This window comes from Pseudovibrio sp. Tun.PSC04-5.I4 (assembly GCF_900104145.1).
GTDB lineage: Bacteria > Pseudomonadota > Alphaproteobacteria > Rhizobiales > Stappiaceae > Pseudovibrio.
The window spans coordinates 346,028-461,370 of the sequence record NZ_FNLB01000008.1 but is presented as its reverse complement, the minus strand read 5'-3'; the positions used below and the strand labels follow the sequence as shown (position 1 = coordinate 461,370).

At 50.4% G+C, this 115,343-nt stretch carries 101 protein-coding genes, 1 tRNA gene and 1 pseudogene (1 of these 103 cut by a window edge); 43 read left to right on the top strand and 60 right to left on the bottom strand.

From position 1 onward, the window contains the following. Positions 1-77 precede the first annotated feature (77 nt). Both BLS62_RS29675 and BLS62_RS29670 read left to right on the top strand, forming a co-directional pair. A complete protein-coding gene (locus tag BLS62_RS29675; protein WP_093191242.1) occupies positions 78-329 on the top strand; it encodes a type II toxin-antitoxin system Phd/YefM family antitoxin in 252 nt (83 codons plus the stop codon). Beyond that, on the top strand, positions 319-606 hold the full coding sequence (locus tag BLS62_RS29670) for a type II toxin-antitoxin system RelE family toxin (protein WP_093191237.1): 288 nt from the start codon (positions 319-321) through the stop codon (positions 604-606). Before BLS62_RS29675 ends, BLS62_RS29670 begins: the two co-directional genes overlap by 11 nt. Positions 607-762: 156 nt before the next feature. Here the strand turns inward: BLS62_RS29670 and BLS62_RS30600 are convergent. The 3 genes and pseudogenes from BLS62_RS30600 to kduD all read right to left on the bottom strand — a co-directional run. Then, positions 763-888: pseudogene (locus BLS62_RS30600) on the bottom strand (transposase); the annotation flags it as partial. 440 nt (positions 889-1,328) lie between these two features. After that, positions 1,329-2,165 carry a 5-dehydro-4-deoxy-D-glucuronate isomerase gene (kduI, locus tag BLS62_RS29660; RefSeq protein WP_093191228.1) on the bottom strand — a complete coding sequence of 279 codons (837 nt, stop codon included), beginning with the start codon at positions 2,163-2,165 and terminating at the stop codon, positions 1,329-1,331. Positions 2,166-2,277: 112 nt separating this feature from the next. Further along, positions 2,278-3,027: a 2-dehydro-3-deoxy-D-gluconate 5-dehydrogenase KduD gene (gene kduD, locus BLS62_RS29655; RefSeq protein WP_093191223.1), complete on the bottom strand. Its 750-nt coding sequence runs from the start codon at positions 3,025-3,027 to the stop codon at positions 2,278-2,280. A gap of 344 nt (positions 3,028-3,371) precedes the next feature. Between kduD and BLS62_RS29650 the strand changes: the two genes are divergently transcribed. The 7 genes from BLS62_RS29650 to BLS62_RS29620 all read left to right on the top strand — a co-directional run bounded on the left by BLS62_RS29650 (position 3,372) and on the right by BLS62_RS29620 (position 9,058). Further along, positions 3,372-4,151, top strand: a complete 780-nt coding sequence (locus BLS62_RS29650) for an IclR family transcriptional regulator (protein ID WP_093191219.1) — start codon at positions 3,372-3,374, stop codon at positions 4,149-4,151. Positions 4,152-4,572: 421 nt separating this feature from the next. After that, a complete protein-coding gene (locus BLS62_RS29645; protein WP_093191214.1) occupies positions 4,573-4,989 on the top strand; it encodes a cupin domain-containing protein in 417 nt (138 codons plus the stop codon). 62 nt (positions 4,990-5,051) lie between these two features. Continuing rightward, positions 5,052-6,035 (top strand): TRAP transporter substrate-binding protein, encoded by a 984-nt coding sequence (locus BLS62_RS29640; protein WP_093191209.1) that lies wholly within the window; start codon positions 5,052-5,054, stop codon positions 6,033-6,035. 73 nt (positions 6,036-6,108) lie between these two features. After that, positions 6,109-7,383: a TRAP transporter large permease gene (locus tag BLS62_RS29635; protein WP_093191202.1), complete on the top strand. Its 1,275-nt coding sequence runs from the start codon at positions 6,109-6,111 to the stop codon at positions 7,381-7,383. A 7-nt stretch (positions 7,384-7,390) separates the two neighbouring features. Further along, entirely contained in the window at positions 7,391-7,909 is a 519-nt protein-coding gene (locus BLS62_RS29630; RefSeq protein WP_093191198.1) for a TRAP transporter small permease, read from the top strand. Positions 7,910-7,923: 14 nt separating this feature from the next. Further along, complete coding sequence (locus tag BLS62_RS29625) at positions 7,924-8,652, top strand: SDR family NAD(P)-dependent oxidoreductase (RefSeq protein WP_093191191.1); 729 nt, start codon at positions 7,924-7,926, stop codon at positions 8,650-8,652. 58 nt (positions 8,653-8,710) lie between these two features. Beyond that, positions 8,711-9,058 (top strand): hypothetical protein, encoded by a 348-nt coding sequence (locus BLS62_RS29620; protein WP_093191186.1) that lies wholly within the window; start codon positions 8,711-8,713, stop codon positions 9,056-9,058. Between the two features lie 108 nt (positions 9,059-9,166). Here BLS62_RS29620 and BLS62_RS29615 read toward each other — a convergent pair whose 3' ends face one another. The 17 genes from BLS62_RS29615 to BLS62_RS29535 all read right to left on the bottom strand — a co-directional run bounded on the left by BLS62_RS29615 (position 9,167) and on the right by BLS62_RS29535 (position 25,229). Further along, the gene (locus tag BLS62_RS29615; protein ID WP_093191182.1) at positions 9,167-10,141 is read right to left on the bottom strand and encodes an IS5 family transposase; all 975 of its coding nucleotides are present in this window, start codon (positions 10,139-10,141) and stop codon (positions 9,167-9,169) included. Positions 10,142-10,376: 235 nt separating this feature from the next. Further along, positions 10,377-10,889: an invasion associated locus B family protein gene (locus BLS62_RS29610; RefSeq protein ID WP_093191177.1), complete on the bottom strand. Its 513-nt coding sequence runs from the start codon at positions 10,887-10,889 to the stop codon at positions 10,377-10,379. Between the two features lie 13 nt (positions 10,890-10,902). Then, a complete protein-coding gene (locus tag BLS62_RS29605) occupies positions 10,903-11,793 on the bottom strand; it encodes a YadA C-terminal domain-containing protein (RefSeq protein WP_093191172.1) in 891 nt (296 codons plus the stop codon). 482 nt (positions 11,794-12,275) lie between these two features. After that, positions 12,276-12,866, bottom strand: a complete 591-nt coding sequence (locus BLS62_RS29600; protein ID WP_093191169.1) for a NapC/NirT family cytochrome c — start codon at positions 12,864-12,866, stop codon at positions 12,276-12,278. Positions 12,867-12,877: 11 nt separating this feature from the next. Then, positions 12,878-13,339, bottom strand: coding sequence for a nitrate reductase cytochrome c-type subunit (locus BLS62_RS29595; protein ID WP_093191164.1), 462 nt, complete (start codon positions 13,337-13,339; stop codon positions 12,878-12,880). Between the two features lie 8 nt (positions 13,340-13,347). After that, positions 13,348-15,852: a nitrate reductase catalytic subunit NapA gene (gene napA / locus BLS62_RS29590; protein WP_208991303.1), complete on the bottom strand. Its 2,505-nt coding sequence runs from the start codon at positions 15,850-15,852 to the stop codon at positions 13,348-13,350. Beyond that, positions 15,843-16,181 carry a chaperone NapD gene (locus tag BLS62_RS29585; protein WP_093191155.1) on the bottom strand — a complete coding sequence of 113 codons (339 nt, stop codon included), beginning with the start codon at positions 16,179-16,181 and terminating at the stop codon, positions 15,843-15,845. Before BLS62_RS29585 ends, napA begins: the two co-directional genes overlap by 10 nt. Beyond that, entirely contained in the window at positions 16,174-16,683 is a 510-nt protein-coding gene (napF, locus tag BLS62_RS29580; RefSeq protein ID WP_093191151.1) for a ferredoxin-type protein NapF, read from the bottom strand. Before napF ends, BLS62_RS29585 begins: the two co-directional genes overlap by 8 nt. A 9-nt stretch (positions 16,684-16,692) precedes the next feature. Next, positions 16,693-16,872, bottom strand: coding sequence for a periplasmic nitrate reductase, NapE protein (locus BLS62_RS29575; RefSeq protein WP_093191147.1), 180 nt, complete (start codon positions 16,870-16,872; stop codon positions 16,693-16,695). A gap of 706 nt (positions 16,873-17,578) precedes the next feature. Further along, positions 17,579-18,025, bottom strand: a complete 447-nt coding sequence (locus BLS62_RS29570) for a PaaI family thioesterase (RefSeq protein ID WP_244283688.1) — start codon at positions 18,023-18,025, stop codon at positions 17,579-17,581. Between the two features lie 549 nt (positions 18,026-18,574). Continuing rightward, the gene (locus BLS62_RS29565; protein ID WP_208991302.1) at positions 18,575-19,072 is read right to left on the bottom strand and encodes an invasion associated locus B family protein; all 498 of its coding nucleotides are present in this window, start codon (positions 19,070-19,072) and stop codon (positions 18,575-18,577) included. A 17-nt stretch (positions 19,073-19,089) separates the two neighbouring features. Continuing rightward, positions 19,090-20,292: a YadA C-terminal domain-containing protein gene (locus BLS62_RS29560; protein WP_093191137.1), complete on the bottom strand. Its 1,203-nt coding sequence runs from the start codon at positions 20,290-20,292 to the stop codon at positions 19,090-19,092. Between the two features lie 577 nt (positions 20,293-20,869). After that, positions 20,870-21,763: a sugar kinase gene (locus tag BLS62_RS29555; protein WP_093191133.1), complete on the bottom strand. Its 894-nt coding sequence runs from the start codon at positions 21,761-21,763 to the stop codon at positions 20,870-20,872. Between the two features lie 86 nt (positions 21,764-21,849). After that, positions 21,850-22,920, bottom strand: coding sequence for a class II fructose-bisphosphate aldolase (gene fbaA, locus BLS62_RS29550; RefSeq protein ID WP_093191129.1), 1,071 nt, complete (start codon positions 22,918-22,920; stop codon positions 21,850-21,852). Between the two features lie 695 nt (positions 22,921-23,615). After that, positions 23,616-23,852, bottom strand: a complete 237-nt coding sequence (locus tag BLS62_RS29545; RefSeq protein WP_093191124.1) for a thioredoxin family protein — start codon at positions 23,850-23,852, stop codon at positions 23,616-23,618. Positions 23,853-23,886: 34 nt separating this feature from the next. Continuing rightward, the gene (locus BLS62_RS29540; RefSeq protein ID WP_093191120.1) at positions 23,887-24,945 is read right to left on the bottom strand and encodes a permease; all 1,059 of its coding nucleotides are present in this window, start codon (positions 24,943-24,945) and stop codon (positions 23,887-23,889) included. After that, positions 24,945-25,229: an ArsR/SmtB family transcription factor gene (locus tag BLS62_RS29535; RefSeq protein WP_093191761.1), complete on the bottom strand. Its 285-nt coding sequence runs from the start codon at positions 25,227-25,229 to the stop codon at positions 24,945-24,947. Before BLS62_RS29535 ends, BLS62_RS29540 begins: the two co-directional genes overlap by 1 nt. 341 nt (positions 25,230-25,570) lie before the next feature. Here BLS62_RS29535 and BLS62_RS29530 point away from each other — a divergent pair, with 341 nt between their 5' ends. Continuing rightward, on the top strand, positions 25,571-26,479 hold the full coding sequence (locus tag BLS62_RS29530; protein WP_093191116.1) for a DMT family transporter: 909 nt from the start codon (positions 25,571-25,573) through the stop codon (positions 26,477-26,479). Between the two features lie 321 nt (positions 26,480-26,800). On the opposite strand, the gene BLS62_RS29520 is transcribed toward BLS62_RS29530, so the two are convergent. Next, positions 26,801-28,015, bottom strand: coding sequence for a serine hydrolase (locus tag BLS62_RS29520; protein WP_093191757.1), 1,215 nt, complete (start codon positions 28,013-28,015; stop codon positions 26,801-26,803). 323 nt (positions 28,016-28,338) lie between these two features. Between BLS62_RS29520 and BLS62_RS29515 the strand changes: the two genes are divergently transcribed. Further along, entirely contained in the window at positions 28,339-29,427 is a 1,089-nt protein-coding gene (locus tag BLS62_RS29515) for a glycosyltransferase family 2 protein (RefSeq protein WP_093191112.1), read from the top strand. A 31-nt stretch (positions 29,428-29,458) separates the two neighbouring features. On the opposite strand, the gene BLS62_RS29510 is transcribed toward BLS62_RS29515, so the two are convergent. The 5 genes from BLS62_RS29510 to dsrO form a co-directional block, all read right to left on the bottom strand. Further along, a complete protein-coding gene (locus BLS62_RS29510) occupies positions 29,459-32,728 on the bottom strand; it encodes a coiled-coil domain-containing protein (protein WP_093191108.1) in 3,270 nt (1,089 codons plus the stop codon). Positions 32,729-33,052: 324 nt separating this feature from the next. After that, positions 33,053-33,601, bottom strand: a complete 549-nt coding sequence (locus tag BLS62_RS29505; protein WP_093191104.1) for an NADPH-dependent FMN reductase — start codon at positions 33,599-33,601, stop codon at positions 33,053-33,055. Between the two features lie 146 nt (positions 33,602-33,747). Continuing rightward, positions 33,748-36,828 (bottom strand): molybdopterin-dependent oxidoreductase, encoded by a 3,081-nt coding sequence (locus BLS62_RS29500; RefSeq protein WP_093191099.1) that lies wholly within the window; start codon positions 36,826-36,828, stop codon positions 33,748-33,750. A gap of 12 nt (positions 36,829-36,840) precedes the next feature. Then, the gene (gene nrfD, locus BLS62_RS29495) at positions 36,841-37,824 is read right to left on the bottom strand and encodes an NrfD/PsrC family molybdoenzyme membrane anchor subunit (RefSeq protein WP_093191096.1); all 984 of its coding nucleotides are present in this window, start codon (positions 37,822-37,824) and stop codon (positions 36,841-36,843) included. A gap of 3 nt (positions 37,825-37,827) precedes the next feature. Next, positions 37,828-38,547, bottom strand: a complete 720-nt coding sequence (dsrO, locus tag BLS62_RS29490) for a sulfate reduction electron transfer complex DsrMKJOP subunit DsrO (protein ID WP_093191092.1) — start codon at positions 38,545-38,547, stop codon at positions 37,828-37,830. A gap of 272 nt (positions 38,548-38,819) precedes the next feature. Here dsrO and BLS62_RS29485 point away from each other — a divergent pair, with 272 nt between their 5' ends. Both BLS62_RS29485 and BLS62_RS29480 read left to right on the top strand, forming a co-directional pair. Beyond that, positions 38,820-41,678, top strand: a complete 2,859-nt coding sequence (locus BLS62_RS29485; protein WP_143521640.1) for an autotransporter family protein — start codon at positions 38,820-38,822, stop codon at positions 41,676-41,678. Between the two features lie 158 nt (positions 41,679-41,836). Then, entirely contained in the window at positions 41,837-42,190 is a 354-nt protein-coding gene (locus tag BLS62_RS29480) for a tRNA-binding protein (RefSeq protein WP_093191085.1), read from the top strand. A 119-nt stretch (positions 42,191-42,309) separates the two neighbouring features. Here BLS62_RS29480 and BLS62_RS29475 read toward each other — a convergent pair whose 3' ends face one another. The 13 genes from BLS62_RS29475 to BLS62_RS29415 form a co-directional block, all read right to left on the bottom strand. Then, a complete protein-coding gene (locus BLS62_RS29475; protein WP_093191081.1) occupies positions 42,310-43,854 on the bottom strand; it encodes a multicopper oxidase family protein in 1,545 nt (514 codons plus the stop codon). 423 nt (positions 43,855-44,277) lie between these two features. Beyond that, positions 44,278-45,213, bottom strand: coding sequence for a sugar kinase (locus BLS62_RS29470; protein WP_093191076.1), 936 nt, complete (start codon positions 45,211-45,213; stop codon positions 44,278-44,280). A 145-nt stretch (positions 45,214-45,358) separates the two neighbouring features. Continuing rightward, entirely contained in the window at positions 45,359-46,540 is a 1,182-nt protein-coding gene (gene uxuA / locus BLS62_RS29465; RefSeq protein ID WP_093191071.1) for a mannonate dehydratase, read from the bottom strand. Positions 46,541-46,656: 116 nt separating this feature from the next. Then, on the bottom strand, positions 46,657-48,135 hold the full coding sequence (locus BLS62_RS29460) for a mannitol dehydrogenase family protein (RefSeq protein WP_093191065.1): 1,479 nt from the start codon (positions 48,133-48,135) through the stop codon (positions 46,657-46,659). Positions 48,136-48,217: 82 nt separating this feature from the next. After that, positions 48,218-49,105 (bottom strand): NAD(P)-dependent oxidoreductase, encoded by an 888-nt coding sequence (locus BLS62_RS29455; RefSeq protein ID WP_093191061.1) that lies wholly within the window; start codon positions 49,103-49,105, stop codon positions 48,218-48,220. A 35-nt stretch (positions 49,106-49,140) separates the two neighbouring features. Continuing rightward, entirely contained in the window at positions 49,141-50,244 is a 1,104-nt protein-coding gene (locus BLS62_RS29450) for a mandelate racemase/muconate lactonizing enzyme family protein (RefSeq protein ID WP_093191058.1), read from the bottom strand. A gap of 57 nt (positions 50,245-50,301) precedes the next feature. Next, positions 50,302-51,273, bottom strand: a complete 972-nt coding sequence (locus BLS62_RS29445) for a 3-hydroxyacyl-CoA dehydrogenase family protein (RefSeq protein ID WP_093191054.1) — start codon at positions 51,271-51,273, stop codon at positions 50,302-50,304. Between the two features lie 92 nt (positions 51,274-51,365). Beyond that, positions 51,366-51,839 carry a NanQ anomerase/TabA/YiaL family protein gene (locus BLS62_RS29440; RefSeq protein WP_093191050.1) on the bottom strand — a complete coding sequence of 158 codons (474 nt, stop codon included), beginning with the start codon at positions 51,837-51,839 and terminating at the stop codon, positions 51,366-51,368. A gap of 89 nt (positions 51,840-51,928) precedes the next feature. Continuing rightward, entirely contained in the window at positions 51,929-52,903 is a 975-nt protein-coding gene (locus tag BLS62_RS29435; protein WP_093191046.1) for a DctP family TRAP transporter solute-binding subunit, read from the bottom strand. 36 nt (positions 52,904-52,939) lie between these two features. Continuing rightward, the gene (locus BLS62_RS29430) at positions 52,940-54,238 is read right to left on the bottom strand and encodes a TRAP transporter large permease subunit (RefSeq protein ID WP_093191042.1); all 1,299 of its coding nucleotides are present in this window, start codon (positions 54,236-54,238) and stop codon (positions 52,940-52,942) included. Beyond that, entirely contained in the window at positions 54,235-54,729 is a 495-nt protein-coding gene (locus BLS62_RS29425; RefSeq protein ID WP_093191038.1) for a TRAP transporter small permease, read from the bottom strand. Before BLS62_RS29425 ends, BLS62_RS29430 begins: the two co-directional genes overlap by 4 nt. Before the next feature lie 92 nt (positions 54,730-54,821). Continuing rightward, a complete protein-coding gene (locus tag BLS62_RS29420; protein WP_093191035.1) occupies positions 54,822-55,829 on the bottom strand; it encodes an Ldh family oxidoreductase in 1,008 nt (335 codons plus the stop codon). Positions 55,830-55,840: 11 nt separating this feature from the next. Continuing rightward, a complete protein-coding gene (locus BLS62_RS29415; protein ID WP_093191753.1) occupies positions 55,841-56,860 on the bottom strand; it encodes a zinc-binding alcohol dehydrogenase family protein in 1,020 nt (339 codons plus the stop codon). A gap of 398 nt (positions 56,861-57,258) precedes the next feature. On the opposite strand from BLS62_RS29415, the gene BLS62_RS29410 reads away from it, so the two are divergent. The 11 genes from BLS62_RS29410 (at position 57,259) to BLS62_RS29360 (ending at position 68,143) form a co-directional block, all read left to right on the top strand. After that, a complete protein-coding gene (locus tag BLS62_RS29410; protein ID WP_093191031.1) occupies positions 57,259-57,984 on the top strand; it encodes a GntR family transcriptional regulator in 726 nt (241 codons plus the stop codon). Between the two features lie 460 nt (positions 57,985-58,444). After that, complete coding sequence (locus tag BLS62_RS29405; protein WP_093191028.1) at positions 58,445-60,115, top strand: nitrite reductase; 1,671 nt, start codon at positions 58,445-58,447, stop codon at positions 60,113-60,115. 76 nt (positions 60,116-60,191) lie between these two features. Continuing rightward, complete coding sequence (gene cobA / locus BLS62_RS29400; protein ID WP_093191024.1) at positions 60,192-61,001, top strand: uroporphyrinogen-III C-methyltransferase; 810 nt, start codon at positions 60,192-60,194, stop codon at positions 60,999-61,001. Continuing rightward, positions 60,994-61,365: a c-type cytochrome gene (locus BLS62_RS29395; protein WP_093191021.1), complete on the top strand. Its 372-nt coding sequence runs from the start codon at positions 60,994-60,996 to the stop codon at positions 61,363-61,365. Before cobA ends, BLS62_RS29395 begins: the two co-directional genes overlap by 8 nt. Next, positions 61,362-62,543: a cytochrome D1 domain-containing protein gene (locus tag BLS62_RS29390; RefSeq protein WP_093191017.1), complete on the top strand. Its 1,182-nt coding sequence runs from the start codon at positions 61,362-61,364 to the stop codon at positions 62,541-62,543. Before BLS62_RS29395 ends, BLS62_RS29390 begins: the two co-directional genes overlap by 4 nt. 58 nt (positions 62,544-62,601) lie before the next feature. Continuing rightward, the gene (locus BLS62_RS29385) at positions 62,602-63,600 is read left to right on the top strand and encodes a siroheme decarboxylase subunit beta (RefSeq protein WP_093191011.1); all 999 of its coding nucleotides are present in this window, start codon (positions 62,602-62,604) and stop codon (positions 63,598-63,600) included. Beyond that, positions 63,597-64,079 (top strand): Lrp/AsnC family transcriptional regulator, encoded by a 483-nt coding sequence (locus BLS62_RS29380; protein WP_093191006.1) that lies wholly within the window; start codon positions 63,597-63,599, stop codon positions 64,077-64,079. Before BLS62_RS29385 ends, BLS62_RS29380 begins: the two co-directional genes overlap by 4 nt. Further along, a complete protein-coding gene (locus BLS62_RS29375) occupies positions 64,076-64,651 on the top strand; it encodes a siroheme decarboxylase subunit beta (RefSeq protein ID WP_093191001.1) in 576 nt (191 codons plus the stop codon). Before BLS62_RS29380 ends, BLS62_RS29375 begins: the two co-directional genes overlap by 4 nt. Further along, positions 64,587-65,801 carry a heme d1 biosynthesis radical SAM protein NirJ gene (nirJ, locus tag BLS62_RS29370; protein ID WP_093190996.1) on the top strand — a complete coding sequence of 405 codons (1,215 nt, stop codon included), beginning with the start codon at positions 64,587-64,589 and terminating at the stop codon, positions 65,799-65,801. The genes BLS62_RS29375 and nirJ overlap by 65 nt, the downstream gene beginning before the upstream one ends. After that, positions 65,776-67,377, top strand: coding sequence for a nitrite reductase (locus tag BLS62_RS29365; protein ID WP_244283687.1), 1,602 nt, complete (start codon positions 65,776-65,778; stop codon positions 67,375-67,377). The genes nirJ and BLS62_RS29365 overlap by 26 nt, the downstream gene beginning before the upstream one ends. Beyond that, entirely contained in the window at positions 67,334-68,143 is an 810-nt protein-coding gene (locus BLS62_RS29360) for a CbiX/SirB N-terminal domain-containing protein (protein ID WP_093190987.1), read from the top strand. The genes BLS62_RS29365 and BLS62_RS29360 overlap by 44 nt, the downstream gene beginning before the upstream one ends. 217 nt (positions 68,144-68,360) lie before the next feature. Here the strand turns inward: BLS62_RS29360 and BLS62_RS29355 are convergent, their stop codons facing one another. Continuing rightward, positions 68,361-69,080, bottom strand: coding sequence for a Crp/Fnr family transcriptional regulator (locus tag BLS62_RS29355; RefSeq protein ID WP_093190983.1), 720 nt, complete (start codon positions 69,078-69,080; stop codon positions 68,361-68,363). Positions 69,081-69,629: 549 nt separating this feature from the next. Continuing rightward, positions 69,630-71,294, bottom strand: a complete 1,665-nt coding sequence (locus tag BLS62_RS29350; protein WP_093190979.1) for an aminotransferase class V-fold PLP-dependent enzyme — start codon at positions 71,292-71,294, stop codon at positions 69,630-69,632. Positions 71,295-71,778: 484 nt separating this feature from the next. Between BLS62_RS29350 and BLS62_RS29345 the strand changes: the two genes are divergently transcribed. Further along, complete coding sequence (locus BLS62_RS29345; RefSeq protein WP_093190974.1) at positions 71,779-72,276, top strand: hypothetical protein; 498 nt, start codon at positions 71,779-71,781, stop codon at positions 72,274-72,276. A 114-nt stretch (positions 72,277-72,390) separates the two neighbouring features. Continuing rightward, entirely contained in the window at positions 72,391-77,340 is a 4,950-nt protein-coding gene (locus BLS62_RS29340; RefSeq protein ID WP_093190968.1) for an RHS repeat domain-containing protein, read from the top strand. A 180-nt stretch (positions 77,341-77,520) separates the two neighbouring features. Here BLS62_RS29340 and ugpC read toward each other — a convergent pair whose 3' ends face one another. The 5 genes from ugpC to BLS62_RS29315 form a co-directional block, all read right to left on the bottom strand. Continuing rightward, a complete protein-coding gene (ugpC, locus tag BLS62_RS29335) occupies positions 77,521-78,657 on the bottom strand; it encodes an ABC transporter ATP-binding protein (protein WP_093190959.1) in 1,137 nt (378 codons plus the stop codon). Further along, complete coding sequence (locus tag BLS62_RS29330) at positions 78,650-81,298, bottom strand: GH116 family glycosyl-hydrolase (protein ID WP_093190955.1); 2,649 nt, start codon at positions 81,296-81,298, stop codon at positions 78,650-78,652. Before BLS62_RS29330 ends, ugpC begins: the two co-directional genes overlap by 8 nt. 12 nt (positions 81,299-81,310) lie before the next feature. Beyond that, positions 81,311-82,150: a carbohydrate ABC transporter permease gene (locus tag BLS62_RS29325; RefSeq protein WP_093190952.1), complete on the bottom strand. Its 840-nt coding sequence runs from the start codon at positions 82,148-82,150 to the stop codon at positions 81,311-81,313. A 9-nt stretch (positions 82,151-82,159) separates the two neighbouring features. After that, a complete protein-coding gene (locus BLS62_RS29320; RefSeq protein ID WP_093190947.1) occupies positions 82,160-83,056 on the bottom strand; it encodes a carbohydrate ABC transporter permease in 897 nt (298 codons plus the stop codon). Positions 83,057-83,169: 113 nt separating this feature from the next. Then, the gene (locus tag BLS62_RS29315) at positions 83,170-84,456 is read right to left on the bottom strand and encodes an extracellular solute-binding protein (protein WP_093190943.1); all 1,287 of its coding nucleotides are present in this window, start codon (positions 84,454-84,456) and stop codon (positions 83,170-83,172) included. Between the two features lie 172 nt (positions 84,457-84,628). Between BLS62_RS29315 and BLS62_RS29310 the strand changes: the two genes are divergently transcribed. Beyond that, entirely contained in the window at positions 84,629-85,633 is a 1,005-nt protein-coding gene (locus BLS62_RS29310; protein WP_093190938.1) for a LacI family DNA-binding transcriptional regulator, read from the top strand. A 252-nt stretch (positions 85,634-85,885) separates the two neighbouring features. Here the strand turns inward: BLS62_RS29310 and BLS62_RS29305 are convergent, their stop codons facing one another. The 4 genes from BLS62_RS29305 to pcaQ all read right to left on the bottom strand — a co-directional run bounded on the left by BLS62_RS29305 (position 85,886) and on the right by pcaQ (position 89,965). Further along, positions 85,886-87,241 carry a TRAP transporter large permease gene (locus BLS62_RS29305; RefSeq protein WP_093190933.1) on the bottom strand — a complete coding sequence of 452 codons (1,356 nt, stop codon included), beginning with the start codon at positions 87,239-87,241 and terminating at the stop codon, positions 85,886-85,888. Then, on the bottom strand, positions 87,242-87,754 hold the full coding sequence (locus BLS62_RS29300; RefSeq protein ID WP_093190930.1) for a TRAP transporter small permease: 513 nt from the start codon (positions 87,752-87,754) through the stop codon (positions 87,242-87,244). A gap of 2 nt (positions 87,755-87,756) precedes the next feature. Next, positions 87,757-88,791, bottom strand: a complete 1,035-nt coding sequence (locus BLS62_RS29295; protein WP_093190926.1) for a TRAP transporter substrate-binding protein — start codon at positions 88,789-88,791, stop codon at positions 87,757-87,759. A 235-nt stretch (positions 88,792-89,026) separates the two neighbouring features. Continuing rightward, positions 89,027-89,965: a pca operon transcription factor PcaQ gene (pcaQ, locus tag BLS62_RS29290; protein WP_208991300.1), complete on the bottom strand. Its 939-nt coding sequence runs from the start codon at positions 89,963-89,965 to the stop codon at positions 89,027-89,029. A gap of 83 nt (positions 89,966-90,048) precedes the next feature. Between pcaQ and pcaD the strand changes: the two genes are divergently transcribed. The 11 genes from pcaD (at position 90,049) to BLS62_RS32695 (ending at position 99,552) form a co-directional block, all read left to right on the top strand. Continuing rightward, positions 90,049-91,248: a bifunctional 3-oxoadipate enol-lactonase/4-carboxymuconolactone decarboxylase PcaDC gene (gene pcaD / locus BLS62_RS29285; protein ID WP_093190921.1), complete on the top strand. Its 1,200-nt coding sequence runs from the start codon at positions 90,049-90,051 to the stop codon at positions 91,246-91,248. Position 91,249: 1 nt separating this feature from the next. Continuing rightward, positions 91,250-91,990, top strand: a complete 741-nt coding sequence (gene pcaH / locus BLS62_RS29280) for a protocatechuate 3,4-dioxygenase subunit beta (protein ID WP_208991299.1) — start codon at positions 91,250-91,252, stop codon at positions 91,988-91,990. A gap of 1 nt (position 91,991) precedes the next feature. Further along, complete coding sequence (pcaG, locus tag BLS62_RS29275) at positions 91,992-92,603, top strand: protocatechuate 3,4-dioxygenase subunit alpha (protein WP_093190914.1); 612 nt, start codon at positions 91,992-91,994, stop codon at positions 92,601-92,603. Between the two features lie 9 nt (positions 92,604-92,612). After that, positions 92,613-93,467, top strand: a complete 855-nt coding sequence (locus BLS62_RS29270; protein WP_093191747.1) for a CoA transferase subunit A — start codon at positions 92,613-92,615, stop codon at positions 93,465-93,467. After that, positions 93,464-94,255, top strand: coding sequence for a CoA-transferase subunit beta (locus BLS62_RS29265; protein ID WP_093190910.1), 792 nt, complete (start codon positions 93,464-93,466; stop codon positions 94,253-94,255). The genes BLS62_RS29270 and BLS62_RS29265 overlap by 4 nt, the downstream gene beginning before the upstream one ends. Continuing rightward, on the top strand, positions 94,255-95,460 hold the full coding sequence (gene pcaF, locus BLS62_RS29260; protein WP_093190906.1) for a 3-oxoadipyl-CoA thiolase: 1,206 nt from the start codon (positions 94,255-94,257) through the stop codon (positions 95,458-95,460). The genes BLS62_RS29265 and pcaF overlap by 1 nt, the downstream gene beginning before the upstream one ends. Before the next feature lies 1 nt (position 95,461). Next, positions 95,462-96,532, top strand: coding sequence for a 3-carboxy-cis,cis-muconate cycloisomerase (locus BLS62_RS29255; RefSeq protein WP_093190901.1), 1,071 nt, complete (start codon positions 95,462-95,464; stop codon positions 96,530-96,532). Positions 96,533-96,564: 32 nt separating this feature from the next. Next, positions 96,565-97,953: a M20 family metallopeptidase gene (locus BLS62_RS29250; RefSeq protein ID WP_093190896.1), complete on the top strand. Its 1,389-nt coding sequence runs from the start codon at positions 96,565-96,567 to the stop codon at positions 97,951-97,953. Between the two features lie 211 nt (positions 97,954-98,164). Continuing rightward, positions 98,165-98,240: transfer RNA gene (locus BLS62_RS29245), tRNA-Phe, on the top strand. Between the two features lie 630 nt (positions 98,241-98,870). Next, a complete protein-coding gene (locus BLS62_RS30915; protein WP_143521639.1) occupies positions 98,871-99,086 on the top strand; it encodes an IS3 family transposase in 216 nt (71 codons plus the stop codon). Between the two features lie 340 nt (positions 99,087-99,426). Next, positions 99,427-99,552 carry a hypothetical protein gene (locus BLS62_RS32695; RefSeq protein WP_280141894.1) on the top strand — a complete coding sequence of 42 codons (126 nt, stop codon included), beginning with the start codon at positions 99,427-99,429 and terminating at the stop codon, positions 99,550-99,552. An 89-nt stretch (positions 99,553-99,641) separates the two neighbouring features. On the opposite strand, the gene BLS62_RS31880 is transcribed toward BLS62_RS32695, so the two are convergent. The 9 genes from BLS62_RS31880 to BLS62_RS29195 all read right to left on the bottom strand — a co-directional run bounded on the left by BLS62_RS31880 (position 99,642) and on the right by BLS62_RS29195 (position 109,851). Beyond that, positions 99,642-99,926, bottom strand: a complete 285-nt coding sequence (locus BLS62_RS31880; RefSeq protein ID WP_208991298.1) for a FadR/GntR family transcriptional regulator — start codon at positions 99,924-99,926, stop codon at positions 99,642-99,644. Positions 99,927-100,187: 261 nt separating this feature from the next. After that, positions 100,188-100,625, bottom strand: coding sequence for a glyoxalase superfamily protein (locus tag BLS62_RS29230; protein WP_093190887.1), 438 nt, complete (start codon positions 100,623-100,625; stop codon positions 100,188-100,190). 188 nt (positions 100,626-100,813) lie between these two features. After that, complete coding sequence (locus BLS62_RS29225) at positions 100,814-101,965, bottom strand: DSD1 family PLP-dependent enzyme (protein WP_244283686.1); 1,152 nt, start codon at positions 101,963-101,965, stop codon at positions 100,814-100,816. 92 nt (positions 101,966-102,057) lie between these two features. Further along, the gene (locus BLS62_RS29220) at positions 102,058-104,460 is read right to left on the bottom strand and encodes a transketolase (protein WP_093190882.1); all 2,403 of its coding nucleotides are present in this window, start codon (positions 104,458-104,460) and stop codon (positions 102,058-102,060) included. A 238-nt stretch (positions 104,461-104,698) separates the two neighbouring features. Further along, positions 104,699-105,634, bottom strand: coding sequence for a phosphatase PAP2 family protein (locus BLS62_RS29215; RefSeq protein WP_093190877.1), 936 nt, complete (start codon positions 105,632-105,634; stop codon positions 104,699-104,701). A 67-nt stretch (positions 105,635-105,701) separates the two neighbouring features. After that, positions 105,702-106,760, bottom strand: a complete 1,059-nt coding sequence (locus BLS62_RS29210; RefSeq protein ID WP_093191739.1) for an AbrB family transcriptional regulator — start codon at positions 106,758-106,760, stop codon at positions 105,702-105,704. Between the two features lie 26 nt (positions 106,761-106,786). Continuing rightward, complete coding sequence (locus BLS62_RS29205) at positions 106,787-108,304, bottom strand: tripartite tricarboxylate transporter permease (protein ID WP_093190874.1); 1,518 nt, start codon at positions 108,302-108,304, stop codon at positions 106,787-106,789. A gap of 9 nt (positions 108,305-108,313) precedes the next feature. Then, complete coding sequence (locus BLS62_RS29200) at positions 108,314-108,799, bottom strand: tripartite tricarboxylate transporter TctB family protein (RefSeq protein ID WP_093190871.1); 486 nt, start codon at positions 108,797-108,799, stop codon at positions 108,314-108,316. A gap of 68 nt (positions 108,800-108,867) precedes the next feature. Next, positions 108,868-109,851, bottom strand: coding sequence for a tripartite tricarboxylate transporter substrate binding protein (locus tag BLS62_RS29195; protein WP_093190868.1), 984 nt, complete (start codon positions 109,849-109,851; stop codon positions 108,868-108,870). A gap of 110 nt (positions 109,852-109,961) precedes the next feature. Here BLS62_RS29195 and BLS62_RS29190 point away from each other — a divergent pair, with 110 nt between their 5' ends. The 5 genes from BLS62_RS29190 (at position 109,962) to BLS62_RS29170 (ending at position 115,116) form a co-directional block, all read left to right on the top strand. Further along, positions 109,962-110,627 (top strand): response regulator transcription factor, encoded by a 666-nt coding sequence (locus tag BLS62_RS29190; protein ID WP_093190865.1) that lies wholly within the window; start codon positions 109,962-109,964, stop codon positions 110,625-110,627. Further along, positions 110,624-112,009 carry a sensor histidine kinase gene (locus BLS62_RS29185; protein ID WP_093190862.1) on the top strand — a complete coding sequence of 462 codons (1,386 nt, stop codon included), beginning with the start codon at positions 110,624-110,626 and terminating at the stop codon, positions 112,007-112,009. The genes BLS62_RS29190 and BLS62_RS29185 overlap by 4 nt, the downstream gene beginning before the upstream one ends. Next, the gene (locus BLS62_RS29180; protein ID WP_093190858.1) at positions 111,979-113,016 is read left to right on the top strand and encodes an ABC transporter substrate-binding protein; all 1,038 of its coding nucleotides are present in this window, start codon (positions 111,979-111,981) and stop codon (positions 113,014-113,016) included. Before BLS62_RS29185 ends, BLS62_RS29180 begins: the two co-directional genes overlap by 31 nt. A 171-nt stretch (positions 113,017-113,187) precedes the next feature. Continuing rightward, entirely contained in the window at positions 113,188-114,096 is a 909-nt protein-coding gene (locus BLS62_RS29175) for a DUF417 family protein (RefSeq protein WP_093190854.1), read from the top strand. 492 nt (positions 114,097-114,588) lie between these two features. After that, positions 114,589-115,116, top strand: coding sequence for an Lcl C-terminal domain-containing protein (locus tag BLS62_RS29170; RefSeq protein ID WP_093190850.1), 528 nt, complete (start codon positions 114,589-114,591; stop codon positions 115,114-115,116). A gap of 2 nt (positions 115,117-115,118) precedes the next feature. Here the strand turns inward: BLS62_RS29170 and BLS62_RS29165 are convergent, their stop codons facing one another. Further along, on the bottom strand, positions 115,119-115,343 hold the end of the coding sequence (locus BLS62_RS29165) for a DUF930 domain-containing protein (RefSeq protein WP_208991297.1). 552 nt of this gene lie beyond the right edge of the window; 225 of the gene's 777 nt are visible here — the last part of the coding sequence; its start codon lies beyond the right edge, outside the window; the stop codon is at positions 115,119-115,121.

Sequence of the window (115,343 nt, the reverse complement as noted above, 5' to 3'; positions counted from 1 at the left end):
GATCTATATTTAGTACCTTTATTAGAGTCATAATGTGATCTATAAAGAAATCCAATTATTGGTCTGGAGGTCGAGCAATGAACTTTATCCATGCGGATCTAACCGCCAGCGTCACTGAACTGAAGAAAAACCCGTCAGCGCTGATTGCCAATGCAGCGGGCTCTCTGATCGCTATCCTCAACAACAACTCCCCAGCGGCCTACCTGGTTCCTGCAGAAACCTATGCCGCCATGATTGAAGCTTTGGAAGATCTTGAGCTTACCAAGGTAGCAGAGCAACGCCTTGAGGATGGGGGAGTTCCGGTGAAGGTCAATCTTAATGACCTCTAAATACGGGCTCGAATTTCATCCGAAAGCACTGAAAGACTTCTCTAAACTTGGAGCACCCATTCGGGAGCAGTTTAAGGCCAAACTCGCGAAGGTCCTTGAAGAACCACATATTCCATCAGCAATGCTGCGCGGTGGATTGAAGGGCACTTACAAAATTAAACTTCGCGGCTCGGGGTTTCGCCTCGTTTACAAGGTAGAGGAAGAACGACTGATCGTTCTGGTTTTGTCGGTCGGTAAGCGCGACAAGAGTGCAGCCTACGAGCGTGCGCAGGAGTAAGTTAGCTGACGTGTGACGGTATAATAAAGTTTGTAATCTCAGTTGAGTGCTAAGCTTCTGACATTACTAATTTTATGAAGGTACTTAGCAAAATTGGCGCTCTCGGTCCGATGCAAACACCATTAACCCTTGCTGTTAAACCCTTGCAACAAGGCCGATCTGGTTCGCGTGAACATCAAAGTCTTGAGCTAACTCACTCAAGGTCTTCTCTCCGCGAATAGCAGCAAGCGCCACTTTCGCTTTAAAAGCCGGGCTATGGTTCCGGCGGGGACGTCTGCTCATGGTGTTCTCCTGTTGGTGGCATCATGCCAGTTTCAGGAGCTAAATCCACTTATACTACCTGTCCAAAAAACCTGAGCCAGCTCTACTCTGGAAGGCATCGAAGTGGCACACATGATCCGCAAAGGACAAATCGGAGCAAGGGGTCAGTCAGTTTTCCAGGTCATCACGAGCCTTGCAGAATAGGTGTGTCCAGAGATAAACCCATCTTAACCATCGGAAAACTTTGCGACACAACCGCCGCACTTTTATCGCCCACAAATGGTTCCGTGATTTGGTGATATCACAGGCTCTGATGCTGTTTGGGAAGTAAAGACTTAAACTAGTCAGATGGTGGATGGAAAACAAAAAACTCGCTCCCTTACGAGGCGAGAAGATCTGCTCAAAGCCTTGCAGAGCGGAAGCAGCGCTGCATATGAGCGCTGCTTTTTTGGTCGGAATCATTAGCGGAGGTCGCTGATTTTCAGGTGATCCATATCAGTGAACTCCTGATTTTCTCCGGTCATGCCCCAAATGAAAGTATAGGCTTTGGTGCCCACGCCGCTGTGAATTGACCAGCTTGGTGAAATGACGGCCTGTTCATTGTGAACCAGAATATGGCGCGTTTCTTTTGGCTCGCCCATCATGTGGAACACAGCATTGTCCTCCACGATATCGAAGTACATGTAAACTTCCATACGTCGTTCATGGGTGTGAGAGGGCATTGTGTTCCAAACACTACCTGGAGCAAGGCGGGTCAAGCCCATAGTCAGCTGGCATGTCTCCAAAACAGCAGGAACCAGGAACTTGCATATGGTGCGTTCGTTGCAAGTTTCCTTTGAGCCCAGTGAAACGTGCTCTGCTTGTGCGCTGGTAATCTTTTTAATTGGGAAAACGGCATGAGCCGGTACGCTGTTGTAATAGAATTTGGCAGGGTTTCGGGCGTCTTTTGATGCGTAGGTCAAAACCTTTGCGCCCTTGCCGACGTAAAGCGCTTCTTCGTTGCCAATTTCATAGGCGGTGCCATCCACATCAATTACACCATCGCCGCCCAGATTGATGAAGCCAATCTCACGGCGCTCAAGGAAGTGACTTGTACCGATCTGTTTACCTAGCTCTGCTGAAAACACCAGTTTCTCGGTGAGAGGAACAATGCCTCCAAGAATAATGCGATCGATATGACTGTAAGTCATTGTTATCTCGCCTGGTTTGAACACCTCTGGCACCAGAAATTCACTACGAAGTCCTTCAGTGTCCAATTGCTTTGCATGTGCGCTATGAATGCTCTGCCGAACGTCCATTTTAGTTACCTATTCTCTAAAGCTTGGCGGCCCCAGATAGTGTAGACGCCAAGGGGAAAATGTGAGGGAAAAGAGCGGCCTGCGATGAGCGCGGCTCAATGAAGAGGTGTGATTAGCGGGCGAGCCAACCACCATCGACAGCAATCGTGTAGCCATTGACATAATCGCTTGCCGCGGATGCCAGAAAGACTACGGGCCCGCCAAGATCGCTCGGCTTACCCCAGCGACCGGCAGGGATGCGATCAAGGATTGCAGCGCTGCGTTCCTTATCTTCTCGCAGTGCCTGGGTGTTATCCGTTGCCATGTAGCCTGGAGCAATCGCGTTGACATTGATGCCATGCTGCGCCCATTCGCAAGCAAGCAGCCGGGTTAGCCCCATGATGCCTGATTTACTAGAAGTATAGGAGGGAACACGGATCCCTCCTTGGAAGGAAAGCATGGAAGCAATGTTAATGATCTTGCCACCTTCTCCTTGTTTGATGAATTGCCGAGCGACCCGCTGAGACAGGAACATGGGAACTTTGATGTTAATGTTCATTACATCATCCCAATCCTTTTCGCTAAAGTTGACGGAGTCTTCTCTGCGGATCAGGCCAGCGTTGTTCACGAGAATGTCGATGCGTCCGAAAGCTGCGATGGCCTCTTCAACGATCCGGTCCAGTGGTTCCGTTGATAACAGATTAGCCTCAACATACTTGAACTTTGCGCCAAGTGCCTCAACCTGCTGGCGGGTTTCCTCTGGCTCAAGGTGCCCTACACCAACAATTGAAGCACCTGCTTTTGCCAGTGCAAACGCCATGCCTTGCCCAAGTCCGGTGTTACATCCGGTGACAACGGCGACTTTCCTGCTTAGTTCAAACATGGATTACCCTTTTTATGACCAATTCTTTTTGGCGTTAAAGCATCAACTCGCGCCACTGACAGCAGCTCATCCACACACTGCAAACTAGATTTTTGCAATCGGCGTGTATTGATTACATATTTCAAAGTTCGTATTTGGTCAATAATATTTGTATTTAAATTTATAAGCGAAAACCGAGAGAAATGCGACGAAACAAGCTTGTTCACGAAAGATTCAGCAAAATACGTGCGGATATCTTGTGTTGAAGCCCATATTTAAATAGATTAATTCTCAATCTAAGGTAGCTTGCTCCAGTTCTGCTGAGCCAGGCGAGGTAATGGATATCCGTGAGTTTGAGAAATGAAATGACCCAGAATAAAGCCGAATACCGCGCCCCAGCTCTTGAGAAAGGACTAGATATCCTTGAGCTCTTAAGTGGTCGTGACAGCGCCATGAGCAAAAAGGAGATGGCAGAAAGTCTGGACAGATCTGTAAACGAGATCTTTCGTATGCTTACTATTCTGGAGACCCGTGGCTATATTTTTTGCGACCCATCTAGCGGCAAATATGAGCTTACGCTCAAGATGTTCACGCTCTCTAACAAGTATCCACCGCTTGCTCGCCTTTTGCAGATTGCAGACGAGCGCATGGAAGAACTTGCAGATCAAACCCAGCAATCCTGCCACTTGGCGGTCTTTCATGAAGGTACGATGCTTGTTGTGATGAGGCACGAGAGCCCCTACAAAATGGGTTTCTCTCTTCGGCTGAGCGCACGCATTGATGTACATGCATCTGGCTCGGGGATGGTGCTGCTCGCCTTTTCGCCACCGGGCCGCCGCCGGGCTATTTTGAATGCCTCAAAAGCCAATCAAATTGAGATTACTGATGTTATGAGCAAAGTCGAGACCGTGCGTGAGCAGGGCTACTTTGTTGGGGCTAGCCCGCAGGTGAATGGGATGACCAATATCAGCTATCCCGTATTTGATCATCGTGGGCGTATAGAGGCCGTCTTGACTGTTCCATTCCTAACGTTGAACTCGGATAGCCTTCACCATCAAGTCGTGAGTTTTGAAGATACACGCCTTGCCGTCAATAAAACTGCGCAGGAACTGACGAGCGCAATCGGCGGTATTCAGCCTGCCTAAGACGATTTAGAATCATATTTCATATTTGAATTACTTCAGGGCACCGTCAATTTTTGGCGGTGCTTTTTCATTTTAGGCCCCATTTTAGAGTTATTAACCGGAAATTTCTTCAGAAAATTTAAATGTGATTCCAGAAACCCAAATATGAACATTTCGTTGAATTTGGCGCATACTCTCACACTTGCGATCTTTCGCGTAAGTCATGGAAATAAATGCGTTTCTGGCTGGCGGAGATCAATTTTCCATAAGTAGTCCGCACTAAATTACTCAGCTATTGGATGAAGCAGTTTTGCTGCCCAGAAACTCGTTTGATTGGCCGCCGACCGGCAGGCAAGTCAAAGTACATACTTGCTCCGGTAAGTTCATTTATGAATACTGAATTTTGTCAGTGAGACATATCAGTAACTAATCGGGCTTTCCCATGACTTCTAAACGTAAGCAATATGTATACACCATCAAAGATCTGCCTTTGACCCCGCTCATAGAGGATCAGGGCATCAGTACTCGGTTCCTTCTGGGTGACAATCTGATGATCAGTTTTATCGAGAACCCTCCAGGCGCGGACTTTCCTGTTCACCAGCACGACTGCGAGCAGATCATGATCATGATCGAAGGTTCAGAAGAACACATCGTTGGCGATCAGGTCATTCCAATGAAAGCTGGTGATGTTGCAGTTCACCCTTCCAACGTACCGCACGGCGGCAAAACCTTAACCGGTATGAAGGCGATCGATATTTTTGCGCCTGCACGCGAAGGTCATCTGGAGAAGATGAAGCAGTATGGAACCATGCCAAATCCAGATGGAACGTACCCAAAGACAAATAACGTCGAGGGTTAGGGACACCATCTAACGCTGGTTGATCCAAAACACACTCAAAGTGATCTGGGAGGATTAAAATTATGAGTGCAGTTACCAAGGCCCTGAAAATTGCTGTTTCTGGTATTGCACTGAGCGCTTTGACGCTTGGTGTTGCTAATGCGGCAGTGGTTCTGAAGTTGGCACACTTTGCAGAAAGTGGTCACCCTGCGGATGTTGCTGCAAAGCAATTTTCGGAAAAAGTTTCAGAACGCACCGGTGGGGAGGTCAAGATTACCATCTTCCCAGCCAACCAGCTTGGTAGTCCGAATGATGTTCTGGAGCAGAATGTTCTTGGCGCGATCGACATGAGTTTGCCTACTCAAGGCCACTTGAGCAAGTACTCCATGAAGTTTGCAACAGTGATGGCTCCATTTGCTTTTGAAAGCTATGACCATGTCTACAGAGTGCTTGATGGGCCGTTCATAAAGTGGGCTGCATCAGATCTTGAGCAACAGGGTCTGGTTTACTTGAGCAACTGGGATTGGGGCTTCCGTAACATTACCAACAACACCCGTCCGGTTAATGTACCTTCTGATGTTGTTGGCCTCAAGCTGCGCACACCACCAGAAGTGCAGCTTCAGTCTGCGATGTCTGCTCTTGGCGCGAATGTCACCCAGCTTGCATTCAATGAGCTTTACATGGCTCTCAAGCAAGGTGTTGTAGATGGGCAGGAGAATCCACTCTCCGTAATTTATCACAACAAAATTTACGAGGTACAGGAGAACCTTGCCATCACGCGCCACGTTTACAACTCAATGGTGAGCGTGATCTCCAAGAGCAGTTGGGGCAAGCTCTCTCCAGATCAGCAAGTAATTGTTCGCGAAGAAAGCAAAGCTGCTGGAGACTTGATGCGCAAGATGATGCGTGAAGAAGAAGGGGAACTGATCAAGAAACTTGAAGCAAAAGGCATGAAGATCACTTACCCGGAACAAGCCCAGTTCAAGGCTGAGATGGCTCCTGCTTACAAGGCAATCGGTGAATATGTTGGCACTGAAAACCTTGAAAAATTCCTAGGCATGCTCTGACTTTTGACCGCACACAAGTACGCCCGGCGGCTTTCTGCCGCCGGATGCCCTAGGAAAAACACGGGAGAGAACCTTGACGCCCGCTCTAATCTTCATAGGCCTTGTCGCGATGATATTGATGGGTGTGCCCATCGCTGTCTCTGTTGGCGGCATTTCCTTGTTTGTAATGCATGAGAACATTTCCGCGCTCCCACTGATGGCGCAGCGTATGTACTCCTCGACAACTGGTTTCACACTTCTAGCAATCCCCTTTTTCATTCTTGCTGGCAACTTGATGAATACTGGCGGGATTACAGATAAGATCTTCCGTTTTGCAAAGGCAACCGTGGGGCATTACTGGGGTGGTCTTGGTCAAGTTAACATCGTCTCTTCTGTGATCTTCTCCGGAATGTCTGGTGCCGCTGTTGCTGATGCCGCCGGACTCGGGAAAATCGAGATCAAGGCCATGGTTGATGATGGGTATGACAGCCGGTTTGCCTCTGCCATTACAGCCGCTTCTTCCACCATTGGGCCTGTAATTCCCCCATCAATACCCTTCGTTGTTTATGGTTCACTTACCGGTGTTTCTGTTGGCAAACTCTTCCTGGCGGGTATGGTGCCCGGTGTTCTTATGGCAATTGCAATGGCTGTTGCAGTTAATGTGATTTCTCGGCGCCGTAACTATCCACGCCGGCCAGAAGCCAGTAACAGCGAAGTTTGGGAAAGCTTCAAAGAAGCGCTCCTTCCGCTGCTCACACCAATTATTATCGTAGGTGGAATCCTCGGCGGAATGTTTACACCGACAGAAGCGGCCGTTGTTGCTTGCCTCTATGCGATATTCCTATCATCGGTTGTGTATCGGGCCTTAACACTCAGCAACATGATGTACATCCTCAAGGACACACTCATCTGTACGGTCAAGGTGATGTTTATCATCGCGGCAGCTGGGTTCTTTAGCTGGGTTCTTATCTTCCAGCAGATCCCTCAGAACTTGATTTCTGGCCTCGTCAACGTAACTGATTCTCCTGCCATATTACTTCTCATTATGATCGGGGTCCTTTTGGTTCTGGGCATGTTCCTTGAAGGTATCGCCGTCATTCTGATTTGCGTTCCAATCTTTATGCCCCTTGTTCAGATGATTGGTATGGACCCGATCCAATTTGGCGTGATCATGATCCTAGCTTCCATGATTGGTCTGCTCAGTCCTCCCGTCGGTATGTGCCTCTACGCAGTTGCTGCCATTAGTAACGTCACGGTGACAGCACTCAGCAAAGAAGTCCTGCCTTATATTCTCGGCATTTTGCTTGTGCTGTTTGCTGTTGCTTTCATTCCGGCACTGTCTTTGACCGCAACCTACCTAATTGGGTGATGTCTTGATGAACTTGTTACATAAATTGGATCGGATGCTTAGCAACCTATTCCTGCTCCTTGGCATGGTTCTGCTGGTTGTTCTGTTTGCTCTTACTTCGTTAAACGTAATCCTGAGGTTTTTTCCGATATTCTCGATTGGGTGGTTTGACGAAATCGTTGAAGTTTCGTTTGCATGGATGGTTTTCACCGTGGCAGCCTATCTGTGGCGCGATAGGGCACATCCATTCATCGACTTCCTACTGGAAAGCCTGAAAGGGCGGCGCAGCCAATACGTATTGCTCATCTTTATTGAGAGCATGAACATCTTCTTCTTGGTTGCGTTCACTTACTACAGCTTCAGCCTGATGATGCGGGCCAGTGCTTGGTCGCCAATTTTTCAGATACCGAAGTCGTTCTTTTATATGAGCATGCCGATCGCCGGTGCCTACATGACGATAGTTTCCCTATTCTTTTGGGCAGGACACCTTCGCAATCTTTGCTCATCCAACCCAACACCGTTCACCTATTCATCCTGTCAGAAGTAAAGAGAGATACCATCGTGGCAAAAATCATGATCACTGGTGCGAGTACCGGCATTGGGGCCGAAACAGCTCGCGCCTTCGCACAAGGAAACGAGCTTTTCTTGGTGTACAATCGCTCTACAGACAAAGCCAAGACTTTGGAGGCTGAGTTGGTGCAAAAAGGTGCCATCGTGCATCTGCTGCAAAGTGACATCACCAGCGAAATTGCCTGTATTGAATTGTTCCGCAAAATCAGCAGGCTAACAGATACGCTGGATGCGTTGATCAACAATGCCGGTGGGCTGGTGCGTCGTCAGGCTGCAGATCAATTAGAATGGCAGTTGATGGATGAGATTTTCCGGTTGAATGCGTTCTCTCTCTTCAAAATCACGTCACTTGCTATTCCAATGCTGCGTAATGGCAGAAACGCGAGCATCGTCAATATCTCGTCCATTGTTGTTCGTCATGGTGGACCAACTGCCACTCTTTACGGGGCTGCTAAGGGGGCCGTGGATACGTTCACACGTGGTCTTAGTAAAGAGCTAGCACCCGACATTCGCGTCAATTCTGTTGCTCCCGGTGTTATCGACACCCCTTTCCATGAGAAAGTCTCCACGCCAGATCAGATGGATGCGTGGGCTGCAAACACACCGCTGAAACGTAACGGCCAGCCTGCCAATATTGTTTCCGCGATTAAGTTGCTTGTCGAGAATGATTTCATCACTGGTGAATCAATCGACGTAAACGGCGGTATGATGATCCGCTAATCAGTGCGGGAAAGGGCACACGTGCGGCCCTTTCCTCAGCTTATAAAGGAACAGGGTTTTGGAGCATAAAACCGATAATCTTCGTGATCTGATCTACGGCAATATTGATGCGATAATGGCCAATGCACAGCGGTTGAAAAAGCAGGAAACCGTCGACTTGGCAGAATTGCTGAATGACGATTTCATGCAAGATAATTCGAACTATCAGAGTGTTACTGATCTATTTAGTGTGGCCGGACAAAACGATGTTTCCCAAGAAAGCATTGCGTCTATCGATGATGATTTATGGGAGAAGATCGTCGCATCAAACACCGTCTTTTCAAGTTGGGATGAAATGTTCAACGCCGCCTCAAATCAGTTTATACGCCAAAATTTGTTCAAAGGCATTGCTGGTGCTTTTCTGTGAAGGCGGCAACAGTGCTTTGGCGAGTTTGGAAGTAAAAGAACGCCAAATATTGGCCTTGTTGCACGGGTCGTGAATAGCTTAAAGCACGCCCAAACCCGTAAATTCAGGTCATGAGATTGCTTCGAACGCGGGCCTGCCGAGTTCAGTTATTGTGTTGAGAATGCTAACGCCAATCTTTGTTTCGGTCCTCTGATTGTTAAAGGTGCGTGCCTTTAGTTTGTTGCCGATGACTTGCTTCCAGCGTCCCATCTGCGTTTCAATTTGGGAGCGCTGATTGTAGCCTGTTTGTTTTTGCCAACCGAGGCGCCCTTTGTCTTTGATCGCAAGAATATGTTTATCTCGCGATGAGGGAGCCCTGTCAGCTTCAGGACTTAAAGCAGCTGTTTTGGGTGGGGGAATGATAATCTCAACGTCATCTCCATACCGTGTCTCAAGGACCCTTCGTGTTGGCTCACCGTCATAGGCTCCATCAGCCAGAAATCTGTTTACAAGACCGTCAACCTGATCCAGAAGGTCAGGCAGGACGGTCGGGTCACCTACATTTTCATAGGTGAGATCGGAGCATACAATCTCGCCAGTGTTCAAGTCCATACCAAGATGGAGCTTGCGCCAGGATCGTCGCGTTGCCTTGGTTTTGTGTTTGTTTTGAAACCATTCGCCTTCGCCATAGATCTTGACACCAGTACTGTCGACCACAAGATGCGTCGGTTCTGTTCTGGCCTTTGCTGGCTTGGTAATCTGCAAGCCACCGGCTCGCCGGGACAACGTTGAAAAATCTGGAACTGACAAATCAACTTGCATCAATCGAACCACAGAGCGCATAAATCCCTGCGACTGTAGCAACGCTAGGAAGTATACGCTACGCAGTGTCAGGCACATCTCAATGGCCAAATCAGAATATTTACGTTGCCCTCCGCGCGAGGTCCGGCGCGGCGCTGACCACTCCTTCCCAATCTCACGGCTGACCCAGATCGTCAAATCACCACGATTACGAAGACTTTCGTTATAGTCACGCCAGTTCGTGACACGATACTTCTTCTTGTCAAGTTTGTGACGACGGCTGGCGTTGAACTTGTGCGGCATAGGATAGCTTTACGAAGACGAACAAACCTTCTAATTACAGACACTGAGCGACCCTTGCAACAAGGCCAACTCTCATCGCCTGGCGAGAAAGCGGCATTGAGGGATGGAATGTTGATGGTGGAGTTCGCAGTAGAGCTTGAAAAGCGTATTGCTGACCGTCAACCTTAGAAGATAAAGAGATGGAGCCTCAGAATTAAAGGTTGGGGACCTATTCTGTGGTTCCATCTATCTATTCCTACCCGTTTTTCTCATCGGGCAAGAGTACAGCCATGCGCTTGGTGAACTCGTCCCAGTTGCGCGTAAAGCCAACCAGCGAGTAATTCAGTGCCAGCTTTTTGCGGTCACTACTTTTCGTCACGACAATGGACATGTCCTTGCCGCGCTTTAGAAAATCAACGATGGTTGAGTTGGCATTGAATGCTGCCTCGCACCCGTCTTCCTGACAGGTGATGATTTTCGCATCAAACAAGGCGTCGTTATCAATTCCAATCTGGATACCGCTGGGAATGTGAATTCCGAGTGGGAGTTTGAGAATGGCGGCATACACATCTGTGTCGAGTTTTCGAAACATGATGGAATTGACCAGTGCCCCGTTCTCAAGCCGGATTTCTGCATAGACCTGACAAATGTCGGCATTGCATTTAACCGACCAGTCCTCTTCATTGGAAGGTCCAGTGGTGCTGTATGCGGTCACACCTTGAAGCAGAAAGAGGGCTGTCGCTGTCAGCAGTGTCCAGATTGGTTTCATTGTTTTCATCCGATCAGAATGAGAAGCCCATGCCTGCGCCTGCAGTAATGTTGTCGTTAAAGTCTGTTGCAACAGATGCAGTCAGAACCATGTTTTCAGTTGGCAGGAAGGCAACTTTCAGTGCGCTTGCAGCTTTGCCTTTGAAGTGACCAAAACCACCGGAAACAGAGATGCCGTTTTTGCCGCCTTGCAGAACTGGTGCGTTTGCAATTGCAACGGCCATAGCAACACCGCTGCGCAGCTCATCTACATCCTGTTCCAGCGATACGATGCTGGAGGTATTAGAGGAGATGTTTGACGCATTCGTGGCGATGTTGGTTCTGTTGGTGGTGATATTGGTGGTGTTGTTGGAGATATTGGTTTCATTCGTGCCAATACGCGTGGTGTTTGAAGAGATGTTGCGGCGGTTAATTGTAATGTTGGATTTATTTCCGCCAATTGCCCAACGATTGGTGGTGATATCGGACTTGTTTGTTGCGATGTTACGGCGGTTGGTCGTGATTTTTGATTTATTTCCGCCAATTGCGCGGCGATTGGTGGTGATATCGGACTTATTCGTTGCGATGGAGCGACGATTGGTTGTGATTTTTGATTTGTTTGCGCCAATGGCCCGACGATTAGTTCTGATATCGTCCTTGTTATCATCAATAGTTTTGATCTTAGACCTTAATGCGCCGTTAAGGTCGGATTCTTCAATATTGCTTATGCTAGCAGTAATGCCAGTTGCCTTACCGGTGTGGCCAGGAAAGTTTCGAGTAAATTCGTTTTCACTACCTTGGTTTACGATTTTCGTTTCCGCATCAGTAGAAACAACGCCCTCGGACACGAAAATTTCAGCCGCTTGTACAGTGCTTATGCCAACAACAAGAGCAACAACCGCAGCAGAAAGCTTCAAAGAGTTCATCTTTCACATCCTATCAGATGGGTGGGTATTACTTGCAATCCACCCGGTCTAAACACTTCCAGATGCAGCCCTTTGACTGCCGACCTGAATTTGATATGAGCTTATTAGTTTTACTAAATCAACAACTTAGGAATTAGTAAAATTCTAATAAACTCCATTAATGTCGGAATATATGCAGATAGAATTTTGGCGGAGTATCAAAAAGCACTCATGGGAGACCGGAGAGCTTCCCTTGGGACATAGGGGGTATTGCTGGGCGATGATTCCATAAAAATATTCATGAAAGACTTGCAAAGGTTAATAGCTGTAAACACTCGGTAATTTGAGTGAACTGTGAGGATTTTGTGGGGAATTGCGTGCAAGCGATGGTGATAGAAAGGCACTCATAAATTTAATTGATAAAATATTGAACAATCATGTGGACAAGAAAAAACCCCGTGGCGCGAACCACGAGGCTTTTTTGCTCTGAGATGTCTTGGGTCTTATTTATCTTCTTTCAACAAACTCAGGTCTGGTAGGCGGTGGGCAATACCCTTGTGGCAGTCGATACAGGTCTTTTCTCCGGAAACCAGATACTTGGAGTGCTGCTCGGATGCCCTCAAGCTTTGCCGAGTAAAGTCCATGGATTCTTCACTGTGACAGTTCCGGCATTCCAGAGAGTCATTGGCTTTAAAGCGAGCCCACTCATGGCTTGCCAGCTCAAGACGCTTGTTCTCGAACTTCTCAGGAGTTGAGATCGTGCCGAAAATTTTGCCATAAACTTCCTTGGATGCCTGAATCTTACGGGCAACCTTAGAGGACCAGTTGTGAGGCACATGGCAATCAGGACAAGTCGCACGCACACCAGACCGGTTGGTATAATGAATGGTGGTCTTGAGTTCCTGATAAACTGTGTTCTCCATTTCGTGACACCCAATACAGAAAGCTTCTGTGTTGGTCACTTCCAGGGCGGTGTTAAACCCACCCCAGAAGATGATGCCGGCGACAAACCCGCCGAGTGTCAAAAAGCCGAGGCTGTAATGAACACTGGGTTTGGCGACAACGTGCCAGAACCGTTTGATAATTGAAAACATGCGGTGTGCTCCTACTTCTCAGTCTTACCTTTGAGCACGTCATCAACGTCAACGAATGTGTTCTCAACCAAAGGCTTGGCCTCAGTTTGAGGAACGTGACACTGAGTGCAGAAGAAGCGACGAGGAGAAACAGATGCCAGGAACTGACCCTCCCGGTTCATGAAGTGAGTCACCGAAATCATAGGTGCCTGAGACTGCTCAATAGCTCTACGGCCATGGCAGGTCATGCATTTGTTCAGGCGCTTGTCGATCTGGTAGCCGTCGATCTTGTGAGGGATCAAGGGTGGCTGCTCAGGGTAGTTACGCACCTGACGTTCGTCGGTGTTGACCACTTTTGGAATGCGCGGCGGGGTATCCTGCGTGAGGATGTCCGCGTTGCGGAATTGGGTGATGGGCTCGCCAGCGTAAACGCTGGCTCCACCGAAGACTGACACCGCGATAAGGCTGGCGACAAGGAGTTTTAAAAGTTTCATGGCGTACCTCACACAGCTACAATCTTGACCGCGCACTTCTTATAGTCGGTCTGTTTTGAAAGAGGATCTGTTGCATCCAGTGTCACCTTGTTGATGAGCTGGCTTGCATCAAAGAACGGTACGAACACGAGGCCTTTTGGCGGCTTGTTACGACCACGGGTCTCAATGCGTGTTGTGATCTCGCCACGACGGGAGATTACGCGCACTTCAGAACCACGGCGCAGGCCTTTGGCTTTTGCATCGTCAGGGTGCATGAAGCACACAGCATCCGGGAACGCTTTGTAAAGCTCAGGAACACGCTGGGTCATAGACCCTGTGTGCCAATGCTCAACTACGCGACCTGTGCAGAGCCAGAAGTCATACTCTTCGTCCGGGCTCTCTGCTGCTGGTTCATAGGGCAGGGCAAAGATGCGTGCTCTACCGTCTTTATGACCGTAAAACTCAAAGCCCTTGCCTTTTCCAACGTAAGGATCTGATCCTTCGCGGAAACGCCACTGGGTTTCTTTGCCGTTGACAACTGGCCAACGCATACCGCGCTCTTCGTGGTACCGTTCAAACGGTGCCAAGTCGTGACCATGGCCACGGCCGAAGGTTGCGTATTCTTCAAACAGGCCTTTTTGAATGTAGAAACCGAAGTCGTTAGACTCGTCGTTCTTGTACTCATCGCTGGTTTCAGAAAGTGGGAACTTGTCTACATTGCCGTTCGCGAACAGAATGTCGAACAGTGTTTTACCGCGTACTTCTGGCTGCTTAGCGATCAGCTCTTCAGGCCAGACTTCTTCAACTTTGAAGCGTTTGGAGAATTCAACAGTCTGCCAAAGATCAGATTTTGCATCGCCCGGTGCAGAGACCAGCTGTTGCCAGAACTGTGTGCGGCGTTCTGCGTTGCCGTAAGCGCCTTCTTTTTCCACCCACATTGCTGTTGGCAGAATAAGATCAGCAGCCATTGCGGACACGGTTGGGTACGGATCAGAGACAACGATGAAGTTATCCGGGTTTCTCCAGCCTGGGTAGATCTCTTCAACAACGTTAGGACCAGCCTGCATGTTGTTGGTGACCTGGGTCCAGTAGAAGTTCAGTTTGCCATCTTTGAGCATCCGGCTTTGCTGAACTGCGTGGTAGCCCGGCTTTGCTGGAATAGTGCCGTCTGGAAGTTTCCAGATTTTTTCAGCAATTTTCCGGTGCTCTGGGTTCTTCACGACCAAATCGGCTGGCAGACGGTGCGAGAACGTACCAACTTCACGAGCTGTACCACACGCGGATGGCTGACCGGTTAGTGAGAACGGACCATTACCCGGCTTGGAGATTTTACCAGTGAGAAGGTGGATGTTGTAGAACATCTGGTTGACCCAAACGCCGCGGGTATGCTGGTTGGCACCCATGGTCCAGAGGGACATAACCTTCGTGTTTGGATCAGCGTAAAGCTTAGCCAGTTCCAGCAAACGGTTTGCAGGAACGCCAGACATCTTCTCAGCGTATTCCAGAGTGTATGACTTAACGAACGCAGCGTATTCTTCGAAGCTGATTTCCGTAGAACCACCAGCTTTCGTTGCGTTTTTCGCAGCTTTTTCCAATGGATGCTCAGGGCGCAGGCCGTAGCCGATGTCCTGATTGCCAAGGCGGAAGTTGGTGTGCTTGCTAACAAAGTCCATGTCCACGGCGTCGTTCTCGATGATGTAGTTTGCGATAAAGTTCGCAATCACGAGATCGGTCTGCGGTGTGAACACCATTGGAATGTCAGCAAGGTCAAAGCTGCGGTGCTGGTATGTAGAAAGAACAGCAACTTTTACATCTGGGTTGGACAGACGACGGTCGGCGAGACGGGTCCACAAAACCGGATGCATCTCAGCCATGTTGGAACCCCAGAGCACGAAGGCATCTGCGCTCTCAAAGTCATCGTAACAGCCCATTGGCTCATCGATACCGAAAGTCCGCATGAATGCGCCAACGGCAGATGCCATGCAGTGACGCGCGTTCGGATCAATGGTGTTTGAGCGGAAACCGGCTTTCCAGAGCTTTGAAGCGGCGTAGCCTTCCCATACGGTCCACTGACCTGAGCCAAACATGCCCACTGCGAAAGGGCCATTCTTCTTCATGGCGTCTTTTGCTTTAACAGCCATGATGTCGAAAGCTTCGTCCCAGGATACTGGCTCGAACTCGCCTTCCTTGTCGTAAACGCCATCGGTTTTACGCAGCAATGGAGTTGTCAGGCGGTCTTTGCCGTACATGATCTTGGAAAGGAAGTAACCTTTCACACAGTTCAGGCCTTTGTTGACCGGGCTGAGTGCATCGCCATGTGTTGCAACAACACGGTCGTTCTTGGTCGCAACCATAATGGAACAACCGGTGCCACAGAAGCGACACGCCGCTTTAGACCATTTCAGGTCTGTTTTGCTGGAATCAGTAACAAGGTTAGACGCTTGTGCCGGAAGGCTTGCCCCGGCAGCAGCGGCAGCCGCTGCAACAGCCTGCGCCTTAATGACGGCGCGTCTGGTTAGTTTAATCATGAGCAAATCCCCTCGGGTTGCATGTCACCCTGATCAGAAATCACAATAGAATTAAGGTCGGTGGTGTCTGTTTGGTGGAAGATGAGCGATGCAGTCACAACGCCATCCAGATGCTGAATTTCACTCAAAGCGTCGGCAAGGCCGCGTTCGCTCTGGGTTTCCAGCGTCACAATAATCTTTTCAGTTGCAGGTACTTCTGCGATTTCCGCGACTGAGATCTGTTCAATCGCTGTGCATATCTGATCTTTTTTTGCAGGGTCCGCCTGTATCAGCACACTTGATATGTGCCAGACACCGGCTTCCTCTATTCGCTCTACGGTTGTTGCATTACGCATTCACAAAACTTTCTCGGCTCAGGTCGTTCAAAGTGATCGCATCTACAGGACAGGAGATAAGGCAGGCACCGCAGCCATTGCACAGGTCTGCATCCAGATTTATCTTTCCTGTTGGGGCCACACGCATATCGAACCGAAGGGCTCTGGGATCACAGCAGTCGGTGCAGGATTGGCAAGAAACTCCCTTTGCCAACAAACATGCCTCTTGCTGTAATTCTGCAGTGAGCCTCCAGGGTGCCGCGGTCAGATCAAACAGACCTTCTTCCGGGCACGCTTTTGCGCAGGCTTCGCAGAACGTGCATTCACCGATGTCGGTTTTGAGGTAAGGCCTGTTATCTACGCTGAACAAAATGCTTTCCGGGCACGCTTTGACGCATTCAAAGCAACCGGTGCATTTGTCTTCAATCCGTTGTTCTGTGGTCCATGGCGGACGAACCGGGTTCGTCACCTCTGGGGTGGCACTGAAGCGGGTAAAAAATGCTCTGCGGGATAGGTTAGCCACAGCTACCTCTTAAAAGGACGGTGGACCAAGTACAATTTGCGAAATCCAGAGGAGGAGACCGTATCCGCCGACCGCCGCAGTCATCACAACTGGGGCCAGAACGACTGCAAGCACAAAGAATGCTGTTCGTTCGCGACCTTTGCTCACTTCTGGTGTGGTTATCTGTGTGTTGTGGCTTGCACCAGCCATATTCGTACTCCGTACTAACAGCCGCGTCTCACAGCTATTGATTGGAGCAGAGCCTTTAGAAATATAAGGAACTGCTCGTACGCGCAGGAACCTAGAGCAATTATAAACATTCTAAATTGAGTGCAATCAATTCGGATTTAGTACATTTTTTCTATTTGTGATTTAGCAATATGTGCGTACATCATAATATTCTAATTTAATAAATTATTGAGAATGCAGAATGTTAACGTTGCTGAATATTTCATTCTGGATGAATTGTAGGTAGATGGCTAAAAACTGCCATATTTTGCCGCTTTGTCGTAAAAATATGCAGAGGGAAAACGTAAATAAATGCAATTTCCTAACGTAAAAACTGCCAATTTCCCCAAGGTTCATAGGTCACCCGTGGTGTTTCGCCTCGAATAATAATATCAAAAATCTCTGGGGATTCATCCGAATTTATGTGGGAGAACTCAGCCTCAGCCCTCCTTTTCTGCTTCATCCGTACATATTCCAGCGATTTATGGGGAGTGCGGAAGGAAACGACTCAAATATCTTCCGCGAGCACATCGCATGCAGGAAGGAGAATGAGTGTAATCAACATGCCAGTAATTTCGTGGCGGTGAGGTAGACAGCTGCGAGAGTCAGATACTGGCAAGGCTTTGAATTCTGAAACCGTCACTTCGCTCTTGCGTCCGAAAATTGAGTCTGTAATCGGTAGCGTGGCCTAAATCTTATCCAGTCTCGCAGTCCGTTCCGGGGCTCGTTTAAATGGGCCGGTTGCGGTGGCAATTAGTCTGTTGTTCTCGTCAAACAACTGCGCTTCTGCAAACAGTGTACTTTTACCACCGCCTATAACGTGCCCCTTTGCGACTAACCGCTTGCAAATAGCCGGTGCCATGAAGTTGATGTTGAGCGAGATCGTCACAAACGGTTGCATGCCGGTCGGATCAACAGAGGCGCTACACGCGCCGCCACAAGCATTATCCAGCAGCATGGTGATCATTGCGCCATGCACGACCCCACTGCGGTTTGTATAACGGGCGTCAATGTCCAATGAACATTCCGCTGTACCGTGTTCAGGGTCAAGTTCCAGCTCATAGCCGATAAACCGCTGAAACTCAGTTTCACCACAAATGCTGATTTTGTTTCTCATGCCGGATGTACTTGTCACCGTTGTCCCACTCTCTCAAATGCTCAGGGTTGCAAGCAACATAACTAATTGACGCTTTGTCAAAATGCCATGTGACCATGGTCGGAACTCGGAAATAAATTTCCCAACTGGTTTTTGATAACTGGAGTGCAGGTGATTTCTACAATCTAAGTTCGGCTATATTCTATACGTCCTCTACGCAGTCCATTGGTTGTGAAAGAGATGTGCTGCGCCTTTATTAACAAAGTACGGCTGGTTCAGGCAAATCGCATGTTGTGAGCCAATGAGTTTGCTGAGGAGCCGGTGCAGACTATCGCGCGGGCTTGCCGGCTTTACACGGCTGGATAGCTTTACGCGGTGGTTCAAAGAGCATTTTGGCATCATGCCTAAGCAGGTGAGGGAAGCGCAGGCGAATTTGCTTCAAAGAAGAGATAAGGCTCGCCCGAACATTCAATGGTAGCAGATTGGTTTTTGGACCTGAGCTGGAAATAGCCTCGCGACATGGGAGCAAGAAATAACCGCTGTTGAGAGACAGCGATCATTTCCGAGGTGGACTGGTAGTCTTTTTAGTCATGGCATCAGGACTTCCATGCGCTTGTGAAATTCCTTCCAGTTTCGTGTAAAACCCATGAGAGAGTAGTTGAGCGCAAGTTGCTTTCTGTCATCTGCTTTGCGCAGCAGAATTGACATTTGTGTACCGCGCTTCAGGAAGTCGATTACCAATTCATTGGCGGTGAATGCTGCTTCGCAGCCATCTTCTTTGCAAGTGATCAGCTTCGCTTGGATGACTGCGGCGTCGTCAATTCCAATGTTAATGCCGCTGGGTACGTGGAAACCTAGGGGTACCTTCAAAATACCTGCGTAGGTTTTTGCGTTCAGTTTTCGAAAAGCAATAGTGTTGAACAGAGCACCGTTCTGGAGCCGGATTTCAGCATACATCTGGCACTGATCACGGCTGCATTGAACGGACCACTCCTCTTTTGCCATAGCCGTGGATATGAAGGAGTTACCTCCGCCATGAAACATCACGGCGAAAGCTACAAGAATGAAAGTCAGAAACCGGCTCATGTACATACCTTTCTCAATTAGAAGGAGAAGCCAAGGCCCGCGCCCGCTGCAACGTTGTCGCCAAAGTCAGTTGCAACTGAAGCAGTGATTGCCATGTTTTCCATGGGCATGAAGGCCGCTTTCATGGAACCTGCGGACTTGCCTTTAAAGTGACCAAAGCCGCCAGACAAAGAAACGCCGTTGTAGCCGCCCTGAATGATAGGAGCGTTTGCCATAGCAATTGCCATGGCCACACCGGATTGGAGGTCGTCTACGTCCTCTTCCAGCGCAACAATGCGCGTGCTGTTGTTGGCTATCCCATCGCTGTTGGCTGTAATGCGGTCCGCATTGCTGTTAGCAGCAGCAACAAGACTGGTTCGTGCTGTTCCGGTGAACGTAGAGTTCAGGTCACCGAGCGACCCAACTTTTTCGTTGAGCTTGGTCACAGCAGATACAACTGAGGTGTCAGCAGGAGTTGCTGCCTGCAGATCGCTTGGCAGAGTGCTGATGTCGCCGATCTTGTCATCAACTGCATTGAAGGATGCGAGGATACCGGTTGCTAATCCCTCACCGTTTTCCAACGCCTGCGCTGTTGCGCGGCCAGAAGCATTTGCCCCATTTGCTTTGGTGTAGGCGCTATAGCTTTCATGCGGTAACTGCTCTGACGCATAATTGCCGACCGCGGCGTCAAGGCCACTCAATTTGGTTGCCATGTTTGTAGGTATACTTCCGCCGATAAAATCGCCTGTCGCGGGGGCCGTCGGTTGTTCCATAGTAATTTTTTCGCCAGCTGCTGCTTTGGCTTCTACGTGGTTGATGTAGGTTTCCCACTCACCTTTAAGTGTGGAATTATTATCAATTTTGGCGACCTCAGTGCGTGCATCGTCAAGGGTTGCATCACCGGTTTTTAAAGGATCCTTTACAGTGCTTGAGATCGGAGTTGGGGCGGTGGTCTGAACCGACCCAAAGAGCATTTCGAAATCATTGATGGTTTGCGTATTGGTCGCAATATCTTGTGCGTTGCTATTGATTTCACCTGCAAAAATCTTGTCTACGTCCTTCTTGGAACCAATTGCAGTTGTCGTTGTTTCATTAAAGACGGTACCGGAATTGTCTGATGAGCCAGCATAATGAGTGATTGCGTTACTGCCATCGGTGGTAATTGTAATCGTTCCTGCTTGTGCCAGTCCCGTAGTGGCCATCAATGCAGCTAGTGCATATGTAAGCTTCAGTTTTGTCATAGTATAAACCTTGTTTTAAACAATAGAAACTGAGATAATTACTGCCGACAGACACCAGTAATTTGGCATGCAGAGTTTATTCCGCCGCGATAGGCGAGCAAGCATCGGAGTAAATATTGTATTCGTGTGAGGGAAGCCGAATTCAATATTGGCTTCCTCATGTATCTACTTATATTCTCGGATAATTCAGAAGAATATTAGTGAAACAATGCCAGTAATATCCGGGGTTATAAATATGTGAGGGTCAATTTTCTAAGAAGAGTTAGTATTCACCAGAGCTAAATTGGGGGAATTTGCAGCCAAGGGGATGCCCCCATAGATTTCGGCCCACGTCTATCAAGGGGGTATAGTTGACATGAGGGTGGGCGAGTAAGCTTTACCGATCAGGATATCGGGTTTGTAAAATACATAAAGAAAAACCCCGCCTCAGTGAGACGGAGTTTTTAGGTTGTGAGCACTACCTCTGGTTGGATCCAGTGTAGGCGTTTCTTTATTCTTCTTCTTTGTTCTTCCTATTTTTGTTCAGTTCTTCACTGCCTCACCAACACCACAGTGTCATTTTGGTGAAGCTGCAAAATTATTCGCCCGCAGGAAAGTTTGTCTGGACGTTTTTAAGGTCTTGAACAGTTGGCAAGGAAGCCTCGTTGCCCAGGAACTGAATGGCATGCGCAGACGCAGCCCGTGCCAGTTTGAAGTGGTCTTCCCATGTGCCCTGAGGGTCTGCAAGGTAACCGTAAACATAAGCGCCGTGGAACGTATCACCCGCCCCGTTGGTGTCCAGCACGCGCTCTTTTGGCACTTTAAGCGCTGGCAACCGTTTAACCGGGCAGTTGTCTTCATACCACAACAGGCCTTTTTCGCCCTGAGTGACGCCGCCAACCTTCACACCCTTAGCTCGCAGATATTCCAGCGTGTCTTCAGGTGATTTCTCCAACTGCTCACAGAACAGCTCGGAGACGATCGCAACATCAATGTAATCAAGCAGTTCCTCGGTGTTGGAGCGCACAGCTCCGCCATCCAAAGACGTCATGATGCCATGTTTACGGCAGGCTTTGGCGTAATGCAGCGCCGCTTCCGGAATGTGACCATCCACGTGCAGCATACGGCAACCAGCAAGGTTGAGATCCGGGAACGGATGCAGGAAATCATTGTCACGACAACGCACGATGGCGCGTTTACCGTCTTTTGGCATGATGAAGGAGAGCGAGCTTTCCTTCACCTTACAGCTGTGTATCGGAATGGAGTATTTCGCAGCCATATCGCGGAACATGCGAGACAGCCAGTCATCTGCCATGGAGCACAGCAAATCAGGCGCAACACCAAGGCGGGCGCACACAAAGGCAGCCGTTACGGCGTTGCCGCCAAAGCTGACTGCATAGTCCTGTGCAATCGCCTTTTCATCACCCTCCGGCATGGTCTCTGACAAAAAGGTCACGTCAATGTAGGACTGGCCAATGAAAAGCGCTTTCATCCTATACTCCATTCAAATCCGAGCCACTCCATGAAGGAGTGGCTGATAAGCAATCACCCGGTTATGGGAGGGTGATCAGGTCATTCTTACTGCGCCAGAGATTTACCGGCGCTTTGAAGGTCTGCAAAGGCTTCTGTCAAGCGAGTGACAATGCCTTTTTCGCCCGCACGCAGCAGTTTGCGTGGGTCGTAGACTTTCTTATAAGGGACACCTGTGTCCGGGTCGATCTGGTGTTTGAATGCATTTGGAGTTTCAAACACATAAGCGCCGGCTTTTTCAGAGAATGCGAACTGAGTATCAGTGTCGATGTTCATTTTGAACACACCGTAGCCGAGGCTCTCTGTGATTTTCGCTTTTTCGGAACCGGATCCACCGTGGAAGACGAGTGGAAGCGGGTTAACTCCGAGGTTGTGTGTTTCACGAACCAGCTTCTGGCTTTCGCGCAAAATCTCAGGGCGCAGCTTTACGTTGCCTGGTTTGTACACGCCGTGCACATTGCCGAAGGAGGCAGCAACGGAGAAGTGACCCAATGGGTTGAGAAGGTTGTACGCTTCCAGCACATCTTCTGGCTGCGTGTAAAGTTTCGGGTTGTCGGACCCGATGTCATCGTCAGACCCAACGCCATCTTCTTCACCACCAGTGCAGCCGAGTTCGATCTCAAGGCTCATCTGCAGTGGAGCCATACGCTTCAGCAGACGTGCACTTTCAGAGAGGTTGTCTTCCAAAGTTTCCTCGGAAAGGTCCAACATGTGCGAGGTGAACAGCGGGCGACCATTTGCTTTAAAGTAGTCTTCGCCGTGTGAAATGAGAGCTTCAAGCCATGGCACCAGCTTACGGTTGGCATGGTCGGTGTGAAGCACAACACACACGCCGTAGTGTTTTGCCAGCAGGTGTACGTGTTGGGCTGCGGAAACCGCGCCAAGGACACGAGCCTGGAAGCTGTCGGCCATTGCTGCACCAGCGTAGAACTGGGCGCCGCCATTGGAGAGCTGTACGACAACGTCGGATTTGTTGGCCGCCGCAGCTTCGAGCACTGCGTTGATTGAGTTTGTGCCAACCACATTTACTGCTGGAAGAGCGTATTGCCCTTCGCGGGCTGCTTCGATGAGTGTTTTGTATTCTTCGCCAAAAATGACGCCTGGACGCAGCTTGGTCACCGTGAGGGTCTCCCGATCCTGTGTTTGAGTGAGCTGGAAGCGAAGTCCGGGAGGAGGGATGCTGTAAATAACAGCAGGGAACGGACTTCGCTTTAGCCCATGTAGTTTCGAGTATTACAAGTCCCAGCTAAAAGGGGAGATAGCTGGTTGTAGGTCCCCGAATAGGTTTGCCGAGGGTGGCGACAAACCTTGTTGGTGAAAACTTTTTCACCGGGTGCAAAAAGATTTAACGGGAAAGTGCATCGAAACGCTTCGGATTGAAATGGGTAGGAATACGTAATTGATCAAGGCTCACAAACCTGTGATCTGCGCCAATTGTAACGATTTAAAATTCGATTACGGCGTGATTTTCAAAGTTACCGAGGGGAATGAGCTAATTACATAGTAATCTAGAGAACGCAACACGCTTTGGTTACTCATATATCAGGGTTACTACGCGTAATAAGGAGCGTTACCTATGACCGATTGTCGCCATTTCACCGGTGCTCCTTGGGATAAATGATGGCAGTTTCCCCACATGGACCGACAAATCGTCGGCGCGACAAGAAAAAGCCCTCTAATTGACGATTACGGAAGGCAAATGAGTCGCTATCTGACTCGTTTGACTATCGACCTCAAAAAAACAGGTACTCCTCGAGCCGCACCAAACCCAAGACCCTATACTAATTGAGTGTGTTCGAGGCGTGTGGGCCGTTTTAGCTTAAAAGCCAGCTTTCCAGTTTTGCTTCATCGGGCAAACCACCTGCATGAACCAACTTGCCGTCAACGGATATGCCGGGGGTTGACATAATACCTGCAACGGCAATTTCTCTTGGATCGGTTATTTTCTCGATCTCAACTTCAATATTGAGCTTTGTTGCGGCGTCTTGCACCATGTTCTTGGTTGTTTCACAGCGTTTGCAGCCCGGTCCGTAAACCTTCACTTGTTTCATTTAGTGCTCCATTTGTGGTGTTGGAAGTGGGTCTTCAAAGAATAATATTGAACAGGTAACCTGTCGCCAGAATTCCAGTGGCAACAACACCTATAAAAATCGCGATTAGTCGATAGGTCAGAACTTGTTTGAGAATGATCATTTCTGGTAGGCTAAGGGCAATCACCGACATCATAAAAGCCAATGTTGTACCAAGGGCGGCACCCTTGCCAAGCAAGGCCTCCACGATGGGAACTGCACCAGCAGCGTTGGTGTACATGGGAACTCCAACACCAACTGCAGCAGGAACGGACCACCAGGTATCGGCACTCATGATGCGCAGCATGACAGCTTCTGGAACAAAGCCATGAATAAGCGCACCAATGGCGATCCCTAGCACGACCCAGATCCATACTTTGCCCAGCACTTCACGAACCTGCTCCAGTCCAGTGTCGAAGCGGTCACTAAGGCGAAGTTGCTCAGGAGGGATCTCTTGCAACGGAGCCGCTTTCATCTCCCGCACCCAATCTTGCAGGTAGCGCTCCAGACCCATCCTACCCATTATCCAACCAGCAACGGTGGCGATTGAAAAGCCAAAGATGAGATAGAGTGTTGCAATCTTCCAACCCACAAGCCCATAGAGTAAGCCAAGTCCAACGGGCCCTACCATCGGTCCGGCAATCAGAAACGAGAAGGTGACGCCCAGAGGCACGCCAGCGGAAACAAAGCCAATAAAGAGCGGCACAGAGGAGCATGAGCAAAATGGTGTGACCACTCCCAGCGCGGCGGCAAGTGGGTAGCCCATTATCTCGCGTTTTCCGGCAAGGACTGCGCGTGTTTTTTCCGGACTGAACCAGCTGCGCAGCACACCGGACGTAAAAACGATCAGAACCAGGAGCAACAGCACTTTGGGAACGTCATAAAGGAAGAAGGCAATTGCTTCTCCCGTATGACTGTTGCGGTCCACCGGAAGGGCAGCCGTAACCCATTCAGAAAACGGGACCAGTTGGCTGTAAAGGATCCACCAAAGAACGCCAGCGCCAGCAAGGCCAGCAAGCCACACCCTTTGGTTCGCGTTATTCTGCTGCAAGGATTTTTCCGTTGGAGAGGTCATTAAGTTTTCTCCTGCTCGGCATCTTCTGCAGTCCATAAAGCGTCAATAAATGCAGAGACTTCGCTAGGGATGTTTGGGCAACGTTTGTATCGCACCCATTGGGCGTCTCGGCGTCCAGTCACTAATCCTGCATCCGCCAGCGCTTTCATGTGCCGTGACATCCGGCTTTGGCTGGCATCAAGACGTTCCATCAATTCACAAACACAATGCTCTTTGGAATCCCAGAGCAGGCGCAGGCCAGCGCGTCTGGTTGGCTCTGATAGAGCCGCAAGTATCTTCTGCATCATAACGCCTTTGCTTATTTGCTTATGCGCATATAAGAATGAATTAATAATTAAACATTGATCAGCGTCAAGCCGTAGAGAAATTGAGCCTAATTTAAGTCACCAATTGCTGTTTGCATGAGCCGTGGATGCGGTTGCGGGCATTATTGTTGCAAACCGCTGCGTATTTAGAGGGGACTCACTTACGTGGCGTGCACTGTCTTCATGAAAATACAAGCCGTTCCGATGTTCAGATTTGCTCAAGAGTATCTGAGTTCGCTATCCTCAAATATCCAATTAAAACATAGAATAAACACCTATGCATCCTCTATGATGCTCTCGATGAATTGAGGGTATTTCAAATGGAACTTTGGATTCCAATCACTATTTTTGCAGCGTTTAGTCAAAACCTGCGCTCTGCATTGCAAAAGCATCTAAAGGGCAAGATCGGCACCACGGGCGCGACGTTCATTCGCTTCGGCTTCGGCTTTCCTATTGCGGTGTTATATCTGCTTGGGATCTTGCAGGTGACTGGCGAGGCGCTGCCCGCAGTGGAATACTCTTTCTTCATAGCAGCTGGTCTTGGTGGGCTGGCGCAGATTGCGGCGGCATTCCTGCTGGTGCACCTCTTTTCCTATCGCAACTTTGCTGTTGGAACGGCTTACTCCAAAACGGAACCGGTGCAAGCGGCGTTGTTCGGCTTCATTCTTTTGGGCGAACAACTCACACCCCTTGGCATGGCAGCGATTGCCGTGGGCATTGTCGGCGTGTTGTTTATCAGTCTGGGCAAAGTGCAGTTCACAGGTCGCTCACTTGCTGCCGCGCTCACTGGCAAACCAGCGCTAATCGGTCTGACAGCAGCGGCCTTCTTCGGTGCTTCGGCTGCATTCTACCGCACTGCATCTTTGTCCGTTGAAGCGGACACGTTTTTACTTCAGGCAGCATTCACGCTGGTGTGTGTGACAGGCTTTCAAACTGTGGTGATGGCGAGCTGGATGTCGTTCTCTTGCCCCAGTGAGTTACGCGCCGCTTTGAAAAACTGGCGCATGTCCTCTTTGGTGGGGCTTGCGGGGATTATCGGTTCCATCGGCTGGTTTACCGCGATGACGTTGCAGCAGGTTGCCTATGTGCGCGCGCTGGCGCAAATCGAACTGGTGTTCACACTGGCAGCCTCCTGGATCTTCTTCCGTGAGAAAATCACCCCGGTTGAACTCGCGGGCTGCGTCTTGGTTGCTCTCGGCGGCGTTGGCATCGTTATGGCTGCGACCTAGGTGTTTTAGCGCTTTATGTCCCAAACTGCCCGACAACAGTCGAAATCATGCAGCGTGTTTCCGTGTCAGTGGTGTGTGCAGCGAGATCACGTTGCTGGTCGCAAGAACCTCTTGCCGTGAGGCGGGAGGTTCTTTGATCAGGTGATTGAAGATGCGGAATTTGTTGGACTTCTGCCATTCACCGTTGATGACATCTTCCCAGTAGCCAACAAGGCAGCGTTGCAGAGCTAGGATGAGCGCGAAGGCATGTTCCGGTACGGTGTTGACCGCAAGTTCACCGAAGATCCGTTTTGCAGCCGCATTGAGTTGATGGGGTGCAAATTACAGGCGCTTCAGCTCTTGCAACAATGCATTGGTCAGGCCGAGTATTTTACCTTCCGGCAGAATGTCAGGGGCATTCCACGTCACCGCTACTTGCCAGTGTGATCCGTTCAAGCCTTTGAGATCATATGTGAAATTGAGGACACCAATTTCGCTACCCGCCTTAAATGCGATACGAGACCAGTCCGTTTTCTCCGCAATACCGTGGTTGAGCTGCATCGCTTTTTCTTTGGCAACGTCTTGAATCGTATCGCAAAGTTCGTTTGCGCTGGCGTACCATTCCACTCCGGGGAGGTAAGGATCGGCAACATCTTCGATGGCTGGAAGTGGTCGGTCTATAATCTTGTTCAGGATTTTCCGGCGTTTCGCTTCATCAGCTGTTCGGTAGGATTCTGCCAGCTTATGATCCGCTTTGAGTTGATAAAACTGCCGAGAAGTGAGAAACGGAGTCCGATCCACGCATGTTTCCAATGAGTTAGCGCCAAGCAGTTTGATAATGACATCCGCTGCAGAGTTATCTGAAGTTGCACACATATGTTGGGCGACTGTTTGAAGAGTGACCAAACCACCGCGTGTCTTTGCATAAAGGTTGCCGACAGGGTGAGATTCCAGCTCTTTTTCCAGCCGTACTTTCTGGTTCCACTTGAGCTCACCATTGGCAACCCGGCGTGCTAACTCTTTCATAACAAACAGCTTATAGGCAGGACCGATAGCCAACGCCTTATCTGCATCCTTGGCAAAAAAGTCCTCACCATTCTTTCGGATAAGAAAGCTGACTGATGGAACAATTTCCTGCATCAATGCAAGGCACTCATCAAGGCTCTCAACCTTATAAAGCGGAGGCCGAATGAATAAGCCTTTGATTTTACCGCTTCTTTCCCGCTCTAGGAGAACTGTGAGTTGAAAGTGCGCTGTTTTGACAAAATAGGCGTTTTTTTGCGTTGCTTTGCTGATATCCTGAGCCTTGCCGTAAGCAGCAAGCGCATCCTCCAAAGAGCGGCGCAAGCTCTGCTCGCCGACGATTGACAGGAACCCTTTTGTGAACATGGAAAGGTCTTCACCGTTGGCGTTCCAGAGCTGGAACAGAAGATCGATCTCAGAGGTATTGCGCAGTGCCACCATCTCCGGTGTTATCCGGTTGGCGGGAGAGAGTTTCTCAAGCGCGGATTTCACGCTCATAATCGGATCAAGAAACATCTCTTTAATGCTACGCATCTGGATAGGGCCCCACGTCATTATGCCGTCTTCAAGGTGTTTCTATCTCTTAAAGAGCGTAGCGGCGATTAGCAAAGGCTGTCTGCCGCATTTTGCAAAAAGCCACACCTGAATGATAGGTCAGGTTTTACGCATGCTTTTCTAATCCTGTGCTTCTCACTCTAAATGTTTAATAGAACTTGCGTTTAAGGATCCCTCATCCATTTCATACCTCACCGAATAACCATGCAAATTTGCCAGAATAAAGCACGAAAAGAACCTGTTAGGTTCAGGCATCCGAGCCTTTGTCCGCTCATCTCAAAGCTTGTAGTGAGGCTAATCGCGTGGAGATCAGTGTTGTTCTTCCGGTTCACAACTGCGGCAAGTATCTGCTTCCCGCATTGCAGAGCCTCAAATACCAGAGTTACCCGCATTTCGAAGTCCTGATGGTGAATGACCATTCATCTGACGATTCCGATTTGGTGTGCGCCGACTTTGCGTCGGTGGACGACCGGTTTTGCCTGCTCGATTCCCCCTATTCCGGTATGGCGCGCGCGCTAAACTACGGCATTTCGCAGGCGAGTGGTGTTTACATCGCCAGAATGGATGGTGATGACGTAAGCGCTCCGGATCGTTTCGCAAAGCAGGTCGAATTTCTGCAAGAGAATCCGGACATCGCATTTCTTGGCACGTTTGCCGATCATATTGACGAGAACGGTAAGGTGACTGGCTCGTTCGAATTTCCCGAGGACGATCTGGAAATCAAAGCGCATCTGGATCGTGGTACCAACACCTTTGTCCATCCCTCTATGATGATCCGTCACAAAGCCCTGAAAGACCTTGGTGGCTATCGGGATGTTTTCTCCATCTGTCAGGATTATGATTTGTGGCTGCGTGCGCAGGAGCGCTATGCCTTCGCTAATTTACCGGAAAAGCTGTTGCAATATCGTGGTTTTCCGCAAAAACGTGATCTGAACGGCAGATTTTGGCGCTACTTCTATGTCACCAAACTGGCCGAGATCAGTGCACAGCAACGCCGGTCAGGACAGATGGATCCCGTTGAACAGATGGTGGATGAGTTTGATGTGGAAGCCATTGATGACCGCATGATACGGCAACAACTCTTATCAGCACGGCAGGATTACTACTGCAACAAGAAGGCATTTCTTGACAAAAAGCCGCTCAACTCCATGGATATTGAGCAAGTGACAACCTTCCTTCTGACCAACAAGTCCAGCTTCAACAAAAAAACATTGAGCAACGCCTATGAGCTGCTGTTTGATCAGGCCCTGCGCATTGAAGACATCGAGAGCGCAGAAATCCTTTACAAGCTTCAACGCGACGTTTCCAAAAGCCGGCACATCAAATCCATGCTGACCAAACCGAACAAGCTGGTAAAGTACGCCCTTCGAAAACGATTAGAAGAGGCGTAGTTTTTACGCCGCTTCCCATCAGAGTATTGCGCTATTTCTTTTTCCCCTTCTTGGGGGCTGTATCTGTAGCAAAGGGGTCTTTTTTCTTTTTCCCGAAAGCGGCTTTTAGTTGTTCGCCCCTTGTTTTCGGAAATTCCTTTTCCATTTTCCGCGCAGCCGCTTTCATCCGTGGAATGGTAGCCCGGGCCTCGTCCATTCTGCCTCCGCGGATGTGTTCACCCAGTTCTGTGACAAGAGCCCTAAAGTTCTTTTTGTTGTTTATGTATGTGTCCCGGTGTTTTTTGTCTTTTAATTTCTTCACCTTTTCATCAAGAACAACCATCACCTCACAGGCTTTATACGCAACACTCTCCAGTTCGAAGATTTCTTTCTTTAAGGCCTTCGCTTTTTGCTCCGCATCATTGCCGTTTTCAGGGGTAACGTCGTGTTTCTGACCAGCGACATCGTCCTCCAAGGAGCCCTTAGTCTTTTCATGTGGGGCACCTTTCAGTGTCTCCCCCCCTGATTTGAGGAATTCTGTTTCCATCCTCTGAACGGCGGCATTCAGCTCTGGAATAATTTTGCGGATTGGTTTGATGTCCTGATCGGCTATGTGGCGATCAACATCGGCAACAAGGAGCTTCACAGCGGTTCTGTTCTTCTCAAAGGCTTCGTGCTGTCCCTCTTCTTTCAGAGTATTCTCTTTGGCAGTGAGAGTTGCCATCGACTGGCTCGCCATTTCAGCAATACGGTCAAACTCATCAACTTCTTTCTTCGTTGCCTCAGCTTGTTTGAGAGCATCATCAAGGCTGCCAAAATAGATATCAAGGTTTTCAAGTGCTTCCTCTCCCTTGGCGTCGTCATCCTTGTGGTAATGGTAGGATGCATCCAGAAGGCATTTCTTGAGATTTCCAATGAGGCCTTTGTAGAAAGATTTTTCATCAGCATCTTGGAACAAGCTCGCATTATCTTCGTATTGCGCAACTCTAGGATCGTAGCCCTTAATGCGCTGCATAAGGTCTGATATACGGTTCAGCTCACTCTGAACTGCTTCGGTCCCTTTCGCCTTCTCCATCAGTTCTCTGGCATTTTGGAAGATCCGGTCCATTCCATCGAGAGACTGATCGATCGCCCTCATAGCACCTTCAACCAATGCCGGATTCAGCCGCGCAAGCTCAATTAGCCCAACATTGAAATGGTCTGATTGCGTTTTTGCCTCTTCATAAGCCGCAGTAAACTCAGAAAGAAGCCCAGCAACATCGTCATTCTCGTTTGACCATTTCTCCAACTGTTGCTGTTGCGAATATCTGTCTCGTACAGCTTGCAACAGTTCTGCTCGGCGACCGGACGTGTCAAGTTGTCCTGAACCTGCTTCCGAGCCAGTGCTTTCACCCAGCAGTGACTTCATATTACCCAGGTTACGGTCAATGCCTTCAAGGAAGTCATGTGCCGCCTTCCTATCGCAAGCATCCATAACTGCTTGATGCTGCGTAAATAGCATGAAGGCTTCGCTGCTTTCCTTTTCAAACTTACCGAGCTCGGCAGGTTTCTTTTTTAACTCATTTTTACGGCCGGCAAGAGAGGTAAATGTACTTTTAAGATTTTTGAACCGGAACTTGATATCCGCCTCAATTTTATGAATTTCACTCTGCACTCCATTGAAAACCTGCTGCAAACTGTTGGTGTTCGCATTGAGTAGATCCAGCTGGCCCGGTGCTCTGATAATATTGTTGTCTGCCAAAGTCACATTCATCCGCTCTAGTGCTTTTACAGCAAGCGCACGGGCCTGATCAAAGGGGCTGAGGTCAATGCTCCAAGCCTCAATTTCACCACGCCTCTGGGTAAGATCCTGAAGTTTAGTTGCCGACGCTTTGGTTTCATCTTCAAGTCGGCTCAGTCTGGCATCTCTAAGCTCAAGTGCTGTATTGAAGAGCTTCTGCAGTTGCACCAAATTCGCTTTGACTTGAGAAACACATACCTGCAGCTTCTCACTCTGTCCCTGCGCATCTTCGGTTCCAATTTGAGTCCATTTTTCGGCCTCAGCAATACCGCCCATCGCTGTCAGATAGACCCCATCGAATTCAGCTCCGTTGATGTGTTCACAAACAGGTCGCCAGTTGGCATTTCCCTCATTTACAGCGGTATTTAGCCTGTCTAGATCGTCCTTCAATCTGGCGTGCCTTTTTTCAAAGATATCCGCCTGAGAATCCTGATCAGCCGCGATGATTTCAGCACTTTCTGCATCACCGTGTCCTAGAGCAGACAAGCCCACTTTTTTCATGCGAAGACGAGCTGCCTTGCCGCTTTCAATCGAACTATCAATCTTGGGGAGTGCTTTTTTGATATCCGAGTCTAGCCACAGGTCTGTGACCATTTTGTTGGCGGCATCAAGAAAGATTTTTGATTGCTTATAAGCTTCTTCAAACTGTGAAAGATGCTTTTTGTTCCATCCAGTGCGGTCTTGCTTATGGTCTTCTTCAAGTTGCCGGTTTAAAGCGAATATTTCATCTGCGCGCTCTGCTAACGCAACTTCCTCTACAAAAACATCATCAATAATATCAACATCTTGACCGGTGTGTGCGCTTTCGGAAACGATGCCATACTCCAGATCGTCTGCCTTAGCTTTTTCAGCTGTCCGCGCGTCTTTCGGCTCCTTAAAGCACAGCTCCATATTTTGGACTGCTGTCCGCATCTGTTCAATGACAGTACTTGCATCTTTCACGTGATTGGTCGCTAGAAACGCTTTTGCATCCACAGCAAGCGTTTCGGATATTGTGTAATAACTAAGAAGATCAGAAACTTCCTTTTTGTAGGGAATTTCGGATCGCTTCTTATAGAAAGCTGCTGATTGCTTTTGCAGATCTTTGATAGTCTTAAAATGCCCTTCCAACTTGGATGCAGTCGAGACACCCTGTTCATAGGCACTCTGCATTCCACCTAAGCCGAGCTCGGCATTTTCAAGCCTGTCTTTTGCCTTTTGAAACTCACCATTTTTTGCGCAGGCTTCCGCTTCAACCAGGTGTTTTTTCGCCTTCTGTGAAATGTTCTCGAATACTTTTAGCTCGTCACTATCAGGAATCTTTTGGGAGTGTGCGACAAGCGCCTCAAACACTTTCCGTGCACTTGCGATCTCTTTGATCACGCCGTCCGCAGGTTTTAGCTGATCTGATGAGGATTTTTGATCAGCATCTTGCCCATCCGCGTGATCGGTACCTCCATCGATGGCCGCAAGCACGGCATTCGCCCACGCATCATGTGGCGATACCTGCTTTGATCCACCGGACCCTTGATTTGAATCAGAAGAAGAAACAGGATCTGCCATTGTATTCCTCACCGTGTACTAAATGTATTTCAGGATAAATAGCATTGACCAGATGAAGTAATTTCTTAATTTATGCTCATCTATCGACGAGATATTTAGTAAAACTAGTAGGTTGGAATGACAAATACTTATCTAGAATTTATATTGATCAACAAAACAGTAGTGGATGGCGCATCCAGCTTGATGCGTGCTCTCCCATATGCATCATTAACAATGAGGGCGCGGAAACCATCTACATGCGCCTGTGCAAGATCTCCAAATACCGGTGTTGCAAATTTTTACTGAGTAAATTCAACAGGTAAATACTTTGCGGAAGAGCCTGAACTATTCTGCAGCTAATGGCTGAGATGCACCGCAGTACTCGGAAAATTCTCGCAGATAATTGACGAGAGAAATCTTATTCTCGGGCAATTCCAGAATCTCCGAAATCTCCAAGGGTGTGTGCTTCATAAGTTCGAACTTTAAAAAGATATCTTCAGAAAACCGTTCACTCACCGTGGAAAGAACCAGTCTGAGTTGCTTTAGCATGTCATCGCCGCGATGAGAGGCGTGCATAAGCGCAATCGGCTTTGCGATAAGCTCATCGCGAGACACCAGCCAGTCGATGGCGTTCTTCAGGCCTCCGGGAATTGCTCTCACATATTCCGGGCTTGAAATGATGATTCCATCAGCTTCCTGAATCAGCTTTGTGAAAAGTTGAACCTTCTCCGGCAAAGGGTGAGCCTCAAGGTCCGGCGAAAATACAGGCAAATCGCTAACCCCCTGAAATACAATAATTTCATGGTCGGGAGAGCCAACACTCGGCAATGCGTTCAGCAGGGCTGTGTTGGTAGACGCGCCTCTTGCGCTGCCTGAAATAGCGAGAATCTTCATGGCCTCAGCCTATTGTTTTTCCCAGTATGGATCAACAACAGCTCTTCGTTGGGAAGAAATTCTATTATCGACACAAGCTCACATCGCACAAAAAAAAGCCCCCACTCCACAAAGGATGGGGGCTCTTTGAGTTTAGCTACACGCTGTTATTTCATTTTTTCGACGCGTGCAGGGATCGCTTGTCTTGCAACACTGCCAACAACGGGGTCGGCCAGCAAAGCCACTCGTTTACTCGTGGGGTCGCTGTAACCCAGATCGTTGCTGTTTGTTCCAAGGCCGCGATTGGAGAAGCCTTCCAGAACCTTGTTACCGATCTTGTGGGTTCTTGCGCCCAGTTCCCGGTGTCCATAGCCATGCTCAATACCAAGTGCACCGCGCGCGATGCCTTTGCGCACCAAAGCCTGCCCGCTGATGCTGTTGCTTGGTGAGATCACGGTGATCCAATCTCCCGTTTTGACGGAAAGCTGATCTGCATCCACCTCATTGATAGAAATGGCGTTGGAGAGCTTTAAGTCATCCAGATAGACGTTGCCGCCCGTGCTGGAAGAGCGCATTTGAGATTTAGTACTGACAACACGGAACGGCCATTCCTGCGGTGGGAACCTGTCGTCCACGGCCTGTCCATTGGCAAAGCTTGGGGCCTGCCAGGTTGGGCAGCCAACAAACTTTTCGCCGGTCATGGAATTGCGCGCTGTGCCCACAGTTTCATTCCAGATCTGCATGCCCTTTTTGTAAGACCGCGCAAAGGTATCGCCTTTGTAGGTCTTATCCGCATCCTCATAGCGTCCACCGCGATTGTAGAGGTAGGCAACACGCCGCCATTCCTCTGGCTTCAGTGTGGATTCCATAATCGGACGAATGCGATCAACACCGGTGATGGTCATGTCGCCATCATCACTTTCTGGCACCGCACCGCCGTCAAATGCCACATTGGCACCGGCACGCAGCCAGAAATCCTCTGAGCGATGCAGTGGATGCAGGTTGCCATCCGTATCTGGAATGGCTTTATCACCAAAGCCCGGCAGGTCCATGCGTTTGGCCACATCAATGAAGAAGTTGTCCATGTCCATGTTACGACCATCCGGCGTCAATCCGGTCTGGCAATCCACCACAGGCCAACGCGCTGTTGAGACCTTGGTTGGCACACCGCCCCACGCAGAAGCCCAGCCCCATGCTTCATAGAACACCCGATCCGGCACGATGTAATCGGCATACCGGGAGGTCTCGTTGATGAACGGATCAATGGCGATGAACAACGGCAACCGGTTGGTGTCGGTGATCTTGTCTTTGAGGTCATTTTCTGCGCCCGCAACCCCGTAAACCGGGTTAGAGGACCATGTGATGACGGCTTTGGCTTTGTAAGGATAGCCTTCCAAAATGGAACTCAGCCATTGCGCACCCAAAGGCTGGGTGAAGGAATGCCACGGAGCCTGTGCTGGGTATGGATTTTTGCCATCTGCAACCAAGCGCTTGAACTCGCTGGTTTTCTCATAGGCGAAGCCACCACGACCAGCATCCACGCCCTTGGCTTTCACCTTACCGGGGAAGCCGAGTAGATTGTAACGTGGGCCTTTTTGCACATCCTTGTAACGTCCACCTCCGACGGTTGTTCCGCCTTTTACATTGAGGTTGCCGACCAATGCGTTGAGCATGACGATAGCGTAGGCGGTGTAGAAACCAGATGCGTGCATGGTACCGCCATGGCAATCCGCAGCGGCCTGTTTGCCAACACTGGTAAAGTCATTGGCAAGCGAGACGATCCGCTCTTCTGGCACACCGCAATCTGCGGAATATTCAGCAACGGTTTTGCGCATGGCCTCGCGGCGCAGCAAGCTCAGGCTGGTGGCTACGGGCACTGTAGACCCATCCAGCAGGGTCACTGTTCCCTCAAAGAACAGCTTGGCCGGAAGACCAGATGCAGGAGATACGTCTCCGGTTTGCACATCAAGACACATTGGCTGCTTCTGAGCGTCTTCCTCAAGGTCGGCAACCCTCATTCCTTGCCGAAGGAAAGCGCCTCCCTTTGGATGCTCAGGATCATCAATGACCAGATGCGTTGCATTGGACCAACTGGCCTCGCCTGCTGCCTTGGCTGCTGCGCCGGACGGTTGAGCGAGGAACTTGGCATCATATCGTTCGTTTTCCATGATCCAGCGGATCATGCCCATCACCAACGCGCCATCGGTGCCCGGTCTGATCGGCACCCATGTGTTGTCTTTTCCAAACGCATGGTTTTGAGAGTTGGTGAGAACCGGATCAACAACCGCATACTTCACATCATCACGGCCACGGGCTGCGCCCATCAATGTGCCTTGAAGTTTGTAGGGGTTGCCCGCATTGCCCGGTGCTGTGCCGATAAATAGCATGTACTTGGCATTGCGGTAATCTGGTTTCAGGTGTGGCTGCTTTTTCAGGTTGTCCAGCATAGCTGCGTAACCTGCCCGCATGGACAAGCCGCAGTAAGACCGGTGCCCAACCAGATTGCGCGTGCCATAAGCCATCTTTGCAAAGCGGGCTGCCATCATCAGGCGGCCATTTTTAAAGGCGGGGATGACTACAAGCTGATTGGCTTTTGAACCGAATTCCGGGTTTTTGGGGTCCAGCGGGGTTTCCAGATCCCGGATTGCCCGAAGACCTTCCACCTGGCCTTCACCAAACAGATCGCCGCCTTCTACGGTCTCTTCAATCAGCTGATCCCAGGAGATTTCCTTCCACTGCCCACCGCCACGTTTGCCAACGCGTTTCATGGGTTTGAGGATGCGTTCCTTGCTGTTTTGTTTGGCAATGGCTGCGTTGCCACGTCCACAGGCCGTAGACCGGCCAACCAACCCTTGCTCTGCATAGGCGGAAAGGCCGGTGAGTGCGTCTTTGATCGGCGTGTCGTATGGCAAATGCGGATTGGTGGAGAGCGGGCTGTACGGGTTGCCCGTTGCGCGAAGGATATCACCGGAGGCTTTGTCTACCCGCACACGGATGCCGCAAACACTGGTGCACCCCATGCACATGGTGTAGCTCACCCGTTGGTCCGGGTTGAGGATCACCTCACCGGTTTTTCCGTCTACTTTGTATTCCGGTGGCAAGGCGCCTCCCGCAATACCTTTGGCTTTCGCTTCACCGAAGACACCTCGGTAGAAGTCTTTACCTGTTTCTGCAAAGCCCCAGAACACGGCACCAGCTGCACCCAGAGCGGTCGCTCCTTGAAGAACACCACGGCGAGAAATGGTCATAACTGGGTCTCCTCAAGCTTGGGTTTGTTTGCTGGCACGCACGGCCAGAAGATTGATGAGAAGGGTCACAGCAATCAGGCTCAAAATCAGCATACCCGCAGAGCCCGCAAGCGCGCGCAGAGCATCAGTGGACAGCACATCCGCATGACCGTAAAACTCTGTCTCGGTCTTGGACATCAACTGCGCGCCGTTGAACGTGGTCCAGCGAAAGGCAAGTGCGCCAAACACAGCCAGCAACCCGCTAACACCGCGCAACAGCACAGAGCGTTTTGCGGTTATTGCCAGCACAACAGGCACCACCACACCGACAAGCACAAACGCACCAAACATACCAACCGGGGCGTATTCTGCGGCTAGGTGAGATAGGTTTGCGTCCATCAACATCCAGAAGCCAAAGGCAACCAGTGTTGCGGCGCCAGACACAACCAGCAAATAGCGGCCTGTGCCCTTTTGGCCGTTGAGGCTATCAAACGCCATTGTCGCGCCTGCTCCACTCATCAACGCGGTCAGGATCAGCACAACCGGGAAACCTAGTGCGTTCCATACAGGACGGGCGGCAACAACGGTCATTTCACCAGCGGTGTAACCCAGTATGCACAGTGCCAAAGCGCCGACGGCCATGGTTAGCAACCGTTCCAACCCGCACATTGACGCATTGCCACGGCGGCCTGTCATAAACGCCAGCAGTAATGTTGAGCCGATGAATGCAGGCAGGAACCAGCTGCCCCACCACATGATGGAACCGGGTGCGGAGCTTAGGTAAAAATGCATGAACCTTGCCGGTTGATGTAGGTCAGCCAGCAGCGGCAAGCCTGATGCCAGAGCAAAGCTGGCAGCGATGATAAGCGCGCCTTTGGCTTCCGCTTTTTGCAACAAACGAGCGTAAACCATGAGCAAAGCAGCACCGGCTCCGGTACCCACCAGTAGGAAGTACGCAACAGCCCATGGCCGCCAAACAGCTTCATGGTCAAAAGACATAAGATCGATAGCAGGCATAACTCACACCTCCCCATGTGTAGGGGTTTCAAGACCCTTGCGTAGATCACGTGCACCACCACCAACTGCAACGGTTGAGGCAAGTCTGTCATCCAGCCCGATGTAGTAGACGTTTGGTCCAGTTTTGAATTCAGGGCGCAGGCCCTTGGTTTCATGCTGTGCCATCTGCTTGCGGATTTCGCTGTTCGGGTCGTTCAGATCTCCAAACACACGGGCATTGCCCACGCAGGTTTCAACACAGGCAGGCAGCAAGCCAACCGAGGTGCGGTGGACACAAAACGTGCACTTATCCGCAACACCGGTTTTGTGGTTGATGAAACGAGCTTCATATGGGCAGGCTTGCACGCAATAACCGCAGGCCACGCATTGCTCCGCATCCACCACAACAACACCCTCATCGGTTTTGAAGGTCGCGTTGACGGGGCAAACAGGAATACACGGTGGCTCATCGCAATGGTTACATAAGCGCGGCAGAACTGCCTGGCTTGGGCCATCCGGTCCGTCCAGCTCGTAAACAGGAACGGCGGTGCGGTGCTGGCCCGCAGGCACGTCGTTCTCAATGGTGCAGGCAACAGTGCAGGCCTGACAGCCAATGCACTTGCGCAGGTCCACCAACATGCCCCAGTGCTTCGGCTTCTCCGCAGCGCTTGCCACTGCTGGAGTTACCGCAGCAGCTGTAGAGCCTGCCATGGCCAATTTAAGGAACTCGCGTCTTGAATTCATATCTCCCCCCGGGAGTGTCGCGGTTTGGGTCATTCCCAACCTAACCGGAGGGCCACAGCAAAAATATTGGGGAGGTTTTTTAGAGGCTTAGGGGAGTTCCCCTAGAGCGGCAGAAAATGCCAGTGCGACAGCGGAAGATACAGAGATATTTTAAGGATGCATATTTTGCAATTTTTACGTAATTGCATACGCTTACGTTGTTTTTGATATTAATGCAGAATGCATGAATATTATATGTAATTGACCATATTTGTCATGATGAAATACAATCAGTGGTAGTATTTATTAAAATTGTGGTTGAAATGTATTTCTCAAATATCTCTAAAGTACCCGTTGTTAGATCGGGCAGGCATTCAAACACCTCATTGGTTTTAAGTGGAACACTGGCCACAGCTCTTTACGCATCCGTTGCACTCCCAAGTTACGTCCTCGCTGCGGACATTAACATTGCCAGTGTGACAGAGCTCAAAAAGCCGACTGAATCTGGGTATACCGGTTACGATGGCAGCGGCGATACAAGTCCAGCTGTGTTTTACCTCAATTCAGGTTCTGATGGAGACACCCTGAGCGGGAGTATTCATGATGGCTCGGCTCAAATGCCAACTATCTATCAAAGCTGGGATGGAACTGCCTACGCCGCGGCTGACGCCGACCTCCGTGTTTCGGGCATTCATTCTGTTTCAAGCTTTACATCTGATGTTGATATTACTCTCAACCTTACCCGTGAACAGGGTTTGGTAAGTGATAACCAGTCCATTGACCTTACAGGCTTGTCTGTGCTTGCTGGAAAAACGGTGGCCAACAGAGGGGCTATTGATATCGCAGCAACAGGCGGCACAGCAGCCAATGGTTATGCCCGTGCCGATGCCCAAGGGATTTCCGGCGAAGTAGGCATGAACAGCGGAAACATAACGGTCACCGCAAATGCAGGGGCTGTGACCAGTTTTAGTGCCACAGCCCCTGCCACCACCGAAGCCCATGGGATTTTCGGCTATGTAGGTATGAACAGCGGGGCCATAACGGTCACCGCAAATGGAGGAACTGCGACCAGTTCTACTTCCGCTGCCTATGCCTATGCCTATGTCAAGGCCCATGGGATAGAAGGTGATGTAGAGACCAACAGCGGGGCCATAACGGTCACCGCAAATGGAGGAACTGTTCCCAGTACTAATGACTCTGCCTATGCCTCTGCCAAGGCTTATGGGATAGAAGGTAATGTAGACACCAACAGCGGGAACATAACGGTCACCGTAAATGGAGGAACTGCGACTAGCTCTAGTGGCTCCGCCTATGCCTCTGCCAAGGCTTATGGGATAGACGGCAATGTAGACACCAACAGCGGGAACATAACGGTCACCGCAAATGGAGGGACTGCGACCAGCTCTAATGTTTATTCTAGTGCCCGTGCCATAGGAATTAGTGGGACAGTAATTGAAAACCGTGGTGATATCCTCGTTAAAGCCATAGCAGGGAAAGCCACCATAAATTCAACTGTGAGCTCAGGCTCTGCCTATGCCTATGGTATTGAGAGTTCCAACGGCACACTCACAAACACCGGGCTCATCGACGTCTATGCCAAAGCGAGAACTGACAGCGGAGCGGTTGGCAAGGCTGAAGCCTACGGAATCCAGGCTTCAAATGACTTAACGCTGGATTCCAGCGGGCTCATCAATGTCACAATTGATTGTGATGGCAATGGTGATGGTGACTGCAACGACAGTGCAGACAATTATCTCAGCAGCACTTCACAAGCCTACCAAGTTTATGCCAATTCCAAGCTGAGTATCAAGGGTTATTCCATTGCCTTTGCCGATGATCTTGCCTTAAGCACCTATGAGGGAACCATTAAAGCGGACAACGTTGCTGATGTAACCTTCGACAATGCCAAGCTTTACGCGCACACCACTGATACCACTGTGGCCGGGCAAGCCTATACCATTCCAAGCCTCGTAACCGATGGCACCGTTTTAAAACCCATTGACGAACAGCTCTTCGCCAGTATCGAGACGAAAAGTTTAATCGGAACACTGGGGCCAGATTGGGACGCCTCCTTTGTAGAAGGCACCAGTACCCAACAGGTGATCTTCAATTACACGCCAGACGTCTCAACCTCTCAACAAGCAGCTGTTGTGCAAAAAAACACTGTGGCCCACACCATGGGCGTTACCCAGAACGCTCTGCTTTCCATGATGGATGGACGAACAGCAACGGGCACCGGCAATGCAGCCAAGCCGCTTGGTTATGCCTCCACCGCGCCAAGCGCCGTGCAACAGGCTGTTGCTGCGGTGCCGGATATCATCATTGGCACCAAGCTGGAAACCAAAGGTCAGATTTTTGCAACGCCGTACCATTCCATCCAGAGTGCTGCTGCAAATCCACTTGGCTACAACGCCCGTTCCTCCGGCATAATCGCAGGGTACAACCATAAATTGACCCCGGACCTGCTTGTGGGCGCGAATGCCTCAATGGCTTACAGCCGCATTGATTACACTGGCTCTGGTTATGAGGATCGCTCTGAACAGGTCAAAACGTTTGGCGCTGGTGTTCAGGGTGCCTACCGCTCTGGCAACATGCTGCTGAGCGGCATAAGTTCCTATTTCCGCACGCAAAACGATTACACTGACACCTCCGCCAGCAATAGTGAACAGGCAGAGTACGCCAGCAGCGGTGCTCAAACCGCGCTCAATCTGCAATACATTGCACCGCTGGGTGACCAAAAATTTGTACCGGAAGTGGGCTTGACCCATCTGTGGTTGTCTCGTGATGCTTACACCACGGACAATAAGGTAAATGCAAACACCACTCATGGCGCGTTAAACGAGCATGAGCTTTATGCGAGCGCCAAACTGTCCTGGCAGGGCACCTATCGCTGGGAGGATACAGTGCTCAAGCCAAGCCTTGGAGCTGGTATCCGGCAAACCCTTTCCGATGGCAAACTGAGCAGTTCAATGGCATCCGGCGCCAATGGTTTTGCAGTTATTGATAGCTTTGAGGACAAAACCGCCTTCATCGCATCAGCCGCACTGGAAGTCTCCTCGGACACCTTCACTGCAGCACTGGGCTATGTGGGGGAGTACACCAAAAACACCCGCGACACGTCTCTTTATGGCCGCTTTGCCTATCACTTCTAAACAGTCACCAAAGGCTTCTTGTTGACAGGAGAAGCCTTTGGTGAACCAATTAGATTTGCTCTTGCCCTGAAAGCAATTATTATCATAGGAGAGCACTCTACCGCGCGCTGCACATAACTCGCCTGAATGACCAGAGCTCAACCATGAGAGTGATCCAGATGACGCCTTCTCCCATAAAAGACCCCATCACATTCGCAGACTTTGAGAAGTTGGATATACGCGTCGGTACGATCATTGCGGTCTCTGAAGTTGAGAAATCTGATAAGCTGATGAAGTTGACTGTAGATTTGGGTGATCATACCCGCACTATCCTTGCGGGAATCAAACGTGAGCGTGAAGACCCATTTGAAATTGAAGGTAAACAAGCCTTGTTTATCGTCAATTTGCCTAGCCGCAAGATGGCCGGAGAAATCTCTGAGGGTATGCTTTTTGACATTGGTTTCGAAGACAACCAAACGCCGCGTCTTCTGGTTCCAGAAAGTCCAATCCCAAATGGCTGCCGAGCTGGCTAAGCACAAAATTACGCAAAATCCAGCTTCAGGGTGACGGCCTCTTGATCGCATTGGTTGCTACCGTAGCAGTTGGATCGCTCACCAGCCCAAACAAACGGGACCAGCTTAATTTCAAAAACTTATTGTTCCCAACCCTCTCTTTCTTTGAGATCTTTAACGACTCTGATGTGCTGCATCATGCCGCCATCGTCATGGCAGAGCAGGTGGCAATGCAGAGGGTGCTTGCCGGTGAAGTCTTTGAACCGCATTCTGAACTTTACTTTTCCGTGGGGTGGAACCTGAATTGAATCCGACCAAAACGGGAGCTCAAGCGTATAACTCATGGGGTCTTCGCCCTGAAATTCAAAGACGTACATGGGGTTTACGTGGATATGGATTGGATAGGGGAGCTCACTATTGTTTTCTAGCGTCCATTCCTCCACTGCATCCAATTCCACCCAGTAGTTGGCGACTTCACACCCGCCGAACTGACTGTGGTCGATTGTTTCATCTAACGTGTTGGCCTGAAAGGTAAGGGTGCGCTTGTTAGTGATGTCTTCAGGAGCAATTGGCTCTAACAGACTACATTTCAAACTCTTCGGGAACGGGGGAGGGGTGGTCCGCTCCGTCAGTTCACCTGGCATATAAATAGCAGCGCTGATTTCCTCACCCTGTTCTACCTCTATGGCAAAAAGCGGTGGGTTGTTGTGGTATTTGTAATGCGGGATGAGTTGGAATTTGACCGAGTTATTTTGCACATAATAAAACGTACCCGGCGCTGCTGTCTCGTTGATTTTCATCAACACAGATGTACGGTTAGCAGGAGCAAGGCTTACGCCACCTTGCTTCCGGTAATCGGAGGTGGGATTGCCGTCGAACCCGTAAATAAACATCTGTGCGAAGAAGGGACACTCGAAATTAATGGAAGAGCGTGTCGTGGCGTTGAGCAGACGTAGGTTGATCAGTTCACCGGGTTTGACTTTGATGATGGGGCAATACTGGCTGTTGGCAGTAATGTTGTATTCGCTGTTGGGAAACCTAGCGACCGGAGATTGGTGCTCCACCTTACCCTCCACATTGACTGCTATGTTTTGGAACACCAATATGTGCTCCTTCACACCCATTTCCCTGAGTTGATCATCAAATGGTCCGCGAACGATGATCATTCCGGCCATGCCACTACTGATCTGTAGCGCAACGGAGCCGTGCTTATGCGGATGATACCAGTAGACGCCTGTAGGGTGATCAGCGGGGATATCGTATTCGTAATGGAACTCCTCACCCGGGCGGATCGTCATGCAGACATTATCACCGGGAGATTCTGGCGTGACGTGAAGACCGTGCGTGTGGATGTTGTAGTTGTTGAAACCACAGGGAAAGTTGATGTCGTCTGGTTCTGTTTGATCTTGCGAAGGAAGCTTGTTGTGCGTGTGGATCTTCAACTTTGAACCGGGTCTGACCTCGATGGTCGGGCCGGTTAGCGTATTTCCGGCCTCCTTGGTTTTGGCGCTGGTAAAGACGCGTGTGTATGTGGGAACATTGTGGGGCTTTTCAAAACTGAAGACATTGTTTTGATCGTATTCAACATCCAATGTGACTTCCAGAATTAGGCTCTCTTGATCCATTACATAAGCTGGCGGGTTCTTGATGGGGTTCAGGAAAGAAAACGGTTTCGCCTCACTCATGCATATTTCCTCAGCGGGATGTACATTTGTGCTTGTTGATTTTTTCAAACTACTGAGGATGGCGAAGAGTTGAAAACCTCAGTTCGGAACGGGGTTAAAGCTTCGTTGGTCAAATTGCTAAGTTGAGAACAGCTTACGTACGAATGACCAAACAGAAACATTAGATTTTTGCTTCCGGTCAGACCAAACGTTGGGTCTTTGCGCAGGAGTGCCTACTGTTTGCCGAGGTTTATCTCAAAGTATAGGCAAGTGTGTAGGATAGGAAGCAATCATCCGCTAAATATATTGCACTCTAAAATTTGATCAGATCTGAAACCGCGAGTTGGCAGCGAACAGCTTGTACCCAAAAGGCCCTATAGGCAGCTATGTGCCAGTAGGGCCGTAGGATTTCTTAATCGATCGACAGGAGCAGTCGTGGCACTCTTATTTGATGTCGCGTTTTGCCATGAATGCCTCTACGTCTTTGCGGTACGGGATTGGAGCAACAGCACCATACCCAAGGGTGGTCAGTGCAGCGGCTGCGTTTGCGTAACGAAGAGACTCTGCAAGCGGTTTGCCAGCAACCAATTCAGTAAAGAATGCACCTGAGAAACAATCGCCAGCGCCAGTTGCATCAAGAGCTTCAACCGGGTTGCCTGCAATTTTTTCGCGGGTTTCACTGTTGGCGTACATAGCGCCGTCTTTGCCGAGTTTCAAAATGACGGTTTTAGCGCCAAGACCGAGGTAGAAATCACAGATCGTATCTGGATCGCTCAGACCGGTCAGCACTTCAGCTTCGTCAACACTTGGCATGATGAAATCTACATGACGCGCGATTTCATGGATAACACCACGAGCCCGTTCCAGACCCCAAAGCTTCAGGCGCAGGTTGGTATCAAAAGTCACCATGGTATCGCTCTCACGAGCAATCTCGATGCCTTTGAAAACTGAATCGCAAGAGCTGTCGCTGATGGCGCAAGTGATTGCGGAAGCGTGGAACAGCTTAGCTGCTTTAATCGCGTCGGCAGGCATCTGGGATGGGTTCACCAAAGCGGATGCGGAACCTTTCCGGGCAAACGTGAAGTGATGACCGCGTTCATCGTGGGAGATGAAGTAAACACCTGTTGGAGCCTGATCGTTGCGAACAACAAGATCAGTGTTTACGCCTTCTTTTTCCCAGAGTTGAACGAATTTATCGCCGAAAACATCCGAACCAAGGTGAGCCAGCATTGCAACGCTTGCGCCCTGACGAGCGGCACTGCATGCAAGGTTGGAGGCATCACCACCATAACCGCTCAGGTAATCAGGACCACTTTCGATGCCCTTAACCTGATTAAATTCAAACAACGGCTCGCCGAAACTAATAATATCTGCGGTCATTGGGTGCTCCCATTCCCTTTTTGGTTCTTATCTGACTGCCATCAGGCCTTCGCACGAAATTCTGCGAACTCTGATTACAAACTAAATTATTCTCAGGAACGCAGGCAATTTACAGGTTCGCACATTGCCCGCTTTCCTTATGCGTTTACTTGGACCGGATTTGCCGGATAGCGGTTTCAACACCGCGCAGCTCAGCAAGGCCGCGCAGGCGTCCAATTGCCGGGTAACCCGGTGCCGATTTTGTTCTCAGATCAGTCAGCATTGCATGGCCGTGGTCCGGACGCATTGGAATGCGATCTTCACGGCCATCAGCGCTGCGGCGCTCTTCTTCTTCCACGAGGGCCTTAACAACACCCACCATATCAACATCACCTGCGAGGTGATCTGCTTCATGGAAAGAAGCCTGATTTGCTTCACGTTGAGTGGACCGCAAATGCACGAAGTGAATGCGATCGCCGTAACGCTGTACCATGCCAACAAGGTCGTTGTCCGCACGCACACCCAAACAACCGGTGCAATACGTAAAGCCGTTGGCGATGTGGTCTACTGCTTTGGCGATGAACGCGTAATCAGTCTCTGTTGAACAGATGCGCGGCAACCCAAGCAGCGGACGCGGTGGATCATCAGGATGGATCGCCATGACAGCGCCTTCCTCAATACATACCGGGATCACCTCTTGCAGGAACAGCGCAAGATTTTCGCGCAGCTTGTCAGCATCAATGCCGTCATATGTGGCAAGGTGGCCGCGAAGTTGCTCAACGGTGTAGCTTTCTTCAGAGCCGGGAAGACCTGCAATAATGGTTCTGATGAGCTTTTGTTTGGCTTCATCATCCATTGCCGCAAAAGCAGCTTCTGCGCGTTTGAATTCGTCCGCAGTGTATTCTGCTTCAGCACCTTCGCGTTTAACGATAAACAGGTCAAAAGCGGCAAACACATCTGCATCAAAACGCAGGCAAGTCGCACCCGTTTCCAGTTCGTAACGCAAGTCAGTGCGGGTCCAATCCAGAACCGGCATGAAGTTGTAACAAATCTTGGTAATGCCGCAGGCCACAAGATTGCGGATGGATTGTTTGTAAGCTTCAATATGAGCTGCAAACGCGCCAGTCCGTGTTTTGATCTCTTCGTGAACCGGTACACTTTCCACAACAGACCAAACAAGGCCCGCAGCTTCAATCTCGGTTTTCCGCTTCATGATTTCTTCAGCAGACCAAACAATCCCATTGGGAATGTGGTGCAATGCAGAAACGATACCAGTAGCACCTGCCTGACGAATGTCAGCTAAACTTACAGGATCGTGAGGGCCATACCAACGCCAAGTCTGTTCCATAATTTTTCTTTGTTCTCTGGGTGTGCGGTGCATGAGGTCTGCGGTGTAAAAGGGACCACCGCAGACCTTACACATGGGAATGAACTGCAAGGGAGTTCCAGTTCATTCCTCGGTTATTAGTTCGCTAGGTCTGCAACAGCTTGAGCTGCGCCTTTATCCGCTACTTTTGCGTAGGCAGCCCGAACAGCCGTGGTGAAACTCTCATTTGCCACCAGATCAGCCGGGAAGACGGAATCGAGCGCCAGCAGAGCAGAAACATAAGCTTCACGGTCGTCGCCATGGGTTGCAACGATTTCAGCAAGCTTATCTTTCATAGGATCCTGAATCTCATAGCTTTCGCCATTCCGATCAGCGCGGATGTAGTTCATCCAACCACCAACACCAAGGATAAGGCGAGAGTGATCTGTGCCCTGTTTCAGATGGAAGCGCACGGAGTTGAGCCAGCGCTGTGGCATCTTCATGGTGCCATCAGATGCGATCTGCCAGGTGCGGTGCTTGAGCTGTGAGTTTGCAAACCGCTTTAACAGCATGTCAGCATATTCAATCAGATCCACATCGCCCGGAACTTCAAGAGTTGGACGCTGCTCTTCAACCATCAGCTTGCGGGTTTCAGCGCGGTAAGTTGCATCTGCCATACAATCGGAGATGGTTTCTTTGCCAGCAAGGAAGCCGAGGTAAGCGAGGAAGGAGTGCGAGCCATTCAGCGTGCGCAGTTTCATTTCTTCAAACGGCTCAACATCAGCAACCAGCTGTGCGCCAGCTTTTTCCCACTGAGGACGACCAGCTTTAAAGTTGTCTTCAACAACCCACTGACGGAAAGGCTCACAAACGATACCGTTCAGATCCATCTGGCCGCCGAGCTGATCGCGAACGATTGCGCGGGATTCATCAGTCAGAGCTGGTACGATACGATCAACCATTGTGGATGGGAAAGAGACATTTTCCTCAATCCATGCGGCAAGATCACCATCAACCTTGGCAGCAAATTCACGCACTGCGATACCGGTCAGCACACCGTTGTGTGGCAGGTTATCACAGGACATAACAGTGATTGGGCCGTTGCCCAGTTCACGGCGCTTAGCAAGGCCAGCTACGATCAAGCCAATCGCAGTTTTTGGAGTTGAAGGTGATTTCAGGTCTTCCTGAATCCACGCATTGTCTGTATCCAAAGTACCGTTTTTGACGCAGTAGCCTTTTTCGGTCACGGTCAAGGAGATGATTTTTAGCTGCTCTTCAGCAAAGCCGTCGATGATTGCCTGAACGCCATCACGAGCAACGTGCTGGGTTTCGCAAACGGCACCCAACAAACGTGCACTGGTGCCTTCATCGGAGGTTTCAACCAGTGTGTAGAGATGGTCGTTTTCTGCAAGTTTGCCGAACAATTCAGCCGTGCCAAACAATTCCACAACCCGCATGCCCCAGTCGCCACCAGCAGCAGCAAGGGTTTCATGCAGATGCATTGCTGTGTGAGCACGAGCAAACGCGCCAAAACCAATATGGGCAATACGTGGTTTCAGATTTTTACGGTCATAGCTTGGCAGCTCAACTTTGGCAGGAAGGGCAGCAAGGTCGAGCCTTGTAAATTCGACGGACATTTAATAATTCCCCGGTCATAAATAATATCTGGCACTGAGTCCGATTAACTCGGGCTCAGTTTTTTAAAGTCAACGAACTGGCTTATTTCTTAGCGTCAAAGAAGGCCATCATTTCGGCTGTGTCTTTGTCACCCAGACCGGCTGCACACATCATGCGGTGGATCTCAACAACCTGACCTGTCATCGGCATGGCTGTTTTAGACCGCATGGCAAAAGCCTGCAGTGCATCAAGATCTTTGAGCATGTTGTCGATGCGGCCTGTCGGTGTGAAATCACGCTCAGCGAATTTGACCATGAACTCCTGCAAAATGTTGGAGTCTGCACGACCGCCAGCCAAAGCAGATGGGATCAAACGGGGATCAACGCCGCCAGCTTCAGCAAGTTTCACAGCCTCAGCAAGGCTTTCAAACAGCACTGCACAGAACAACTGGTTGATGAGTTTTGTGGTCTGGCCGGCACCATTTGGACCCATCAATGTGATGTTTGCGCAAAGATCGTCCATGACCATCCGGCAACGGGCAAAGTTTGCTTCGCTACCGCCAGCCATCACTGTCAGTGCACCTTGCAATGCTTTTGGAGCACCGCCGGAAAGCGGGCAATCAACCCAGCCCATACCGCAGGCTTCTTCAAGTTGTGCCGCAATGTCTTTGGTGTCGATCGGATCAATGGAAGACATGTCGATGATCAGCTTTTCAGCGTTGCCAACAGTCTTCAAGCCGTCCTCACCCAGAACCACTTTGCGAACAATGTTTGCATGGTTGAGGCTGAGGATCACGAAATCGCTGACCTGTGCAGCTTCAGTAACGGAGGCCGCAGCAAGCGCGCCCTTGCCGACCATTTCCTCTACCTTGTCTGCGCTCAGGTCAAACACGGTAACCTGATGACCGACTTCCAGCAGGCGGGTGGTGATGGCTGTTCCCATAATGCCCACACCGATAACGGAGACTTTTTGCTTCTGGTTCGTTTCCATGAAAATTCCTCGTATTCTAGAAGGGCTATTTGTTCTTATTTGACTTCGTGTGGTCCGAGCGCTTCCCAGTTGAACTCCACCCCAACCCCCGGCGTATCAGGAGCAACCGCGCGGTGGTTCTCCACGACCAGAGGGCGGTGGGTGTATTCATCAATCGGGAAGCTGTGAACCTCAATGTATCCGGCGTTGGACTGGCCAGAAACCAAGCTCACATGCAGCTCTTGCATGCCATGACTGCACACGGGGATATTGTTGTATTTACGGGAGAGTTCTGCCACTTGCAGCCACCCGGTAACGCCGCCGCAATTGGATGCATCCGGCTGAATGAAGGACAGTTTTGAGTACTCAAAAGCCAGTTCAAACTCGTGGATCGTATGCAGGTTCTCACCCATCGCAACCGGCACGCCAGTCGCTTCGGTGATTTGTGCAAAACCCTTATAGTTGTCTGGAAGAATCGGCTCTTCAAACCACAAAATGTCGTAGGGTTTGAACGCAAGAGCAGCAGCAATGCCGCGCTCCACATCAAGGCTGTAATTGGCATCCACCATGAACTTGATGTGCGGGCCAATCAGCTCCCGAACTGCTTTCACACGCTCCACATCAATATCAAGATCGGCATGGCCCACCTTGATTTTCACGCCGTTAAAGCCGCGATCCAGATAGCTCTGAATGTTCTCCAGCAGGCGTTCCGTGGTGAAGTTCAGGTCAATACCGCCGCAATAAGCTTTACAGCTGGAATCTGCACCGCCGGCCATTTTCCAAAGCGGTTGTTGGAACTGTTTGCCGCGAATGTCCCACAGGGCAATATCGGCGGCAGAAATAGCAAAGGACGCGATACCGCCACGGGCAACGTAATGCACATGGAACTGCATGGCCTCATAAAGCTCTTCAACCTTGCAGGCATCCTGCCCCAGTAAAAACGGGCAAAGATCATCGTTCAACATGGCAAGAATTGCGGAACCGCCTTTGCCTCCCGTATAGGTGTAGCCAGTGCCGGACCGTCCGTTTTCGAGCGCAATTTCAACGGAGATCAACTCAAAATGGGTGTGGTCACCGTGTTTCGCATCGCTCAACACCTCAGCAAGAGGCACTTTGAACAAGCGAGGTGTAATAGAAACGATCTTTGTTCCGCTGGACATCTTCAGTTCCACATTTATTTTGGTCACTACCGAAAGGTTTTAAGCAAAGGGAGAGCGTTACGATTTCGCGTCTCTATCAGCCAGAACCTTATTCAACCTCAGGACAGTCCGATCACGGTCGCGTTTGAAGTCATCAGCGTTTCTGTGCTGCCAGTCGTAAAAGCCTTGTCCGGTTTTCATGCCGAACTTTCCTTCACCAAAAAGCTCCCCAATCGGCGTTTCGGCAGGAGATTGTGCCACACTCAGGTCCGCCCAGACAGCCGCAGCGCCTGCGCTCATTTGCAGATCAAGGCCAGACAGGTCCGCATGTTCAAATGGCCCCATTGCCGGAAGCCTGCGGGCGTAGTTCTTCATGAGCGTGTCGCAATCTTGCGGGCTCACGAGGCCTTGTTTGTATAGACTGACAAACTCTCTCAAGATTGCATGCTGAATACGCGCAAACAGAAACCCCGGAACATCCGGGCAATTGACTGCTTGCTTTCCGGTCTGGCGCAACAGTTCAAACAGTTTCTGCTTCGTCAGCTCATCCGTGCGGTCTCCAGCAACCACTTCCACCAGTTCCATCAGGTGGGCAGGTTGAATGTAGTGGGCAACACAAAACCGGTTAGGGTGGCTCAACTCTGATTGAAGCCGGGTTGGGCTCAGTGCCGAGGTCGTGCTCGACAGAATAGTATCTTGGCGGCAATGAGTTTCCACCTGTGAGAAGAGCGCCTTTTTCGTCGCTTCATCCTCAACAATGGCCTCAAAAACAAAGTCTGCATCCCGAACAGCTTCAGCAATATCTGCTGAATACTCGAGGGAACTCAGGCATTCACTGCGGTTCTCTTCAAGAGCTTGCTGTTCTTCAACAAGGAAATCATAGATGGCATTGTGTCTGACGCGTGCCTCATTCAAAGACGCCGGCCGCCGTGCCCATAAAGTGCATTTGAAGCCGCTTATGGCCAGTGAGAACGCGATCTCCGTTCCCATGGTGCCTGCGCCAAGGACGACACACTTCTTGTCTTTCAGGTTTTCAGAAGCTGCATTCATTTTACATCCTAACGACACGCACGTTTTTCCAAGCCGAAGACATCAGGGGGTGGCCCATTTGGGATGGGAAGGAAGCCACCCCCTGCGCTCGGTTAGGCTTCGAGGAGTTTGCGGTGCACTTTTACAACGGCCTTACGGCATTTCGTTGGGCCGGTTGGTGCAACACACAAGGGACGGTGTAATTCACCTGGGTAGAAGATTGCGAAGTCAAATGGCATCAGTTCGATGAATTTTTCTTCCGCGATACCGTCTGTAAACGCGAGATCTTTTTCAGCAAGCATATCGTTGGTAACAGCGTTATGTGGCTTGTGACCCCAACCAATGACTTCGTGACCAGCCAGCAAAACCTGAATATCCATGTAGAAATTATGGAATTCAGAGGGGCGCTTTTCAGCAGCTTCCGTTTCGCCTTCAACAACTTGAATGAACAAGTCGTCACCTTCAAGGGTGTAACGGCCCAAATCAGGACCTTCAGCAAGGAAAGCCTTCGCGCGAACAATAATGTCCATCAACTTTGGCTGGATGTACGGAACGATATCGAGATTTTCAAGATTTGCTGAAAGCATCGCTGGGGTCGCCTTAGTCTTGCTATTAAAACTAGATTATTCGTAAATTAGCAGCCCGGTATAACCGGGCTGCTGACCGTCAATTCAGTTTATTTAGCAGCCTGAATTGTTTTGATCATTTCTGGGCCGAACTTTTTGTTGAATGCAGCCCAAGTCGCTGTAATCGCAGGTGCGGTCTGGAATGCAGCTTTATCAACGTCACGGTTTACTTCCATGCCGCGAGCCTCAAGGTCAGTGATGAAGCCTTCTTCTTTCTGAATGGAAAGCTTACGCTGGTAGTCAGTTGCGTTCTGAGCAGCTTCTGCAACAATTTTCTGTTGTTCAGCGGTCAGTGTGTTCCATTTGTTCAGGTTCATGGACATGAACAAAGAAGAGTAGGAATGCTCGGTCAGAGACAGGTACTTCTGAACTTCGTCGTAACGGAAAGAGTGAGTTACGTTGATTGGATGTTCCTGAGCTTCAACAACGCCTGTTTCCAGAGCGGTGTAAAGTTCTGCAATTGGAAGCGGCTGCGGGTTGGATTTCAGATCAGCAAACATTGCGTTCAATGGAACGGAAGTGTTTGTGCGGATCTTAAGACCAACAACGTCTTCTGGTGTGCGAACTGGCTTACGGTTATTGGTAACGTTGCGGTAACCGTTTTCAGGGAACGCAAGGCCTTTCATGCCAAATTTGGACATGTCGTCAAGCATTTTCTGGCCAACTTCGCCGTCCATTACTTTGTAAGCATGCTGACGGTTAGCGAACATGTAAGGCAGATCGAAAACAGCTGTTTCAGGCTGCATGCCGTTCATGATTGCAAGACCGGTCATCTGAATGTCAATGATACCTGAACGGGTACCATTAAGCATCTGCTGGTCATCTCCCAATTGACCCTGTGGGAAGATCAGGACAGTGATCTCTCCATCAGTTTTAGTAGATACTTCTTCAGCGAAGAATTCAGCAAGCTGTTGCTGCAGGTCGGTTGCAGGGGCAGCGTGAGCGAATTTAAGCTCCATAGCCATGCTCATTGATGTTGAGGCAAGCAGAACAGCAGCAGCAACAAAACCGATAGTCTTTTTCATTTCATTTCCTCCAGTAGAAATTAAGTTCTTTCGAACTCAGCCCGCGATTAGATTCATAGGAACAATGATCAAATCGGGGAACACAGTGAACAGCATCAGCAAGACAGCGTAGACGCCGACAAATGGCATGACGCCAACAATCGCTTTCTCAACTTTGAGCCGACCAACGCCACATACAACGTTGAGAACGGTCCCCACAGGTGGGGTAATCAGGCCGATACAGCAATTCATTACAAACATGAGACCGAAGTACGCAGGGTCGATACCAGCTTCCCGGATGATAGGCATCAGCAACGGTACTAAGATTAAAATGGTAGGGGAGAGATCCATCACCATGCCAATCGCCAGCACCAGCAGCATGATGACCAGCATCAGCAGACGAGGGCTCTCGATAAGCGGGCCAAGCATGGCAGCAAGTTGTTGCGGCAACTGCGCGGCAGTTATCAGCCAGGAAGCAACCATTGCACAACCAACCAGGAACATGATCATGCCCGCTGATTTACAAGAATTAACAAGCACTTCGTAGAATTTTGCCAACGTCAGTTCGCCGTACACAACAGAGGATACAAAGATCGCGTAGACCGCAGCAACAACGGCTGCTTCTGTTGGTGTAAAGATTCCGAAGCGAATGCCAATGATGATGATGAACGGCAGGATGAGCGCCCAGATACCATCTTTGAATGCGTCATTACGCTCTTTTTTGGTCGCTTTTTCATGCAGCGTGGTTTCTTCATCGCGCATGAGGTAGCTCCAGGTCATCATCAGGGCGCCGCCCATCATCAGACCAGGTGCGATACCACCCATAAACAAGCGTGAGATGGAGATGTTACCTGCAACACCAACCAGGATCAGCGGAACTGACGGTGGAATAACAGGAGCAATGATGCCACCAGCAGCCAACAGACCAGCAGAGCGGGATTCAGGGTAACCAGCACCGCGCATCATCGGCAGCAAGATAGCGACAAGCGCTGCTGCATCTGCCGCAGCAGACCCGGACAGACCGGCCAGCACAACAGAGGTGAAGATGGCGACGTAGCCCAAACCACCTTTTTTGTGACCAATACAGGCCATCGCCAATCGCACGATACGACGGGACAGACCACCTGAGGCCATAGTCTCACCAGCGACGAGGAAGAAGGGGATAGCTAGCAAAGCAAAGCTATCAACACCATTCACCAGAGCAGAGGCGAGAATGTCGGAAGGCATCAACAGACCTGAGGAGAACATACCCATGTTCACCATCAAGGCGAGTGCGGAAAGGAGCAGCGAAAAGGCAACAGGAAGTCCGAGGAGAATGCCCACCAGTAGGACACCTAGGAAAATTGCAAGTGTCATGTTGGATCCTCATCATGTCTTTTTTCTGAGCTCGGAACCAGGAAGCGGTGCAAGGCGATCAACGCCATAATCGAACCACCGACAACACCGGCAAGGTACAGAACCGAAACAGGAATTCCGCTCATTGGCATGGCGTTATACCAGTTCATATTCACTTGGTTGTTGGAGCCCATGACCAACAAAACACAGGTGAAACCAATGACCGCCCAAACAACGCGGCGCAGCACAAAAATCGCTTTTTCAGGAAGGAAGGACTCAATTAGCCGGAGCTCAAGATGCGTTCCGTTTTTCAAACAGAGAACAGCACCGAGGAACGTCACCCAAACAAACAAGTATCGGGAGACCTCAGCGGACAACAGAATGCCGCTGTTAAAGCCGTAGCGAAGAACTACGTTGATGAACACCAAAACGATCATTGCAACCATCGCCGCAGCCATCGTCATGTTCAGAACCGACCAACACCACCCAATTATTTTGCGTACCAGTTCCATTCGTTACCCCCCTGGGTTACACGATGTGAATTCTTGTTCTTGCCGGTTGGAGAACCGCATGTTGCAGCAGCGGTTCTCCAACCGTTAGGACGCTAAGAAATAAGGAAACCGTGGACGGATTCAGCGACAGCCACACCATTTTCCAGTGCATCAAGGTAATATGCAGCCTGAGGTTCGCCCGGAACCATGACACGATCGAAGCCCTGTGCTGGTTTGACAGCGTGCAGTTCAACAACCATCTGACACATAATTTCTGCGAAGATCGGATTGCCGAATTTGGCAGGATCAATCACGATGATCATGGAAACCAGACCACGCATCTGGTCGTATGCGCCGTACATTGGGTTGATGTGTGGGCCAAATCGTTCGCCCATCAGACCACCGGTCATTGCATCAATTGCCATGGCAATGCCGTAGCCTTTGTGCTCACCGAAGTGGGTCAGACAGCTGAATTCAGCTGGGTCTGTTGTGAAAGCGCCGTTCTTATCCAGAACAACACCATCGGGCAGAGAACCACCAGTTTCCTTAGCATGAAGGATCTTGCCGAAAGCAATTGCGGAGGTCGCCATGTCAACAACAACCGCAGGCTTACCTTTTGCAGGGAAACCGAAGGAAATTGGGTTGGTGCCAAAGAATTTCTCAGAGCCACCAAACGGAGCAACCGCAGCATCTGTCTGCGTCATGGAAAGGCTGATGCAGCCTTCTTCAGCAGCCATTTCAGCGAAGTAAGCAAGCGCGCCACAATGGGAGGTCTTTTTGACCGTCACCATGCCGATGCCGGTTTCTTTCGCCATTGCAACAGCTTTTTTGGTTGCTGCAATCATGCCGGAATGGCCCATGCCATCGTCAGAGTCGAGAACAGCAGCGGACGCGGAAATGTCTTCGAAAGCCATTTCAGCAGCTTTGTTCATGCCACCTTCACGCAGGCGCTTGCAGTAATGCTCAACACGCATAACACCGTGAGAGCGAACACCATGGCTATCTGCATAGACCAATACATCTGAAACTTCTGTCGCAGATTTTTCATTCAAACCCGCTTCAACGAGTTTGGTGTACGCGAGCTTATGAAGCTCATCTTTTTTTACGAGTACATCAGTCATGGCAATTCCCATCAGTTAAAGGTGATTAGGCCTTTAATCAGCTCTTTGTTGTTCACTACGTCTTCTTCATAGGAATTTCCGATGGTGTAGAAGTCATAGGTACGATTGTGGAGAAGCTTCTCATGAAGGTCGCCGCTCTCCAGAAGGGAGATGACGTATTCGTAGTCTTCACGGCTGGAATTCCGGCTAGACAGAAGCGTTGTTTCTTTTTTGTGGAAGGTCGGATCATCAATCTTGAGATCGCCGATGTACAAACCGACGAATACGATTTTGCCACCTGCGCAGATGAGGCTAACTGCATCTGTCATTGCATGTTTGTTGCCGGTCACATCAAACAGAACGCTTGGCAGCTGACCACCGCAGAGCTTCGCCAGCTCTTCAGCGTAAACACCAGTGGTTGGGTTGATGGTTTTGAGGCCCAGGCTGTTTCTTACATGTTCCAGACGGCTCTCTTGTACATCTGCCACAATAACGTCAGCACCCTTAGCTTTTGCGACGGCTGCAACACCAATACCAATTGGTCCAGCACCGACAACAAGAACAGTGCTTCCCTTAGCAACTTCGCCGCGGCGCACTGCGTGAGCGCTAATGGTGAATGGCTCTACATAAGCTGTTGCACAATCTGAGAAATGCGCAGGAACCTTGATTGTGTTGATTGCTTTAACTGCAAGGAATTCACAAAAGCCGCCGTCCTGATGAACGCCGTAGAGAGATGCAGATTCGCAGCAATTGGTCTTACCCGCTTTACAAGCAGGGCATTCACCGCAATAGATAACAGGCATAACGGCGACACGATCGCCAACAGCAACATCCTTACAGTCAGTGCCAACTTCCTGGACCACACCGCAGATTTCGTGACCAAGCACGCGTGGGTAACTAAAGAAGGGTTGCTTGCCTGTGTAAGCATGGATGTCGGTACCACAGATACCGATTGCAGAGATCTTAAGTAATACTTCGTCAGAATTTGGCGTAGGTACACTTTGTTCAATATACTCCAGATCGTTTGGACCATTGCATATCAAGGTTTTCATCGCTTGCCCGCCATATTTTAACATGTCATCGCAATTTCTACTTGAAGTTGCCGCCCTCAGAGCTGTGACACTACTAATTTCGTTTCTTCTTTGAAATTTTGCTTTCCAACAATGGGGGACTGATTGGAAGATTGGTCCGGCTGATGTTCAGCCTAGCCTTCGTCATTCTCGCAATCAGCTTCTAGTTGGTCTGCCAGATTCCATATTTGTAGGACCAATATATTGAGAGTTTGCGACCAGTCAACGCGGGTTAACGCGTATATCACTCAGATTTATTCACGAAAAGCCTAGTGTTTTGTTATTACTACGGGTAAACCCTAAGCTTGAAAATTGGTTTGAAGTTTGGGTGGAATGAGCTATAAGATATTGGACCAATTTTGGGAAACCGGGCGATTACAATGATCACGGATAATAAAGCTGACAAAACGCCTGCGAAGCGCCTGTACCAAGAGCTTGCACTGAACATTGAGCAAGACTTCACCAGGGATGAGATGCTGTCTGTAGGAAGCAAACTGCCTTCAGAACGGGAGCTTGCTGAGAAGTATTCAGTTAGCCGCACGACATTGCGTGAAGCACTCATAATGTTAGAGCTCAAAGGTCTTATAGAAGTAAGAAAAGGCTCTGGCATCTACTATGTAGATCAACCTGCTATTTTGCTACAGAGCCAACAGCAGTCCATAGGGCCTTTTGAGCTGCTGCAAGCGCGGCAATGGCTCGAGAGCTCAATTGCCGAATTAGCTGCAAGTAACATTTCTACATTCCAGCTCAGAAAACTTCGGGAAATGACATTGGATGGACCTGTTGATTATTTAGGTGACCGGGATTTCCACCTTCTTATTGCAGAGGGCACCCACAACAATATGATGATAAAGATCGCACTGGATCTTTGGAATGCTCGTGAAGTCGGTGGCATGTGGGTCAGGTTACTTTCTCGCATCACCAATCTGGAAGACGAGCAGAAGAACTGGCACGAAGATCATTTGAAGATCATGCACGCGCTTATGCGCCGCTCCCCGGAACAGGCCAAACAAGCCATGTGGGACCATATGGAAAATGTGAAGAACACCTTGTTCAAGTCATCAGACGTGGGCGATCCGGACTTTGACGGGTTCGTTTTTAACTGAACCAAAGGATCTGCCGGTGTAACCGACATGCGGCAAGCGCTGTCCGTGGCGGAGCGGGGCTCTGCCTGATAGTCGGTGTCAACACTCCCTTTTCGTGTGACGTGCTGCTGCCGATACCAGATGCGAGTTGTATCAACCGCTCTCTTTGGGCCGATTTTAACCGGACCGAAGGTGAATTGTTCGGGTTCATATCCTTTGCAAAGGACTCAAGAGGCGATAAATGGAAACGCTACATCACGAAAACATCACAGAAACGTGATCCATGTCAAAACTGGTGGAGCCTTGCGCAGGACGGTTGCGTATTTTTGAAACTTTCGCACACATTAACTAATTGATATACCTAGTTTATTTTACGGAAAAATTCCTACGCACAATTACTTGACGATGGTCAATGTGCAGAACGGTGTCTCGCGTTTACATAGCGGTGCCCGTTTAAAGATCGTTAGTCTTGGAGACTATGATGACGCTTAAATCAATTCTCCGTTCCACCACATACACCGCGCTTGTTTGCGCGACCGCCACATTGGCGTCTATGTCGATTTCGAATGCAGAAGATGCCGCAAACGGCGTTCCAGTTCTTTCTGCTGAAGAAGTCTCCCGCGCAAACCAAATTTATTTTGAGCGTTGTGCTGGTTGTCATGGTGTTCTGCGTAAAGGTGCGACCGGTAAACCTCTGACCACAGATATCACCCGTGAGCATGGTTTCGAATACCTTCGTGACTTCATCACCTACGGTTCCCCTGGCGGTATGCCAAACTGGGGTACATCCGGTGAGATGTCAGCTGAAGATATCGAGCTCATGGCTAAATATGTCATGACCGAGCCTGCTGCTCCGCCAGAATTTGGTATGGACAAGATCAAGGCAAGCTGGAAAGTTATCGTTCCAGTAGATCAGCGCCCAACCAAAAAAATGAACGATCTGGACATTGAGAATCTCTTCTCAGTTACACTTCGTGACTCTGGTGAGATCGCTCTCATTGATGGTGACAGCAAAGAAATCGTCACAATCATCAACACTGGTTATGCAGTTCACATTTCACGTATTTCCGCTTCTGGCCGTTACCTCTTCGTAATTGGTCGTGATGCGAAGGTCGATCTGATCGATCTTTGGATGGAAATGCCTGGCAAAGTTGCTGAAGTCAAAGTTGGTTCTGAAGCGCGTTCCGTTGAAACTTCCAAGTACAAAGGCTGGGAAGATAAATACGCAATCGCTGGTGCTTACTGGCCTCCACAATACGTCATCATGGACGGTGAAACTCTTGAGCCTAAGAAAGTCGTCTCCACACGCGGCATGACTTATGACACTCAGGAATACCATCCAGAGCCACGCGTAGCATCCATTGTTGCATCTCACTATGCTCCTGAGTTCATCGTAACTGTCAAGGAAACTGGTAAGATCCTCATGGTGAACTATGAAGATCTCGATGCACTCAAAGTAACAACTATTGATGCAGAGCGCTTCCTTCATGATGGTGGTTTCGACTCCACAGGCCGTTACTTCATTGTTGCTGCAAACGCACGTAACAAAGTAGCTATTGTTGACACCAAAGATTCACAGTTGGAAGCAATTGTTGAAACTGGTGGCACTACTCCGCATCCAGGTCGTGGCGCAAACTTTGTGCACCCAACCTACGGTCCGGTCTGGGCAACAAGTCACCTTGGCGATGAAATCGTTTCTCTGATTGGTACAGACCCTGAAGGTCATCCTGATCAGGCATGGAAAGTTGTACAGATGCTTGAAGGTCAGGGCGGTGGTTCCCTGTTCATCAAGACACATCCAACGTCCAAGCACCTTTATGTTGATACCCCACTCAACCCAGACATCGAAACCTCTACGTCTGTGGCTGTGTTCAAAATCGACGAAATGACCCAGGAAGAGCCTGAGTACACTGTTCTGCCAATCGCAGAATGGGCAGGTTTGACCGAAGGTCCACGTCGTATCGTTCAGGGTGAATTCAACAAGGCTGGTGACGAAATCTGGTTCTCAGTCTGGAATGGCCTGGATCAGGAATCTGCAATCGTTGTTGTGGATGACAAAACGCTGAAGTTGAAGAAAGTTATCAAGGACAAGCGTCTTGTAACTCCTACAGGCAAGTTCAACGTCTACAACACTCAGTACGACGTTTACTAAGCCAATACTTTGACGATCGAAGGGGCGCGAACGCGTGCCCCTTCATTACTTCCCTGTTCTATTTGAGGAATAAGTTATGAGACGCATTGGGATGGTCAGTCTTATTGGTGCAGGGCCGGGAGATCCGGATCTACTGACAGTGAAAGCGCTAAAACGAATTCAAAATGCTGAAGTCGTTGTTTATGACCGTTTGGTTTCACAAGATATTATGGATCTGGTGCCGCCGAAGACAGCGCTTTACCCGGTTGGGAAAAAACCTCGCAGTCATCCAATTCCTCAAGAAGAAATTAATCAGTTACTCGTTGATCTCGCCAAAGAAGGTAAGCGTGTTGCGCGCCTTAAAGGCGGAGATCCGTTCATTTTTGGCCGTGGCAGCGAAGAAGCTGCTGAACTGGTCAAAGCCGGTGTTTCCTATGAGGTCATCCCCGGAATAACAGCTGCCCAAGGCTGTGCTTCAAGCCTCAACTTGCCACTCACACATCGCGGCCTTGCAACGGGACTGCGATACGTGACGGGACATTGCCAGAAAGATGTACCTCTCGATCTGGATTGGGCCAGCCTTGCCGATCCGAACACCACCCTTGTAATTTATATGGGCCTTGCTGCCATCGAAGAGATCTCAGCCAAGCTGATCGAACATGGCATGCCTGCCGATATGCCTGCCGCCGCGATCTCCAAAGGCACAACTTCTGAAGAGCGTAAAGTTTTTGGAACGCTCACCACCATTGGTGAGCAAGCAAAGAACGCAAATCTACCTGCACCCTGTCTGTTTATGATTGGTGATGTTGTCGGTCTCAAACAGGCCTTGCAAGTTCCCGCTGCCTTTAGCGGTGCCAAAGGAGACTGGGCGGATAAACGACCGCATCTGGAGGTCATAAATGGCTAGGACAGTACGGATTGCGCGCAGCCCGTTTGGTCCCTTAATGCTAGCCGGGTTGCTGGCGCTTCCGTTGCTGACCGGAGCGCCGCTCGGCGCTCTTGCGGACTCTGAGATCCTGAACCAGATCGACAAAGACCGGCTCACAGATTTTGTTCAGCAGGATTGCGGATCGTGTCACGGCATCACCCTTGAGGGTGGCCTTGGTGGGCCTCTTCTGCCGGACAATCTGGAGCATTATGATCTTGATGTCATTCAGGAGATAATCCTGGGCGGTTTGCCGGGGACAGCCATGCCCCGCTGGCGTGGGCTCTTAAACGAAGAGGAAGCGGCCTTCATCGCAGAAGGCTTAAAAACAGGAGCATTTAAGTGAAGACGTTTCTTGCTGCCGCAGCGCTCAGCGCCGGTCTGTTATTCGCTTCTTCAGCCAGTTCTGATGATTTACGCGCCACGGGTGACCTTGGCCTGATCATAGAGCGAGCCACAGGAACAGCTCTCATTGTAGAAAGCACCGACCGCACCATCTTGTTTCAGGTGGAAGGGTTGGGCAATCTGTCCCACGCCTCCGTCGTATATTCCCGTGATGAACGCTATGCCTATGTGTTTGGCCGGGAGGGCGGGCTTTCCAAAGTTGATATGTTGACCGGGAAACTGGTTAACCGCGTGATGCAGGCCGGTAACTCAATCGGCGGCGCTATTTCAGATGATGGCAAGCTGGTCGCCGTTTCCAACTACAAACCCGGCGGCGTAAACGTTTTTGACTCCGAGACTTTGGAACTCCTCTCTGAAGTCCCTGCGATTTATGATGAAGACGGCAACCAATCCAAAACTGTTGGACTTGTGGATCTACCCGGTCGCCGGTTTGCGTTCTCGTTATGGGATGGCGGCGAAACATGGATTCTGGACTACTCCAAGAGCCTGACGCCTGAAATCACAAGGATCGAAGACATTGGCACCAACCCATACGACGCGCTCGTAACTGGCGATGGCCGCCACTATATCGCTGGTTTGTTTGGAGAGGATGGCCTCGCTCACATCGACCTTTGGAAAGAACCACTGAAAGTTGAGCGTGTTATGGATGGGTACGGCAAAGGGGAAGAGCCTTTGCCAGTCTATAAAATGCCGCATCTGGAAGGGTGGGCCCAAGCCAACGGCATGTTTGCTCTGCCAGCAGTTGGACGCCATGAGGTGCTGTTTATGGATGAACGGGACTTCACGGAAGTGGACCGCGTTAAGGTTCACGGCCAGCCGGTCTTTGCCATGGCCCGTCCTGATGGTCGCCAGATCTGGGTGAACTTTGCGCCGCCAAACAACGACACCATTCAGGTGATTGATACTGTGGAGCGCAAAATCATCAAGACCTTCAAGCCGGGTCCGGGTGTTCTCCATATGGAATTCACGCCTCGGGGCAACGAAGTCTGGATGTCCGTTCGCGATAAAAATGAAGTGCATGTCTATGACACCGCTGATTTTTCCTTGAAGACGGTTCTGCCCGCTCAAAAACCAAGCGGCATCTTTTTCACAGCACGGGCACATCAGCTGGGTCTTTAGGCCCCAGCTTTTCCCTAAGTGGCCTGTAAAGGCTTGAATGATTGGGAATAATAATAAAATGAGTTCACAGCTTAGCGAAATTGATCTCGCATTGGTTGACCGGTGGCAACATGATTTTCCACTGGTCCCAAAACCCTTCAATCTGATTGCTCGGGAGGCAGGCATTGCCCCACCCGAGGCCGTGAAGTGCTATGAGCGATTGACCGAGGACGGTGTTGTTTCCCGTATTGGAGCCGTTCTTGCTCCCAACACCGTAAGCGCCAGCTGTTTGGCTGCAGTGGCTGCCCCTCCGCATTACGTTGAAACGGCGGCTCAAATCATCAATGATGAGCCCGGTGTAAATCATAATTATTTGCGCGAGAATGAGCTGAACATCTGGTTTGTGGTTGTTGAGCGGGACCGGGCCACGCTTGAGGCGACACTGGCGCGTATTGAGCAGAATACCAATCTGGTGACGCATGCTTTCCGAATGGAAAAAGCGTTCCATCTGGATTTGGGGTTTTCTTTGTCAAAGCAACGGCTGGACAAAAAGACACCGATGCTTCCCCCTGTAGACCTGTCCGTCCTTGAACCGGACGATCTCAGCCTTTTGGAAATGATGGAAGACGGCATCCCGCTTTCAGATCGACCATTCCTGCGGATCGCGTTGGAATTGGGCCGATCAGAAACCTCGGTACTGGACCGCCTGAAAGCTCTAAAAAGTGCGGGCATTATCCGGCGCTTTGGCGTTGTGGTTCGCCATAGACGCCTCGGTTACAAAGCAAATGCCATGTCCGTGTGGAATGTGCGAGATGACAGAGTTGATGAGCTGGGAGCCTTGTTCTCAGCCGACCCAATGGTGAGTCTGTGCTACCAACGCAACCGGGAAATGCCCATCTGGCCTTACAATCTGTACTGCATGACCCACTCAAACAGCCGTGATGAAGCCTTGGAGGTCATCAACCGTCTGTCTTTGCTGGCAACTCAACATGTGTTCAGCAGCGATGTATTGTTCTCAACCAAGTGCTTTAAGCAACGCGGCGCACGTGTGTTTGCAAGGAAAGGGGTGATGGCATGAACCTTGCATACCTCAACAAAACAACAGACGTGCAACTGGATGAGCTTGACCGCAAACTGATCAACCGCTTGCAAGATGGTTTGCCAGTCGCCTCGCGCCCCTATGAGATCGTCGCAGCTGAGTTCGCAATTTCGGAGCGCGAACTTCTGGAGCGAATCCAGCGGCTGTTGGACACGCGAATTTTCACCCGCTTTGGGCCGATGTTCGACATTGCCCAGCTTGGCGGTGCATTTTGCCTCTGCGCCATGTCAGTTCCTGAAGATCGCTATGACGAGGTTACGGAAACGGTGAATGCTCTGCAAGAGGTAGCGCACAATTACGCGCGCGATCACGAGCTGAACATGTGGTTTGTGTTGGCGACAGAAACGCCTCAGGAAATTCAGCAGTGCGGCGAGCGTATTGAAGCGCTAACGGGTATCCCTGTTCGTCTGTTCCCTAAAGAACGTGAGTTTTTCATTGAATTTAAGGTGCCCGTATGACCGCGCAGAAGTTTGAAGAACTCTCCGAGTTTGATCGCGCTCTTGTGGCAGCGTTGCAAGACGGGTTGCCTCTTGTCTCCGAGCCCTACGCGAAGGTTGCAAACCAGCTTGGTGTTGGCGAGGAACTGGTGCTGGAACGGGTTGCGGCCATGTTGGAGACTGGTGCAATTCGTCGCATCGCAGCGGTGCCCAATCACCGGGCGCTTGGCATGCGGGCCAACGGTATGTCTGTTTGGGATATTGTGGACGAAGACGTTGAGCGCATTGGCAAACTTATGGGCGCCCTCGACTTTGTTTCTCACTGTTATCAGCGCCCAAGATGGCTGCCAACGTGGCCATATAACGTATTTGCCATGGTACACGGGAAAACTCGTAGCGAGTGTGTGACTTTGGTCAAGGAAATTGAGGCCCTAGTGGGTCCATCATGCAAGCAACATGATGTCCTGTTTTCGACAAAAACCCTGAAAAAAACAGGACTTAGACTGCGCAGAAAAGGGGAGAACCCGCGTGTTTCGTCTGACCCATTATCTGAGAGCGATCGCGGATCCGTATCCACTACCACCAGCCCGTAAACCTGCTGGGCCGGTTGTCATCTGGAACTTGATCCGCCGCTGCAATCTTAAATGCAAACATTGCTACACGACCTCAGGTGATGTCGATTTTCCGGGCGAGCTTTCAACGCAGCAGGCCTATGAAGTGATCGACGATCTGAAGGGCTTCAGTGTTCCAGTGATCATCTTCTCTGGCGGCGAGCCGCTGATGCGTCCAGATATGCTGGAACTGTCGGCCTATGCCAAGGAGAAGGGCTTTTATACGGCGCTCTCCACCAATGGCACGCTGATTGACAAAGACATGGCGCAGAAGATTGGCGCAATCGGTTACGATTATGTCGGCATCAGCCTTGATGGCATCGGCAAAGTGCATGACGATTTCCGCGGTATGGATGGCGCGTTTGATCTTTCTCTTCAGGCGGTGCGTTATCTGCGTGAGGAAAACGTCAAGGTTGGCCTGCGCTTTACGCTGACCGAAGAAAACGCCGAAACGCTGGATGATTATCTGGACCTGTGTGCGCGGGAGAAGGTTGATAAAATCTACCTGTCTCACCTTGTCTACGCTGGCCGCGGTAACAAAAACCGCGGGGAAGATGCGCACCTAAACGTGACCCGCAAGGCCATGACCCACCTGATTGAGAAGGCGTGGGAAGATGTGCTGGCAGGCAAATCCAACGAATACGTGACCGGCAACAACGATGCAGACGGCATCTTCTTGTTGCAGTGGGTGCGCGAACATATGCCGGAAAAAGCCGGGTATCTGCAAGATATGCTGGAACGTTGGGGCGGCAACGCCTCCGGTGTGAACATCGGCAATATCGATAATACCGGCAAGGTGCACCCAGATTCCTTCTGGTGGCATTACACCATCGGCAACGTCAAAGAACGCAAGTTCTCTGAAATTTGGCAGGACCTTTCTGATCCTGTAATGGCCGGCTTGAAGCAGTCCCCGCGTCAAATCAAAGGTCGCTGTGGGAAGTGCCAATACTTCAATATTTGCAATGGCAACACACGCGTCAGAGCACTGCAAGTGACTGGTGACCCATGGGCGGAAGATCCGTCTTGTTACCTCACTGATGCGGAAATCGGGATTGACGATGCTGTCAGCCCGCGTGTTGAAACCGTACCGTTCCGGGGAGCCCGTCATGAAGCAAAACATGTCTATTCCTAAACTCGCCGCTGTTTTGCTGGCTTCTTGTTTCCTCACTGGCTCAGCTTTAGCAAGTGGCAAACCTGCACCCCTAAAGCCAGTCAGTGAGGGCACGAAACAGCTGTATCAGGAGCAGTGCGCCTCGTGTCACGGCGGGGACCGGATGGGCGGCACTGGCCCGGCTTTGTTCAAGGAAAGCTTGCAGCGTTTGCGCGGAAAATCGGCTACTGCGACCATCCAAAAAGGCCGTGTGCAGACCCAGATGCCAGCGTTTGAGGAAGACCTGACCGAAGAGCAGATTTCCGGGTTGGTAAACTTCATCAAAACGCCATTGCCTGTCATGCCTGTTTGGGGCGAGCAGGAGATTATGGCGAGCCGGGTGCTCAACGAGGACTACAAGCCTGTCGAGAAGCCGGTTTATGAGTCAGACCCGCTCAACCTGTTCATTGTAGTTGAAACGGGTGATCACTACGCCACCGTGATGGATGGTGACACGTTTGAGCCTCTGACACGCTTCAAAACCCAGTTCGCATTGCATGGTGGTCCTAAGTTTACACCGGATGGGCACTACGTGTTCTTCATGTCCCGTGATGGCTGGATTACCAAGTTCGACATGTGGGCTTTGAAAGTGGTTGCCGAAGTGCGCGGCGGTATCAACTCCCGCAACGTGGCCATCTCAAAAGACGGCAAACACATCGCGCTGGCAAACTACCTGCCGCACTCTCTTGTGATGCTGTCCTCTGAAGACCTGTCGGTTGAGAAAATCTTCGAGACCAAATCGAAGCTGGGGATTTCGTCCCGCGTGTCCGCTGTGTATCAGGCACCAGAGCGCGACAGCTTTGTGGTTGCTCTCAAAGACGTTCCAGAAATCTGGGAGGTCATGACGGATCCCAAGGCCGGGCCGCAATATGAGGGCTACGTGCATTCCTATGAGAAGGGCATGATTGAAGCTTTGCCATCCTCAAGTGGGTTGTTTGCTCTGCGCCGTATCGCAGTTGACAAGCCTATGGATGACTTCTTCTTCGATCAGAGCTATCGCAACTTGGTGGGCTCTGCTCGGGATGGCAAAACAGGCGTTGTGGTCAATTTGGATGTTGGTCGTCAGATTGCAGAACTGCCTCTACCGGGCTTCCCGCATCTTGGGTCCGGCATCAGTTGGGAGTGGAAGGGCCGTCAGGTCATGGCGACACCACACCTGCGCGAGAACAAAATTTCTGTAATCGATATGTCCAACTGGACTGTTTTGAAGACCATTGAGACCGCTGGTCCGGGCTTCTTCATGCGCTCCCACGAGAATTCCAAATACGCTTGGTCTGGTGTGTTCTTTGGGCCTAACAAAGATCTGATGTACATTATTGATAAAGAAACGCTTGAGATCGTGAAAACCCTGCAACCAATTCCCGGTAAAACGGCCGCTCATATCGAGTTTGACCGTGATGGCAGCCATGCAGTGATGTCCATCTGGGAAGATGACGGTGCGATCATCATCTACGACGCCAAAACGCTTGAAGAAGTGAAGCGTCTTCCAATGAGCAAGCCATCTGGGAAATACAATGTCTGGAACAAGATCTCCTTCTCTGCAGGCACCAGCCACTGAGAGTGTGGCACTGGTCCTTGCCGCTCATGGAGACTTGGGCGGTAAGGGAGCCAACACAACTCCGGGCCATGAGCGCCTGAAGCAAGCTTTGGCCCCCTTATTGCCAGATATGACCGTTGTGAGCGGGGTCATGAAAGGGAGCCCGCCACTTGAAGACGTCGCAGCAGGCCTCAGGCACTCCAACGTGCTTGTCCTCCCACTTTTGCTGAGCAACGGCTACTTCTGCAACACCGTTTTGCCCAAGCGACTGGGGCTGAATGCCGACCACAAGAAACAGAAAGAGGGTGAATGGCGAAGTCATACGCGAGAAGGGCAGTCCATCAGGTTGTTACCCCCTCTTGGTGTCCTGCCTTTTTTACCAGAGCTGGTTTTGGAAAGTATTCAAGACACGCTTGAAACGGATGGCCGCAACTCAAGCGCCCCTCAGGAGACCGAGATTCTGCTTGTCGCGCATGGGTCAACAGTTGGCCCACAATCCCGCATCTGTGCTTTGCAGTTGAAGGATGAGCTGGAGAAGCGAAGCTCTTACAACAACATTCACTGTGCGTTTCTCTCCGAAGCGCCTCTGGTGGATGATGTGATTAGCACCTTGTCACCCAATTCAATTGTTGTGCCGCTGTTCGCCAGCGGGGGCCTGCACGGCCATGATGATATCGCAGGGTTTATGAAATGCGCGCCGACTGGATGCCGACTGGCACCTGTTATCGGCTGCGAGCATTCCCTTGCCCAACATCTGGCGATCTACCTGCAAAACCTGAACTCATAGGCGCAAGGTTCAGAGGATCAACTCGCCTGAACCTTTCTATTTGTGTGCGGGCCTTACATCCTAAGATCCTTCTTTGAGAAGTACCTCATGGTTTGCGATTTAACGTGCGTTCCCTTGCTGAAGAGCTCACCGCGGGGAGAGGAGTTGCAACATCTTGGCGACTTCATCAAGCAAAGTTATGAGGCCTCAGAGCGGTAGGTGTAGGTCGTATGCCCTCCTAAGCTTGCTGGCTGTGCATGACGACCGTGCGTTCTTGCTCCACCAACATTTGCAGCATTTGCACGTTGGAGATGATCGCACGGTTCTGCTTTACTTCAACTCCAAAGCCTTTGAGCTTTTGAAAGGCGCGAGAAAGGCTTTCCGGCTTCATTCCGAGGCGACCGGCGATCAGCGCTTTATCGTAGGGCAAGATTAGTGAGCAGGAACCAGATGATTCAGTGCATAGGTTCAGAAGGAATTCAGCAACACGTTGAGCGCCGGTATGTGTTTTGAGGCCTTCGATTTGGAGAACCAGCTGGTGTAGATGCATGGAGAGTGAGGACATCATCGCAAGCGCGATGTTTGGATCTGCTGAAATTGAGCCAGCCAGATGGGCAACCGAGATGCTCAGGACTACACAATCGGTGACGGCTTCACCGGATACTGGAAAGTTGGTGTTGGCAAAGGCTGCGCCTTCGGCAAAGGTCTGGCCGCGTGTGAAGACACCGACAACCGCTTCATCGCCGCTGCTTGTTGCGCGGAAAACTTTTACCCAACCTTCTAGAACGATAAAAAAAGCCTCGGCTTTGTCATCTTGAAAAAATATCATTTCCCCGCGTGAGACATGCTTCTTCGTCGCGCCCTGAAGGAGCTGTTCTCGCGCTTCGCTACTTAATCGTTTGAGCAACGGGATTTCTCCCAGCTTCTCGACTTCGCTGCTTAGTAGATTATTCGGCATTTTGAATAGACCTCTCCCAGGAACTGCCCAATCCTAGTGTTACGTTAGGGTTGCACGTTGATCTACCGCAAGTGTTTCCACGCAAAGTACACCCACTGATTGATCAAAGGAAAAGAGATTGCATCTGACTAAAGTCAAGGAGCGTGGGAACACATAGCCTTATGGTGATCCTAAGGGAAGTTTGTCCACTCACGTGGTCACTTGTCTTACCTGCGAAATAAGATGTTTAAAACCATCTCAAGGGTTCCTTTGAAGGCCGCATTTGCCTGCGCGCCCTCATGCTTGGTGGTAAAGGCGATTCCGAATATGGGAAACGGGCATCGGTTCCGCCTTTGCCATCAAACACTCCTGCAGCTCCAAAAAACGTGGAGTGAGGTGAGCGTAACCTCGCACATTTATCGTGTCATGCGTGTTTACTGCAATTTTTGCGCTGCTTACAATGATGGGTTTTGGCCTGAGGACACCGCGTTCCTCGGACCCTCCTTTGCCATTTCAAGGTCGATTGCCGGCACTCCTCAAGCGGGAATGCCTTGCGCTTTCATCTCTGCCTCACGCCACCGCTACATCCTGAGGACGTAGGAACCAGCGGAGCTTCTCGGCTTTTTCTGGTTGGGTGAAGGTGTACCGTTCCTCTGAAACGTGTGGGCGCAGCAATTCTGCCTCTGCCTCCTGCATTGTGTCTGCAAGGGACGGACGGGCCGGTTTGTCCTGCGGGGTTGGTTCTGCCATAAAGTCAAACTCATCGAGAGACGCGGCCAGTACGGTCTTGCGGTTTTGATAGCGCCAGACAGATCCCTCTGGATCAAAGCGGTAGAACGGCAGCAGTTTCCAACCGTGCTCTGCGACCAGCTCAACAGCGCGAACCAGATACTCGAATGTCTCTTCAACAATGAAGTAGTTGAAGTTGAGACGGATCCAGCCTGGACGCAAGATCATGTGACCGTCCAGCAGCTGTGCCTCCAGCGCCTTGCTGTAGTCCATGTCCATGCCAAGCAAAGTATGCCCGTAGGGACCGGCGCAGGAGCAGCCACCCCGTGCCTGAATGCCGAACATGTCATTGAGCAGCGCAACGATAAAGCTGTAGTGCAGGTCTTTGCCCTGATGGGTGATTTTCAGCGAGGTGATAGAGAGGCGCGGTGCATCCGGATTTCCAAGGATGTCGATGTTTTCGCATTTGGACCAGCGAGCCACGGCGCGAGAGACAAAATCCTCTTCACGGCGCTCAATCTCGTCTGTTCCCACCGCCTGCTGCAATTTGAAAACAAGACCAGCACGCACGGATTCCACGATAGCCGGGGTTCCGCCTTCTTCGCGTCGTTCTGCGTTTGCGATGTAGCGGTGATCTTCCGGCGTTACATACATAACGGTGCCACCACCTGGCATTGCCGGAACGCGGTTCTGAAGGATTGCATCCTTTGCGATCAACACTCCGGGTGTGCCCGGACCGCCAACAAACTTGTGAGGTGACAGGAAGATGGCGTCTTTGGAGCTGTCGCCTCTTTCATCCTGAATGCCGCTCATATCAATGCCCACATAGGGGGCGGCGGCGGCGTAATCCCAAAAAGACAGTGCACCATGTTTGTGCAGAAGGCGGGCAACGGCATCAACCTCCGTTTTAACACCTGTCACGTTGGAGGCCGCTGAGAAGCTGCCGATCTTCATCGGGCGGTCAGCGTATTTTGTAAGTTGAGCCTCAAGATCATGCAGACACACCTGACCCCCTTCGCAAAGGGGAATGGAAACCACGTCAGCGATGCTCTCGCGCCATGGCAGCTCATTAGAGTGATGCTCATAGGGGCCGATGAAAACGACAGGGCGTTCATGCTCGGGAATTTGCTGCTCGAATTTGTAGCGCGCGTTTAACTCGGCAGGAAGCTTCAAGTTCAGGATGTCGATCAGCTTATGAATTGCGGAGGTTGCGCCCGAGCCGCAAAAGATGACTGAATGCTCATCTCCAGCCTTAACTGCAGACCGGATCTGCTGGCGCGCTTGTTCACGCAGGGCTGTGGTTTGTGCGCCAGTATATGAGGTCTCTGTGTGTGTGTTGGCGTAATAGGGCAATACGTTGTCGCGGATGTAATCCTCAATCATACCAAGAGAACGACCAGAGGCGGTGTAATCAGCATAAACCAACGGCTTTTGACCAAACGCAGTTGTGATGGCGGTGTCTTCACCAATCACTGAGTTCCGGATACGCTCGATTATGTCGATCATGCTGGTCTCAATTTCTTGTCAGTTTGTTAGGTATGCGTTGAAGTGCATTTTGCACGCTTTACACGTCTATACTTAAAAATGCGCATAAATAAGAATGCCATGCTAATATAATTAGTCAAGCTAGAAATCCGTACTAATTTTGAGATAAAATATAGAATGACGCAAAGTCAGCTCAACCTGCCTCCCTAAGGAGGTGCAACATTAGATAATGCGCAGGTCTGACGGCTTAAATTTGAATGTCGACAAACCCAATTATGAAGCAGGATCAGATTGCGAGATCCGTGAAAGTTAAATTTTCATAGGTGCTGGTCGGTTTGGGGAATGCTACCGTCGCGCGCAAAACAGTCACACTCTGCCAGCCAATTTTTTTCAGAATACATAAATTCAGATCTCACAAAGATCAAGCAAAGACGTCTCCTGTCTTGAAGTCCATGAATACTGGACTCGACTAATTCAGGTGTGCATTAATAAAAAGGAAGAAAAAATGCGTGTCTTGCTGAATGTTTTTGTAGCAATAACTTTCTCACTGAGTAGTGCTCCAGCCTTTGCTGGTGCTGGTGCAGTTGTACAGGCTTGCGTTAGTGTAGATATACAACCGCTTGTTCCATATACAGTCAACTTTACAGCCGGTAGTGACTTCGATGAATGCATGAATAGTTCAGGTGAAAGTGATACTGTTTCTGTTGGAAGAGAAGGTCTTAACTGCGTCAGTGTTGATTATGTAGAAGGTGACGCAAGTTTGGATGAACTTTGCGCCACCAGACCATCCACCTGGACACTGAGTTACCACACAGATGATTACTCTCAGTCTGGGACAACACGTACTGATTGGGATGCTGGGGCGCAGCAAAACACGATCACATTGAGAGAGCAATCTCCCGGTACTCATGTGTGTCCAACAGAAGCGAATTGCGTAGCAACTTCTATAGAATGGGACACTGGGGACGCACCCCATGTCTACATAATCTTTGATTTGGACTGATCTGTAGCAGCAACTCCTCTCCGAACAGTTATCTTTCTGTTCCTCCAGAACGACCAGGCCTGCCTCGACCGGGCAGGCCTTCTCCCAGAATAATAAAAACTTTGGAGAAACACCATGCCACTCCTGCAATATCGTGGATCACAGGCATTCAACCAAACGCTTCAAGTTAACGAGTTTGTCAATAAAAACACTGGCTCGCTGTTTGTTCAGATACCGCTCGTTCAACTGCGTGGTAAGACAGAAGCCATAGGACTGGGGCTTTCCTTGTTTTATGCGTCCGGCACGACAGGGCAACTTGGCCTGCCAGCAGGCTGGGGGTACAATTTGCCTTATGTTGCGAATGATGAAACATTTACGTTCCAGGGCAAGACATTCATTATTGATCCAGACTGGACTGACAGCTCTGGTTATCAATCCGGCTTGAAATACTTAAACGACCATGGCCGGAAATTTGAGAAATTCCTAGAAGATCAGCAACTGCCGACAGGTGTTGGAACCTATCGCTATCTCTTCATTTATAATGACGGGGCAAAAAGCTATTTGGATGCGACGGGCAAGTTGGTTCTTCACGCTGACCTTTTCGGTAACGCATTGCGGTACACTTATGCTGATCAGCTTGGCGATGTATTTGACAACACCCTCGCGAGTATTGTTGACTCCTATGGTCAGACTGTAAGCCTCGGATATGACCTTGGCACACTTATAATTGTTCTGCCTGATGGCTCCACCCAGGAAGTTGCGTACTCTGATCAAGGCGTCTTCAGAGTGACCAACCAGATTGGTGTAGTAACTGAAATTGAGTATGGGTCCCATACGTTTGAAACAGTGATCTCTAATATCTCCTACGCCTCTGGTTTGATTACAACCCTGGCTTATACTTCAATTGAATATTTAGAGGAGGACGGCAGTACTGGATCCTTTCCTGCTGTTCGATTGCTCCGGCACAGCAACTTCAAAAATGAATTTCTGGACGCAACGCAATATGCATACGGCAGCGCCAGCGACGGAAATACATTTACTGGTTTTACCCATGGCTACCGCCTGTCTCCTTCTGGCGATGGTCTGATGAACAGTGAAAACACCGCGTATCTTTATGATGTGTTGGTGGAACGGTTAGATGCCAGTGGCGCGTTTCTTTCTGTCTCTCGTGTGTTCTACAATTTTCTTCACTCACCAGTGCGCTCCTATTCCTATTTGCTGGATGAGGACGGATACAGCGTGGACGCCTACAGGAGCCTTTACGAGTATCGCATCGTTGCCGACCAACATGATCGCAGCATCAATATGGGTAAGCCCATCAGTGTCGTGCATAGCGTTTTTGATCCAAGCACTGACAGTTGGAGTGATTACAAAAAAATCGAAACTGAATACAATGACTTCGGGCATATTACTTTAAGTCGGAAATTTGACCTGACAGGCGGAAGCGGAACTCTTGTTAACGAGACCACTCAGTCTTATGTCGCCGTCGACTGGGGTGGAGAATTGCCACTTGAAAAGGTCGAGCTGGACAAAATAACAGGCAAGCAGGTCAAATCGACCTACACCCTTACAGATGACGATAAGAACATCTCGCAGGTTACACTTGCTGAAAAGGAAGCTGATAGTGATCAGTTCGTTTCCACCAAAACCAAACGCTTCTTTTATGATGACGCTGGCGCACAAGATGGCTGGCAGCTTTCTTGGGCTGAAGGCCATTCAAGCGTCGCTGGTGCACTTACATCAGTGAGCAGCAGATTTGCGCAAAACTATGATACGAGTACTGGTCAGCTCACAATCTTGACGACAGATGCGAATGGTGGTGTCAACGAAAGCGTATTCGACATGCGCTTGCCTATGGCGCCACGCATCCGGCAGACCACGCCCGAAGGGAAGGTTTACAGCTTTTCCTATGACGCCGTCGGACGGGTAACTTCGATTCTTGATCCACTTGGTCAGACTAAAACCTACACGTACACAATGGCTTTCCCTGATCGAGCGACGCCTGATCTTGCGAAAAACACAGTGCAAACTCACAATAAAAACGGATACGAGCTGCGTACGACATTCGACGCTCTTGGTCGCTCTGTTCTGCTTGAAGATAATGGAGATCCAACTCAGACAGCCCCTGAGCTGAATCGCCAGCTCGCTCAGATCACCTATAATGCACTCGGGCAAATATCCGAGGACGTTGGGATGACAGGGCAAACGGCCCGTTACCAATACGATGCATTGGGAAGAGAAGTATCCAGAATAGACCATCTAGGTAATGAATATACCCTTACCTACGACGACCCAAACCAGAACATTCAGAGCCTATTAAATGACAGGTTGCGGGCAAGGGTTCAGTATGACGGCTTGGGTCAGGCTCTTGTCATTGAGAGTTATCCATATTCCGCAACTCAAGCCATGCAATATTACCAGCACACTTATTCCTATAATGGCTTTGGCCTGCCTGAAACCGTAAGCACCTATAGTGTCGAGAATGGTGTGCAGACACATCTTTCCACGACCAACAACGAATACAATTCCGAAGGTGTTGTTGTAAGGGAGACGTTTATCGGCACTGCTGCAGAAGCATTACTGCAAGCAGATGTAGAAACGGTGACGAGTTACGATTTGCTGGGCAACCCGGTACAACTGCAACGGATTGAAAGTTACAATAATGTCTCTCAGCCTGAGGTGAAAACTGCTTTGTTGACCTATGATGCTATGGGGAACCTAGTATCTGCAGCCAACCAGTTGGGTCAGTTACAAATATTCAGCTATAATACTGACAATGAAGTCACAAGCTATCAACGACATGATGGAGTGACGACAAACTACATCTACGATGCTATCGGGCAGTTGGCTACCGCTGAAACCGGTGGCGCTCGCAGGTTATTTTCCTATCTCTCCAATGGTTTGGTGAGTCAGGTCTCTGAGGGGTCGCAATCCATCCGCTATGAGTATTCCTTAGATGGAACAGCCGCTGCTATCCACTATGCTGACGGCAAGTCGGTCACACTGAGCAAAGATGCTTTCAGCCGAGTGGTGAGCTATACCCTGCCTGATGGCACTCAGTCATTCTACAGCTATAATGATACCAATCAGCTTCTCGATCAGACCACTGATAATGTTTCACTTAGAAACACATGGGGCATTGCAAATAATCAACATGGTGCCTTGCTCAATCAGATACTGGAGGATCCTGCTTTACCAAGTCAGACGACCGATTTCACTTATGACGGCTACGGGCATCCTGAGCAGATTGCTGTTTCCGATGGGAACGGCGCAAATGTGCTAACCACAAATGCTACGCGAGACATCTGGCGCAATGTAACCAACCTGACGATTAGTTCTCAGAGCAATCGGGATGCAGCGGTTAATGTTGCTAAAACCATGTCGTATAACGGCTTGCATCAACTTATTTCCTCTCAGGATCGTAATCTGCTGACTGAGGAGGTGTTCAGCGAAACTTACAAGTTTGATGGTGCAGGAAACATTCTAGCATACACCAGAAATGATCAGACCCAGCAGTTTCAATATAACGCAATCAACCAGTTAATAAGCGATGGCATCACTTACGATAGAAATGGCCGTATGCTCAAAGATGTGGATGGCACTACATATTCTTACGATGTGACCGGTCGATTGGTGAGGGCCGACCTTCCCGACGGCACGCAGACCCAGTACACCTACGATGCAGAAGGTGCGCTTGCTTCTGTGGCGACGAATGAAGCGAACAACCGGTTTTACACAGTCGCCGACAGTGTGGCCAGTGTTACCAGTGAAGCGCTGCAGGATGGAGACCAGGAAAGCTCACATGCCGTGTTATGGTCCAACACCTTGCCATATGCGCAGTTGAGCGAGGCATCCAGTACTCTCTATTCAAGAACTATGAATTCCGTTCGACTGCATAACAGCGCGGGTGGGTCTGAAAGTATCGACATCTCCGACTACGGATCAATTACGACACCCACTGCGTTGACGCCACCGAACAGCTTGAATTGGGAGGGGCAATTTACTGATGCAAGTACCGAACTTACTTACTTGCATGCGCGTTGGTACAGCCCAAAATCCATGCGCTTCCTTTCACCAGATCCACTGTTTTCAATCAATACCTATGGGTATGCAAATGGCAATCCTATTTCATATTTTGACCCCACTGGTTTGACCACGAAGGAAGCCGCAGTTTTTGTGCTGGCACTTGCTGTGGGGATAGCAGTTGGAGCTTTGGCTGGTGGTGCTGTTGGTGCCGGTGTTGCAGTTGCTCTTGGCACAGAATCTGTTTGGGCAACGATCGCTGCCTCCAGTGCAGCGGGTGCTGCTGGCGCAGTTGCTGGGGATATCGCCGCATCAGGAGTGACAGGTGAAGATGTCACCGGAAGACAAATCGAAATTGATTTAATAAGCGGCGCATTAGGCGGTGCAGCGGGTGCAGGAGCCGAACATGCCTCTGGATCGTTGGTTGAACGAAGCTTAGTCAGTAACGGTGCAGAAGCGAGTGTGGCCCGAAGGCACAGTTTGATTTTTTCTGGGGCAATCGGAGGTGCTGCGGATGCTGCTGTCGCGGGAGGTGTGGCCTCTATCGCCTATAACCAACCTTTCTTCTCAGGTGAGAACATGCTCGATATTGGCTTAGGAGGCGCTTTGGGTTTTCGATCTGGTTATGTGGAGGCCAAGACCGTCATAGGTGATGTACTCCCCGCACGCACTTCGCAGGATCCGTCTGATCCAGGCACGTCAACTGATGCTTCTGGTCGTGTCTTAGATGAAGCAAGTTTGAATTCTGCATTACCGGACGTTGACGCTAATCAAATTTCTACGCGACCAAGAAGCAACGCAATGCCAGTTAAGCCTTTGGACAAGATCAAGGCCGCCATAAAATTCAGAGGAATTGGCGGCATTGTTCATAGCCGACCCCAAGTACATGCGCCTAACGATGTGGTCCAACCCGCAAGTCATGACGCATTCGCACAAAACCTGGCGAGCAAGATGGGCAATGTGCAGAGCCAGTCTCCGCTTCTCCTAGTTCGAGGTAACTTTAATGATGCACAAAAGATTGCAGAAAGCATTCAGTCGAACATCTTGAAGGTGACACTTTAGTCAGACGGATAGCTTCTTGTGAATCTGTTGCGAAGTCTTCAGAGGGTTGAGGCGAACCAGAAAAGAGCTGCAGCGCGGCTTTGGAGACGCCGCGATCATCAGTCGGCTACTTAAAAGCAGCTGATCTCAACCCTAAGGCTGAGATCAGCTCAAACCCGCACGCCGGGGAATTCTTTCCAATTAAACGACACTGGCAAGCTCAGGCGATTTTACATAGTCGTTCTGCCACTTAGTTTGTGGGTGTAGTGCAACCCCATTTTGATCAAATAGATGCAAAAAAGCAGGATCGAATGTCACGTCAAGTGTTTCTCCGGGTTTTGCGCCAAGTATACCTTGTTGAGTCAACGTGAAGCTCCGACCAGAATTGAGTTCACAATGGAGTATTGTTTCTGAGCCCAAAATTTCCACTGAACGTATGCGGCATCTGATCTCACCGCCTCTTGATAGCTGCGCGTGTTCTGGACGTATCCCAAGGGTGCATTTGTCGCCTTTGGTCATTAAGGTTTTTCGGTTGCTTAATTGCAATGTCAGCTCCCCAAATTCGCTCGCAACTATGAGTTTTGTCTCGTCCTTTTGAAGGACAGTGGCCTCAACAAAGTTCATTTGCGGAGCGCCCAGGAATGCTGCAACAAAGAGGTTATCTGGCCGCGCATAAAGTTCTAATGGCGAGCCTACTTGCTCAACTCGCCCATCATTGAGGACCACGATTGTATCCGCCATGGTCATTGCTTCCACTTGATCATGGGTCACATAAACCATAGTGGCTTTCAATTTGGAGTGCAGCGTCACAATTTCATTGCGCATCTTGTGTCGTAACTCAGCGTCCAGATTGGACAGTGGTTCATCAAACAAAAAGGCTTTGGGTTCTTTAACGATAGCTCGGCCAATAGCAACGCGTTGGCTCTGGCCACCAGAAAGCTGAGAGGGTTTACGATGCATGAGTTGTTGGATCTGCAAAATCCCGGCCGCTCGCTCAATCCTCATATTGATTTCGGATTTGGATAGCTTTTGGTTCTCCAGCCCAAAACGTAGGTTTTCTGCAACATTCATATGCGGATAAAGAGCATATGTTTGAAACACCATCGCCATACTGCGTGCTCCGGGCATCAGATGATCGCATCGGGCACCTTCTAAATGAATGCTGCCCTCTGTTACTTCCTCCAAGCCAGAAATCATGCGTAACAATGTAGATTTCCCGCACCCTGACGGACCAACAAAAACGGTGAACGACCCGTCTTCAATTGTTAAATCAATCCCCCGGATAACTTCTGTAGAGCCAAAAGACTTCTTTACGCCGCACAATTGCAACTCAGCCATTGATCAGTTCCTCGCTCTGATAAGTCAGACCTTCTTTGAGAGTAGAAAATACGGCGCTCGTGCCCGGTCCAATTTCAATTGCGCTGTCACTGGCAAATGTCTTTACGTGGTCAATTTCAGCAGACCTCAGGGTAAGTTGGAGGCGTTTCAGGGCGAGGGTTCCATGGATTACAGAAAGGCGCAAACTGCCATTCTCCCAGTAACACTGCCCCCAAGCTGATCCGGAAGCCCAGAAGACACAGGCCTTTTCATTCTGGTCAAACTGGAACGTAATAGAGCCCTGAACCATATCACAGGTAAAACCGCTCCAAGCGTTCACGAGGGCATATGAGGAAAGTGAGCGGGCGTAGTAGCTACCGCATTCCATCTCGTTGTAAGGATTTCGGCGCGCACCATCATAGCGCTTACGTGCTGTCTCCGTGATGTTTAAGCCTTCCTGCTTATAACCACGCTGAATGAGGTGGGAGGCCACCATATATTCGAGACCCGTCCATATTTCTTCAGAGTAGGGCGCAGGGACAGCTGGTTTCGTAGTCTGATCCGGCCAAGTGGCCAGAGCCAAACCACCCTCATCTTCGAAGGCATAAACGCGGCCCGGGTTGAAATAGTTCAGCAATGTCTCATTGTAATTATTGGCATAAATTGCTTGCAGGGCTGAGCCGACGTTTTGCGTTGAAAGAAACGAGTCCAGCCCACACATATCTCCATGCCATTGGCCCAATATCTGATCCGTATGGCACCCTTGCCCCATCTGATAATTGATCTGACTGTTTTCATCTGACCAATAGGCCTCAACAAATTCGTTTTCCAAAACACCGGCTTTGGCGGCGTTGGCAAAGCGCTCCACCACTGCTTTGTCTTTCAGATCAATCTGCTGGTGGTAGTAAGAGCCATTAAAGAGCTTCTTGTCTATGAACGCAGCGCCTTTCTTACCTAACCCTTGACACCTTGTGGCAAACACCTCATCGCCCATAGCGCTTGCCATCTGCGACCCTGCCAACAACGCACATACGTACATACTGGAAAGCCAGGAGTTAGGTTCGAACATCTCCATATCCAGCGTATGGTGTTGTTTGCCCCAGAGAATACCGGTTTCTTCAGGGTCCCATTTGTCGGGATTTTCAGCAGACCACGCATATTCGATTGCAAGTTTGAGAGCGGGCCAAAGTGGTTTTAGCCACTCTGTATCTCCGCAAATCTTCCAGTCACGATAGCTTTTGATGATCGCCCCAAAGTGACCATCCGCACATGGTCCAAGGGGGCATAGGCCGTTCCCCAAAGGCAACCTTTGACGAAATGTCAGGCCGCCGTTTGGTTGCTGATTATACTTCAGTTCAGTTTCCCGAAAACTGCGTTCCAACTGAGGAAACAGATAGGGTAGAGCCTGCTGGTAGTTCCAAACGTGGGTGCAGCTTCCTTCGCAAGACCCTTCGTCTCTAAACGAACCTTCCCATGCCCAAAGCTCGCCACCTTCCAACCGGTGAACAGTCGGTGTTCGCAGGAGTGCAAGAGTAGAACTTGCCGCATCTTTGATGGCGCTTGGCAAGGTTGTGCCAAACAATGCATCTCGGAAAGATAGAGTTTGTGCGGACAGGTTGTCCCACCTTCTCAACGCGTCTGTGGCGACGTTAGACGCACTGGTCCATTGTGTTGCATAGTAGTTGAGCCAAGTGGGCTTTTCTCCCTCTGGCACGTTGTAATTGGGGGTTGGTCGTCCTGCCCAATAAATATCCCCGTTTGGGTAGAACCAACTGATAACGAAGCGAAAGTTGTGGCTTTCTCCAGGTTGGAGAGTCACGCGCGCAGCAACTGTCCCATATTCTGGTTGCCCAAACATATTGGCTGTCGTGCGGGGCTTATCATAGTGCCGGTGTGGCAAACATCCAACTTTGGCAAAGTCTCTCCAGAAGGTACCAAGTTCATCAAACCACTGCCCGCGATAGCCATAGGCCATGGTTTCAACGCGTTCAGCATCTGTTGCTATACAAACACCACCATCGCGGTGTAACGGCTCATCTTCCAACGCGGATGTCATATACAGCGAAGAAATACCGTCCTGTTCGTGTGCTGTATGAAGGCCACTCCCATTTTCATGATTTGCGAGCGTTCCAGCTATGACGAAATCCAGTGTATCCTGAGTGGTGTTCGTAATTGAAAACTCAAACATGGCAACAGGCATGGAGCTGTCGCGATCATTGTGTGGAATAAAAGGGCTGAGTGCCTGCAAGCTCACGTCAGCAGGAAACCCTTCTTGTTCAAATTGTAAGGAGGCGGTCGGAAACGATCCTGTAAAGACTGTTTTTGAGAAGTGAGGGACACCGGCAAGGCTGTTTCGGTTGGCGCCAATACCGAACCCGTCGAAGTACTTCTGCGCTCCAACAGATCCACTTGCTAGCCCATCATAGGGGCCGTGCAGCAGGCGTGCATCAATCAGTTCATCACCACGTTCAACTTTGATCGCGAAGTTTGAAATCCCATTAAAGCTCAGCAGGTTTGATCGATTTCGAATTGACCAATCGACCAATCGCCCTGACCCAGTTAAGGCAAAGCCACCCGTCCCGATGCCACCAAGCGGAAATGCGATATGCCTTGTGTTTTCATTCGTGTAAACAAAACCAGTCTTGTCGGAAATACGTGTCATTTTAAACCTCAGCTAGCCGCGAATGCCGCTCATTGTTACACCTTCAATGACCATTTTCTGGGCAATGAGGAAAACCAGGACAACGGGAAGAATTGCCATGCTCATGGCAGCCATAACGACGGAAAGATTGCCCTGCGCCAGAAATCCTCGCAGTAGGTCCATGCCTACGGGGAGGGTCATTGCATCCTGGCTTTCAAGCAACACTCGAGCTTGAAAATAGAAATTCCATGTTTGAGTGAAAGCGATGATTGCCAGAGCAGCTAAAGCAGGTCGTAATTGGGGAAGCGAAATGCGCCAAAAGATCTTCATATAACCGGCCCCATCCATCAGTGCGGCTTCTTCCAGTACTTTCGGTTGAGACATCATGAACTGGCGTATGAGAAAAACGCCAAAGCTGGTGGTTAAGTACATAAGCACCAATCCATAAGGATTGTTAAGTAAGCCGACTTTTGCATATCCCAGATAGATTGGAATGATGGTGACTTGTGCTGGAAACATTAGTCCAATCAACATGATAAAGAACAGGCTATCTCTACCTCGGAAGTTAAGGCGCGAAAATGCAAAGGCGGCGAGGCTGCAGGTGACGAGCTGCCCAATTGTTACCAAGGAGGCAACTAGGATTGAGTTCCAGTAGATTTTCAAAAAGGGAACCGTGGATTCAAAAACCTTAAAGTAGTTCTCTGGATTTAGTGTTCCGGGAAGAAAACTAGGCGGCATTTGATAGGCTTCTGCTGCCGGCCTGAATGACATGCTGAATAACCAGGCGAATGGAACCAACATTGTAAGAGCAAGCAAAAAGGTAACCAAAAGGATTGCTCGGTCTATGAGTTTTTTAGTTTGCTTCGTTTGCATGGTTCTCTCCTAGTATTTAACCCAGTACCGAGATCCCACCATTTGGCCGATCGTAACAAAAAGAATGACCACAGTCAGGACAACAGAGATTGACGCTGCATAACCAAGCTCAAAACTGCTAAACCCTTCTTCTGCAATGTACATAGTCATGGATCGTGTCGCGTCTCCGGGACCACCTTCGGTCAGAATCACAATGGATTCATAAACTTGAAGCGCACCGATAGTGGCGTAGACCACACAGAAAAACACCACAGGGGAAATATAGGGGAGTGTGATGCGCCAAAACATACGCAACGGGGAGGTGCCATCTAAAAGAGCCGCTTCGGTGAGTTGCTTCGGCACACTTTGCAAGGCCGCGATTAGAATAATCATGAAGAAGCCGGTGTTTTTCCAAACATCTACAATAATGACAGACATCATTGCATTGCTCCCGGTGGTGAGCCACCGAACTCTTTCAAAACCCCAGGATTTCAGGAAGTAATTAATTACGCCTAGATCGTCTGAGTAAAAATGGGTCCATACGATTGAGACGAAGGCAGCGGCAATAATCACCGGAAGAAAAAATGCCAGGCGGAAGAAGTAAAGAAGAACTACAGGCATCGCCCGGTTTAAGGCAAGAGCAAGAATAAGACCAACACTCACATTCAACGTAACAGCAAAGAACGTGAAAAAGAATGTGTTCTTTACGATCTGAAGGGATCTATCTTCTGAAAAGAACCTTTGATAATTCTCCAGACCGACCCAGAATGCACCAAAATTCACATCGTAATAAGTAAAACTCAGAAATATCGTTAGAAAAACAGGAGCAATGACGAAAGTCAGATAAAGTAGGAATGAGGGTGCCACGAAAAACAAAGCAGCACGGGATTGGGATTTTCGCATGTCAGATTTGGCAGCGACAGGCATTGTAGTTGACTTCCAAATTGAACTCAGGGGATGCTCGACGGGCGACAGAAGAAACTAAACTTACTTGGTAGGCACCTCCTCTAACCTAAGTCAGAGGAGGTGGAATTAGCGAATTAATTGCCTGTAATTCGCTTTGCCCGACTGAATGACTTGTTGAATTCTTTATGGGTGCGCTCAACACCTTCTTGAATTGAAAGCTCTCCAGACATCATTGCTAGGAAGTTGCGTGAATAGATCTTTTCAATTTCCTGAAAGTTGACAGGAGAAGGAACTGCGCGGGTGCTTGGCAGAGTTGCATAGTATAGCTCGGCGCTTGGCGGGAAAGACAGAAATTCATCGATTTTGGCGATAGATTTTCGTCCAGGAATTGCGCCACCCAGCTTGGTCTCATGTATTTGAGATTCCTTGCTCAAGAGCTCTTGAATCAAAGCCCAAGCCAATTCTTTTTGCTCTGAATCTCTGGAGATCCCATAGGCTCCAAAGCCAATAACCGTTGTTGCAACCCTATTGCTTGCCGGAGGAACAACATCCATGTCCATCTTTGACGAAATTGCATTTTGGACAATCCAATGCCCTCGACTGATCATGCCAATTTGACCAGCAAAAAACTGATTATCCATAAGACTTGAGGTTGGGACAGGCGATACTTTATATTTGTGGATCAGATTATAAAGATACTGCAGCGTTTCAGCGACCTTTGGATCCAACATGTTGGATTCCGTCCAGTCATCATTGACGATTGATGTGTCGTTGGTGAAAAACCATGGCATGGAGATAAAGAAGTTGCCTGGAACCTCGTAGCCAAACTGGATGACATTACCGTCGCTGTCTCTCTTCGTGAGAGCTTGGGCTGCTGCAGTGAAGTCCTGCCAGTTCCAGTCTGATTTAGGGTATTCAATCTTCGCTTCATCAAAGAGTGCGCGATTGTAGTTGACCATGATGTTATTCCAAGTGCTTGGAATAAAGTAAACTTTATCCTTATACTTGGAGAGCTCGAACAAACGTGGGTCAAAATCTTCAATTTCGTCCAGGGTTTTATACTTATCATCTAACGAGATCACGAGATCACGGGCTGCTAATGCGTGGAGCGTCTCAACTGCGGTATGATAGACATCATAGCTATTTCCGGCATTAAACTGAGAAAACACTTTGGTGACAAATGCACCCCAGCCATTCGAGATTGGATCAATAGACACCTCAACTTTGACATTTGGATAGTCTTCATTGAAACGGATAACTGCAGCCTTTGCAGCATCGAGCTGTGCGTCTCCTCCGAATGTCTGCAGTTTTAGGTCTGCGCTGACCTGTGAACCGGCATAAGCGGAAGAAAGCGTGCCGGCCAGCAATGCGGAGCAAGCCAACAAACCAATTTTTTTCAATCTCTTACTAACAAAGTGCATACATCTACCCTCCCAAGATAAACATGGATCGTAACGTTACGATAGTTGGTCAAAAAAAATGCTGATATCCTAAATTGAAACTTGTTTAGATGCTCCAAACTAGCTAATTTGAGCCGAAATCCAAATCGTAACGTTGCGATTATTATTGATTCCCTACGAGATAGCAAGACAAATGGCAACAGTAAAAGACGTAGCAAAACTCGCCGGTGTTTCCGCCTCAACGGTATCCGCTACGCTTAACGCGACTGTCCCGGTTAAAGAAGAGACGCGCAAAAAAGTATTGGCGGCGGTGAAGCAAATTGGCTACCGGCCCAATTCAGCGGCTCGCAGCCTGCGGAGCGGAAGCTCCAAGCTAATTGGTATGATTGTCCCTGATATCGCGAACCCGCATTTTGCCCGTGCAGCCAAGCTGGTTGAAAGAGCATGTATTGAAGCTGGTTTCATGGTCATGGTGTATTCAAGTGATGAAGATACACAGATTGAGATGAAGGTCATTCAGATGATGAGTATGCAGCGCGTTGCTGGGCTCATTCATATCCCTACTCTGTCTAGTTCAGATTACGGCAGCTGGTTTGAGGCGCAAGTCGAATTTCCTGTTGTCTTACTAGACAGTTATATTGAGAAATTACCTTATAATTCCATTTTGTCTGATCATAATAACGCAGGGCAACTCGCGACGGAATATCTGCTGAGCTTAGGTCATCGAAACTTGGCGATATTTGTCAGTACGCGGGATGTCTCCTCTATCAGGAACCGGGTGGAAGGGTGCTTATCCGCCCTTGCAAAGCATGGCTTATGTTTGGACCCGACCATGCTCATCGATGCGGAGTTTGATCAAGACGTTGCCTTTGCCAAAATCCAGCAGGTGATGTCCTCTGAAAACCCACCAACTGCTGTTTTAAGCCTTAACAACATGATGACCATTGGTATTTTACGTGGTCTCCGAAACATGGGGCTAAATTACCCGAAGGATGTTTCTGTTGTTGGCATAGATAATTTTGAGCTCTCCGATTACATTTATCCACCAATTACCGTGGTTTCCCAACCGATAGAAGAAATGGCGGTTGCTGCAATATCAACGTTGCTTTCGGAAATTCGAGGAGAATTATCGCCAAGAGGCCACAGTCAAGTTTTTGCTCCCACAATGCTCGTTAGACAATCCTGCCGAGCTATCTAATTTGATTTTCAGCCAATAAACACGTCGGCACACCAACTTTCAGCTCTGTGTTCGATGTGCGTTGTTGCATACATACCTGCTCAGAGAATATACGAGGATGAAGTGAAGATAGAACCACTTTCCCTCGGTTTTTTGATGGGGCGTCACCGACGCTCCCCGTAAAGTTCGGTTTGCTCAAAATGCCTGAACTTTACAACCAGACCGTTCTGCCCGAACCTGTTTTTTGATGCGGGCAACAGGCGTTTCAGAAACCTAAGAGAGCATTCGGGGGAGCCAGAGTGTAATCGCTGGGAAGCTCACCAGAATGGCAACACGCACCAACTCCGCCCCGAAAAAGGGAGCGACCCCTTTAAAGGTTTCGCTCATGGGAACGTCTTTCGCTAAAGCCGAAATAACAAACACATTCATGCCAACAGGCGGCGTAATCAGCCCAAGCTCCACAACTATGAGCGAGAGGATGCCGAACCAGATTTTCAGGTCTTCTGTGCTCATACCATACCCAGCGCCATCGGCGATTTGGTACATGCCGCCGTTCAGCTCCATCAGAACTGGCCAGAAAAAGGGGATCACCAGCAACATCATGGACATGCTGTCCATCAGGCATCCAAGTGCGATCAGAGCCAGCAAGATCAGCAGCAGCACAGTCATTGGTTCCAAACCGGAGCCGGCAATCCAAGCCGCGGTTTCTTGCGGCAGACCAATGCGGGACATGAAGATTTTCAAAAGCTCTGCACCCAGCAGGATCAGGTAGATCATGCCAGAGGTTGCTGCCGTTTCCTTTAGCGCTTCAACCATATCTCCCATTGAAAGATTGCGTTGAATGAGCCCGAAGACCATGACAAGGAAGACGCCAACAGCCGCAGCAGGCGTGGGGTTATAGAACCCGAAATAAATACCGCCGATGACAAGACCAAAGACGGTGAAAACTGGTAGTACGCCAATGGTTGCGGCGCGGAATTCCTCACGGCTTCCAGCGCCTCCTGCAGGGCCGGAAGAGGGGCTGACCATGACATAAAGGGCGATGACACCTAGGAACAGGAGCACGGCGAGTATGCCGGGAATGAACGCCGCCACAAACATAGTGACGATGTTGGCCTCCACAATCACCGCGTAGATGATGAGCACCACACTTGGCGGAATGAGAATGCCGAGAACACCACCAGCCGCAAGCGTACCTGTTGCGAGCGCACCGGAATAATTGTAGCGCTTCAACTCTGGCAGGGCGACCTTGCCCATGGTGGAGGCAGTCGCCAACGATGACCCGCAGACTGCGCCAAAGCCAGCACAAGAGGCGATGGCGGCCATAGCCGTGCCGCCCTTCATCCAACCCAGCCACGCATTGGCGGCGCGGAACAGGGATTGGCTCAAACCGGTTTTGGAGGCGAGTGCACCCATCAATACAAACAGTGGAATAACTGAGAGATCATAGATAGCAAACTGTCCATAAGCCAATGTCTTTAGCTGGCTGAGCAGCAGCATTGGCCCGTTGAACCAGGTGATGCCGACACCGCCCACGAGGATCATAGCGTAGGCGATGGGAATGCGAATGACGATGAGGAACACCAGAGTGGCGAGGGCACCAAAGCCCATGAGTATACTTGCCGCCATTTATGTTCTCCGGGTCAACTCTCTGGTTGTCTCATTCAGGGTGATGAAGGCGCCAATGCTGAGCAGCCCGAGCGAGATCAGCACAGGGATATAGGCGTACCAAACGGGGATCTGCAAAATCGTGGTGGTGTACTCATATTCCCTCTGGTCTGACATGCCGAGGTACATACGCCACACCAAAAGCACACCAAAGCCAAGTGCAACCAACGAAGCTATGACGGCAAAGAACGCCTTCACCCGTGGTCGCGCTTTGCTGGTGAAGATGTCAGCGGTGACGTTGGCATCGGTGATCTGGCAGAAGGGAAGAAACGAGAAGACAGCGATCGCGACACCAATCTCAGTCAATTCAAAATCACCGGGGAAGGGGCTGGCCCATATATTCCCGACGACTGAATAGATATTTACAAAGACCACGGCCAGAAGAACAAGTCCTCCGGCCAACGCCCAGCCTACGATGATCTTTTCGAAAGCACCGGCGAGGCCGGTGCGTCCGAGTTTTTGAAAGGCGCCCATAGCTACTCGCTGTGCTTGGAAATCAAAGCCTGTGCTTTTGCAACAATAGCTTTGCCATCAATACCCTTCTCGGAGACTTCACTGATCCATCTGTCTACGACTGGGGCAAGAGCCTCTTGGAAGACAGCGGTTTCATCGTCAGTCAGGGTGATGTGCTTATTGCCGGATTTAACAGCAAGGCCAATGCCGAAGTCATCTGTTGCACGCCAGATTTCACCAACTTTCCCCCACCATTCAGGGCCTGAGGCGTCGCGGAAGGCTTTCTGGATGTCTTCTGGCAGACCTTCCCAGCGTGCTTTGTTCATAGACACCTGGAACACGGAGGTTCCAAAGCGCGCACGACCAGCACCCTCAATCTGATATTCAGTCTGTTCCTGAATCTTCAGCGGCGGAATGATTTCCCATGGAATAAACGCAGCATCAATTACGCCTTTTTGCAGGGCTGTTGGCAGCTCTGGCACTGGCATAGCAGCAGGGGAGGCGCCAAGCGCTTCAATAACCCATGCCCCCGTGCGGGATGGTGTGCGGATGCGCATGCCCTTCATGTCAGCTGGGCTACGAACTTCCTTATTGCGGGTCTGTAGACCAGCGCCTGCATGTGTGTGCAGGAACATTACTTCCAGACCTTTGTACTCAACTTCAAGTTCGCTCTTGAACATATCGTAAAGCGCAAGGTTTGCAGCGCGTGGATCATTCAGGAAAACAAGCGGTAGCTCCATCACTTCGGTGCGTGGGAACAGACCTGGAGTGTAACCGTTCAACGTCCAGACCAGATCAACGACGCCATCGCGCACCTGATTGACCAGCTCAGGTGGGCGACCACCCAGAGACATGGACGGATAAATTTCGATTTTCACCTGACCGCCGGAATTTTCTTCAACGGCTTTAGCCCATGGTTCCAGCATCTTGGTCTGGGCAGGAGCTTTCGGGCTCAAAAAGTGGTGAAGCTTAAACGTGTAGTCCGCTGCACCTGCCATAGAAACACTAGCAAGCAAAAGAGCGGTAGAAGCACAAAGGCTTTTGAAATTACCAAACATAAAAATGACCCCCCTAAAGAATGGTCTAAACCAAACGAGCCTTCCTGATCCTGCAAATTGCAGCAGTCTCATCTCCCGAAGGCATCAAATTCTTATTCACGATGTGGGTGAGCCGCCAAGTACCCCTGATGAATCACCACTGTGAATTCGGAGAATTGCATATACTTTTCAAAATGAATAATGAAAAATACCAAGCTTTTCATGCCACTTTGGATATCAATATGCACCTTAAAACTCAGCCAGCCAGAGCGGGGGAGGCCTGTTTCTCACTCAGGTTCTTCAAGATATCGGCAAAGCACTGCGCCGCACTGTCCAGCACGTCACCCGCCCGCATATTCAAGCCCACGGAGCCCAGTGTTGCGCGCGTATCGATAGGCAGTTCCACAAACTGGCCGCTGTCAATTTCACGGGCAATCACTCCGCGTGAAATGATCCAGACCGCACTATATTTCCCGGTAAAGGCACGGCCAAAGGAATCCGAGACCGTCTCTATTGCCTGATCCGGCTCGGGAATGCCCTGCTCAATGAAAAGCCTGTCGACAAATGGCCGGATGATTGAGGTGGCGGATGGCAAAAGCAGTGGAAACGCGTTCAGTTCGTTGACGCTGATCTGTGATTTTGCTGCCAACGGATGGTCCTTATCAACCGCAAACACAACCCGCTCCCGGTAATGCGGTTCAAACACCAGCCCCTGCATATTCTCTGGCGCAGGAAGGCGACCCATAACCAGATCAAGTTCACCGTTGCGCAGCTGGTCCAGCAGAACGTGGTTCTCACCAGTAACAATATGCAGCCGGTTGCGCATACCGGTGTCTAGGAACGACTTCACGGCTTGCGGAATGAGGGAGGCGGCAACAGTCGGCAGCGCTCCAACCCGCACCATAGGCCCGTCGCTATGGTTGAGCTGAGTTAATGCATTGATGCCGTTGCGGGCTGCTGCGAGGCTGGTACCTGCGTGTTTTAAAAACACCTCGCCGTAATGGGTGATGCGTATGCCGCGACCATCTTTTTCAATTAGCGGCTGTCCGCAGATTTCTTCCAGCTCGCGAATGGTTCGTGTCACGGCTGGTTGTGTGAGATGCAGCACATCTGCCGCACGGCTCACGCTGTTCTGCCGTGAGACCTCCACGAAGGCTTCCAAGTGCCGAAGTTTTAATCGACGTAAATTATTCATAACAGACTCAATATGATTAACCAGGATAATATCATTATTCATTTTGAAAGAGATATGCAATTCATTCGTTTGGGGGGATGCGCATGCACTTCATAGAATTGAATACAACGACCTTTCACTACAAAAAAACGAGTTCGGACTCAGCTGCTCCTGCACTTGTTCTTGTGAATTCACTAGGTACAGATTTTCGCATTTGGGATGAGCTTTTGGTTCATCTCGGGCATCAAGGCGAAGTGCTGACCTATGATAAACGAGGGCATGGTCTATCGGGGACTGGAACCGAACCCTATTCAATTGAATTGCATGTGCGTGACCTTGCCGCGCTTATGGATGCGCATGGCCTTCAGAACGCCGTTATCTGTGGCCTCTCCGTTGGCGGCATGATCGCCATGGGGCTTCATGCGGCGCGGCCTGATCTGGTTGGCAGCCTTATCCTGTGTGATACAGCGCCCAAAATTGGCGATCCGCAGATCTGGCAGGAGCGTATCAACGCCATTTCACAAGGTGGCATTGATGTTGTGGCCGATGCCGTTATGGCGCGATGGTTTTCCGCAGGCTTTCAAAAAACCAAGCCATCCGCGCTCATGGGTTATCGCAATATGCTGACCCGTACCCCGGTAGACGGCTACATTCGCACCTGTGAGGCAATCCGCGATGCTGACCTGACCTCCTATGCCTCCCAGATAGATGTGCCTGTGCTTTGTGTCGTGGGAGAAGAAGACAACTCCACTCCGCCAGAGCTGGTGGAGGCTATGGCGCGACTGATCCCCAATGCCAGGTTTGAAAAAGTTGCACGATCCGGGCATTTGCCCTGCATCGAGCAGCCGGAGTATCTGGCGCATCTGGTTAGGCAGGCGATTGCCCGCACCAGTCCCGCAGCGGAGAGCTGTGAGCAGAAAACTTCCGAAATTTATAAACAGGGCATGAAAACACGGCGCAAGGTTTTGGGAGACAGCCATGTCAACAAAACCGAGTTGCAGAAAACAAGTTTTGATGCACCATTTCAAGAGCTTATTACGGAAGCCGCGTGGGGCCATGTATGGTCTCGCCACAACTGGACATTGCGAGAACGGTCCATTGTAACTATTGCGCTTCTCGCTGCGTTAGGGCACCTAGATGAAGTCGCGATGCATGTTCGCGCTGCCAGAAACACCGGGGCAACACGGGAAGATATAAGCGAAGCTCTGCTGCACACCGCAATTTATGCTGGGGTGCCAGCTGCAAACAACGCCATCAAAGTCGTCAAGACTGTATTTGCGCAGCTTGATGCGACGGGGGAGTGAGATGAGCAAGCCATCGACCAACACTGGTCCGTTCTTTCCAAGAGATCGGAATTGGCATCCAAAGGCTTTAACGCCGACCTATAAAACAAGTGTGTTGCGGTCTCCGCAAAAAGCGCTTCTGTCTTTGGGCAACACTTTAAGTGAAACGACCGGACCGGTATTCGGCCAGACTATACTGGGCGAGCAAGACCACGACTTGATACTGAACTACGCCAAAGCCGGGCAAAGCGCTATGGGTGAGCGCATCATCGTGCATGGCAATGTGCTGGATGAAGAGGGTCGTGGTGTACCGGGTGCCCTGGTTGAAATCTGGCAAGCCAATTCGGGTGGCAGATATCGCCACAAAAAAGATGGGTATCTGGCACCGCTGGACCCCAACTTTGGCGGGTGTGGTCGTGTGATCACCGATGCCAACGGCTTCTATGCCTTCCGTAGTATCAAGCCGGGTCCATACCCGTGGCCAAATGGCGTTAATGACTGGCGTCCATCGCATATCCATTTCTCGTTGTTCGGTTCCGGCTTTGCGCAGCGCCTGATCACCCAAATGTATTTCGAGGGTGATCCGCATATTCCGTTGTGCCCGATCGTGAATACCATCAACGACCCTACGGCCATTGATATGCTGACGGCCAAGCTGGACATGAACCATACAGTGCCAATGGATGCGCGGGCCTATCGGTTTGATATGGTTTTGCGGGGCCGCAGGTCTACCCTGTTTGAGAACCGTTTGGAGGGCAATTGATATGACCAAGCTGGAGTATCTAAAAGAAAGCCCAAGCCAGACTGCTGGTCCTTACGTTCACATTGGCTGCACGCCGAATTTTATTGGCAACACGGGTATCTTCAAAGAAGACCTTGGTGCCAAAATGGTCAATCAACTGACCAAAGGCAAGCGCGTCACCGTTAAGGGCCGCGTGTTTGATGGCACGGGCACTGCGCTGAAGGATGCCATGCTGGAAATTTGGCAGGCAGATGCAGACGGCTTGCACAACAGCCCCTCAGAACCACGCGGCGAAGCAGATCCTAATTTCACCGGATGGGGTCGTCAGCCTGTAAATATAGATAGTGGTGAGTTCTGTTTTGAAACGGTGAAACCGGGCGGTGTTCCGTTTCCTGATGGCAGAGCGCAAGCGCCGCATATCAGTTTTTGGATTGTCGCACGCGGCATCAATGTGGGCCTCAATACACGCATGTACTTTCCTGAGGATGAGGAGGCCAATGCGGCTGACCCTTACCTGAGCCGTATAGAACATCGTGTCCGGGTTCAAACGCTGATCGCGCAAAAAACGGGTGATGCGTATGTGTTTGATATTCACCTTCAAGGCGACAATGAAACCGTCTTCTTTGATATCTGATTGATTGATATGGCAGAATTTTTACCCCTAAAAGACGCAGTGAAAAAGTACCTCAAGAGCGGCGACATTGCCGCCTTTGAAGGTTTTACGCACCTTATTCCACACGCCTCTGCACACGAAGTTATCAGGCAAGGTATTGATGAGCTGACCATCGTGAGGATGACACCAGATGTCATCTACGATCAGCTCATTGGCATGGGCCTCATAAAGAAGATGATCTTCTCCTATGCTGGCAATCCCGGTGTTGGTTTGCTGCGCCGTGTGCGTGATGCGGTTGAGAATAGTTGGCCGCGCGCTGTGGAGCTGGAAGAACATTCCCATGCAGCACTTGCCAATGCCTATGAAGCGGGAGCCGCTGGTCTGCCATGTGCCGTGTTCCGTGGGTATCTGGGCACTGAACTGCAACGAGTGAACCCGAACATCAAGTCCGTCACGTGTCCGTTTACCGGAGAGAAATTGGCGGCTGTTCCCTCGCTCCGGCCTGATGTAACCTTCATTCATGCGCTCAAAGCGGACCGCAAAGGCAATGTCCTCATTGAAGGCATTGTTGGTGTGCAAAAAGAAGCAGTTTTGGCGGCCAAATACGCGATCATTACTGTTGAAGAAGTTGTCGACGAATTGGATGCGCATATGAATGCCTGCATCCTGCCGCATTGGACTATTGCCGCTATTTGTGTGGTGAAGGGCGGAGCGCACCCCTCCTACACCCAAGGTTACTACGGTAGGGACAACAAGACCTACATTGAGTGGGATGCCATCGCAGCGAACCGTGATAAATTTCAGGCTTGGATGAAAGAACATGTGCTGAAGCAGGGACCTGAAATCTTTGAGACGCGCGTGAAAGGTTTGGAGGTGACCCGATGAGTACCTTGGACTTTACACCCGATGAGATGATGGCGATTGCCGCCTCCCGTGTTTTGAAAAACACCGATGTCTGCTTTGTTGGCATTGGTCCGCCATCTGCCGCTTGCAACATTGCACGCCTGACACATGCACCGGACATTACGCTGATTTATGAAAGCGGAACTATTGGCACCGCGCCGGATGTTCTGCCGCTTTCCATTGGCGATGGCGAACTTTGTGATACCGCACTGACAACTGTTCCTGTGGTGGAGATGTTTCGGTATTGGCTGCAAGGCGGGCGCATAACCATTGGGTTCCTTGGCGCAGCGCAAATAGACCGATTCGCCAACATCAACACCACGATTGTGGGCGACTACGACAACCCCACAGTGCGCCTACCGGGCGGCGGCGGTGCGCCAGAAATTGCGTCGTCCTCGCAGGAAGTTTACATCACCATGAAGCAAAGCAAGCGTGGCTTTGTGGAGAAGATTGATTTCTTTACATCCTTCGGGCAAGGCGAAGGTGGCAACCATCGCGAACGCATGGGCATATCAACAAAAGGCCCAACTCTGCTGATTACAGACCTTGCTATCTGGAAACCTGACCCTGTTACCAAAGAGATGACTGTGTGCTCCTTGCATCCGGGTACGACCAAAGAACAGGTGCAAAACACTGTGTCTTGGGCTGTACGGTTCAGCGATGATTTGCAGGAGACCCCTGCGCCGACTGAGGAGGAACTGTCTGTCCTACGTGCACTAAAAGCGCGGACAGCGGCGGCGCATGCGGGTAACACAGTGGAGACGGCCTGATGCTTGAAGCCTATATTTGCGATTATATTAGAACACCGATTGGCCGTTATGGTGGTGCGCTCTCATCTGTTCGTGCAGATGATCTGGGTGCATTGCCGATTAAAGCGCTGATGGAGCGCCACCCTTCCGTAGATTGGGAAGCGGTTGATGAAGTTTACTACGGCTGTGCCAATCAAGCGGGGGAAGACAACCGCAATGTAGCACGCATGTCTGCCTTGCTGGCTGGCCTGCCGGAATCTGTGCCCGGCACAACGCTCAACCGCCTGTGTGGGTCTGGCATGGATGCGATTATTGCAGCCTCTCGTGCCATCAAAGCAGGTGAGTGCGATCTGGTGATTGCTGGCGGCGTAGAATCCATGTCTCGCGCGCCGTTTGTGATGCCCAAGGCAACCACCCCCTTTTCCCGTTCCAATGATGTGTTCGATACGACCATCGGTTGGCGCTTTGTAAACCCGAAAATGAAGAAGCTCTACGGCACCGAAAGTATGCCGGAAACCGGTGAAAACGTTGCCGCGGACTACGGCATTTCGCGCGCAGATCAGGATGCATTTGCTGCCCGATCTCAGGCAAAAGCTGCCGTTGCACAGGCAAACGGGCGTCTGGCGCGTGAGATTGTTGATGTCGCAATCCCGCAGCGCAAAGGCGATGCGATCATTGTATCCAGCGATGAACATCCCCGTGCTGGGTCCACCGCAGAAAAGCTTGCCAAATTGCCAACGCCATTTCGTGAAAACGGTAGTGTTACAGCGGGTAACGCATCCGGTGTGAATGATGGAGCTGCTGCGCTGATCGTGGCCTCTGCTGCTGCGGTTAAAAAATACGGACTGACACCAATCGCGCGCGTATTGGGCGGTGCAACCGCTGGTGTGGCTCCCCGTGTTATGGGTATTGGTCCAGCTCCTGCTGCCAAAAAGCTGTGTGCTCGCCTGAACCTGCAACCAACAGACTTCGATATCATTGAACTCAACGAAGCGTTCGCAAGCCAGGGCATCGCCGTTCTGCGTGAGTTGGGGCTGGATGAAACTGCCGCGCACATCAACCCCAATGGCGGTGCGATCGCTCTGGGTCACCCACTGGGCATGTCTGGCGCACGCATCACAGGATCGGCGGCTCTGGAGCTGAGTTTACAAGGCAAGAAGCGGGCTTTGGCCACCATGTGTATTGGTGTCGGGCAGGGTATCGCCATCGCGCTTGAAAGGGATTGATGTGAGTGTGAGCCTCTTCCTGGACCCTATATGGGGTGGTTTGTTTGGAGATGAGGAGGTGCAAAACGCCTTTTCACCCGAGACGACACTGGCTCACTATCTGGCATATGAAGTGGCTCTCACCAATGCTCTGTGCGAGAGCGCCATCATTTCCAACGAGGCGAGAGACGGCATTGTGGCTGGGTGCAAATGCTTCCAGCCTGATGTTGCGGGGCTAAGGGCTGGTACGGCAATCGACGGCCTGCCAATCCCCGCATTCATAAAGCAGTTGAAGGCTCATATTGGTGCGCCACATGCATCTGACTGCCACAAAACATCCACCAGTCAGGATGTGATGGACACAGCACTCGCGCTAAGCCTTAAACACGTCTCGGCAATCTTCAGCAAACGTCTCACCGCCGTGATTGCAGCGTTAAAGGCTCTGAATGACGCCAATGCCGCTCACGCGCTTATGGGCCGCACGCGTATGCAAGCCGCACTGCCGATCACTGCAACGGACCGCATCTTAACGTGGATTGAACCACTCAAACGCCATCAGATCCGGCTGGAGAGAGCAGCCACTCAAGTTGCAATTTTGCAGATGGGCGGGCCGGTTGGAACCAACAGTGCGCAGGCCGCTCATGGTGATGTTATCGTCAGCCAAATGGCGCAGGAACTGGGATTGGGCGTGCCAGACCGATCATGGCACACGCAGCGCGATGGCCTTGCCGAGTTCGCAGGCGTGCTCTCCATGATCTCCGGCAATCTTGGCAAAATTGGCACTGATATCGCTCTGATGGCCCAGCAAGGCATTGACGAGGTTAAGCTGAGGGGCGGGGGCAGTTCTTCTGCTATGCCTCACAAGCAAAACCCGATTAAAGCCGAACTGCTCGTAACCCTTGCTCGCTATAACGCAGCGCAAGTCTCCGTCATGCACGGTGCTTTGGTGCATGAGCAGGAACGTTCTGGCGCGTCATGGGCGGTGGAGTGGATGGTGCTGCCCGGTATGTGCATGACGACAGGTTGCGGGCTTGCGACTGCACTAGAGCTTTTCCAACAAATTGAGTGGATTGGCACGAGCCAAAGTGATTAACTGCCTCAGCCATACTTAGAGGGAGAACGAGAATGTCCAGTCGCAGTGAAGCAATCCAGCGAGCGGAAACTTACTTCGATAGCGGCGCGTTTCTCTCAGATCTTGCCAGACTGGTTGCCATACCGACAGAAAGTCAGGAACCCTCCCAAAAACCTCAGTTGATGCGATACTTGAAAGAGGAAATACAACCTCTCCTCACGCGTCTCGGGTTTAAAACGCATATTTTCGAAAATCCTGATCCGGCTGGCGGGCCATTCCTGTTTGGCAACCGCATCGAAGACCCGAATCTGCCAACGATCCTGACCTACGGCCACGGAGATGTAATCCGCGGTCAGGCTGGGCAGTGGCAGGGCGATCTGGAGCCCTTCAAACTAGCCGAGGACGGCGACCGCGTTTACGGACGTGGCACTGCGGATAACAAATGCCAACACCTTATCAACCTACAAGCCCTTGGGTGTTTGTTGCAGGAAAAGAAGCAGCTTGGCTTCAACTGCAAAGTCATTATTGAGACCTCCGAGGAGACGGGCTCCGCCGGTTTGCAGGAGTTTTTTGAAGAGCAGAAAGACATGCTCGCAGCTGATGTTTTGATTGCATCCGACGGACCGCGCTTGCAGGCCGATACGCCAACCATCTTTACTGGTGCACGCGGTGGAAAGAGTTTTACGTTGCAGGTGAACCTGCGCGAAGGCGCCAATCACTCCGGCAACTGGGGTGGATTGCTGGCTGATCCGGCAATTATTCTGGCAAACGCTATCGCCTCAATTGTGGATATACGCGGCCAAATCCAAATCCCCGCCTGGCGCCCCAACAGCCTGACACCGGATATCCGCAAAGCACTCAAGGACCTTCCCGTTGGAGATAAACGTGGTCCGGCCCTCAGTGAGAATTGGGGGGAAGAAGGACTAACGCCCGCAGAGCGCGTGTTTGGCTGGAACTCGTTTGCCGTACTCGCCATGAAAAGCGGAGTGCCAGAAGCACCCGTAAACGCCATCGACGGATACGCCTTTGCCGTGTGCCAGCTGCGCTACGTAGTGGGCACAGATGTCGAGAACATCTTACCAGCCCTTCGGGTGCATTTAGACGCCAACGGCTTCAGTGATGTTGAGATACGGCAGGAAGATCGCGGTTTCTTCCGGGCCACACGTTTGTCGCCAGATAATCCCTGGGTGAAGATGGTAAGCGCATCCCTAGAGGAAACCAGCGGCAAGAAACCTCATATGCTCCCAAACCTTGCAGGCTCACTGCCCAACGAGTGTTTTTCTGAGACTCTGGGCCTGCCAACAGTATGGGTGCCGCACTCCTATGCAGGATGTTCTCAACACGCACCAAATGAGCATATCCTAAAGCCAGTCGCCCGCGATGCCTTGCGCAACATGACAGCTTTGTTTTGGGATATTTCGGAAAATGGTACACCAACCTAAGAAAAACCGACGTTGACGGCACGCGCAAGAGCCCTGCTTTCGCGCGAAAAGAGCCATAGTTAAAGGCGCTTACAGGAATTCGCCAAGCAGACAGTGGAGAAACTTAGTTTCTTTCAAAAAAAATGCATTTGCCCGCTGGACAGACGAAAACAGGCACCCTATAACACGCTCACATTCGCGGGACAGAAAATATCTTGTCCCTGCTGATAGTGCCCGAATAGCTCAGTTGGTAGAGCAGCGGATTGAAAATTCGCGTGTCGGTGGTTCAAATCCGCCTTCGGGCACCATTTATCTCCCCAAATTATGGTGCCTAAAAAGAACATTTGTTCTGCTGTTGCATGGTTTGACAGTCTTTGTTTTGCGCGTGTCCGCGTCTGCTTCAAAAACGGAGGCTATTCCCGACATGTCTTGTGCAAGTTAACACCTTTTGCATAATTGTGCGCCATCGCTTCTGTCTCATGCCTAGATGCGGATTCTGATCGGGTTGTTCCGTTGAGAGCCTGAGTTGGGTAACCTACCCCCATAAGCTCCTCCAGTTTGTAGTAGGGTTCACCCTGCAGATGAGGTGAAGATATGAAGCGTTCGCGTTTTACGAAAGAACAAATCCTTGGGATGATTAAGGAGCAGAAAAGCAGGGTTCCCTACGGTGGAAAATTGCCGAAACCACGAGATCAGTCCGGCCTCGTTTTATAAATATAGGGCCAAGTATGCTGGATTGGACGTTTCAGATGCTCTAAACCAAGGGCTCTTGAAGATGAGAATTCCAAGTTGAAAAAGTTATTGGTAGAAGTAATGCTGAATAATGCCATGCTATGGGACGTTAATGGGAAAAAGTGGTAGGGCATCGGCGGTGCACGTCAAGCAGTTGCTTTTCTTCGCAAAATCCATGACGTAGTGAACGGCGGGCCTGTTATGTTATGAACGTTGATCGTTCTAGCGGGCGTTACAAACGCTTTCGTGCTGACGATGTTCCCTTGCGCGTGACTATGAAGAAAATCGCTTTCGAATGTCGCCGGTTTGGCCATCGCCGGATTCATGCCATGCTCCAACGCGAGGGAATAACGATGAACTTGAAGAAGCTTCACCTGTTACATCGCGATGAAGGTCTACAGTTTCGTAAGCCTAACGGGTGAAAGCGGACCCTCGGCACGCCGGCCTATGACGGTTCCCAACCGTGCGAATAACGCTAGAGTCTTAATTTTGGGTTCATCACAAATCTAATTCAAGGAGCGCTGCAATTAGCAACCCACACAAGAATGCCCGAACCACGCCGTATAGTCGAGAACAGATGGTCAAGCGCGTGCTGTACCAAGGGTGATTGGTCGTCATCGTCGCGGGAGAATTTGCTGTTAGCGTCCGCACCCTGCGCGAATGGATCTCTCGATATAAATCTGAGCGCCTTTCTGGTTTTGAGAACTGCTTCTGGCGGCCTAAATCTATGTCTCATAATCAGATTTTCTGGTGGCGGTCGCTATGCGTCTTCGCAAAGAGTTCCGTTTGACGGCGCAGGAGATCGCCGACAAGCTCACTCTTGCCCGCTCCTCCGTTGCTGGCTGGTTACAACAAGCTAGGATTAGCAAGTTCTCCCACCTGCCATAACTCATCGTATGTGCACGGCACACTTCCAGTGATTGCAGTAGGCCATCGTGTTTTGTGGCAATGGAGAGCGGTAAGTAGACGGTTTTTTCCTAAAGAGGGGGCTTGAGGTCTGTACCGGATCTGCGCCGGATCTCTGCAATACCAAGTGGTTGCAGATGGCAGACAACTTCGCGGTTGGAGGATCGGCCAACCTTAAGGCCGTTCGTCAGTTTCCGCTCTGTTGGCAATTGATCCCCTGGTTCTGAACGTTCACTTACAATGAACTTAGTTATGGATTGCAGGATCGCATCGCTTCTGTCTTCGGTCTTTATTGGCCGAATATTTTTGTTGGATGGAGTTAGCAAATCAGGCTCCGCACAGAATGGACGTTTCATATTGTTTGCCATCAGACATCAGACCAATTTTGGTAACAGCTTTCGAGCCTTATAAACCCTCCCCGAGTAAAACTGCCGTCAAATCAATTCATCGATTTCAGATTTATAAGCGACAACAAAGAGCTAGTTGGGTCACAAAAATATAGCGACCTCTCCATCAAAACAGGTGAAGGATGTCTCTTCCTGCGATTTTCATGAGACCTCGTGATGGTGATGAAATGAGCCGGGAGAACTTGGTGTCTTCCCGGCTTATAACTGCATTTACATTTGCGTTAAAACCATATGCGGTTCACCGTCGGAGGTTTTCTCGCTGGTCATGGCATCTGAGTTTAGTGTGCAGGTAACGCGTTGCCGAAAAGCGGAAAAGCTTTTGAACGAGACAACGTCAATGGCTTCATCAAACTTCAAAGTGAGCCGAACGCGGCATGCAGCTGTGGAGCCTTGTACGCCAAGGACTTCCGCATCAAAGTGCTGCCCAAGGTATCTGCCCGCAACCCGGTCTCCGGGGCGCAGATACAACACCGGCGGTCGGTTGCCGACGGCGGCAAACAACGTGTTCCAGTCCTTAAAGCCTTGCTGTTGCGTAATAAGCTCAAGCACCTGAGAATGGGAAAGTGGTTCACCGCGTTTTTCTAATGCAGTACGCAATTGTTTGGCTTGCATCTTTAACGCTGAAATGGATGGCAAAGATCCGGTCATGTTATAGCCTCAAACTATGCGGGATCAATTTGATGGGGCTCGCATTACCACCAACCCGCTTATTTGGGCTGACGTTCTCTCAATAATTTCAGGCTTCACCATGAGCATATGCTCCGCGAGCGGCAGGGGCCTGAACCCTTGGCGCGCAACCTACAGAGGAACACTGGTGCCGTCAAGCCCCGGCAAGCCTAGTAAAATTTACCCCGAGCGGTCACTGGCCAGAGCACTTCCACCACCCCATTTCGCAGACCAATATACCAATCATGTAGGTTGCAGGTTGGATCACAATGACCGGGAACCAGCTTGATCCTGTCATTGAGCTTGAGCGTGTTCCCAGGGTCTTTGAGGACGCCATGTTCATCGGAAAACCCAAGGCTTCGCAAGTCAGGGCGCTCAAACACGGTCGGCAGACCCGAATCCACGCTGTGAGCTTTCAAACCGGCATCACACACCGCTTGGCCATCGATATCAACTGACATGATGGATGTGAGCAGAAACAACGCATGTTCGAACTTCGGTAGGAACAAACCCTCCTTAGTTTTCACACGGCGATAATCTGCGTCCATGAACAGGTAGGAGCCACATTGCAGCTCGTTGAAAACGCCAGAAGCCGCTTCAAATGGGTAGCTTCCTGTGCCAGCACCGCCGACTATATCGCAAGCGATTTCATGGCTTGCGAGCAGATCCACGACTTCCTTGGTGAGTGTGATGGCCGTATCCAGCAGCGCTTTCCGTTCCGCATACTCATAGGCGTGTTGCGCCATACCTTGATAGGACTGAATACCTGCAAACCGAAGATTTGGCTCGGCAATAATCGCCTGTGTTAACTCAAGAACAGCAGCCCCATCGGCCACACCACAGCGACCGCCGCCACTCTCCAATTCCACAAGAACTTCAAGTTCGGTTCCGTGTTTGACGGCAGCTTTTGAGAGTGCGGCGACATTGTTTAGATCATCCGTGCACACCAGAATTCGCGCGCCTAGTTTTGGTAATTGGGCAAGCCGGTCAAGCTTATAAGGATCACAAACTTCATTGGAAACGAGAATGTCTGTGATGCCAGCGCGCGCCAGTGCTTCAGCTTCACTCACCTTTTGGCAACACACACCGCAGGCATTGCCCAACTCCATTTGCAGCTTCGCAATATCTGCTGATTTATGCATTTTGCAGTGCGCTCGATGCCGCACACCATACGCTGCAATCTCATCCCGCATCGCCAGCAAGTTTGCCTCGAACGCGTCAAGATCTATGAGTAAAGCAGGAGTTTGCACGTCTTCCAGCTTCATACCGGGAAGAGCTGGAATATCATAGCCAAGAGTGTACTGAGAGAAATCTGAGGTCACGGTCGAATCCCTGAAACTAGGAGAAGCATGACAACATTGGACAAAATTACCGACCGGAGCAATGGGGTAAATAGTGCTCCGGTCCCTTGTTATTATATAGCCTTGATATAACGGATCTTTCCACCTGAGGATATGGTTTCTGCCGCCTGCATTATGGCCTGCGTATCAATGCTGTAATGACGGTAAAGGTCGGCAATCGTGCCAGTCTGGCCAAAGTGCTCCACGCCAAGGGTGCGGATTCTGTTGCCTTTGACCGCGCCCAACCACGCCAGTGTAGCTGGATGCCCATCTAAAACGGTGATCAGGGAGCAATTGTCTGGCACATCGTTAAACAGCCGCTCTATATGGCTTTGTGCATGTACCATGCCGCGATCCCGTGCCCGCTGTGCCGCAGTCCATCCTGCATTCAGGCGATCGGCTGAGGTGATGGCGAGCAGGCCGATATCGCGGCGATCCTCTGCCATCAATCCAGCTGCATTGATCGCTTCTGGCGCGACAGCACCGGTGTATGCAATGACAATTTGAGCATTGGGGCCGGGTTTGCGCAGCCAGTACGCCCCGTCAACAATCTCCTGTTCCTGCTCCGGTCTGAACGTGCGCAACGGCTGCTCAACAGGGCGAGTGGAGAGGCGCAGATAAATGGAACCACCCGTCTGATCGCGCAGCCATGTGCGTTCATCAGGATCACCTTCGCCATCACGCTGCATATAATCGAGCCCGAACCGTATGATGATGGCAAGCTCATCCACAAACGCAGGTTCAAACGAGGCTAACCCATCCTGTGCCATACCCACCAGCGGCGTGCTGATGGATTGGTGCGCGCCGCCTTCCGGTGCCAGCGTGATGCCAGAGGGAGTTGCGACCAGCATAAACCGTGCATCCTGATAACAGGCATAATTAAGCTGATCCGCTGCCCGCAAAATGAACGGGTCATAAACCGTGCCAATAGGCAGCAATCGTTCCCCGTTGATCGCGTGAGACAGGCCAAGCGCTGAGAGCATGAGGAACAGGTTAGATTCGGCAATACCCAGTTCCATATGTTGGCCCTTGGGTGAGAAAGACCATTTGAAGGTGGAGGGAATCCGCTCCGCTTTAAACGTATCCGCCAACTCTTCCTTGGCAAACAAGCCGCGCTGGTTGACCCAGGCCCCAAGGTTGGTGGAGACGGTAACATCGGGTGCAGTGGTCACAATTTTCTTGGCGAGCTCTTCATCTGCCTTGGAAATCTCATGCAGAATATGCCCAAACCCCATTTGAGTTGAGAGGGTTTTTTCATTGGTATCAGGCCTTGGCAGGTACTTGGGAACGGGCACGGTATCTGCTTCATATCGCCTGCTGCCTTTGGCAAAGAACGGTGCTGCATCAACAAAACTTTGCAAGCTTGCCGGGTCTTGCCCAGCAGCCTCCCACTTGTCCCATTCATGGCCTTCGCGAATGCCAAGCTGTTGGCGGTAGCCGTGCATCTGCTTTGGGTTCATCAAGCCTGCGTGGTTGTCTTTATGGCCTGCGAGCGGAAGACCAAAACCCTTCACTGTGTAACACAGGAACAGTGTTGGTCTGTCGTGAGTTCCAGCGCGATCAAATGCATCAATCAAGGAGGGCATATCGTGGCCGCCCAGATTGCACATCAGGGTGGAGAGTTCGTCATCGCTGCGGCGGTTGATCAGCTCACCGACCTCGCCTTGATCACCGAGTTCATCCAGCAGGCGCTTGCGCCATGCAGCTCCGCCTTGATACGCCAGCGCGCAATAAAGCTGGTTCGGGCATGTGTTGATCCAGCTTTGGAGCTTGTCTCCGCCCGGTTCTTCAAAAGCTTCCTCCTGCAAACAACCGTGTTTGAGAATGACTACATCCCAACCGAAGTTGCGGAAAATACTCTCGAACTTCTCCCAGAGCCCTTCGCGAATAACAGCATCCAGCGACTGACGGTTGTAATCAACGATCCACCAGCAATTGCGCAGGCCGTGCTTCCAGCCTTCCAGTAAGGCTTCATAGATGTTGCCTTCATCCATCTCCGCATCACCAATAAGCGCGATCATCCGGCCTTCCGGCGCATTCTTTAGCCAGCCATGCGCCTGCACATAGTCCTGCACCAAAGAGGAGAACAACGTTTGCGCCACGCCAAGACCAACAGAGCCGGTTGAGAAATCAACATCGTCAATATCCTTGGTGCGGGAAGGATAGGACTGCGCGCCGTGGAACCCTCGGAAGTTTTGCAGTTTCTCAAGTGTTTGGTTGCCGGCAAGGTATTGGATGGCATGAAAGTTCGGGCCTGCATGCGGTTTAACCGCAACACGGTCCTGAGGTCGCAGAGAATTAAAATAGAGCGCAGTCATGATGGTACTGATGGAAGCACACGAGGCCTGATGACCACCGACTTTCACATCACCGGGATCAGAGGCGCGCACGTGGTTTGCATTGTGAATGGTCCAGGAGGCCAGCCATCTCACACGGCTTTCCAGTATAGCCAAAGTTTCCAGTTGTGCTGCGCTCATAAAACATCCCGCCGGTTTCAATAGAATTCCTGATTTATTGCAGCAGGCTAACAGGTTTTCTAGGAAATTAATGTTTTGAGCAGATTAATAATTTTACTGGAACAAGGGAATTATTCGTGAAATATCAATAATTTAGGAAAATAATTCCATATCACCTGTTGAGAATGCATTTTTTGGCTCAAGATCAGTTAGGCCTCATTTGCTGATATTGCTGTAAATACCTCAAATAACCTAATGTTTATGCGGATGACCTGACTTTGGACTGCTTGTTGGAAACAAGAAACTTCAATGCTCTTGCAAACCTTCCTTCCACGAAAGCAATAACCAGCGAGGCAACAATAATTCCAGCAGCGACATCTACCAGATGATGGCCTCCATCAATAGGGACTGAAATTAGGACCAATACATTGAGGAGGAATACCGGCAGAAAAACGAAACGAACATTCCAAAATGCATAAATTGTAAGGACCGCCATGACTGTGTGAAACGATGGGAAGGCTATAAGTCCGGTGAGACGGTCCATTCTTAGGGTATCCCAGTTATTTGACCGGTATTGAAGGATCTGGTCTACATTTGCTCTATCTACAACGAGACCGGGTATAGCTGAAACTTCGTCTGTTAGGCTGTAGTAGACAAAAGATCCAAATAATGGATACATCGCCCAGAATAAAATCGTAATCAGACTACTAATAACAAATGCATTGAGAACTTTATCTAGCTTTTCTTGCCTGCCTGAGAAGCTCAATACCAGCACAACGACAGCAATTTGCGGCAAAGAAGAATTGTAGGCGACTGAGCTTATCCAATCGAGCCAAGCAATACTTTGTGCCTTTACAATAAATTCGGGCCAGTAAAACCCTAAGGCGCGATCCCATGAGGCTAAGATGCCGTCAATGAGAGGTCTGCCCGTTAGCACCAATAGATGATTAAAGATTGACCCCACACAAGTATAGAGAATCAAATGTGCTGTTGCCTTAAAGGCTGTTGCGATCTTGATCTCTTTACGTGAGCTATAATAGTATTTTGCCGCTGCAATAAAAATTACAAATACTGCGATGCTGGTGATAAAACCGAAATAATCTGGGTTTTTATCAAAGTAATAGAAAAGAAACGCATCCGCTCCTATCAGAGCAAATATAACTTTGTTTCTGAAAATCTCTGCTCTGGACCACATTCTATTACTTCCAATAAATAACTTGATTGGTCATCAATAGAGATGGGTTTTTAAAATACGTTTAAAACTAAATTGAATTCTTCTCCTGAGGAGATGCTGGTTTAATTCGCCGCAGAAGCAGCGGCACAAATACAGTCAGTAGCAGCAGGCGGAAGATGTGGTGGGCGGCGACGAAGGTTGGGTCGAGCCCGCTTTGGACGGCTATGGCGGCCATGGCTTCCACCCCGCCGGGGGCAAAGGCAACGAACAGCAGGCTTGGGTTGAGCCCGACAACCGGCATCACGAGCACAACGCCAAAGATCGCCATGCCGACCGTTACCAGTGTTACAACCAGCCCTGCGCCAATTGCTTTAGCGAACAGCTCGGGGCTGATGCCTTTGAAGCGGGTGCCGATTAACGCGCCCATGATCAGGAACGAGCCGATTGTCGCCCAATCCGGCATCTTGCCGGGGGTGAGTTCTGTGAGGTGTCCGAGGGAAGACACCAGCATCCCGCCAAGCAGGTAAGCCGCAGGCAGTTTCATCCTCAGGAAAAGGACGCCGACGATAGCCGCTGCAAGCAGAAGATAGAGCGCCGAGAGGGCTGAAACATCATCTGCTGGCAGATACGTTGCGCCTGTTTCCTCAAAAAACAGGGTTACAAACAGCGGTACGCAGATGGTGAGGAACAAAACCCGCGTGCTTTGAGCAAGGCCAATTCGGGCCACATCCGCATTGCTATCTGCCGCCATGCTGAGAATGTAACTCAAGTGTCCGGGAGAGGAGGCGAGGGAGGCATTATACGCATCAAACCCGAAAAACCGTATCAACAAGAACCGACTTATGAGCATGCTCACGATTAGGCTGATGCCGAGCGCGATGAAACTTGCAGGCCATGCGACAGCGGCATCAATAACGGCAGGTGTTACACCGGAGCCGATGCTTACTCCCAAAACCACGAAGCATATGGTTCTCAGCCATAAGGGGACGACAACAGGCGCACCTAATAATCCACCCATTGAGACGGCCAGTGCCGACCCGGTGAGAGGAGCTGCGGGAAATCCAAGGAGTGTGAAAAGGCCAGCGCCACTGCCGGCAATGACGAGTGTCACTGCTATATTGCGAAGGTTGCTGTCTCTTCTCACCATTTCACCCCATTTCCCGCAGTTTTGCATCAATCGCTTTCGGCTGCCTGTAGTTCCTGCTTACGAACCCGTCGGGCTCGGAACGTTGGCAGGGCCACAAGAATAACCGCAACAGCCAGCAGCCCCATTGTCATTGGACGTTCCAGAACAAAAACGATGCCATCATAAAGCTGCATGGAGCGGGAGAAATTATCTTCCAACATGCTGCCCAAAATGAAGCCGATAAGCAAGGGCGCCAGCGGATAGTTCGCAAACCGCAACACCGTTGCACAGACTCCAAAGCCAACAAGGATCAACAGTTCTGTGGAATTGTTCTGCCCAATGTAAGCGCCCATGAGGGTAAAGAACAGAATGAACGGAATGAGAAAATTGCGTGGTACCGCCAAAACCTTTGCGATGTAGGGGATCAGTGGCAGGTTGAGGATCAGCAGAACGACATTGCCCACATACATGGACATGATCACGGACCAGAAGATCTCTGGTTGATCAATCATCAGGCGTGGACCCGGTGATACGTTAAGGGCAATCAGAGCCCCCAGCAAAATGGCCGTGGTTCCAGAACCGGGAATACCAAGAGTGAGCAGCGGAACGAAAGAGCCAGTACAAGCGGCGTTATTTGCAGATTCCGGCGCAGCCAACCCTTTGAGAGATCCCTTACCAAACTCGGCTTGTTCTTCCTTCGTGGCAAGGTTGCGCTCAACCGCATAACCAAGGAAGGAGGCGATGGTTGCACCTGCACCCGGCAAAACCCCGATCAGAAAGCCTTGAATGGACTGGCGACCAATGACGGGGGCAATCAACTTAGCTTCAGCTTTGGTAATGCGCAGATCTTTGATGTCTCCGCCAGTGCTACCAGAGTTTGAACGTGCCGGATCCAGCACGAGGAACAGCGCTTCTGGCAGCGCGAACATTGCCATGGCCAGCGTCACGAATCCAAAGCCGGATTGCAGATCCAAGATGCCCATGGTGAAGCGTGGCTGGTTGAACAAAGCCCCTTCGCCCACAGTCGCCATCATCAGACCAACCAAGGTCATGAGCAAGGCTTTGGAGACTTGGCCGCTGCCCGCAAAGGCGGCAATGGCTGAGAGACCGACCACCATCAACGCAAAATACTCAGCGGAGTGGAAGAGCAGAGCAACTGAGGCCAGCGCTGGCGCGAAGATCATCAGCAGGATCGCACCAATGGAACCGCCAGCAAAAGAGGAGATTGCAGCTACGGTCAGCGCCTTGCCTGCTTTGCCTTGCCGTGCCAGCGGGTACCCATCGAAACTGGTCGCCACTGTGGACGCCACGCCGGGGGCATTGATGAGAATGGAGGAAGTCGATCCACCAAAGATCGCTCCGTAATACACTCCGGCGAGCAGGATGAGCGCAGCGGATGGATCACCGATGGAAATGGCAACGGGGATCATGATCGCGATGATCGACATTGGCCCCAAACCGGGCAACATGCCAATGAATGTGCCGATAAGACAGCCGCCAATCACCATCAAGAGGTTAGAAATTGAGAAGGCCGTAGAGAGGCCAATCTGAATGCCGTCAATCATTGTGGCCTCCTAGGTGAGGAAGGTTGGAAGGGGGCTGAGATAGATGCCAAGTGTCTGTTGAACCAGATACCAGACGACACCGGCAGCCAGAATCGCAACAGGAACAAGAATGAAAAACCGGCGTTCACCCAGAAGTGCAGCTCCTGCCACCAAAAAGACAACGGTAGAGAGCAGAAACCCAGCGGGCCGCAGCAGCAACGCATAAGCGGTCATCAAGACCAGCAGGAAAACGGCCTGTCCGATTTTGTAGTCGCCCAATTTGCGGTAGTTGATCTCACTTGGGTCGGCATCAGCAGGTTTTTTCTCAAGCCCCAAAACAATTGCAAGGCTTGTCAATGATGCCAGAACAGCAATGACTTTAGGAAACGTACTTGGCCATATGGGGTTGAACCGCATGATCGGCGGCAGGCCTGCATCCATCATAAAAAACGCGGTGTACCCATAACTTAGGCTCACTGTCAGAATGACGAGTGCAATCCATCGGTCTAGCGCCATAATCCCCTCCCATTGGGCTTGGCAAGCGGATGCGCCTTAACCGGCGCACCCATTTGTTTTGATTTGGATTAGAGGAAGCCGAGCTTCTTCATGAGATCGCCGACGACCTTTTCCTGGCCTTCGAGGAAGGCATGGAAATCTTCACCGGAATTGTGGATGTTGACCCAGCCATTGCGCGCACGAACAACTTCCCATTCAGGTGTGTCGTACATCTTGGCAATTGCTTCTTGGTAGGCAGTCAGTTTAGCCTCTGGCAAACCCGGTGCAGCAAAGAAACCGCGCCAGTTCACGAAGGTGGTGTCTATGCCCTGTTCCTTCATGGTCGGCGCATCTTTGTATGCGGCAACGCGGTCATCGGACGTTACACCGATAATTTTCACTTCACCTGCGTTTGCAAGATCAATCGCCTCAGAGAACCCAGTGGAAAGCGCCGTAATCTCACCAGAGAGCAGAGCAGCCATTGCTTTGCCACCAGCATCATACGGGATGTATTTCACCGCTGTTGCGTCTTCGCCAGCTGCTTCCATCACCATTGCTGCAACCAGGTGGTCCATGCCGCCTGGAACTGATCCGCCGCCGATAGCAGTGCTGCGCTTATCAGCTTGGTAGGCAGCCAAAAGGTCCGCCATAGAGTTGATCGGGCTGTCTTTGCCTACAACGATAGCTGCGTAGTCGCCGATGGTGCCGGAAACCAGTGTCAGATCACGGAAGTTATACGGGAATACGCCAGTAAGAGAGCGGATCACGATGGGTGTGGAGTTCACCATCAATGTGCCGCGCTGGCTTTCTGCGTTCTCAATCAGGTAACCGATGGCTTTACCGCCGCCGCCGCCAGACATGTTTTCAAAAGAAGTTGTGCCCACCAAACCAGATTTGGTCAAAGCTTCACCAGTCCCGCGTGCAGTGCCGTCCCAGCCACCGCCAGCGCCGCCTGGAATTAGAAAGTGAATGCTCTCAAGAACTGGCTCCGCAATTGAAGCCGTTGGCAGAGAAAAAGTCATCGCAGCAACTGCTGCAGCCGCAATGACGCGGCGAGCCCGAATAATGCCCATAGTAGAATCCTCCCATTTGACAGGGGCGGTGTTTTTCGCCCATGACTAAGTGAAATCACTCAAACCTGACATAAACCTGTCATGTCCATGATTATTTGGGGGAGGCAAACATGAGATTTCTTCTCGTTGAAGACAATGCAAAGCTGGCTGCCGCCATTTCGGACCGGTTGATTTTGGACGGACATGTTGTTGATCACGCAGCGGAAATTAGTGTGGCAGAAGATTACGTTTCCACCAGTGATTACGACATGATCCTACTGGATATTATGTTGCCGGATGGGGACGGGCGAGATTTTTTAAGTACACATCGCAGCAGGCAAGACGAGACCCCGGTTATTGTTTTGACAGCGCGCTCTGAAGTTTCTGACAGAGTAGGCGTATTGGACCTTGGGGCGGACGATTACATCACCAAACCCTTTGATTTCTCAGAGTTGGAAGCCCGCTGCCGCGCTGTGTGGAGGCGTCAATCTGGTGGAGTGACCAACGCAAAACGGCTTGGGGATCTGATTTTTGACTCGCTGGCAGGAACGCTGAAAGTGGGAAGCACGACTGTCAACTTGCGCAACAAAGAGCTTCGACTTTTGGAGATTTTCTTTGGCGCACCAGACGTTATTTTCTCCAAGACCAAGTTGGTCGACCGACTGTTTTCCTATAATGAGGATGTTTCAGAAAATGCCATTGAGGTGTATGTGGGCCGATTGCGCAGGCACATCGCCAGCTCGTCCGTCCAAATCATCACAGTGCGTGGGTTAGGGTACCGGTTAAGTCTGGCATGAGTGCAGTTACCAACATATCCGGTTCGATCCGACGACGTCTAACCCTTCAACTGCTGGGAATCGCGGCTGTCTTGGCGGCTCTGCTGTTCATTATGGTGATGACCTTTGCAAAGCAAGTGGCTGAGGAATCTCAGGATAACATCCTGACTGCATCTGCGACGTCCATTCTGGACAGTGCTGCAATTCAGGGCGGTGCTGTGACTGTCGATATTCCCTATTCAGCCCTGTCTATGCTGGGAAATGTCAGCGATGACCGGGTGTTCTACCGCGTGGCAGCGGATGGGAAATTCCTGACCGGATATGAAGGGCTTCCCCTTGCAAAGCCTCCTATGAAGCAAGAAAGTCACAGCTTCATCACCTCTCATTATCTTGGCGAAAGCATCCGTATGGTGTCAGCTACCCGACGGCTTTCTTATGCCTCAGGACCCGTTGAGGTGACAGTCTCAGTTGCACAAACATTAAAGCGGCAGAGAGAAACATTGGAACGGATTTCCACCAGTGCGTTTTACCTCGGCTTCGGCTTTTTTGTAGCTGCTGCTGTTTTGGGTGTGTTGACCGCTCAATCAGCTGTGAAGCCCATACAAGTATTGGCGGATTCAGTTTCTCGCAGAGGGCCACAAGACCTACGAGAAGTACAAGCACCGGTTCCGGCAGAAATGGCACCACTGGTCGTCGCCTTGAACCGATTTATGGAGCGATTGAAGAAATCTCTGACACGTTCAGAAGAGTTCATCGCTGAGGCCGCCCACCGTGTGCGTACGCCTTTGGCAGTGCTCAGAACGCAGGCAGAAATAGCTCTGCGCAGGGTGGAACGGCCAGAAAACCGTGCTTCGCTGAAAGAGATGATCCGCGCCATTGACGAAAGCTCTCGCGCCGCCGGACAGTTACTCGACCACGCCATGGTCTCATTCCGAACCGACCATCTTGAAGTCACTCAAATCGACCTTTTGGAACTGGCAAGTGAAACCCTTGAGCGCCATCGCCCCTTAGCAGAGATGCAGGACAAAACCTTGATCCTTGAAGGGAGCACTCCTCCGCTCGTTTTAGGTGATGTCATCCTCATTCAAAATGCACTGAGCAACATCATAGACAATGCCATCAAGTATGCTCCTCAAGGGGAGGATATCATGCTCAGCGTCACCACCAAAAACCAATGGGTTGTGGTCTCGGTTTGTGATCAGGGCAATGGATTTAATGAACATGATATCAATCGCTTAACGGAACGGTTCTCTCGCGGCAGTAATGCTGAAAACACCATTGGTTCTGGCCTTGGCCTTACCATCGCTGAAGAGGTCGTTCAGGCCCATGGCGGATATCTCAAACTCTCCAACAGAAAAAATGTAACAGGCGCATGCGTATCCTTCTACTTTCCTCACTCCTGATCTCATTTGTGCTTTGGTTGATGCCAGCAAGTGCGTTTGAAATTGAGCAACACAAGACCTTTCCGGCCACGGAGGGTGGGGAGAGCCTTCGCATTATCTCCAATTCTGATATCGATATCTTCTCGCCACTTGTAGAAGCGTTCCAACGCAAATACCCGAGTGTTTCTGTCGATTACACGGTGGTGAGCAGTACCGAGCTGATGACCGCTTTGCAGACGGAAGGCAAAGCTTTTGACATCGCTATCTCATCCGCCATGGATCTGCAAGTAAAGCTTGCCAATGATGGCTTTACGCAACCATATAACTCTCCGCAGGAAATATTGCTGCCGGACTGGGCGCGGTGGAGAAACCATGTGTTTGCCTTCACGCAGGAACCCGCCTCCATTGTCTATTCGAAATCAGCTTTTGAGGGATTGGACATTCCCACCTCACGGCAAAGCCTGATCTCAATTCTGCGCAATAATTCGGAACGATTTACAGACAAAGTTGGCACCTACGATATTCGGGAAAGCGGGCTCGGGTTTTTGTTCGCCACGCAGGACGCCAGAACCTCAGACACATTTTGGCGACTGAATGAGGTGATGGGTAGCCTGCAGGCCAAGCTCTATTGCTGTTCAGCGGATATGATTTCTGACATCACCAGCGGTGAACTTGCCGTAGCCTACAACGTGCTCGGCTCCTATGCACAGGCCAAGGCCGCGAAAGACCCAAACATCGGCATATTGGAACTGGAAGACTTCACCACGCTCATGCTGCGCTCTGCTGTCATACCCACCACTGCGGAAAATCCAGCTGTAGCGGGAGATTTCATTGATCATCTGATCACCGCATCCTGGAGTGAGGAGGGGGCAGGATACTACCCATACCCCAAACTCAACAGAGAACGTGTTTCGCAAAAACTATCGCTCAGAACGATCCGTCTTGGCCCTGGCTTGCTGGTGTATTTGGATACCCTCAAACGCACACGTTTTCTGGAAGAATGGAAAAGCGCAATTATTCAACCATGAGGAATATGGCCCGTTTTTATGGAAAGGAAATTTTCTTCAATTTTTGTCACGCCGTTGTCATGGGACTACTCCTGAAAACCAGGGCTGGTTAGGGATAGTGCTGACACGGTAAACATGGGTTCGGTGGTTCATATAAGTGGCTTTACACCCCTTGGAACAAGGAAACTCCCTGTGACCCAATCCCCCGGTCCTATCAAAAAAATCATTTCCTACCGTCCCTCAGAACACTCCCTTGTCGTCTACTTGTCGCTCATAACAGCGACTTACCTAATATGGCTCGGGCTCTTGAAACTAACCGCGCCGGAGCATCAACAGATAGAAGCCTGGGTGGGCAACAGCCCGCTTTATGGGTTTGCATTGAATGTTTTAGGAGTTCAAACACTCTCCATCCTTATGGCAATATTTGAGACAGCCGCAGGTGTGTTTATTCTGCTTGGTCTGCGCAGGACCAAGATAGGCGTGATTGGCTGCATCATGGCCATGCTTATCTTCGCCATGAACTTCCTCTACCTGTTCACCAGTCCGGTCTGGATGGATAATCTTGGTGGCTTTCCCATCATCGGATCAGGGCAGAACATTCTTAAATACATGTCCATGTTCGCAATTCCCGCCTACATATTAGCAGCAAAATTACGGGAACAAGGATCAGGCTCCCAAGCTTCCATGTGGCGGAAGATTTCCATCCTTGCCAGCTTTGTGGGCATTACTCTGGTCATGGGGTGGATTGGATGGATGAAATTCTATGAGTTTGAGGCTCAGGGCATTGTACGTCTTATGTCCTCCAACATCCTCTTTAGCTGGACCTATCTCATTTGGGATGTACGCGGAGCGTCAAATTTCATTGGCATCGTTGAATGGACATTCCTGATTCTGCTCTTAACCCTGCCATTCAATCGCTTCCTAGGAACTTTAGGTGTGCTGGGCATAGCAGCAACCGCGCTGGGAACACTGACATTTATGTTCTCCGTACCCGGTTGGGATGCAGATTCCTTCTTCCCATTCCTCAATCGCACCGGCGTCTTCGTCCTGAAAGACCAACTCCTTCTCGCCTCAGCTGTCATTCTTTGGAAAAATTATTGAGGCGACGATCACCAAAGTAACTATGGCTGGAGGAGATACGTCCTCCAGCGGGGCCGGGCGGCCAAGAGGATTGATAACCACTCTTGTTATGATTCCCTCGAGGACTTCCCCACCTTGAATGCATGGCAGACGCGCCTCCTGCATAAAGGCATTACAGAGAAGTCAGTCTCAAAGGATTTCGGAGAGCTGTTCAGCGCGTTTGACTTGTCACATGACACCTACCTCGGGTCTGGCACATCCTACGTGGATTCAGCAACAGATGCTCGTAAAACGGGAAGTTGTTGCTAAGCGAAGAGAATGAGGAGGGCGGGCCGAAGTCGCTCTACCTATCTGCAGAATACACAGATAAGTGTAAAAGTGGGGCTTGCTACCCTAAATAAAACACGATTACCGTCCAGTGAACGGTTCTTCCTGCGCGCTCACCCTGTACGAAAGCATAGAGTGAGCCAGAAGAAATCTATTCTTCCCGAAATCACGTTGCGACCGGCTATAATGACAAAAAAAACACGTGTTCTAACAACCCTTACATGCTTGAGTATTTTAAGCCTAGTTTCGCCCGCTATTGCGGAGGTCGATTGTAAACAAAAACCTGCGTTGCAAGATCGTTTTACACTCAACGGAGCATTGGTAACCCAAACCGGCACATCACTGGAGTGGAAGCGTTGCGCAGAGGGCACCGTATGGCAGCAAGCCAAAGACAGCTGCGTTGGCGAGCCCTTGCAGATTGCGCAAAATGAAGCCGTCGATCTCCTTGCTGAAAGTGCGGAGGGGTGGCGCCTCCCAACAATTCGCGAGCTCTACGGCCTGTTGGATTCCACCTGTGCAGATAAAGAGGAACTGCACGCGCTGTTTCCTGATCTAAACAAGCCTATGTTTGGAGAATATGCCGATTTCTGGTCCGCAACCAACGATCAGAAGCTATCACGCATGTATTATTATCTGGACTTTGTCACCTATGCGCTGGACTTCCACAGCCAAGGCTACTCCCTCGCCATCCGCGCTGTGCGGGATGTGGAGTAGGTTCACTCTGCAAACAAGAAGTGATCTTCCCAATCTGATTGGGGGATCTGGTCGCCGGCGAAAAAGTCCATGGCTGTGACCTGATTGTTGGTTGGTTCAAATGTGCAAGTGTATTGAAGTCTGTACCAGTTGCTTGCGCTTCTAAAAGCAGCGCCGTCTGCGGTGATTGTTTTATGCGAAATCCTGACATCTCCATAGGCAAAGGCGACAACTCGTTCCGGTTTATA

What these genes read in the sequence shown, in the direction of transcription:
- BLS62_RS29480 (WP_093191085.1), top strand. Translation starts at nt 41,837, where the DNA reads ATGACGCCTTCTCCCATAAAAGACCCCATCACATTCGCAGACTTTGAG.
- BLS62_RS29560 (WP_093191137.1), bottom strand. Translation starts at nt 20,292, where the DNA reads ATGACAAAACTGAAGCTTACATATGCACTAGCTGCATTGATGGCCACT.
- pcaD (WP_093190921.1), top strand. Translation starts at nt 90,049, where the DNA reads ATGCACTTCATAGAATTGAATACAACGACCTTTCACTACAAAAAAACG.
- BLS62_RS29380 (WP_093191006.1), top strand. Translation starts at nt 63,597, where the DNA reads ATGAACCTTGCATACCTCAACAAAACAACAGACGTGCAACTGGATGAG.
- BLS62_RS29205 (WP_093190874.1), bottom strand. Translation starts at nt 108,304, where the DNA reads ATGATTGACGGCATTCAGATTGGCCTCTCTACGGCCTTCTCAATTTCT.
- BLS62_RS29615 (WP_093191182.1), bottom strand. Translation starts at nt 10,141, where the DNA reads ATGCCGCACAAGTTCAACGCCAGCCGTCGTCACAAACTTGACAAGAAG.
- BLS62_RS29600 (WP_093191169.1), bottom strand. Translation starts at nt 12,866, where the DNA reads ATGTTTTCAATTATCAAACGGTTCTGGCACGTTGTCGCCAAACCCAGT.
- BLS62_RS32695 (WP_280141894.1), top strand. Translation starts at nt 99,427, where the DNA reads ATGCGTCTTCGCAAAGAGTTCCGTTTGACGGCGCAGGAGATCGCCGAC.
- BLS62_RS29340 (WP_093190968.1), top strand. Translation starts at nt 72,391, where the DNA reads ATGCCACTCCTGCAATATCGTGGATCACAGGCATTCAACCAAACGCTT.
- BLS62_RS29310 (WP_093190938.1), top strand. Translation starts at nt 84,629, where the DNA reads ATGGCAACAGTAAAAGACGTAGCAAAACTCGCCGGTGTTTCCGCCTCA.
- BLS62_RS31880 (WP_208991298.1), bottom strand. Translation starts at nt 99,926, where the DNA reads ATGAAACGTCCATTCTGTGCGGAGCCTGATTTGCTAACTCCATCCAAC.
- BLS62_RS29645 (WP_093191214.1), top strand. Translation starts at nt 4,573, where the DNA reads ATGACTTCTAAACGTAAGCAATATGTATACACCATCAAAGATCTGCCT.
- BLS62_RS29420 (WP_093191035.1), bottom strand. Translation starts at nt 55,829, where the DNA reads ATGACTGATGTACTCGTAAAAAAAGATGAGCTTCATAAGCTCGCGTAC.
- BLS62_RS29500 (WP_093191099.1), bottom strand. Translation starts at nt 36,828, where the DNA reads ATGACCATTTCTCGCCGTGGTGTTCTTCAAGGAGCGACCGCTCTGGGT.
- BLS62_RS29180 (WP_093190858.1), top strand. Translation starts at nt 111,979, where the DNA reads ATGCGTATCCTTCTACTTTCCTCACTCCTGATCTCATTTGTGCTTTGG.
- BLS62_RS29360 (WP_093190987.1), top strand. Translation starts at nt 67,334, where the DNA reads ATGTCTGGAACAAGATCTCCTTCTCTGCAGGCACCAGCCACTGAGAGT.
- BLS62_RS29575 (WP_093191147.1), bottom strand. Translation starts at nt 16,872, where the DNA reads ATGGCTGGTGCAAGCCACAACACACAGATAACCACACCAGAAGTGAGC.
- BLS62_RS29355 (WP_093190983.1), bottom strand. Translation starts at nt 69,080, where the DNA reads ATGCCGAATAATCTACTAAGCAGCGAAGTCGAGAAGCTGGGAGAAATC.
- BLS62_RS29605 (WP_093191172.1), bottom strand. Translation starts at nt 11,793, where the DNA reads ATGAACTCTTTGAAGCTTTCTGCTGCGGTTGTTGCTCTTGTTGTTGGC.
- BLS62_RS29350 (WP_093190979.1), bottom strand. Translation starts at nt 71,294, where the DNA reads ATGATCGACATAATCGAGCGTATCCGGAACTCAGTGATTGGTGAAGAC.
- pcaF (WP_093190906.1), top strand. Translation starts at nt 94,255, where the DNA reads ATGCTTGAAGCCTATATTTGCGATTATATTAGAACACCGATTGGCCGT.
- BLS62_RS29565 (WP_208991302.1), bottom strand. Translation starts at nt 19,072, where the DNA reads ATGAGCCGGTTTCTGACTTTCATTCTTGTAGCTTTCGCCGTGATGTTT.
- BLS62_RS29610 (WP_093191177.1), bottom strand. Translation starts at nt 10,889, where the DNA reads ATGAAACCAATCTGGACACTGCTGACAGCGACAGCCCTCTTTCTGCTT.
- BLS62_RS29595 (WP_093191164.1), bottom strand. Translation starts at nt 13,339, where the DNA reads ATGAAACTTTTAAAACTCCTTGTCGCCAGCCTTATCGCGGTGTCAGTC.
- BLS62_RS29430 (WP_093191042.1), bottom strand. Translation starts at nt 54,238, where the DNA reads ATGACACTTGCAATTTTCCTAGGTGTCCTACTGGTGGGCATTCTCCTC.
- BLS62_RS29410 (WP_093191031.1), top strand. Translation starts at nt 57,259, where the DNA reads ATGATCACGGATAATAAAGCTGACAAAACGCCTGCGAAGCGCCTGTAC.
- BLS62_RS29650 (WP_093191219.1), top strand. Translation starts at nt 3,372, where the DNA reads ATGACCCAGAATAAAGCCGAATACCGCGCCCCAGCTCTTGAGAAAGGA.
- BLS62_RS29320 (WP_093190947.1), bottom strand. Translation starts at nt 83,056, where the DNA reads ATGCCTGTCGCTGCCAAATCTGACATGCGAAAATCCCAATCCCGTGCT.
- BLS62_RS29555 (WP_093191133.1), bottom strand. Translation starts at nt 21,763, where the DNA reads ATGAAAGCGCTTTTCATTGGCCAGTCCTACATTGACGTGACCTTTTTG.
- BLS62_RS29170 (WP_093190850.1), top strand. Translation starts at nt 114,589, where the DNA reads ATGACAAAAAAAACACGTGTTCTAACAACCCTTACATGCTTGAGTATT.
- BLS62_RS29435 (WP_093191046.1), bottom strand. Translation starts at nt 52,903, where the DNA reads ATGAAAAAGACTATCGGTTTTGTTGCTGCTGCTGTTCTGCTTGCCTCA.
- pcaQ (WP_208991300.1), bottom strand. Translation starts at nt 89,965, where the DNA reads ATGAATAATTTACGTCGATTAAAACTTCGGCACTTGGAAGCCTTCGTG.
- BLS62_RS29440 (WP_093191050.1), bottom strand. Translation starts at nt 51,839, where the DNA reads ATGCTTTCAGCAAATCTTGAAAATCTCGATATCGTTCCGTACATCCAG.
- BLS62_RS29455 (WP_093191061.1), bottom strand. Translation starts at nt 49,105, where the DNA reads ATGGAAACGAACCAGAAGCAAAAAGTCTCCGTTATCGGTGTGGGCATT.
- nrfD (WP_093191096.1), bottom strand. Translation starts at nt 37,824, where the DNA reads ATGCCTGCTATCGATCTTATGTCTTTTGACCATGAAGCTGTTTGGCGG.
- BLS62_RS29250 (WP_093190896.1), top strand. Translation starts at nt 96,565, where the DNA reads ATGTCCAGTCGCAGTGAAGCAATCCAGCGAGCGGAAACTTACTTCGAT.
- dsrO (WP_093191092.1), bottom strand. Translation starts at nt 38,547, where the DNA reads ATGAATTCAAGACGCGAGTTCCTTAAATTGGCCATGGCAGGCTCTACA.
- BLS62_RS29535 (WP_093191761.1), bottom strand. Translation starts at nt 25,229, where the DNA reads ATGCAGAAGATACTTGCGGCTCTATCAGAGCCAACCAGACGCGCTGGC.
- BLS62_RS29475 (WP_093191081.1), bottom strand. Translation starts at nt 43,854, where the DNA reads ATGAGTGAGGCGAAACCGTTTTCTTTCCTGAACCCCATCAAGAACCCG.
- pcaG (WP_093190914.1), top strand. Translation starts at nt 91,992, where the DNA reads ATGACCAAGCTGGAGTATCTAAAAGAAAGCCCAAGCCAGACTGCTGGT.
- BLS62_RS30915 (WP_143521639.1), top strand. Translation starts at nt 98,871, where the DNA reads ATGAACGTTGATCGTTCTAGCGGGCGTTACAAACGCTTTCGTGCTGAC.
- BLS62_RS29520 (WP_093191757.1), bottom strand. Translation starts at nt 28,015, where the DNA reads ATGCGTAGCATTAAAGAGATGTTTCTTGATCCGATTATGAGCGTGAAA.
- BLS62_RS29450 (WP_093191058.1), bottom strand. Translation starts at nt 50,244, where the DNA reads ATGTCCAGCGGAACAAAGATCGTTTCTATTACACCTCGCTTGTTCAAA.
- BLS62_RS29295 (WP_093190926.1), bottom strand. Translation starts at nt 88,791, where the DNA reads ATGTTTGGTAATTTCAAAAGCCTTTGTGCTTCTACCGCTCTTTTGCTT.
- BLS62_RS29640 (WP_093191209.1), top strand. Translation starts at nt 5,052, where the DNA reads ATGAGTGCAGTTACCAAGGCCCTGAAAATTGCTGTTTCTGGTATTGCA.
- BLS62_RS29415 (WP_093191753.1), bottom strand. Translation starts at nt 56,860, where the DNA reads ATGAAAACCTTGATATGCAATGGTCCAAACGATCTGGAGTATATTGAA.
- BLS62_RS29315 (WP_093190943.1), bottom strand. Translation starts at nt 84,456, where the DNA reads ATGCACTTTGTTAGTAAGAGATTGAAAAAAATTGGTTTGTTGGCTTGC.
- BLS62_RS29365 (WP_244283687.1), top strand. Translation starts at nt 65,776, where the DNA reads ATGAAGCAAAACATGTCTATTCCTAAACTCGCCGCTGTTTTGCTGGCT.
- BLS62_RS29530 (WP_093191116.1), top strand. Translation starts at nt 25,571, where the DNA reads ATGGAACTTTGGATTCCAATCACTATTTTTGCAGCGTTTAGTCAAAAC.
- BLS62_RS29670 (WP_093191237.1), top strand. Translation starts at nt 319, where the DNA reads ATGACCTCTAAATACGGGCTCGAATTTCATCCGAAAGCACTGAAAGAC.
- BLS62_RS29270 (WP_093191747.1), top strand. Translation starts at nt 92,613, where the DNA reads ATGGCAGAATTTTTACCCCTAAAAGACGCAGTGAAAAAGTACCTCAAG.
- BLS62_RS29325 (WP_093190952.1), bottom strand. Translation starts at nt 82,150, where the DNA reads ATGCAAACGAAGCAAACTAAAAAACTCATAGACCGAGCAATCCTTTTG.
- BLS62_RS29305 (WP_093190933.1), bottom strand. Translation starts at nt 87,241, where the DNA reads ATGGCGGCAAGTATACTCATGGGCTTTGGTGCCCTCGCCACTCTGGTG.
- BLS62_RS29540 (WP_093191120.1), bottom strand. Translation starts at nt 24,945, where the DNA reads ATGACCTCTCCAACGGAAAAATCCTTGCAGCAGAATAACGCGAACCAA.
- BLS62_RS29300 (WP_093190930.1), bottom strand. Translation starts at nt 87,754, where the DNA reads ATGGGCGCCTTTCAAAAACTCGGACGCACCGGCCTCGCCGGTGCTTTC.
- BLS62_RS29585 (WP_093191155.1), bottom strand. Translation starts at nt 16,181, where the DNA reads ATGCGTAATGCAACAACCGTAGAGCGAATAGAGGAAGCCGGTGTCTGG.
- BLS62_RS29425 (WP_093191038.1), bottom strand. Translation starts at nt 54,729, where the DNA reads ATGGAACTGGTACGCAAAATAATTGGGTGGTGTTGGTCGGTTCTGAAC.
- BLS62_RS29675 (WP_093191242.1), top strand. Translation starts at nt 78, where the DNA reads ATGAACTTTATCCATGCGGATCTAACCGCCAGCGTCACTGAACTGAAG.
- BLS62_RS29215 (WP_093190877.1), bottom strand. Translation starts at nt 105,634, where the DNA reads ATGTGGTCCAGAGCAGAGATTTTCAGAAACAAAGTTATATTTGCTCTG.
- BLS62_RS29185 (WP_093190862.1), top strand. Translation starts at nt 110,624, where the DNA reads ATGAGTGCAGTTACCAACATATCCGGTTCGATCCGACGACGTCTAACC.
- BLS62_RS29510 (WP_093191108.1), bottom strand. Translation starts at nt 32,728, where the DNA reads ATGGCAGATCCTGTTTCTTCTTCTGATTCAAATCAAGGGTCCGGTGGA.
- BLS62_RS29505 (WP_093191104.1), bottom strand. Translation starts at nt 33,601, where the DNA reads ATGAAGATTCTCGCTATTTCAGGCAGCGCAAGAGGCGCGTCTACCAAC.
- pcaH (WP_208991299.1), top strand. Translation starts at nt 91,250, where the DNA reads ATGAGCAAGCCATCGACCAACACTGGTCCGTTCTTTCCAAGAGATCGG.
- BLS62_RS29385 (WP_093191011.1), top strand. Translation starts at nt 62,602, where the DNA reads ATGAGTTCACAGCTTAGCGAAATTGATCTCGCATTGGTTGACCGGTGG.
- BLS62_RS29195 (WP_093190868.1), bottom strand. Translation starts at nt 109,851, where the DNA reads ATGGGCATTATTCGGGCTCGCCGCGTCATTGCGGCTGCAGCAGTTGCT.
- BLS62_RS29545 (WP_093191124.1), bottom strand. Translation starts at nt 23,852, where the DNA reads ATGAAACAAGTGAAGGTTTACGGACCGGGCTGCAAACGCTGTGAAACA.
- BLS62_RS29630 (WP_093191198.1), top strand. Translation starts at nt 7,391, where the DNA reads ATGAACTTGTTACATAAATTGGATCGGATGCTTAGCAACCTATTCCTG.
- BLS62_RS29210 (WP_093191739.1), bottom strand. Translation starts at nt 106,760, where the DNA reads ATGGTGAGAAGAGACAGCAACCTTCGCAATATAGCAGTGACACTCGTC.
- BLS62_RS29460 (WP_093191065.1), bottom strand. Translation starts at nt 48,135, where the DNA reads ATGTCCGTCGAATTTACAAGGCTCGACCTTGCTGCCCTTCCTGCCAAA.
- BLS62_RS29395 (WP_093191021.1), top strand. Translation starts at nt 60,994, where the DNA reads ATGGCTAGGACAGTACGGATTGCGCGCAGCCCGTTTGGTCCCTTAATG.
- BLS62_RS29330 (WP_093190955.1), bottom strand. Translation starts at nt 81,298, where the DNA reads ATGACACGTATTTCCGACAAGACTGGTTTTGTTTACACGAATGAAAAC.
- BLS62_RS29230 (WP_093190887.1), bottom strand. Translation starts at nt 100,625, where the DNA reads ATGACCGGATCTTTGCCATCCATTTCAGCGTTAAAGATGCAAGCCAAA.
- BLS62_RS29220 (WP_093190882.1), bottom strand. Translation starts at nt 104,460, where the DNA reads ATGAGCGCAGCACAACTGGAAACTTTGGCTATACTGGAAAGCCGTGTG.
- BLS62_RS29405 (WP_093191028.1), top strand. Translation starts at nt 58,445, where the DNA reads ATGACGCTTAAATCAATTCTCCGTTCCACCACATACACCGCGCTTGTT.
- BLS62_RS29375 (WP_093191001.1), top strand. Translation starts at nt 64,076, where the DNA reads ATGACCGCGCAGAAGTTTGAAGAACTCTCCGAGTTTGATCGCGCTCTT.
- BLS62_RS29190 (WP_093190865.1), top strand. Translation starts at nt 109,962, where the DNA reads ATGAGATTTCTTCTCGTTGAAGACAATGCAAAGCTGGCTGCCGCCATT.
- ugpC (WP_093190959.1), bottom strand. Translation starts at nt 78,657, where the DNA reads ATGGCTGAGTTGCAATTGTGCGGCGTAAAGAAGTCTTTTGGCTCTACA.
- BLS62_RS29470 (WP_093191076.1), bottom strand. Translation starts at nt 45,213, where the DNA reads ATGACCGCAGATATTATTAGTTTCGGCGAGCCGTTGTTTGAATTTAAT.
- BLS62_RS29445 (WP_093191054.1), bottom strand. Translation starts at nt 51,273, where the DNA reads ATGAATGCAGCTTCTGAAAACCTGAAAGACAAGAAGTGTGTCGTCCTT.
- uxuA (WP_093191071.1), bottom strand. Translation starts at nt 46,540, where the DNA reads ATGGAACAGACTTGGCGTTGGTATGGCCCTCACGATCCTGTAAGTTTA.
- cobA (WP_093191024.1), top strand. Translation starts at nt 60,192, where the DNA reads ATGAGACGCATTGGGATGGTCAGTCTTATTGGTGCAGGGCCGGGAGAT.
- BLS62_RS29345 (WP_093190974.1), top strand. Translation starts at nt 71,779, where the DNA reads ATGCGTGTCTTGCTGAATGTTTTTGTAGCAATAACTTTCTCACTGAGT.
- BLS62_RS29200 (WP_093190871.1), bottom strand. Translation starts at nt 108,799, where the DNA reads ATGGCGCTAGACCGATGGATTGCACTCGTCATTCTGACAGTGAGCCTA.
- kduI (WP_093191228.1), bottom strand. Translation starts at nt 2,165, where the DNA reads ATGGACGTTCGGCAGAGCATTCATAGCGCACATGCAAAGCAATTGGAC.
- kduD (WP_093191223.1), bottom strand. Translation starts at nt 3,027, where the DNA reads ATGTTTGAACTAAGCAGGAAAGTCGCCGTTGTCACCGGATGTAACACC.
- BLS62_RS29265 (WP_093190910.1), top strand. Translation starts at nt 93,464, where the DNA reads ATGAGTACCTTGGACTTTACACCCGATGAGATGATGGCGATTGCCGCC.